Origin of the sequence: Sphingosinicella ginsenosidimutans (assembly GCF_007995055.1) — a bacterium.
GTDB classification, from domain to species: Bacteria; Pseudomonadota; Alphaproteobacteria; order Sphingomonadales; family Sphingomonadaceae; genus Allosphingosinicella; species Allosphingosinicella ginsenosidimutans.
The window spans coordinates 2,490,214-2,602,618 of sequence record NZ_VOQQ01000001.1 but is presented as its reverse complement, the minus strand read 5'-3'; the positions used below and the strand labels follow the sequence as shown (position 1 = coordinate 2,602,618).

105 protein-coding genes and 1 riboswitch (2 of these 106 running past the window's edge) are annotated in these 112,405 nt (G+C 67.7%); of the genes, 46 read left to right on the top strand and 59 right to left on the bottom strand.

Annotated features, from left to right (window positions below):
- From pdhA to eno, 3 genes are all read right to left on the bottom strand, one after another.
- Positions 1–531 carry the 5' portion of a pyruvate dehydrogenase (acetyl-transferring) E1 component subunit alpha gene (gene pdhA, locus FRZ32_RS12905; RefSeq protein WP_147043896.1) on the bottom strand. Its footprint begins 579 nt before the window's first position, so 531 of the gene's 1,110 nt are visible here — the first part of the coding sequence; its start codon is at positions 529–531; the stop codon falls past the left edge of the window.
- Between the two features lie 68 nt (positions 532–599).
- The gene (locus FRZ32_RS12900; protein ID WP_243445292.1) at positions 600–923 is read right to left on the bottom strand and encodes an FtsB family cell division protein; all 324 of its coding nucleotides are present in this window, start codon (positions 921–923) and stop codon (positions 600–602) included.
- Positions 924–1,055: 132 nt separating this feature from the next.
- A complete protein-coding gene (gene eno, locus FRZ32_RS12895; RefSeq protein ID WP_147043894.1) occupies positions 1,056–2,330 on the bottom strand; it encodes a phosphopyruvate hydratase in 1,275 nt (424 codons plus the stop codon).
- A 166-nt stretch (positions 2,331–2,496) separates the two neighbouring features.
- On the opposite strand from eno, the gene FRZ32_RS12890 reads away from it, so the two are divergent.
- The 5 genes from FRZ32_RS12890 to FRZ32_RS12870 are packed head-to-tail and all read left to right on the top strand — an operon-like array spanning position 2,497 to position 4,313.
- The gene (locus tag FRZ32_RS12890; protein ID WP_147043893.1) at positions 2,497–2,985 is read left to right on the top strand and encodes a hypothetical protein; all 489 of its coding nucleotides are present in this window, start codon (positions 2,497–2,499) and stop codon (positions 2,983–2,985) included.
- 3 nt (positions 2,986–2,988) lie between these two features.
- On the top strand, positions 2,989–3,372 hold the full coding sequence (locus FRZ32_RS12885) for a phage holin family protein (RefSeq protein ID WP_147043892.1): 384 nt from the start codon (positions 2,989–2,991) through the stop codon (positions 3,370–3,372).
- Complete coding sequence (locus FRZ32_RS12880) at positions 3,369–3,668, top strand: DUF3618 domain-containing protein (RefSeq protein WP_147043891.1); 300 nt, start codon at positions 3,369–3,371, stop codon at positions 3,666–3,668. The genes FRZ32_RS12885 and FRZ32_RS12880 overlap by 4 nt, the downstream gene beginning before the upstream one ends.
- Complete coding sequence (locus FRZ32_RS12875; RefSeq protein WP_147043890.1) at positions 3,668–4,051, top strand: hypothetical protein; 384 nt, start codon at positions 3,668–3,670, stop codon at positions 4,049–4,051. The genes FRZ32_RS12880 and FRZ32_RS12875 overlap by 1 nt, the downstream gene beginning before the upstream one ends.
- Positions 4,052–4,094: 43 nt before the next feature.
- Entirely contained in the window at positions 4,095–4,313 is a 219-nt protein-coding gene (locus tag FRZ32_RS12870; protein ID WP_147043889.1) for a DUF4170 domain-containing protein, read from the top strand.
- Between the two features lie 37 nt (positions 4,314–4,350).
- Here the strand turns inward: FRZ32_RS12870 and FRZ32_RS12865 are convergent, their stop codons facing one another.
- The 3 genes from FRZ32_RS12865 to carB all read right to left on the bottom strand — a co-directional run bounded on the left by FRZ32_RS12865 (position 4,351) and on the right by carB (position 8,892).
- The gene (locus FRZ32_RS12865; protein WP_147043888.1) at positions 4,351–4,989 is read right to left on the bottom strand and encodes a rhomboid family intramembrane serine protease; all 639 of its coding nucleotides are present in this window, start codon (positions 4,987–4,989) and stop codon (positions 4,351–4,353) included.
- An 8-nt stretch (positions 4,990–4,997) separates the two neighbouring features.
- Positions 4,998–5,477, bottom strand: coding sequence for a transcription elongation factor GreA (gene greA / locus FRZ32_RS12860; RefSeq protein WP_147043887.1), 480 nt, complete (start codon positions 5,475–5,477; stop codon positions 4,998–5,000).
- 85 nt (positions 5,478–5,562) lie between these two features.
- The gene (gene carB / locus FRZ32_RS12855) at positions 5,563–8,892 is read right to left on the bottom strand and encodes a carbamoyl-phosphate synthase large subunit (protein WP_147043886.1); all 3,330 of its coding nucleotides are present in this window, start codon (positions 8,890–8,892) and stop codon (positions 5,563–5,565) included.
- 190 nt (positions 8,893–9,082) lie between these two features.
- Between carB and FRZ32_RS12850 the strand changes: the two genes are divergently transcribed.
- Entirely contained in the window at positions 9,083–9,388 is a 306-nt protein-coding gene (locus FRZ32_RS12850) for an endonuclease domain-containing protein (RefSeq protein ID WP_147043885.1), read from the top strand.
- A gap of 176 nt (positions 9,389–9,564) precedes the next feature.
- Here the strand turns inward: FRZ32_RS12850 and FRZ32_RS12845 are convergent, their stop codons facing one another.
- Both FRZ32_RS12845 and carA read right to left on the bottom strand, forming a co-directional pair.
- On the bottom strand, positions 9,565–9,846 hold the full coding sequence (locus FRZ32_RS12845) for a hypothetical protein (RefSeq protein ID WP_147043884.1): 282 nt from the start codon (positions 9,844–9,846) through the stop codon (positions 9,565–9,567).
- Positions 9,843–11,105: a glutamine-hydrolyzing carbamoyl-phosphate synthase small subunit gene (gene carA, locus FRZ32_RS12840; RefSeq protein WP_147043883.1), complete on the bottom strand. Its 1,263-nt coding sequence runs from the start codon at positions 11,103–11,105 to the stop codon at positions 9,843–9,845. Before carA ends, FRZ32_RS12845 begins: the two co-directional genes overlap by 4 nt.
- 138 nt (positions 11,106–11,243) lie before the next feature.
- Between carA and FRZ32_RS12835 the strand changes: the two genes are divergently transcribed.
- The 4 genes from FRZ32_RS12835 to rpoD all read left to right on the top strand — a co-directional run bounded on the left by FRZ32_RS12835 (position 11,244) and on the right by rpoD (position 16,074).
- A complete protein-coding gene (locus FRZ32_RS12835) occupies positions 11,244–11,699 on the top strand; it encodes a GatB/YqeY domain-containing protein (RefSeq protein ID WP_147043882.1) in 456 nt (151 codons plus the stop codon).
- A 104-nt stretch (positions 11,700–11,803) separates the two neighbouring features.
- Entirely contained in the window at positions 11,804–12,217 is a 414-nt protein-coding gene (locus FRZ32_RS12830; RefSeq protein WP_147043881.1) for a GIY-YIG nuclease family protein, read from the top strand.
- A complete protein-coding gene (gene dnaG, locus FRZ32_RS12825) occupies positions 12,214–14,046 on the top strand; it encodes a DNA primase (protein ID WP_147043880.1) in 1,833 nt (610 codons plus the stop codon). The genes FRZ32_RS12830 and dnaG overlap by 4 nt, the downstream gene beginning before the upstream one ends.
- A 9-nt stretch (positions 14,047–14,055) precedes the next feature.
- Positions 14,056–16,074 carry an RNA polymerase sigma factor RpoD gene (gene rpoD / locus FRZ32_RS12820; RefSeq protein ID WP_147043879.1) on the top strand — a complete coding sequence of 673 codons (2,019 nt, stop codon included), beginning with the start codon at positions 14,056–14,058 and terminating at the stop codon, positions 16,072–16,074.
- 109 nt (positions 16,075–16,183) lie between these two features.
- On the opposite strand, the gene FRZ32_RS12815 is transcribed toward rpoD, so the two are convergent.
- A complete protein-coding gene (locus FRZ32_RS12815; RefSeq protein WP_158635921.1) occupies positions 16,184–17,359 on the bottom strand; it encodes a GGDEF domain-containing protein in 1,176 nt (391 codons plus the stop codon).
- An 82-nt stretch (positions 17,360–17,441) separates the two neighbouring features.
- Between FRZ32_RS12815 and FRZ32_RS12810 the strand changes: the two genes are divergently transcribed.
- From FRZ32_RS12810 to FRZ32_RS12795, 4 genes are all read left to right on the top strand, one after another.
- A complete protein-coding gene (locus tag FRZ32_RS12810) occupies positions 17,442–17,765 on the top strand; it encodes a hypothetical protein (protein WP_147043877.1) in 324 nt (107 codons plus the stop codon).
- 125 nt (positions 17,766–17,890) lie between these two features.
- The gene (locus tag FRZ32_RS12805) at positions 17,891–18,550 is read left to right on the top strand and encodes a DUF6975 family protein (protein WP_147043876.1); all 660 of its coding nucleotides are present in this window, start codon (positions 17,891–17,893) and stop codon (positions 18,548–18,550) included.
- A gap of 39 nt (positions 18,551–18,589) precedes the next feature.
- Complete coding sequence (locus tag FRZ32_RS12800; protein WP_147043875.1) at positions 18,590–19,435, top strand: AAA family ATPase; 846 nt, start codon at positions 18,590–18,592, stop codon at positions 19,433–19,435.
- A complete protein-coding gene (locus FRZ32_RS12795) occupies positions 19,432–20,313 on the top strand; it encodes a DUF817 domain-containing protein (RefSeq protein ID WP_147043874.1) in 882 nt (293 codons plus the stop codon). The genes FRZ32_RS12800 and FRZ32_RS12795 overlap by 4 nt, the downstream gene beginning before the upstream one ends.
- Here FRZ32_RS12795 and FRZ32_RS12790 read toward each other — a convergent pair.
- The gene (locus FRZ32_RS12790; protein ID WP_158635920.1) at positions 20,310–21,722 is read right to left on the bottom strand and encodes a methyl-accepting chemotaxis protein; all 1,413 of its coding nucleotides are present in this window, start codon (positions 21,720–21,722) and stop codon (positions 20,310–20,312) included. The genes FRZ32_RS12795 and FRZ32_RS12790 overlap by 4 nt on opposite strands.
- 127 nt (positions 21,723–21,849) lie before the next feature.
- Between FRZ32_RS12790 and FRZ32_RS12785 the strand changes: the two genes are divergently transcribed.
- Positions 21,850–23,028: a vWA domain-containing protein gene (locus tag FRZ32_RS12785; RefSeq protein WP_147043873.1), complete on the top strand. Its 1,179-nt coding sequence runs from the start codon at positions 21,850–21,852 to the stop codon at positions 23,026–23,028.
- 60 nt (positions 23,029–23,088) lie between these two features.
- Here the strand turns inward: FRZ32_RS12785 and FRZ32_RS12780 are convergent, their stop codons facing one another.
- Both FRZ32_RS12780 and FRZ32_RS12775 read right to left on the bottom strand, forming a co-directional pair.
- The gene (locus FRZ32_RS12780) at positions 23,089–24,285 is read right to left on the bottom strand and encodes an exo-beta-N-acetylmuramidase NamZ family protein (protein ID WP_147043872.1); all 1,197 of its coding nucleotides are present in this window, start codon (positions 24,283–24,285) and stop codon (positions 23,089–23,091) included.
- Complete coding sequence (locus FRZ32_RS12775) at positions 24,282–24,830, bottom strand: DOMON-like domain-containing protein (RefSeq protein WP_147043871.1); 549 nt, start codon at positions 24,828–24,830, stop codon at positions 24,282–24,284. The genes FRZ32_RS12780 and FRZ32_RS12775 overlap by 4 nt, the downstream gene beginning before the upstream one ends.
- Positions 24,831–24,961: 131 nt before the next feature.
- Here FRZ32_RS12775 and tyrS point away from each other — a divergent pair, with 131 nt between their 5' ends.
- Positions 24,962–26,179, top strand: coding sequence for a tyrosine--tRNA ligase (tyrS, locus tag FRZ32_RS12770; protein WP_147043870.1), 1,218 nt, complete (start codon positions 24,962–24,964; stop codon positions 26,177–26,179).
- Between the two features lie 43 nt (positions 26,180–26,222).
- On the opposite strand, the gene FRZ32_RS12765 is transcribed toward tyrS, so the two are convergent.
- The 3 genes from FRZ32_RS12765 to FRZ32_RS12755 all read right to left on the bottom strand — a co-directional run bounded on the left by FRZ32_RS12765 (position 26,223) and on the right by FRZ32_RS12755 (position 29,539).
- Positions 26,223–26,666 (bottom strand): DUF3828 domain-containing protein, encoded by a 444-nt coding sequence (locus FRZ32_RS12765; RefSeq protein WP_158635919.1) that lies wholly within the window; start codon positions 26,664–26,666, stop codon positions 26,223–26,225.
- 141 nt (positions 26,667–26,807) lie between these two features.
- Positions 26,808–28,865 carry an ATP-dependent DNA helicase RecG gene (gene recG / locus FRZ32_RS12760; RefSeq protein ID WP_147043868.1) on the bottom strand — a complete coding sequence of 686 codons (2,058 nt, stop codon included), beginning with the start codon at positions 28,863–28,865 and terminating at the stop codon, positions 26,808–26,810.
- Positions 28,866–28,891: 26 nt separating this feature from the next.
- Positions 28,892–29,539 carry a hypothetical protein gene (locus FRZ32_RS12755; RefSeq protein ID WP_147043867.1) on the bottom strand — a complete coding sequence of 216 codons (648 nt, stop codon included), beginning with the start codon at positions 29,537–29,539 and terminating at the stop codon, positions 28,892–28,894.
- Between the two features lie 179 nt (positions 29,540–29,718).
- On the opposite strand from FRZ32_RS12755, the gene FRZ32_RS12750 reads away from it, so the two are divergent.
- The 4 genes from FRZ32_RS12750 (at position 29,719) to FRZ32_RS12735 (ending at position 34,530) form a co-directional block, all read left to right on the top strand.
- Complete coding sequence (locus tag FRZ32_RS12750) at positions 29,719–29,982, top strand: FAD assembly factor SdhE (RefSeq protein WP_147043866.1); 264 nt, start codon at positions 29,719–29,721, stop codon at positions 29,980–29,982.
- A 31-nt stretch (positions 29,983–30,013) separates the two neighbouring features.
- On the top strand, positions 30,014–33,484 hold the full coding sequence (mfd, locus tag FRZ32_RS12745; protein ID WP_147043865.1) for a transcription-repair coupling factor: 3,471 nt from the start codon (positions 30,014–30,016) through the stop codon (positions 33,482–33,484).
- A gap of 185 nt (positions 33,485–33,669) precedes the next feature.
- Entirely contained in the window at positions 33,670–34,191 is a 522-nt protein-coding gene (locus tag FRZ32_RS12740) for a CHAP domain-containing protein (RefSeq protein WP_147044477.1), read from the top strand.
- Positions 34,192–34,266: 75 nt separating this feature from the next.
- Complete coding sequence (locus FRZ32_RS12735) at positions 34,267–34,530, top strand: hypothetical protein (RefSeq protein ID WP_147043864.1); 264 nt, start codon at positions 34,267–34,269, stop codon at positions 34,528–34,530.
- Here FRZ32_RS12735 and FRZ32_RS12730 read toward each other — a convergent pair.
- On the bottom strand, positions 34,521–35,066 hold the full coding sequence (locus FRZ32_RS12730; protein WP_147043863.1) for a GNAT family N-acetyltransferase: 546 nt from the start codon (positions 35,064–35,066) through the stop codon (positions 34,521–34,523). The two genes, FRZ32_RS12735 and FRZ32_RS12730, sit on opposite strands and share 10 nt — an antisense overlap.
- 1 nt (position 35,067) lies before the next feature.
- Complete coding sequence (rpmE, locus tag FRZ32_RS12725) at positions 35,068–35,298, bottom strand: 50S ribosomal protein L31 (protein ID WP_147043862.1); 231 nt, start codon at positions 35,296–35,298, stop codon at positions 35,068–35,070.
- A gap of 101 nt (positions 35,299–35,399) precedes the next feature.
- A riboswitch (cobalamin riboswitch) is annotated at positions 35,400–35,566 on the top strand.
- 99 nt (positions 35,567–35,665) lie between these two features.
- Between rpmE and FRZ32_RS12720 the strand changes: the two genes are divergently transcribed.
- The 4 genes from FRZ32_RS12720 to FRZ32_RS12705 are packed head-to-tail and all read left to right on the top strand — an operon-like array spanning position 35,666 to position 39,972.
- The gene (locus tag FRZ32_RS12720; protein ID WP_147043861.1) at positions 35,666–37,528 is read left to right on the top strand and encodes a TonB-dependent receptor plug domain-containing protein; all 1,863 of its coding nucleotides are present in this window, start codon (positions 35,666–35,668) and stop codon (positions 37,526–37,528) included.
- Between the two features lies 1 nt (position 37,529).
- A complete protein-coding gene (locus FRZ32_RS12715) occupies positions 37,530–38,285 on the top strand; it encodes an ABC transporter substrate-binding protein (RefSeq protein ID WP_158635918.1) in 756 nt (251 codons plus the stop codon).
- The gene (locus FRZ32_RS12710; RefSeq protein WP_147043859.1) at positions 38,282–39,244 is read left to right on the top strand and encodes a FecCD family ABC transporter permease; all 963 of its coding nucleotides are present in this window, start codon (positions 38,282–38,284) and stop codon (positions 39,242–39,244) included. The genes FRZ32_RS12715 and FRZ32_RS12710 overlap by 4 nt, the downstream gene beginning before the upstream one ends.
- Positions 39,241–39,972: an ABC transporter ATP-binding protein gene (locus FRZ32_RS12705; protein ID WP_147043858.1), complete on the top strand. Its 732-nt coding sequence runs from the start codon at positions 39,241–39,243 to the stop codon at positions 39,970–39,972. Before FRZ32_RS12710 ends, FRZ32_RS12705 begins: the two co-directional genes overlap by 4 nt.
- Here the strand turns inward: FRZ32_RS12705 and fabZ are convergent.
- From fabZ to FRZ32_RS15330, 15 genes are all read right to left on the bottom strand, one after another.
- Positions 39,938–40,411, bottom strand: a complete 474-nt coding sequence (gene fabZ / locus FRZ32_RS12700) for a 3-hydroxyacyl-ACP dehydratase FabZ (RefSeq protein ID WP_147043857.1) — start codon at positions 40,409–40,411, stop codon at positions 39,938–39,940. The two genes, FRZ32_RS12705 and fabZ, sit on opposite strands and share 35 nt — an antisense overlap.
- Positions 40,411–41,058, bottom strand: a complete 648-nt coding sequence (locus FRZ32_RS12695) for an OmpH family outer membrane protein (protein WP_147043856.1) — start codon at positions 41,056–41,058, stop codon at positions 40,411–40,413. The genes fabZ and FRZ32_RS12695 overlap by 1 nt, the downstream gene beginning before the upstream one ends.
- Positions 41,058–43,835, bottom strand: a complete 2,778-nt coding sequence (gene bamA, locus FRZ32_RS12690; protein WP_424141293.1) for an outer membrane protein assembly factor BamA — start codon at positions 43,833–43,835, stop codon at positions 41,058–41,060. Before bamA ends, FRZ32_RS12695 begins: the two co-directional genes overlap by 1 nt.
- Positions 43,836–43,911: 76 nt before the next feature.
- Positions 43,912–45,039 (bottom strand): RIP metalloprotease RseP, encoded by a 1,128-nt coding sequence (gene rseP / locus FRZ32_RS12685; protein ID WP_147043855.1) that lies wholly within the window; start codon positions 45,037–45,039, stop codon positions 43,912–43,914.
- Positions 45,036–46,193 (bottom strand): 1-deoxy-D-xylulose-5-phosphate reductoisomerase, encoded by a 1,158-nt coding sequence (locus tag FRZ32_RS12680; protein WP_147043854.1) that lies wholly within the window; start codon positions 46,191–46,193, stop codon positions 45,036–45,038. The genes rseP and FRZ32_RS12680 overlap by 4 nt, the downstream gene beginning before the upstream one ends.
- A complete protein-coding gene (locus tag FRZ32_RS12675) occupies positions 46,193–47,041 on the bottom strand; it encodes a phosphatidate cytidylyltransferase (protein ID WP_147043853.1) in 849 nt (282 codons plus the stop codon). Before FRZ32_RS12675 ends, FRZ32_RS12680 begins: the two co-directional genes overlap by 1 nt.
- Positions 47,038–47,790, bottom strand: coding sequence for an isoprenyl transferase (locus FRZ32_RS12670; protein ID WP_279379231.1), 753 nt, complete (start codon positions 47,788–47,790; stop codon positions 47,038–47,040). The genes FRZ32_RS12675 and FRZ32_RS12670 overlap by 4 nt, the downstream gene beginning before the upstream one ends.
- A complete protein-coding gene (gene frr, locus FRZ32_RS12665) occupies positions 47,787–48,344 on the bottom strand; it encodes a ribosome recycling factor (RefSeq protein ID WP_147043852.1) in 558 nt (185 codons plus the stop codon). Before frr ends, FRZ32_RS12670 begins: the two co-directional genes overlap by 4 nt.
- 13 nt (positions 48,345–48,357) lie before the next feature.
- Positions 48,358–49,077, bottom strand: coding sequence for a UMP kinase (gene pyrH / locus FRZ32_RS12660; RefSeq protein ID WP_147043851.1), 720 nt, complete (start codon positions 49,075–49,077; stop codon positions 48,358–48,360).
- Between the two features lie 77 nt (positions 49,078–49,154).
- Positions 49,155–50,090: a translation elongation factor Ts gene (gene tsf / locus FRZ32_RS12655; RefSeq protein WP_147043850.1), complete on the bottom strand. Its 936-nt coding sequence runs from the start codon at positions 50,088–50,090 to the stop codon at positions 49,155–49,157.
- Between the two features lie 122 nt (positions 50,091–50,212).
- Entirely contained in the window at positions 50,213–50,971 is a 759-nt protein-coding gene (rpsB, locus tag FRZ32_RS12650) for a 30S ribosomal protein S2 (protein ID WP_147043849.1), read from the bottom strand.
- 372 nt (positions 50,972–51,343) lie between these two features.
- Complete coding sequence (locus tag FRZ32_RS12645; RefSeq protein WP_147044474.1) at positions 51,344–52,198, bottom strand: CDP-alcohol phosphatidyltransferase family protein; 855 nt, start codon at positions 52,196–52,198, stop codon at positions 51,344–51,346.
- 43 nt (positions 52,199–52,241) lie between these two features.
- Positions 52,242–52,979 carry a phosphatidylserine decarboxylase gene (locus tag FRZ32_RS12640; protein ID WP_147043848.1) on the bottom strand — a complete coding sequence of 246 codons (738 nt, stop codon included), beginning with the start codon at positions 52,977–52,979 and terminating at the stop codon, positions 52,242–52,244.
- Between the two features lie 57 nt (positions 52,980–53,036).
- Positions 53,037–53,762, bottom strand: a complete 726-nt coding sequence (locus tag FRZ32_RS15335; protein ID WP_243445361.1) for an ATP-binding cassette domain-containing protein — start codon at positions 53,760–53,762, stop codon at positions 53,037–53,039.
- A 2-nt stretch (positions 53,763–53,764) separates the two neighbouring features.
- Positions 53,765–54,847, bottom strand: coding sequence for a hypothetical protein (locus FRZ32_RS15330; RefSeq protein ID WP_158635916.1), 1,083 nt, complete (start codon positions 54,845–54,847; stop codon positions 53,765–53,767).
- 135 nt (positions 54,848–54,982) lie between these two features.
- Between FRZ32_RS15330 and FRZ32_RS12630 the strand changes: the two genes are divergently transcribed.
- Positions 54,983–56,206 carry an NADP-dependent isocitrate dehydrogenase gene (locus FRZ32_RS12630; RefSeq protein ID WP_147043847.1) on the top strand — a complete coding sequence of 408 codons (1,224 nt, stop codon included), beginning with the start codon at positions 54,983–54,985 and terminating at the stop codon, positions 56,204–56,206.
- On the opposite strand, the gene FRZ32_RS12625 is transcribed toward FRZ32_RS12630, so the two are convergent.
- Positions 56,203–57,420 (bottom strand): FAD-dependent oxidoreductase, encoded by a 1,218-nt coding sequence (locus tag FRZ32_RS12625; RefSeq protein WP_147043846.1) that lies wholly within the window; start codon positions 57,418–57,420, stop codon positions 56,203–56,205. The two genes, FRZ32_RS12630 and FRZ32_RS12625, sit on opposite strands and share 4 nt — an antisense overlap.
- A gap of 38 nt (positions 57,421–57,458) precedes the next feature.
- Here FRZ32_RS12625 and FRZ32_RS12620 point away from each other — a divergent pair, with 38 nt between their 5' ends.
- Complete coding sequence (locus FRZ32_RS12620) at positions 57,459–59,246, top strand: cation:proton antiporter domain-containing protein (protein WP_147043845.1); 1,788 nt, start codon at positions 57,459–57,461, stop codon at positions 59,244–59,246.
- On the opposite strand, the gene alaS is transcribed toward FRZ32_RS12620, so the two are convergent.
- Entirely contained in the window at positions 59,233–61,893 is a 2,661-nt protein-coding gene (gene alaS / locus FRZ32_RS12615) for an alanine--tRNA ligase (protein WP_147043844.1), read from the bottom strand. The two genes, FRZ32_RS12620 and alaS, sit on opposite strands and share 14 nt — an antisense overlap.
- Before the next feature lie 155 nt (positions 61,894–62,048).
- Between alaS and FRZ32_RS12610 the strand changes: the two genes are divergently transcribed.
- A complete protein-coding gene (locus FRZ32_RS12610; protein ID WP_147043843.1) occupies positions 62,049–64,073 on the top strand; it encodes an elongation factor G in 2,025 nt (674 codons plus the stop codon).
- Between the two features lie 201 nt (positions 64,074–64,274).
- Entirely contained in the window at positions 64,275–65,582 is a 1,308-nt protein-coding gene (locus FRZ32_RS12605; RefSeq protein ID WP_147043842.1) for a dicarboxylate/amino acid:cation symporter, read from the top strand.
- A 39-nt stretch (positions 65,583–65,621) separates the two neighbouring features.
- Here FRZ32_RS12605 and FRZ32_RS12600 read toward each other — a convergent pair whose 3' ends face one another.
- The 8 genes from FRZ32_RS12600 to dapA form a co-directional block, all read right to left on the bottom strand.
- Positions 65,622–66,266: a glutathione S-transferase family protein gene (locus FRZ32_RS12600; protein WP_147043841.1), complete on the bottom strand. Its 645-nt coding sequence runs from the start codon at positions 66,264–66,266 to the stop codon at positions 65,622–65,624.
- 214 nt (positions 66,267–66,480) lie between these two features.
- Positions 66,481–67,551 (bottom strand): recombinase RecA, encoded by a 1,071-nt coding sequence (gene recA / locus FRZ32_RS12595; RefSeq protein ID WP_147043840.1) that lies wholly within the window; start codon positions 67,549–67,551, stop codon positions 66,481–66,483.
- Between the two features lie 110 nt (positions 67,552–67,661).
- Positions 67,662–68,021: a response regulator gene (locus FRZ32_RS12590; RefSeq protein ID WP_147043839.1), complete on the bottom strand. Its 360-nt coding sequence runs from the start codon at positions 68,019–68,021 to the stop codon at positions 67,662–67,664.
- Between the two features lie 39 nt (positions 68,022–68,060).
- Positions 68,061–70,493, bottom strand: coding sequence for a response regulator (locus tag FRZ32_RS12585; RefSeq protein WP_243445291.1), 2,433 nt, complete (start codon positions 70,491–70,493; stop codon positions 68,061–68,063).
- 4 nt (positions 70,494–70,497) lie between these two features.
- Entirely contained in the window at positions 70,498–72,543 is a 2,046-nt protein-coding gene (locus tag FRZ32_RS12580; RefSeq protein ID WP_147043838.1) for a M13 family metallopeptidase, read from the bottom strand.
- A gap of 61 nt (positions 72,544–72,604) precedes the next feature.
- Positions 72,605–73,162, bottom strand: a complete 558-nt coding sequence (locus tag FRZ32_RS12575; protein WP_147043837.1) for a DUF2062 domain-containing protein — start codon at positions 73,160–73,162, stop codon at positions 72,605–72,607.
- Positions 73,155–73,637: an SsrA-binding protein SmpB gene (smpB, locus tag FRZ32_RS12570; RefSeq protein WP_147043836.1), complete on the bottom strand. Its 483-nt coding sequence runs from the start codon at positions 73,635–73,637 to the stop codon at positions 73,155–73,157. Before smpB ends, FRZ32_RS12575 begins: the two co-directional genes overlap by 8 nt.
- 44 nt (positions 73,638–73,681) lie before the next feature.
- Positions 73,682–74,557: a 4-hydroxy-tetrahydrodipicolinate synthase gene (dapA, locus tag FRZ32_RS12565; protein WP_147043835.1), complete on the bottom strand. Its 876-nt coding sequence runs from the start codon at positions 74,555–74,557 to the stop codon at positions 73,682–73,684.
- A 105-nt stretch (positions 74,558–74,662) separates the two neighbouring features.
- On the opposite strand from dapA, the gene FRZ32_RS12560 reads away from it, so the two are divergent.
- A complete protein-coding gene (locus FRZ32_RS12560; RefSeq protein WP_147043834.1) occupies positions 74,663–76,687 on the top strand; it encodes a lytic transglycosylase domain-containing protein in 2,025 nt (674 codons plus the stop codon).
- Positions 76,688–76,797: 110 nt separating this feature from the next.
- Positions 76,798–77,286: a transcription elongation factor GreB gene (gene greB / locus FRZ32_RS12555; protein ID WP_147043833.1), complete on the top strand. Its 489-nt coding sequence runs from the start codon at positions 76,798–76,800 to the stop codon at positions 77,284–77,286.
- A 47-nt stretch (positions 77,287–77,333) separates the two neighbouring features.
- Here the strand turns inward: greB and FRZ32_RS12550 are convergent, their stop codons facing one another.
- Positions 77,334–78,101, bottom strand: a complete 768-nt coding sequence (locus tag FRZ32_RS12550) for a polyphosphate kinase 2 family protein (protein ID WP_147043832.1) — start codon at positions 78,099–78,101, stop codon at positions 77,334–77,336.
- Between the two features lie 21 nt (positions 78,102–78,122).
- A complete protein-coding gene (gene aspS / locus FRZ32_RS12545; RefSeq protein ID WP_147043831.1) occupies positions 78,123–79,940 on the bottom strand; it encodes an aspartate--tRNA ligase in 1,818 nt (605 codons plus the stop codon).
- A 106-nt stretch (positions 79,941–80,046) separates the two neighbouring features.
- On the opposite strand from aspS, the gene rnd reads away from it, so the two are divergent.
- Positions 80,047–81,231: a ribonuclease D gene (gene rnd / locus FRZ32_RS12540; protein WP_147043830.1), complete on the top strand. Its 1,185-nt coding sequence runs from the start codon at positions 80,047–80,049 to the stop codon at positions 81,229–81,231.
- Positions 81,228–81,515, top strand: a complete 288-nt coding sequence (locus FRZ32_RS12535; RefSeq protein WP_147043829.1) for an I78 family peptidase inhibitor — start codon at positions 81,228–81,230, stop codon at positions 81,513–81,515. Before rnd ends, FRZ32_RS12535 begins: the two co-directional genes overlap by 4 nt.
- On the opposite strand, the gene FRZ32_RS12530 is transcribed toward FRZ32_RS12535, so the two are convergent.
- Genes FRZ32_RS12530 through FRZ32_RS12515 form a run of 4 tightly spaced genes read right to left on the bottom strand, consistent with a single transcriptional unit; the run spans position 81,516 to position 86,994 of the window.
- Entirely contained in the window at positions 81,516–82,979 is a 1,464-nt protein-coding gene (locus FRZ32_RS12530) for a Ppx/GppA family phosphatase (protein ID WP_147043828.1), read from the bottom strand. It lies immediately after the preceding gene.
- An 8-nt stretch (positions 82,980–82,987) separates the two neighbouring features.
- Complete coding sequence (locus FRZ32_RS12525) at positions 82,988–85,150, bottom strand: RNA degradosome polyphosphate kinase (protein WP_147043827.1); 2,163 nt, start codon at positions 85,148–85,150, stop codon at positions 82,988–82,990.
- Positions 85,143–85,763 (bottom strand): HdaA/DnaA family protein, encoded by a 621-nt coding sequence (locus tag FRZ32_RS12520; RefSeq protein ID WP_147043826.1) that lies wholly within the window; start codon positions 85,761–85,763, stop codon positions 85,143–85,145. Before FRZ32_RS12520 ends, FRZ32_RS12525 begins: the two co-directional genes overlap by 8 nt.
- Before the next feature lie 7 nt (positions 85,764–85,770).
- Complete coding sequence (locus FRZ32_RS12515) at positions 85,771–86,994, bottom strand: heavy-metal-associated domain-containing protein (RefSeq protein WP_147043825.1); 1,224 nt, start codon at positions 86,992–86,994, stop codon at positions 85,771–85,773.
- 193 nt (positions 86,995–87,187) lie between these two features.
- Between FRZ32_RS12515 and purM the strand changes: the two genes are divergently transcribed.
- From purM to FRZ32_RS12500, 3 genes are read left to right on the top strand one after another with little or no spacing between them, the layout of a single operon-like run.
- A complete protein-coding gene (gene purM / locus FRZ32_RS12510; protein WP_147043824.1) occupies positions 87,188–88,282 on the top strand; it encodes a phosphoribosylformylglycinamidine cyclo-ligase in 1,095 nt (364 codons plus the stop codon).
- A complete protein-coding gene (gene purN, locus FRZ32_RS12505) occupies positions 88,275–88,874 on the top strand; it encodes a phosphoribosylglycinamide formyltransferase (RefSeq protein ID WP_147043823.1) in 600 nt (199 codons plus the stop codon). The genes purM and purN overlap by 8 nt, the downstream gene beginning before the upstream one ends.
- On the top strand, positions 88,867–89,487 hold the full coding sequence (locus FRZ32_RS12500) for a hypothetical protein (protein ID WP_147043822.1): 621 nt from the start codon (positions 88,867–88,869) through the stop codon (positions 89,485–89,487). Before purN ends, FRZ32_RS12500 begins: the two co-directional genes overlap by 8 nt.
- A 40-nt stretch (positions 89,488–89,527) precedes the next feature.
- Here the strand turns inward: FRZ32_RS12500 and ndk are convergent, their stop codons facing one another.
- On the bottom strand, positions 89,528–89,950 hold the full coding sequence (gene ndk, locus FRZ32_RS12495) for a nucleoside-diphosphate kinase (protein ID WP_147043821.1): 423 nt from the start codon (positions 89,948–89,950) through the stop codon (positions 89,528–89,530).
- Between the two features lie 115 nt (positions 89,951–90,065).
- Complete coding sequence (locus FRZ32_RS12490) at positions 90,066–91,532, bottom strand: leucyl aminopeptidase (protein WP_243445359.1); 1,467 nt, start codon at positions 91,530–91,532, stop codon at positions 90,066–90,068.
- Positions 91,533–91,683: 151 nt separating this feature from the next.
- Between FRZ32_RS12490 and FRZ32_RS12485 the strand changes: the two genes are divergently transcribed.
- From FRZ32_RS12485 to rsmA, 4 genes are read left to right on the top strand one after another with little or no spacing between them, the layout of a single operon-like run.
- A complete protein-coding gene (locus tag FRZ32_RS12485) occupies positions 91,684–93,885 on the top strand; it encodes an LPS-assembly protein LptD (RefSeq protein WP_147044471.1) in 2,202 nt (733 codons plus the stop codon).
- A gap of 55 nt (positions 93,886–93,940) precedes the next feature.
- Positions 93,941–95,359, top strand: coding sequence for a peptidylprolyl isomerase (locus FRZ32_RS12480; protein WP_147043819.1), 1,419 nt, complete (start codon positions 93,941–93,943; stop codon positions 95,357–95,359).
- A gap of 1 nt (position 95,360) precedes the next feature.
- Complete coding sequence (pdxA, locus tag FRZ32_RS12475) at positions 95,361–96,350, top strand: 4-hydroxythreonine-4-phosphate dehydrogenase PdxA (protein WP_147043818.1); 990 nt, start codon at positions 95,361–95,363, stop codon at positions 96,348–96,350.
- Positions 96,347–97,168, top strand: coding sequence for a 16S rRNA (adenine(1518)-N(6)/adenine(1519)-N(6))-dimethyltransferase RsmA (gene rsmA, locus FRZ32_RS12470; protein WP_243445289.1), 822 nt, complete (start codon positions 96,347–96,349; stop codon positions 97,166–97,168). The genes pdxA and rsmA overlap by 4 nt, the downstream gene beginning before the upstream one ends.
- Here the strand turns inward: rsmA and FRZ32_RS12465 are convergent.
- The 5 genes from FRZ32_RS12465 to FRZ32_RS12445 are packed head-to-tail and all read right to left on the bottom strand — an operon-like array spanning position 97,165 to position 102,766.
- The gene (locus FRZ32_RS12465; RefSeq protein WP_147043817.1) at positions 97,165–97,689 is read right to left on the bottom strand and encodes a tetratricopeptide repeat protein; all 525 of its coding nucleotides are present in this window, start codon (positions 97,687–97,689) and stop codon (positions 97,165–97,167) included. The genes rsmA and FRZ32_RS12465 overlap by 4 nt on opposite strands.
- Positions 97,690–97,718: 29 nt before the next feature.
- Positions 97,719–98,894, bottom strand: coding sequence for an RsmB/NOP family class I SAM-dependent RNA methyltransferase (locus tag FRZ32_RS12460; RefSeq protein ID WP_147043816.1), 1,176 nt, complete (start codon positions 98,892–98,894; stop codon positions 97,719–97,721).
- Positions 98,895–98,912: 18 nt separating this feature from the next.
- Positions 98,913–100,376, bottom strand: coding sequence for an IMP dehydrogenase (gene guaB / locus FRZ32_RS12455; RefSeq protein WP_147043815.1), 1,464 nt, complete (start codon positions 100,374–100,376; stop codon positions 98,913–98,915).
- Positions 100,373–101,899 (bottom strand): M28 family peptidase, encoded by a 1,527-nt coding sequence (locus tag FRZ32_RS12450; protein ID WP_147043814.1) that lies wholly within the window; start codon positions 101,897–101,899, stop codon positions 100,373–100,375. Before FRZ32_RS12450 ends, guaB begins: the two co-directional genes overlap by 4 nt.
- A 48-nt stretch (positions 101,900–101,947) precedes the next feature.
- A complete protein-coding gene (locus FRZ32_RS12445) occupies positions 101,948–102,766 on the bottom strand; it encodes an HpcH/HpaI aldolase/citrate lyase family protein (protein WP_147043813.1) in 819 nt (272 codons plus the stop codon).
- Between the two features lie 71 nt (positions 102,767–102,837).
- Here FRZ32_RS12445 and FRZ32_RS12440 point away from each other — a divergent pair, with 71 nt between their 5' ends.
- Genes FRZ32_RS12440 through FRZ32_RS12430 form a run of 3 tightly spaced genes read left to right on the top strand, consistent with a single transcriptional unit; the run spans position 102,838 to position 106,117 of the window.
- Positions 102,838–103,803 carry an SPFH domain-containing protein gene (locus FRZ32_RS12440; RefSeq protein WP_147043812.1) on the top strand — a complete coding sequence of 322 codons (966 nt, stop codon included), beginning with the start codon at positions 102,838–102,840 and terminating at the stop codon, positions 103,801–103,803.
- Positions 103,804–104,274 carry an NfeD family protein gene (locus tag FRZ32_RS12435; protein WP_147043811.1) on the top strand — a complete coding sequence of 157 codons (471 nt, stop codon included), beginning with the start codon at positions 103,804–103,806 and terminating at the stop codon, positions 104,272–104,274.
- A 16-nt stretch (positions 104,275–104,290) separates the two neighbouring features.
- Entirely contained in the window at positions 104,291–106,117 is a 1,827-nt protein-coding gene (locus FRZ32_RS12430) for a DUF885 domain-containing protein (protein WP_243445288.1), read from the top strand.
- A gap of 52 nt (positions 106,118–106,169) precedes the next feature.
- On the opposite strand, the gene FRZ32_RS15325 is transcribed toward FRZ32_RS12430, so the two are convergent.
- From FRZ32_RS15325 to FRZ32_RS12415, 4 genes are all read right to left on the bottom strand, one after another.
- On the bottom strand, positions 106,170–106,313 hold the full coding sequence (locus FRZ32_RS15325) for a hypothetical protein (protein ID WP_158635915.1): 144 nt from the start codon (positions 106,311–106,313) through the stop codon (positions 106,170–106,172).
- A 40-nt stretch (positions 106,314–106,353) separates the two neighbouring features.
- Positions 106,354–106,818 (bottom strand): hypothetical protein, encoded by a 465-nt coding sequence (locus tag FRZ32_RS12425; protein WP_243445287.1) that lies wholly within the window; start codon positions 106,816–106,818, stop codon positions 106,354–106,356.
- A 48-nt stretch (positions 106,819–106,866) separates the two neighbouring features.
- Entirely contained in the window at positions 106,867–107,175 is a 309-nt protein-coding gene (locus tag FRZ32_RS12420) for a hypothetical protein (protein ID WP_147043810.1), read from the bottom strand.
- Positions 107,176–107,269: 94 nt separating this feature from the next.
- The gene (locus FRZ32_RS12415; RefSeq protein WP_243445286.1) at positions 107,270–108,901 is read right to left on the bottom strand and encodes a phosphoenolpyruvate carboxykinase; all 1,632 of its coding nucleotides are present in this window, start codon (positions 108,899–108,901) and stop codon (positions 107,270–107,272) included.
- 155 nt (positions 108,902–109,056) lie between these two features.
- On the opposite strand from FRZ32_RS12415, the gene FRZ32_RS12410 reads away from it, so the two are divergent.
- The 4 genes in view from FRZ32_RS12410 to rapZ are tightly spaced (each overlapping or abutting the next) and all read left to right on the top strand, a layout consistent with a single transcriptional unit that may run on beyond the window.
- On the top strand, positions 109,057–109,764 hold the full coding sequence (locus tag FRZ32_RS12410; protein ID WP_147043808.1) for a response regulator transcription factor: 708 nt from the start codon (positions 109,057–109,059) through the stop codon (positions 109,762–109,764).
- Entirely contained in the window at positions 109,733–111,298 is a 1,566-nt protein-coding gene (locus FRZ32_RS12405; protein ID WP_147043807.1) for a sensor histidine kinase, read from the top strand. The genes FRZ32_RS12410 and FRZ32_RS12405 overlap by 32 nt, the downstream gene beginning before the upstream one ends.
- The gene (locus FRZ32_RS12400; protein WP_147043806.1) at positions 111,298–111,738 is read left to right on the top strand and encodes an HPr kinase/phosphorylase; all 441 of its coding nucleotides are present in this window, start codon (positions 111,298–111,300) and stop codon (positions 111,736–111,738) included. Before FRZ32_RS12405 ends, FRZ32_RS12400 begins: the two co-directional genes overlap by 1 nt.
- Positions 111,738–112,405: the 5' portion of an RNase adapter RapZ gene (rapZ, locus tag FRZ32_RS12395; RefSeq protein WP_147043805.1), read on the top strand. Its footprint extends 295 nt past the window's final position; the window shows 668 of its 963 coding nt (coding positions 1–668); its start codon is at positions 111,738–111,740; the stop codon falls past the right edge of the window. Before FRZ32_RS12400 ends, rapZ begins: the two co-directional genes overlap by 1 nt.

Genomic DNA, 112,405 nt, shown 5'->3' with positions numbered 1-112,405 from the left:
GTGCTTGAAGGCAAGGCCGGTGCCGAGGCTGACCTGCGCGCCGACGATCCCGTGGCCGCCATAGAATTGGTGCTCGACGCTGAACATGTGCATCGAGCCGCCCTTGCCCTTGGAGATGCCGGCGGCGCGGCCGGTCAATTCGGCCATGATGACCTTGGGATCGATGCCATAGGCGAGCATGTGGCCATGATCGCGATAGCCGGTGATGACGCTGTCCTTGCCCGGGGTCAGCGCCGACTGAAGCCCGACCGCGACCGCCTCCTGTCCGATATAAAGATGGCAGAAGCCGCCGATCAGGCCGAGCCCGTAAAGCTGTCCGGCGCGCTCCTCGAAGCGGCGGATGAGCAGCATCTGCTTGTAGAAGCCGAGCAGCTCCTCCTTGCTCGCCTCATAGCGCTGGGGCTCGCCCGGGCGCTCCCGGTTCGGCGTTGCGGGAGGCGCGCCTTTCGCGGCGGCCTTTGACGAAGATTTGCGCGGCGATGCGGCCGTTGCCACCTGGCTCTTCCTCTCTCTCGCGGGACTGCCGGCCATATGGCGGCAAATGCGGCGTGGCGCAACGGGGCGGCCGCGGCTCCGCGGCGCGCGGCGGTTGACCAGGTCTAGTGTCGGGCCTGCGCGGCCGGTTGCGGCGCGGCGCCGTCGTCGGGCATCGCGAGGATCACCTCGTCCGGACGGACGAAACCCAGTTCCCGCCGGACCAGCTCATCGCCGAGATCGGGATCGGTGCGCCGGGGATCGAGCAGGGCGGCACGATGGGCCAGGCGCTGCTCCTCGGCCTGGAGCCGGGCGAGCTCGACCGCCTTCTCGGCCTTGGCATGGCGATAGCCGCCCCAGGCGAGGACGCCATTTTCGCCGAGCACGGCATAGCCGACGAAATTGCCGATCACGAGCAGGCCAAGCGCCGGCCAGAAGGCCCGCCGCATCAACGCCAAAGAACTATGCTTGCTCGACATCGCCATCCACAGAATCAGCAAAGCGTCGCCGAATCAAGCTCTTTGACGGTTAATCCCCAAATAAGCGGCGATCCGAATCGGAAGCGCGACGAATCGGGAGGTTCAGGCGAAGATCGAGCGCCCCGCATAGACCGCGACGTCGCCCAGTTCCTCCTCGATCCGGAGCAGCTGGTTATATTTTGCGAGTCGGTCGGAACGGGCGAGGCTGCCGGTCTTGATCTGCCCGCAATTGGTCGCGACGGCGAGGTCGGCGATGGTCGAATCCTCGGTCTCGCCGGAGCGATGGGACATCACCGCCGTATAGGCCGCGCGATGCGCCATATCGACCGCGGCGAGCGTTTCGGTAAGCGTGCCGATCTGGTTGACCTTGACCAGGATCGAATTGGCGAGGCCCTGCTCGATCCCCATTTCGAGCCGCTTCGGATTGGTGACGAACAGGTCGTCGCCGACGAGCTGCATCCGGTCGCCAAGCGCATCCGTCAGCGCCTTCCATCCGACCAGATCGTCTTCCGCCATGCCGTCCTCAACCGACGCGATCGGATAGGCGCCGGCGAGCTCGGCCAGATAGGCCGCCATCTCCTGCGGCGAGAGCGTGCGCCCTTCCCCATCCATGTGATAGGCGCCGTCCTTGAAGAACTCCGTGGCCGCGCAGTCGAGAGCGAGCAGCACGTCTTCGCCCGGCGCATAGCCCGCGTCCTCGACCGCGCGCATGATGAAATCGAGCGCCTCGCGCGCCGAGCCAATGTTCGGCGCGAAGCCGCCCTCGTCGCCAACCGAAACCGACAGGCCCGCGTCGTGCAGCTTCCCCTTCAGCTTGTGGAAAATCTCCGCCCCGCAACGCAGCGCCTCGGCGAAGGTCGGCGCACCGACCGGCATCACCATGAATTCCTGGAAATCGATCGGATTGTCGGCATGGGCGCCGCCGTTGAGGATGTTCATCATCGGCACCGGCAGGACATGCGCCGAAACGCCGCCGACATAGCGGTAGAGCGGCAGTCCGCGCGCATCGGCCGCCGCCTTGGCGACCGCGAGGCTGACGCCCAGAATGGCGTTGGCGCCGAGCCGGCCCTTGTTCTCGGTTCCGTCGAGTTCGATCATCGCGGCGTCGATCTCGCCCTGGTCCTCGGCCTCCATGCCGAGCAGCGCCTGAGCGATCTCGCCATTCACCGCGCCGACCGCGCCCTCGACGCCCTTGCCGCCCCAGCGAGATTTGTCGCCATCGCGCTTCTCGACCGCTTCGTGCGCGCCGGTCGAGGCGCCCGAAGGCACGGCTGCACGGCCAAAGCTGCCATCCTCGAGAAGCGCCTCCACCTCCACCGTCGGATTGCCACGGCTGTCCAGAATCTGGCGCGCATGAAGCTCGATGATCGCGGTCATGTCGTTTCGGCCTCTTATCGAACGGGGGAGAGCGGCATATATGTCGGCAAGGGCCGTTATCGGCCCGGCAAGGCGGTTGCAACTTTCATGACGCATCGCGGGAACGCCAGCCCGCGGCGGCGGTTCTGAAAGGGATCGACCCAAGTTCGAACGAGTGGAGACTTCTATGCCCCGCCCCGACACCGATCTTCCGCAGAACGGCGACGTGACGATCGCCGAGCCGACGTCCTCCCAGTCCTCCGCCGGCACCGCACGCGAGGCCGCCGACCGGCTTGCCGGCCAGGTCCGGGAGCAGATGCTGAGCCTGAAGGGCCAGGCGGGCGAGAAGCTGATGAGCTACGCCGGCGACGGCAAGGACCGCGCGACCAATCTCCTCGACGACATCAGCGCCGTCATCGAGGACGCTGCGCGCTCGATCGAGCAGCGGCTCGGCGCCGAATATGGCGGCTATGCCCATCGCGCGGCCGAAGCGGTCGCCGGCTTTTCGGGCAAGGTCCGCGACAAGAGCGTCGACGACCTGCTCGATGACGGTCGCGAGATCGTCCGCAAGAGCCCCGGCGTCGCGATCGCGGCGGCGGCGGTGGTCGGGTTCGCGCTGGTCCGCGTGCTGCGCAGCGCGTCGGGCGACTCCCGGCCGGCCAACGACGAGGCCTGATCCTTGGCCGACGGGGGACCCGGGCGCCACGGCGAGTCGATCGGCGACCTGGTCCGCCGGTTGATCGAGGACGCGCGCGCTTATGCGGAGGCGGAGTTCGCCCTGCTCAAGGCGATCGCCGAGCATCGGGCGGCGCGGGCCCGCAAGGCGGCGGTGACACTGGCGATCGGCTGGTTCTGCTTGTTCGCGGCGATGACGGCGCTGGTGATCACGGCCCTGGTCAGCCTCTCCTTCGCGGTCGGGCCGTTGCTCGCCGGGATCATCGTCGGCGTTCCGCTTGCCGGCATCGGCTATTATCTGGCTCGCCGAGGCTGGGCGGAGGTCAAGAAGCTCACGGCCGATCCCGAGGAGCGCGCCGCGCTTCGCGAGGCCGAGAAGCTCCCATGAGCGCGAGCGACATCCAGACCGCGCGCCGCGCAGCGATCCTTGCCCGCGCAAGGCTCGACGCGACGCTCGCCGAAACGCAACAGCGGCTTCGCCCCGGCAATCTCGCCGGCGAAGCCTGGGACGGTGCCAAGGGGAAGGCAGCCGACAAGGCCGTCGAAGCGTTCGAGGCAGCGAAGGCACGCCCGGCGGCGACCGCGACCGCTGCCGGCGCAATCGCCCTTTTCCTGGCGCGGGGACCGTTGATCCGCGCCGCCGGCCGCCTCCTTGGCGGCAAGAAGACACGAAGGAGCCAATGATGACTGCCCCGAAGAACAAGGCGAGCCGCCCCGCGATCGAGCAGGCTCGCGAGCGCACCCTCTCCGCTTATGAATCCGCGCGCAGCCGAGCGGCCGACGTCACCCGCGACGTGACGGACCAGATGGCCGTCTATCCGGTCGCGGCGGTGATCGGCGGCATGGCTGTCGGGGCGCTGCTTGGTTTTCTCCTGCCGCGAACGCAGCGGGAGCGCGAATGGCTCGGCGACGCGGGCAGGAAGCTGACCGGCGCCGCGCGCGATGTGGCGCAGAAGGGGCTCGATGCGGGCCGCGAGCGCGCCGACCAGTTTACCGGTCATATCGTCAACACGCTGGGCGCCTCGATCGTCGAGGCTGTCGGCGGCAAGGACGACGCGGCGGATTGAACGACTTGCGCGCCGCGCTCCGCTTGCCTAGGCGGCTTCGCCCATGAGCAAGCTTCACTTCGTCTTCGGCGGCCGGGTCAAGGATCCCCGGGGGCTGGATTTCGATCTTTCGACGATCGACATGGTCGGCATCTATCCGGATTTCGCCAGCGCCCGCGAGGCCTGGCAGAGCAAGGCGCAAAGCACGGTCGACGATGCCGAGATGAAATATGTCGTCGTCCACCTCCACCGCCTGCTGGAGCCCGAGGCGGACGCGAAATAGACCCTGTCCTTTCCCCGACAGGGTGAGGGCAAGCCGCCTAGGCGTTTCTGTAGCGGATCTCGAACAGCGGCTTGGCGAGCAGCAGGCCGAGCGCGAAACCGCCGATATGCGCGGCCCGGGCGATCGCGATGCCGGCGTTGAGGAGCGTCAGGCTTACGATCAGATTGAGCACGATCCAGGCCACGAGCAGCCACAGCGCGTTGAGCAGCATCGCAAGCGTCCGGTTCGCCACCTTCACCTTGTTGCGGCCGAACAGGAACGCATAGGCGCCGAGCACCGCGGAAATGGCGCCGCTCGCACCAATCATCGGCAGGCTGGAAGACGGATCGAGCGCATATTGCGCGCCGGCCGCGGCATAGGCGCCGGCGACATAGAGAACAGCGAGGCTGACGGGGCCGAGCAGATTTTCGGTCGGCCGGCCGCAAAAGGCGAGGATCACGAGATTGAACAGAAGGTGGAAGAATCCGCCGTGGATCAAGGTCGCGGTCAGCGGCGTCAGCCAGACCGGAACCAGGCTGCCGCTGACCGTCTCGGCAACCCGCGCCGGAATGAAGCCGCCCCACATCTCGACCCATTGATCGCGGCCAAGCGCGGTCGCCACCGCCCAGGCGAGGGCGGTGACGGCGATGACGACAAGGGTGAAGCGGGCCCTGGGCCAGCTGTCGGGCGGCCGCATTCCGGTCCCTAGACGAATTCGATCCGGGCGATCTCGAAATATTTGTCGCCGGAGGGAGCCGAGAATTCGACCTCTTCGCCGACCGCGCGTCCGATCAGCGCCCGGCCGAGCGGCGAGGCATAGCTGATCCGGCCCGCCTTGGCGTCCGCCTCGGCCTCGCCGACGATCTGATATTTGATCGGCTTGTCATTCTCGTCGAGCAGGTGGACGGTCGCGCCGAACACCACCTTGTCGCCCGACAGGGTCGCCGGGTCGATCACCATCGCGCGACTCAGCCGATCGTCGATATCGGCGATCATCGCCTCGATCTGGCCCTGCCGCTCCTTGGCGGCATGATATTCGGCATTTTCCGAAAGATCGCCATGGCCGCGCGCTTCCTCGATCGCGTCGATCACCGCAGGGCGCTCGACCGTTTTCAGGTGGCGGACCTCATTCTGCAGCTTCTCATAGCCTTCGGCCAGCATCGGCAGCTTGTCGACCGTCGCCATTCCCATTGCCTTTCGTAAAAACTTCTTCGGGGCGACCCTCCTTTCGGAGACCACCCGGACTGCGCCGAAATGTGCAGGAGTTCTGTCAGGAACGTGAATAATAGTCCTGCAGCGCGCGCACTTCAAGGTTGCGGTCCCGGCGCGCCGCGACCGCGCGTGCCACCGCCGCGCTTGAGGCGGCGGTCGTGAAATAGGGAATCTTCTGCGCGACCGAGGTGGCGCGGATCGACGCGGAATCGCGGTGGCTCTGCCAGCCTTCGGTGGTGTTGAAGACCAGGTCGATGGCGCCGTCCTTGATCCTGTCGACGATGTGCGGCCGGCCCTGCGCGACCTTGTTCACCCGCTCGACCGCGATCCCCTGCTGTTCGAGATAATCGGCGGTGCCGCCGGTCGCGACCGCCTTGAATCCGAGCGCGATCAGTTCGCGCACCGGGGCAAGGATCGCCGGCTTGTCGCTGTCCTTCACCGACACGAACAGGGTGCCGCTGTCAGGCAGGTCGACCCCACCCCCCTGCTGCGACTTGAGGAAGGCGGTCGCGAAATCGCGATCGATCCCCATAACTTCGCCTGTGGACTTCATCTCCGGTGACAGCACCGGATCGGTGCCGGGGAAGCGCGCGAATGGGAACACCGCCTCCTTGACCGCGATATGGCCGGTCTCGCGCACGATCTTCGGCAGGTCCTTCAATTTCTCGCCCGCCATCACCCGCGCGGCGATCTTGGCGACCGGCTGGCCGATCGCCTTGGCGACGAAGGGGACGGTGCGGCTGGCGCGCGGATTGACCTCGATCAGATAGACCTCGCCATCCTTCACCGCGAACTGGACGTTCATCAGCCCGACGACGCCGAGCGCCTCCGCCAGCGCCCTGGCCTGCCGCTCGATCTCGGCGACGATGTCCGCCGGAAGGCTGTAGGGCGGCAGCGAGCAGGCGCTGTCGCCCGAATGGACGCCCGCCTCCTCGATATGCTGCATCACGCCGGCGATCACCACCTCGTCGCCGTCCGCGATCGCATCGACATCGACCTCGATCGCGTCGCGCAGATATTGGTCGATCAGCACCGGGCTGTCGCCCGACACCTGCACCGCGGTCTCGATATAATCTTCGAGCTGGCCCGGCGAATCGACGATCTCCATCGCCCGGCCGCCGAGCACGTAGGAGGGCCGCGTCAGCACCGGATAGCCGATCCGCTCGGCCACTTTCAGCGCCTCGTCGCGCGATCGGGCGATGCCGTTGCGCGGCTGCCTGAGGCCGAGTTTCTCGACCAAGGCGGCGAAGCGCTCGCGGTCCTCGGCGAGATCGATCGCGTCGGGCGAGGTGCCCAGGATCGGGATGCCGGCCTTTTCGAGCGCCGCGGCGAGCTTCAGCGGCGTCTGCCCGCCAAGCTGGACGACGACGCCGACCAGCTCGCCCTTCGACTGTTCGACATGGAGGATCTCGAGCACGTCCTCCACCGTCAGCGGCTCGAAATAGAGCCGGTCGGACGTGTCGTAATCGGTGCTCACCGTCTCCGGGTTGCAATTGACCATCACGGTCTCGAACCCGGCGTCCTTCAGCGCATAAGCGGCGTGGACGCAGCAATAGTCGAACTCGATCCCCTGCCCGATCCGGTTCGGCCCGCCGCCGAGGATGACGACCTTGCGCCGATCCGACGGCTGGCTCTCGTCCTCGGGCGTGCCGAAGCTCGGCGCCTCGTAGGTCGAATACATATAAGGCGTCTTCGCCTCGAACTCGGCCGCGCAGGTGTCGATCCGCTTGAACACCGGCCGAACGCCGAGCCGATGCCTCAGGCGCCGCACCTCGTCTTCGGTGGTCGCGCCGATCATCGCCTTCACCGCATCGTGGAGCAGGCCGGAAGAGCGGATCCGCGTCTTCTGCCCGCCGCCGGCGACGTTGGCGGACTTGAGGTTGAGCTCGGCCAGCCGCCGGTCGGAAAAACCCATCGCCTTCAGCCGCCGCATCCCCGCCGCATCGCCCGGCAGGCCGTCGCGGCACACCGCTTCCTCCGCCTCGACGATCTCGCGGATGCGCTCAAGGAACCACGGATCGTATTTCGTCACCGCGTGGACCTCTGCCACGGTCAGCCCCTCGCGAAGCGCCTGCGCCGCCGCCAGCAGCCGATCGGGCGAAGGCACCGCGAGCGCCGCCTGGATCTCCTCCTTGGGCGCGCCGTACAGCGCCTTGACGCCGTCGAAGCCGTTGAGGCCCGTCTCCAGGCCGCGAAGCGCCTTCTGCAGGCTTTCGTGGATGCTCCGCCCGATCGCCATCACCTCGCCGACCGATTTCATCGCGGTCGAGAGCAGGGCCTCGCTGTCCTTGAACTTCTCGAAGGCGAAGCGCGGGATCTTGGTCACCACATAATCGATCGTCGGCTCGAAGCTCGCTGGGGTGACGCCGGTGATGTCGTTGCCGATCTCGTCAAGCGTGTAGCCGACCGCCAGCTTCGCCGCGACCTTGGCGATCGGAAAACCGGTCGCCTTGGAAGCGAGCGCCGAGGAGCGCGACACGCGCGGGTTCATCTCGATCACGACGAGCCGCCCGTCCTTCGGATTGACCGCGAACTGGACGTTGGAACCGCCTGTTTCGACGCCGATTTCACGCAGCACCGCGATGCTCGCGTTGCGCATGATCTGATATTCCTTGTCGGTCAGCGTCAGCGCCGGCGCGACAGTGATGGAATCGCCGGTATGGATGCCCATCGGATCGACATTCTCGATCGAGCAGATGATGATGGCATTGTCGTTCCGGTCCCGGACGACCTCCATCTCATATTCCTTCCAGCCGAGCAGCGATTCCTCGATCAGCACCTCGGTGGTCGGCGAGGCTTCGAGCCCGCCGGCGACGATGGCGAGGAACTCCTCGCGATTATAGGCGACGCCGCCGCCGGTGCCGCCGAGCGTGAAGCTCGGCCGGATGATCGCCGGCAGGCCCACCTTCTCGAGCCCGGCCAGCGCCTCGGTCATGTCGTGCGCGATCGCCGAGCGGGCGCTTTCGAGGCCGATCCGGTCCATCGCCTCGCGGAACTTCAATCGGTCCTCGGCCTTTTCGATCGCCGCCGCGTCGGCGCCGATCATCTTGACGCCATATCGGTCGAGCGTCCCATCCTTGAAGAGCGCCAGCGCGGTGTTGAGCCCGGTCTGCCCGCCCATCGTCGGCAGCACCGCGTCGGGCCGCTCCTTCTCGATGATCTTCGCCACATATTCGGGCGTGATCGGCTCGACATAGGTCGCGTCGGCAAGCTCGGGATCGGTCATGATCGTCGCCGGATTGCTATTGACGACGATGACCCGATACCCCTCCTCCTTCAGAGCCTTGACGGCCTGCGACCCCGAATAATCGAACTCCGCCGCCTGCCCGATGACGATCGGGCCGGCGCCGATGATGAGGATGGAGGAGATGTCGGTACGTTTGGGCATTATCGGGCACGATCTTCAAAGCCCTCTCCCTGAAGGGAGAGGGTTGGGTGAGGGTGTCGGGCCTCAGGGGCGACGCGCAATCTCCGAGCCCCCTCACCCCGCCCCTCTCCCCGCCGGGGAGAGGGAGTGTTAGGCTGGCGTGTATGGCCAGGAAACGCCTGCTCCGGTCGCGCGCCAACTCCGTCGCGACATGACCGATTGCGAGCGCGTACTTTGGTCGCGCCTGCGCGGCAGCCAGCTCGACGGCCGCAAATTCGTCAGACAATTCGCGATCGGCCCCGCCATCGCCGATTTCGCTTGCCGAAGCGCCAGGCTCGTCATTGAGCTGGACGGGGGCCAGCACGCCGCGGCGACCGAGGCCGATGCCGAACGCACTCGCCTCATCGAGGTCCACGGATACACCGTCATCCGGTTCTGGAACAGCGACGTGACGAGCAATCTCGATGGCATTCTGGAAACGATTCTCCAGCATCTGAGAATCGCCGGAAACAGCTGAGCAGCGCGATGCTCCGAGGCCCTCCCCCGTGCGGGGGAGAATTGGGTGGGGGCGTACCGCGTTAGAGATTACCCCCAACCGCCGAGCCCCCTCACCCCAACCCTCTCCCCGCCGGGGAGAGGGAGCAAGGCCGGCGCCGATGATGAGGATGGAGGAGATGTCGGTGCGGCGGGGCATTAGTGGCCAGCTGCCTGATTACCGACAAAGCCCATCGGCAGTCGGCTGAGCAGGCCAGATTTCCTCAGCCCTGCCAGAACGCAATCGACATTTTCGTACCTGGAATCCGGCTGCGGCCGAAACCGCAATTCGCCTTCCGCAATCAGTGTGAGCGACGAACCAGGCATATGGCAAGCGGTCGTGATCCGGCGGATTTCCCGCTCAATTGCGGGGCGATCGATCGGCCTTGCTCCTGCGCCGTTGTCGAGACTCGGCAATAAAAATAGAAATGCCGCAATCACTTCAGCGTCCCCACGAACTTCCCGAACAGATATCTGCTGTCCTGCGGCCCGGGGCTCGCCTCCGGGTGATATTGCACGCTGAACGCCGGCCGATCGGTCAGCTCGATCCCGCAATTGCTCCCGTCGAACAGGCTGACATGGGTTTCGCGCACGTTCGCCGGCAGGCTCTCGCGCTCCACCGCGAAGCCGTGGTTCATGCTGGTGATCTCGACGCGGCCGTCTTCAATGCGCTTCACCGGATGGTTGGCGCCGCGGTGGCCCTGGTGCATCTTGGCGGTACGCCCGCCGACGGCCAGCCCGAGCAGCTGGTGGCCTAGGCAGATGCCGAACAGCGGCTTTCCCGTCTCCAGCATCTTGCGGATCACCGGCACCGCATAATCCCCCGTCGCCGCCGGATCCCCCGGACCGTTGGACAGGAAGAAGCCGTCGGGTTCGTGCGCCATCACCTCCTCGAACGTGGCGGTCGCGGGCATCACCGTCACCCGCGCTCCGGCCGCCTCCAGATTGCGGAAGATGTTGCGCTTGGCGCCATAGTCGATCGCGACGACATGGGGGCGCGAATCCTCCCCCTCCCGCCTGCGGGAGGGGGCCGGGGGGTGGGCCTCAGCCGGGTCGGACCGATCCACCCCTTCGCCGCCGCGCGGCTCTTCCACTCCCGCTTGCGGAAGGGGAGAGTCATCATAGCCGGTCCCAAGATGCCACAGCCCGCCCGACCAGCGATGAGTCTGGCGCGTCGTGACCTCCTTCGCGAGGTCCATCCCCTCCAGCCCGGGCCATGCCCGCGCCTCGGCGATCAGGGCGGGCACGTCGAACGCCCCTGCCTCGCTATAGGCGATCACCCCGTTGGGCGCCCCCGCCGTGCGGATCAGCCGGGTCAGCGCCCGCGTGTCAACGCCCGACAGGCCGATCCGCCCGTTGGACCGCATCCATTCGACGAAGCCCTGGGTGGCCCGGAAATTGGAGGGTTCGGTCACGTCCTGGCGGATCACGCAGCCAAGCGCGTGCGGATTGTCCGCCTCCACATCCTCATAATTCGCGCCGACATTGCCGATATGCGGGAAGGTGAAGGTGACGATCTGCCGCGCGTAGGAGGGATCGGTCATGATCTCCTGATAGCCGGTCATCGACGTGTTGAAGCACACCTCGCCGACGGCCCTGCCCTCTGCGCCGAAGCCCTTGCCCCAGATCGTGGTGCCGTCCGCCAGAACCAGCACGCCCGTGGCCCCGGAAGGCGCGGGCAAGGTCTTGGCGTCGGCCATGGTGGCGGGCACTCCTTCGGCAGGCTGGCGATGTCGCTAAGACCCAGCCGCTAAGGCCGCCGGGCGGGCGCGTCAATCCTGTTAAAGGCCGGCTTGTCCGGTTACATGGGCGGTTTCCCGAAAAGGCAGTTGAGACCCATGATTCGCGACGACATCAAGCAGGCCCTGGTCGATTCCATGAAGGCCGGCGACACGGCGAGGCGCGACACGATCCGGCTGATCCAGGCCGCGCTCAAGAATCGCGACATCGAGCTTCGCGGCAGCGCAAACGCGCCGGAGGACGACGTGCTCGTCACCGAGGTGCTCCAGAAGATGGTGAAGCAGCGGCGCGAATCGATCGAGCTTTACGAGAAAGGCGGCCGCGCCGAGCTCGCCGCCGCGGAGAGCGCCGAGGTCGCGGTGATCGAAAGCTTCCTCCCCGCCCAGATGGACGACGCCCAGATCGCGGCCGCGGTCGACGCGATCGTCACCGAAACCGGCGCGGGGAGCGTCAAGGACATGGGCCGCGTGATGGCGGTGCTGAAGGAACGCCACGCGGGCCAGCTCGACATGAGCAAGGCAAGCGCGGCGGTGAAGGCGCGGTTGTCGTCATAAGGCAGGGAAGACTCCCCTCCCGCTCGCGGGAGGGGTTGGGGTCGCAGCAATATAACCACCTTCGCTCGTCCCGAGCGAAGTCGAGGGGCGCTGGCACGGCGGTGATGCAATTCTGGGTCTATATGCTGCGATGCCGAGACGGCTCTTACTATACCGGCCACACGGACGACCTACAGAAACGCCTTTGGGAACATGAACAAGGCTTGGGCGCGGAATGGACCAGAAGGCGCAGACCCATCGAGCTCGCCTGGTGCGCTGTGGGCTCCAGCCGGGATGAAGTCTTCGCCTTCGAGCGCCGGATCAAGAACTGGTCCCGTGCCAAGAAGGAAGCCCTGATCGCGGGCGACTGGGCCTTGGTCGGATATCTCGCAAAGCCGCCTCACGAGCGCCCCTCGACTTCGCTCGGGACGAGCGGACGGGGGGAGAGGCACAACGCCCCAGATGGCGCAGGGCAAAAGAGTTCGCTCGTCCCGAGCGAAGTCGAGGGGCGCGGCACCGAGTCCGACGGAGGACAATGACCCTCACCCCCGCCTTCCTCGACGAGCTGCGCGCCCGCACCTCGCTCTCCGCGCTGATCGCTCGCACGACCAAGCTTACGCGCGCCGGTCGCGAGTTCAAGGCGTGCTGCCCGTTCCACAACGAGAAGACGGCGAGCTTCTACGTCAATGACGAGAAGGGCTTCTATCATTGCTTCGGCTGCCAGGCGCATGGCGATGCGATCCGCTGGCTGACCGATGCGCGCGGGCTCGCCTTCATGGATGCGGTGAAGGAGCTTGCCGATGCCGCCGGGATGGAGGTGCCCGCCCCCGATCCGCGGGCCCAGGCAAGGGCCGAGCGGGCGACCGGGCTCTACGGCGTCATGGAGGCGGCGCAGGCCTGGTTCGCCGATCAGCTCGGCGGCATCGAGGGCGCCGAGGCGCGCGCCTATCTGGACCAGCGCGGGGTGAGCGCCGCGACGGCGGCCCGCTTCGGCTTCGGCTTCGCCCCGGACGGGCGCGGCAAGCTCAAGGGGGCGCTCAAGGAATTCGGCGTCGAACGGCTGGTCGAGGCCGGGCTGCTGATCGCGCCCGAGGACAGCGACCGCGAGCCTTATGACCGGTTCCGCGGCCGCATCACCTTTCCGATCCGCGACCCGCGCGGGCGGGTGATCGCCTTTTCCGCCCGGATCCTCGGCAAGGGCGAGCCCAAATATCTGAACTCGCCCGACACGCCCTTGTTCGACAAGGGCCGTACCCTGTTCAATTTCCACCATGCCGCACCCGCCAGCCGCGAGACGAAGCGCGTGATCGTGGTCGAGGGCCAGATGGACGTGATCGCGCTCGACCAAGCCGGGATCGCCGATGCGGTCGCGCCGCTCGGCACCGCAATGACCGAAGCGCAATTGGGCCTGCTCTGGCGCCTCGCGCCGGCCCCGATCCTCTGCTTCGACGGCGATTCGGCGGGGCAGAAGGCCGCCGTTCGCGCGGCACTGCGCGCCCTCCCCCATCTCGCGCCGGGCCGATCGCTCGGCTTCGTGACGCTGCCGGCCGGGCAGGATCCCGACGACCTTGTCAGATCGAAGGGCCGCGCCACGCTCGATGCGCTGCTGGACAGCCCCGAGCCGCTTGTCGACCGGCTGTGGCGCCACGAACTCGATTCGGCGCCCCGACGGACGCCCGAGCAACGCGCCGGCCTGCGCCGCCGGCTGCTCGATCATGTCGGCGCGATCGCCGATCCCGATGTGCGCGAGCAATATCGCGCCGAATTCCTCGCCCGCCTCGACACGCTCACGCCGCAACGCGGCCGCGCCCCGTTTCAGCGCGGCAAATCCCCGCTTTTACCACGCCCAACCACGCAGGAAGCACGCGCCGTCGGCCGTTCCGGCCTGGATCCGCAGGTCGGGCGCGCCATCCTCCACGGCCTTGCCCGTTTCCCCGCCCTGATCGGCACCCATGCCGAGGCGGTGGCGGCGTTGCCGCTGGGCAACGGTCCGGCCTCGCGGCTTCGCGATCTGATGCTGGAGGCGGCAATGACGCACGCTGCGCTTGATCCACAGGGCCTTGCCACCATATTGGCAAATCAGGGCGCGGGCGATTTGCTGGAGGAGCCGCGGCTGAAGCGAGGGCTTGCTTTTTCCTTCACCCGACGTGATGCCCCGCCGGAGCGGGCGCAAAGGGATCTCGTTCTGGTCGTTGAAGCATATGCGGCCAGACCGGAGCTCGACGCCGCCTATGAGGCGGTCACGGCGCGGTTGAAGGTGGAATTCGACGAGGCGGCGTTCGCGGAGCAGGTGAGGCTCCGCACGGCGCGAGAGGAAGCGGACCGGCGGCTGGCGAGCCTGATCGTCGGCGACGGCGTTACGGAATAGGCGTATTTGATGGCGAAGACGAACACGGCGGAAACCGAAGAGAAGACCGAGACCGGCGACGCGCCGCTCATCGACCTCAACGAGGCCACGATCCGGAAGATGCTCGCCCGCGCGAAGAAGCGCGGCGTCATCACCTATGACGAGCTCAACGAGGCGCTGCCCCAGGACCAGATGTCCTCCGAGCAGATCGAGGACGTGATGTCCGCGCTCAACGACATGGGCGTCAACATCGTCGAATCGGACGAAGGCGACGAAGACGAGGCCGGCGCCGAGGAAGTCACGAACGACGAATCCGACGGCATCGAGACCTTCGTCGTCGAGAAGAAGAAGGAAACCGTCGATCGCACCGACGATCCGGTCCGCATGTACCTGCGCGAAATGGGCGCGGTCGAGCTGCTGTCGCGCGAAGGCGAGATCGCGATCGCCAAGCGGATCGAGGCCGGGCGCGACACGATGATCTGGGGCCTTTGCGAAAGCCCGATCACCTTCAACGCGATCATCGACTGGTCGACTGCGCTCAACAACGGCCAGATGCAGCTGCGCGAGATCCTCGATCTCGAGGCGATGCTGTCCAAGGGCCCGACCGCCGAACAGGTCGAGAGCGCCGAGGCCGACGACGCGATCATTTCGGAAACCACCGCCGGCCCGTCGTTCAAGGAAGACGATGAGCCGGAAGAGGCGCCCAGCCAGGACGAGGACGACGAGGACGGCCTCGTCGAGCGCCGGGCCCAGCGGCCCGTCGAGGAGGACGACGAGGACAACACCCTCTCCCTCGCCCAGATGGAGGAGACGCTGAAGCCGGCCGCGCTCGAAAAGTTCGCGACCATCACCGACATCTACAAGAAATTCTCGAAGCTCCAGCTCGCCCGGATGGAGGCGATGGGCGCCGGCGAGGAGTTCGGCAAGGCCGACGAGAACAAGTATCAGAAGTTGCGCGAGCAGCTGACCGCCGAGGTCGAAAGCGTCCAGTTCCACGGCGCGAAGATCGAATATCTCGTCGACCAGCTCTACAGCTTCAACCGGCGGCTCACGACGCTCGGCGGCCAGATGCTCCGCCTCGCCGAGCGCCACAAGGTGCCGCGCCGCGCCTTCCTCGATTCCTATATGGGCCACGAGCTCGACGAGAGCTGGGCCGAGCGGGTGCGGGGCATCGACAAGAAATGGGCGGCCTTCGTCGATTCGGAGGGGCCCGCGATCGAACGGATCCGCAGCGAGATTGCGGAGATCGCGCAGGCGACCGGCATGGGATTGGGCGAGTTCCGTCGGATCGTGAACCAGGTCCAGAAGGGCGAGCGCGAGGCGCGGATCGCCAAGAAGGAGATGGTCGAAGCGAACCTCAGGCTCGTCATCTCGATCGCAAAGAAATATACCAATCGCGGCCTGCAGTTCCTGGACCTCATCCAGGAAGGCAATATCGGGCTGATGAAGGCGGTCGATAAGTTCGAATATCGCCGCGGCTACAAATTCTCGACCTACGCCACCTGGTGGATCCGGCAGGCGATCACCCGCTCGATCGCCGATCAGGCGCGGACCATCCGCATCCCGGTCCACATGATCGAGACGATCAACAAGCTGGTCCGCACCAGCCGCCAGATCCTGCACGAGATCGGTCGCGAGCCGACCCCGGAGGAACTGGCCGAGCGCCTCTCCATGCCGCTCGAGAAGGTCCGCAAGGTGATGAAGATCGCCAAGGAGCCGATCAGCCTCGAAACGCCGATCGGCGACGAGGAGGATTCGCACCTCGGCGATTTCATCGAGGACAAGAACGCCGTGATCCCGGTGGACGCGGCGATCCAGTCCAACCTCAAGGAGACCGTGACCCGCGTCCTTGCCTCGCTCACCCCGCGCGAGGAGCGCGTGCTGCGCATGCGCTTCGGCATCGGCATGAACACCGATCACACGCTCGAGGAGGTCGGCCAGCAATTCTCGGTGACGCGCGAGCGGATCAGGCAGATCGAGGCCAAGGCGCTACGCAAGCTCAAGCATCCGTCGCGGTCGCGGAAGATGCGCAGCTTCCTCGACCAGTAAGGCGGATCGGACGAAGACAAAGCGGGCGTCGGAGCATGGTTCCGGCGCCCGTTTCGTTTCGGGCATCGAGGAAGCGGTCGGCCGGCGGGGCCGGAAGCCCACCCGGCGATCAGGCCGCCGTGGCGATCAGCAGGCGATCCTCTTCGGCCATTCGAACGCGATCGCGCCCCGCCGCCTTGGCCGCGTAGAGCGCACGGTCGGCGCGGTTGATGAGCGTTTCGATCGCATCCTCTCCCGGCTGCATGGTCGCGACACCGAAGCTGGCAGTGACGGCGGGCGAATTGAGGTCCGGCGCAAGATCGCCGATCCCCTCGCGCAGCCTGTCGGCCATTTTCAGGGCGCGCCGCGCCGATGTGTTGGCGAGGATGATGCCGAATTCCTCTCCGCCCAGGCGACCGAGCACGTCGAGCTCGCCCAGTTCGTCGGCGATGAAGCGGGCCACGCGGGCCAGCACGGCGTCCCCGGCCGCATGGCCAAAGCGGTCGTTCACGGCCTTGAACCGGTCGACGTCGAGCACCAGCACGCTGAGCGGCAGATCCAGACGGCGTGCGGCCTCGATCCGCACCACCGCGGCCTCGGCGAAGCCACGTCGGTTGAGCGCGCCGGTGAGCGGGTCGATCGCGGCCCGCTTTTCCATTTCGTTCGCGAGGTCCGCCGCCTGAAGAAAGGTCGCCAGCAGACCAGTGGCGACAAAGAGCGCCGGGATCCCGGCGAAGAGCAGCCGGTTGTAGAGTGCGATCGACCGCTCGGTGCCGCCGATCCCGTCGGACAGGCCGGCAAGGCCCACCACGAACTCGAACGAAGCAAAGAGGCAGAGCGCTGCGGCGTTGCAATATTCTGCGAGATTCGGTGGCGATTTGCCCTTGAGGAGCGCAAGCGCGCCGAGCGGGAGCACGACCGAAGCGAAGAGCGGCACGATCGCGATCATCAGGCCGGTCAGGTGGAAGAAGCCGGTAATGCCGGTCGCAACGGTCGCGGCGGCGCCGGCGCAGAATAACGGCACGGCTCCAAGGCGCATGCCGGCCCGCGCGCGATAGCCGAGGGTCGAGAGAATGGCCGTCGACAGCGCGAGCGCGGTCAGCACCAGCCAGATGATCGGATTGCGCGGCGCGAGCAGCGATCCCGCGATGTTGCCGCACCATTGGACGGTCGCGACGCCATAGCAACAGGCCCAGATCAGCGCGTGTCGCCGCTTCCCGAGCATTTTCCAGGCGAGCAACTGCACAAGGCCCAGCACCGCGCTGACGACCACCAGCGCACACAGGATGAGACCGACTTGGGACATGTTCCTCGTCTTTGGATGGCCGAGCTTACCGTCGCGTAAACGGCTTGCTTGACAGACGCCGCATCGCCGCCTCCCTTGCGGCATGGTCCGGCTGCCGATCATCCTGTGGGTCTCGCTGATCCTGCTCTTGCTCGCGATCGTGCTGAGTGCGGTCGGGCTGGTCGTCGGCTTCGATCTCGGCGACGTCGATGCCTGGATCGACGATCATATCGGCCTGTTCCATGGCATCGCCGACCTGCTGTGGCGCGTTGCGTGCGGGTTCGTCCTGCTGTGCTGCGTCGGCGGCGCCTGGGTCTCGACCTTCGGGCGTGACCGGGCGAAGGGCGAACGGATCGGCTGGGGCTGCCTGATCGCCGCGATCCCGATCGCCTGGTTCGCCTGGATCGGGATGACGATGACCAATTAAACTCCGGCATTTTCAATGGCTTTGAGCCGAAGGGCTCCATTTCGGCGACGCGTAAACCTCCTCTTTACGGGCCTTGGTGTAGGCACCCCTCTCTCGCCGCGTCGCGGCTTCATGAAAGGGGCTCGATGGCTTCGGTTTCGGTTGCGGCGGCGAGGGGCGAGAGCAGGGCATCGCAGCTCTATGCCTGCGTCGCGGAGCAGGGAACGGCGGCCCACCCCCATGTGAAGGGCGACGCGCTCGCCGATTCACCGGATGCGCCGCGGAACCTCGCCGACATGGTTCATTTCCTCTGCGCGCTGCATGGGCGGCATCCGGGGGTGATCGATCACGCTGCCGGCCGCGCTGTCGAGTCTGCCGCCCGGCGCTGGCTGACTCGCGCCAGCGAGGCGCTCGCGGTCGAACGCGCCTATCTCGCGCGGCTTGCGGTCGCGGTCGGGCCCGTCCCGGGCACGCCCGGCGGAGCGGGCAACGAGGCGATGCTGGTCGCGCAGCGCAGCGCGCTGGGCGTGCTGGCGCAATCGGACCGGCGTGGCTGCGCCCTCGGCGCCGCTTTGGCCTTCGCAATCGACTGGGCCGCGGTACGCGGGCCGCTCGATCGCGCGGCACGGCGGCTGGGAATCGAACCGCCGCACTTCGGACTCGGCAGCGAGGGCGAGCTGCGGCCGATCGCGGACGATTGCAGCGAGGAGCGTGCGCTCCTTTTCGGCGCCCGCCAGCTCGCGCTCCAGCAGCGCGGCCTGTGGGATCTTCTCGAAGCGCGCGCCCAGGCACGCTCCGCGCTCTAGCCGGCTTGCCTTCGCGCGCCCCGCCTTTAAGGCAGTGGCATGCGTTTCGAAGGCACCTCCTCCTATGTCGCCACGGACGACCTCAAGGTCGCCGTCAATGCGGCCGTCGCCCTGCGCCGGCCACTGCTCGTCAAGGGCGAGCCAGGGACGGGCAAGACCGTCCTTGCGCACGAGATCGCGGCCGCGCTCGACGCGCCGCTCATCGAATGGCACGTCAAGTCGACCACCCGGGCGCATCAGGGCCTTTACGAATATGATGCGGTTGCCCGGCTTCGCGACGGCCAGCTCGGCGACGAGCGCGTGCACGACATCCGCAACTACATCAAGCGGGGCAAGCTGTGGGAGGCGTTCACCTCCCCCACCCTGCCGGTCCTTCTGATCGACGAGATCGACAAGGCCGACATCGAATTCCCGAACGATCTGCTCCAGGAGCTCGATCGGATGAGTTTCGATGTCTATGAGACGGGCGAGACGGTGACCGCCAGGGAACGGCCCGTCGTCGTCATCACCTCGAACAACGAGAAGGAGCTGCCGGACGCATTCCTGCGTCGCTGCTTCTTCCACTATATCCGCTTCCCGGACCGCGAGACGATGCAGGCGATCATCGACGTCCACTTCCCCGGCATCCAGAAGATCCTGGTCGCCAGGGCGCTCGACATTTTCTACCAGGTTCGCGAGGTGCCCGGCCTCAAGAAGAAGCCGTCCACCAGCGAGCTGATCGACTGGCTCAAGCTCCTTCTGCATGAAGACATGCCGCTCGACGTGCTGCAGTCGCGCGACCCGGCCAAGGCGATCCCGCCGCTCCACGGCGCGCTGCTGAAGAACGAACAGGACGTGATGCTGTTCGAACGGCTTGCTTTCATGAGCCGGAGACCCGGCGCCTGAGCGTTACGCCGCGCCACACGCGCTTCGAGCGGGTTCGCGCCGCGCTCGAAGCCTATGCGCCGCCGCCGGGCTGGCGGTCCTGGATCTACGAATTCCTGCTGTTCGGCTTCAAGCAGGGCTGGGCCTGCCTGTTCGGCGCGCTGCTGCTGGCGCTGCTGATCGCCACGCACTTCCTCTATCCGGCGGACGCGGCGCTGCCGCGCTATGATTTCCTGACCCTGGCTGCGCTTGCGATCCAGGTCGCAATGCTGCGTTTCCGGCTGGAGACGTGGGACGAGGCGAAGGTCATCCTCGCCTTCCATGTCGCGGGCACGGTGATGGAGGTCTTCAAAACCGGCATGGGATCGTGGGAATATCCGGAGCCCAGCTACCTCCACATCGGCGCGGTACCGCTCTTCTCCGGCTTCATGTACGCCTCGGTCGGCTCTTATATCGCGCGGATCTGGCGGATCTTCGACATCCGCTTCACCCGTTACCCGCCGATCTGGGCGACGATCGCCCTTGCCGCAGCGATCTACGTCAATTTCTTCGCCCATCACTGGCTGCCGGACGCGCGCATCGCGCTGCTGGCCGCGACGCTGCTGGTCTATGGCCGAACGCTCTTCTGGTTCCGCCCATTCCGCAGCTATCGGCCGATGCCGGTGCTGATCGGCTTCCTGCTCGTCGCCCTGTTCATCTGGATCGCCGAGAATATCGGATCGATCTCGCACAGCTGGACCTATCCCAGCCAGCGCGAGGCCTGGCACATGGTGCCGCTCGCCAAGCTCGGCTCCTGGTATCTGCTGATGATCGTGTCGGCGGTGCTGGTGAGCCTGGTCCAGCGGCCACGCGAGATGGGCGCGCCGGAGAGGGAGGCGGATTCGCTCGCGCCAGCCTAGAGCGTGACCTCGTCGTCGCGATAGGCGAGCTCGAAATTCCCCCAGCGCCGGCCGTGGATGAAGAGCGGCACGAAGACGTTCTTGACCGGCAGATAGCGGCCCTGCCCCAAGTCCATGCCGTAGGTCGCGAGCATTGCTTCCTTGTCGCTGGCGATGGCGCGGCGGGTGATGTCGTCGATGAAGTTGCGGCGGTTGCGGCAATATTGCGCGTTCCACTCGGGATCGTCGGTCTGCGGCTGCGAGCGTTCCGAAATGTGGGTCGGCAGATAGCCTTCATTGTCGGTGATCGCGCAGGCGATCAGCCTACCCTGCTCCGCCATCAACCGATCGAGCACCGGGCGGATATGGGCATCCGCGAACTCGCAGAATCGGGTTTCATACTGAACGGGATTGGTGCCGGGCATCGGCACATAGTTGGTGTCGAAGACGTCGTCCTCGCTGATGTCCCCGCGCTGGATGGCGCGTTCGACCATGGCCTTGATCTCGGCCATCCCCTTCTGGGCGAACTCGATGAACGGCGTGTCGTCGATCTCCACTCCACAGGACGCGAGCCGGTCCAGCATTTCGTTGGACATGAGTTCGAGCCGGGCGAGCCGGTCATGGGTCTGGCGAAGCTGGCCGCCATTGGCGCGCGCGTCGGCGGCGAAGGACGACAGGCCGCTCTTCACGCTGTCCACGCTCTGCTCGATGAGGCTGGTCGCCTGTGCGATGCCGTCGGTCTGCCGATCGACCAGCGCGACGATGTCCGCAACGTCGCGAACCGTCTCGTTGATCCGCGAGAAGCTCGACTGCGCGACCCGGCTCTTGTCGACGCCGACCTTGATCTCGCTGGTCACGGCTTCGGCCTCGTGCGTGAGGGAGGCGATCGTTCCGGCGATCTCGCTGGTTGCCGCGCGGGTGTCGTGGGCGAGCTTCTTCACCTCGGCGGCGACGACCGCGAAGGATCGGCCCGCCTCGCCGGCTCGTGCCGCCTCGATCGTCGCGTTGAGCGCAAGCATGTTCGTCTTGTTGGCGATCGTCTCGATCGCGGCGGATACATTCTGCACCCGCGCCATCGCCTCCGCGAAGCCGGCCATGCGATCGCCGAGCTGGACGACGATGTCGGTGAGGCTCGAAAAGACCGCGATCGTGTCTTCGATCGCACCGCGCCCCTGATCGAGCTTGCCGCGTGCCTGTTCGGCGAGCACGCGCGCCTCGTCGGTGGAATCCGAAACCCTCGCCTGGTCGCCGAGCAGCCGGGTCGTCACTTCCTCCAGCGCGTCGAGCATCTTGAGATTGGCGGATATCCGCTCGTTGACCCCGGCGACATAGCCCGCGACATCGCTGCACTCGATCGCCAGCGATCCGCAATTGCGCGCGACCTCGCTGATCGCCGCGCTATCCGTCCGTTCCGTCGCCGTGCTCGCCACGTCAGCCCCTCGCTTCAATCCTGGCGCGTCTCGCTAAGCCGAATTGGTTGAAAGGGGGTTAACCAATGCCCCGCGCCACCGTGGATGGCGACTCGCACAGCGTCGCGAGCCACGCTAGACCCACGCCATGTTCTTCTCCTTCGTCGACGAGTTGCGCGCTGCCGGGATTCCATCCTCTTTGAAGGAGCATCTGACGCTGCTCGAGGCGCTGGACGCGGAGGTGATCGCCGCACGGCCGGAGGAGTTCTACTATCTCGCCCGCGCGACCTTCGTGAAGGACGAGGGACTGCTCGACCGTTTCGACCGCGTGTTCGCCAAGGTGTTCAGGGGCCTCGAAACGACCTACGGCCCAGACGCTGCACCGGTGCCCGAGGAATGGCTCCGCGCCATCGCGGAACTCTATCTCACGCCGGAACAGATGGCCGAGATCAAGTCGCTCGCCTCCTGGGACGAGCTCATGGAAACGCTCCGCAAGCGCCTGGAAGAACAGAAGGAACGCCACCAGGGCGGCAGCAAGTGGATTGGCACGGGCGGCACCTCCCCCTTCGGTCATTCCGGCTACAATCCGGAAGGGATCAGGATCGGCGGCGAAGGTCGCCACGGCCGCGCCGTGAAGATCTGGGACAAGCGCGAATTCCGCAACCTCGACAACAGCCAGGAACTGGGCACCCGCAACATCAAGATTGCGCTGCGCCGCCTGCGCCGGTTCGCCCGCGAAGGAGCGGCCGAGGAGCTCGATCTCGACGGCACGATCGACGGCACGGCGCGTCGCGGGTGGCTCGACATCCACATGCGGCCCGAACGGCACAATGCGGTCAAGCTGCTGCTCTTCCTCGACGTCGGCGGCTCAATGGATCCGCACGTGAAGCTTTGCGAGGAGTTGTTCAGCGCGGCGACGGCAGAATTCCGGAACATGGAATTCTTCTATTTCCACAACTGCCCCTACGAAGCCGTGTGGAAGGACAATCATCGCCGTTTCTCGGAGCGCACGCCGATGTGGCACCTGCTTCACAAATACGGGCACGACTACAAGCTCGTGTTCGTCGGCGACGCCTCGATGAGCGCGTATGAAATCACCCATCCCGGCGGATCCGTGGAGCATTACAACGAGGAAGCGGGCGCGGTCTGGCTCCAGCGGATGACGCAGACCTGGCCGAGCGCGGCCTGGCTCAACCCGGTGCCAGAGCAATATTGGGGCCATACCGGCTCGATCGGCCTTGTGCGCCAGCTCATGCACGACCGCATGTTCCCGCTCACCCTCGCCGGTCTCGATGATGCGATGCGGGCGCTGACGCGAAAGGCCTGACCTTCCCCGCCGAAGACGGACGGCGCCTGCGGCCGCGCCGTCCTGCATTCGCCGCAGGCCTCAATAGATGAGAAAGGGCCTTCGCCGCTCGGCCCACTCCTCCTCGTCCGTTGCCGCGAGCGCGTCGAGATCGTCCGGCGCCGCCGTCCTGTCGTCCACCCATTCGCGCAGCAGCGGCGAGCCGTTGATGACATCGATGGGCAGCTTGCCGAACGCATATTCGTACGGGAAATCGCGCCACAGCGCGTAGCCCGGATAGAGCGCGCGGATCGCCTTGAAGCCCAGCGCCTGGAGCCGCCAGGGCCGGAACGCGCCGTGATCGTAGGCGGGCCCTTCCGCATGGATGAAGACGCCGCTGCACAATTCCCCCACATGCTTGTGGAAGGTCGGCTGGAACCACATGTCGCGCAGCGTGCAGCCGGCGAGCCAGCCCGGCGCCAGATCGTGCATTTTGGCGATCACCGCGCGCGAATCGATGTCCGGCGCGCCGAACAGCTCGAGCGGGCGGGTCGTGCCCCTGCCCTCGCTCAGCGTCGTGCCTTCGAGCATCACCGTGCCCGCATAGGCCCGCGCCATGTTGACGTTGGCGGCGTTGGGGCTGGGATTGATCCAGACCCGATCGGCCGGCCAGCCAAAGCCCGGTGCTTCTTCCGGCTGCCACCCCTCCATCCCGATCACACGATAGTCGACGTCGAGTTTGAACTGGTCGACGAACCAGGCGCCCATCTCGCCGAGCGTCAGGCCGTGCCGCATCGGCATCGGCCCGGCGCCGACGAAACTCTCCCAGCCCGGCCGCAGCGTCAGTCCTTCCACCGGTCGGCCGGCGGGATTGGGCCGATCGAGCACCCACACGGCCTTCCCATGCGCGGCCGCTGCTTCGAGCACGTAGAGCAGGGTCGTGACGAAGGTGTAGATGCGGCAGCCGACATCCTGGAGGTCGACGAGCATGACGTCGAACGTGCCCATCGATTGCCCGGTCGGCCGCCGCACCTCGCCGTAGAGGCTGAACACCGGCATCCCATAGGTCGGATCGGTGAAGTCGGGCGACTCCATCATATTGTCCTGGAGATCGCCGCGCACGCCATGCTGCGGCCCGAACAAGGCGGTGACGTTCAGCCCCGCCGCGACCAACGCATCAAGGCTGTGGGTGAGGTCCGCCGTCACCGATGCGGGATGGGCGAGCAGGGCGACGCGCTTGCCCTCAAGCGGCTTGCGCAGTTCAGGTTCGGCGAGCAGCCGGTCGATGCCGAATTTCATGCCTCGCCAAGTGCCGGGAGTTGGAATGCAAAGCAATCGGGATGGTGGAAATCGGGCCTGGCCGGATCGGGATGCGCGAGCGCCCAATAGGATTTCGTGCCGTCCGTCTCCTCGAGAATTGCAGAAAGGCCCAAGCGCCAACTTGCCCGTCCAAGGTCGGTCGCCACCCCCGCGTTCAGCACCAGACGCTCGGCCCGGCGCGGCATCAGCGTCACGACCGGCGGCTCCGCCAGGGGCGCATCCGCCCGCTCCGGATCGCGATAGCTTCGAAAATCATAGGCGGCCCATTCGCTCGACGGGGAGAAATTGAATTCTCGATAAGCGGGTGCGCCCGGCCTGGCGAAGAACGCCTCGAAACAGGTGGTTCGCCACAGATTGTCCGTGCGGAGAGGCGGCGCGGGCGGAGCGAGAAGAAGGTCGTCCATCTCACCGAACAGCCGATAGCGGAGTTCCAGCCTGCCGGCCGATGCCCTCTCCACCTCAACCTCGACCCGCATGATCGCGCGTGGAGGGTGGAGCGGATGCGGGATCAAAGCGACGTCCATCCAATCCTCGTCATTCCGGCGAAGCGGGAATCCAGCTAGCCTCCCCTCGCCGGCCGCCGCAAGAAAGAAGCTGGATCCCCGCTTTCGCGGGGATGACGTGAGAAGTGCGGGCCGCTAAGCACGCCTCCGTCATGACCGAATACGCATCCGAACTCCTGCGGTCGCTCTCGTCGCGCGGCTATATCCACCAGGTCACCGATCCGGCGGGGCTCGATGCGCTCGCGCGGCAGCAGGTGGTGCCGGGCTATATCGGCTTCGACGCAACCGCGCCGTCGCTCCATGTCGGCAGCCTGGTGCAGATCATGATGCTTCGGCGGCTCCAGCAGGCCGGGCACAAGCCGATCGTCGTCATGGGCGGAGGCACCACCAAGATCGGCGATCCGTCCGGCAAGGATGAGAGCCGCAGGCTCCTCACCGCCGAGGATATCGGCCGCAATATCGCCTCGATCCGCCGCGTGTTCGAGCGGTTCCTGACCTTCGGCGATGGGCCGACCGACGCGATCATGGTCGACAATGCCGACTGGCTCGACGCGCTCGACTACATTCCGTTCCTGCGCGAGATCGGCCCGCATTTCACGATCAACCGGATGCTGACGTTCGACAGCGTCAAGCTCCGGCTCGACCGCGAGCAGCCGCTCACCTTCCTCGAATTCAACTACATGATCCTCCAGGCCTATGACTTCCTGGAGCTGTCGCGCCGAGTCCACTGCCGGCTGCAGATGGGCGGATCGGACCAGTGGGGCAATATCGTCAACGGCATCGAGCTGACGCGGCGGATCGAGGGGACGCAGCTCTATGGGCTCACCACCCCGCTCATCACCACCGCGGACGGCGGCAAGATGGGCAAGACCGCCGCCGGCGCCGTCTGGCTCAACGGCGATGCGCTCAGCCCCTATGATTACTGGCAGTTCTGGCGGAACACGCAGGATGCCGATGTCGGCCGGTTCCTGCGCCTGTTCACCGATCTTCCGCTCGACGAGATCGCGCGGCTGGAGGCGCTCGAGGGCGCCGAGATCAACGAGGCGAAGAAGCAGCTCGCCGACGCCGCCACCGCGATGGCGCATGGCGACGACGCGGCCGCCCGGGCCGCCGAGACGGCCCGCCGCACGTTCGAGGAAGGGGCCGGCGGCGAGGCGCTGCCGACGCTGAGAGTCGCCGGCGACATCGGCCTGGTCGACGCGCTGATCGGCCTCGGCCTCGTCGCGTCCAAGAACGAGGCCCGCCGGCTGATCGCCCAGGGCGGCGCCCGGGTGGACGGCGCGCCGGCCGGCGAAGACCGGCCCATCGCGGTCTCGGGCGAAGTCCGCATCTCCGCCGGCAAGAAGAAGCACGGCCTGCTCATTCCCTGAACCTCCGGGAGCGGGACGCGGAGTTCGCGCCGAACGATCGGCGCTAGTCGCCCGACCCGGCGTGCCGCGCCATCGCGAGCACGCTCTGGTCCCCCTCGCCGACATCGGCAACGCGCCACTGGCCGTCTTCCTGCGCCAGGTGCAGCACGATCGTCGTCGATTCACCGAAATTGCTGATCGCGACCCGAACGATCGCGCCGCTCGCGCTCGGCTCGATCGAGGCGATGCGGTAGCTGAAATGCTCGAAATCCTGGCATTCGCAATACGGATCGGCCTCGAGCTCATCGGCTTCGGTGATCCGCGCGAAAGCGGCGCGAAGGCCGGCGGTCTGGACGTCGTCCGGCGTCCCTTCAAGCTCGCCGCGGACATAGGGCCCGTAGATTCGATCGATCAGCGGCTGGACGGCCGCCCGGTCCGGGGCCGCGCCCGCCGCGCTCTTGCTCGCGTTCGCTGGCGACGCGGCGGGGAGAGCAACGGCGTTCTCCACGCGTGCGGCTGTCCTGTTGTCGTCAGCGGCGCCGGCCCCGCCCCCGCATGCGGCAATCGAAGCGAACAGCCCGATGGCGACCACCCTGCGCAGATCAGCAATCATCCCTTTTCCCCCCTTCGATCATAGAATGCTGAAATCTCAGCCGCCGCGCAGCAACCCAACCGCCGCATCGCGCTCCATGAGGTAGAGCAGATTTCGCGCCGCCTGCCCGCGCTCGCTGGCAAGCCCGCCGTCGCGATCGACGAGCAGGCGCGCGTCGTCGGTTGCGATCGGCGCGAGCTCGGCGATCTGCTCCGGCGTCGCGAGCCGGAACTGCGCCTCGCCGGACTGGCGCGTGCCGAGAATCTCGCCGGCGCCGCGCAGGCGCAGATCCTCCTCGGCGATGCGGAAGCCGTCATTGGTCTCGCGCATGAGAGCCAGCCGCGCCCGCGCCGTCTCGCTCAGCACGTTGCCGCGCAGCAGAAGGCAGATGCTGTGCTGGTCGCCGCGCCCCACCCGCCCACGCAGCTGGTGGAGCTGGGCAAGCCCGAAGCGATCGGCATGTTCGACGATCATCAGCGTCGCATTGGGCACATCGACGCCGACCTCGATCACTGTCGTCGCGACCAGAACGGCGATCCGGCCGGCAGCGAATTCCGCCATGACCGCGTCCTTCTCCGGCCCCTTCATCCGGCCGTGGACGACTCCGATCTTGCCGGGGAACCGCTCAGCAAGGATCCGCGCCCGTTCCTCGGCGGCCGCGAGGTCCGATGTCTCGCTTTCCTCGACCAGCGGGCAGACCCAATAAGCCTGCCTGCCCGCGGCGATGTGGCGGCCGAGACCGTCGATCACCTCCGCCATCCGGTCCTCGCTGATGACGCGGGTTTCGATCGGCTGGCGGCCGGGCGGCATCTCGTCGAGCCGGCTCACGTCCATCTCGCCATATTGGGTGAGCGTCAGCGTTCGCGGGATCGGAGTCGCGGTCATGACGAGAAGATGCGGCGGATGCTCGGCCTTGGACGCGAGCATCAGCCTTTGCGCCACGCCGAAGCGGTGCTGCTCGTCGACCACCGCAAGCCCGAGCCGGCGATAGCCGACCTTCTCCTGGAAGATGGCATGGGTGCCGATCAGGATGTGGATCGATCCGTCGGCAAGACCCATGAGGCAGGATTCGCGCGCCCTCCCCTTTTCGCGGCCGGTGAGGATCGCGATATTGACGGGAAGCCCGGCCAGCATCCGCGAAAGATTGGCGTGATGCTGGCGCGCGAGGATCTCGGTCGGCGCGAGGAGCGCCGCCTGCGCCCCGGCCTCGACCGCCGCCAGCATGGCCATCAATGCGACCAGAGTCTTGCCCGAGCCGACATCGCCCTGGAGCAGGCGGAGCATCGGCGTCTCCTGCCGAAGATCGCCTTCGATCTCTGCAACGGCGCGGGCCTGGGCGCCGGTCGGGGCATAGGGGAGCTTCAGCCGGTCGCGCAGCCCGCCATCGCCGCGAAGTGGCCGCCCGCGCCGCTTGCGTGAGGAAGCGCGCACTAGGCTCAGGGCGAGCTGGTTGGCGAACACCTCGTCATAGGCCAGCCGGTCGCGCGCCTCGCTCGCGCCCGGATCACGATGCGCCATGGTGAGGGCGGCGGCCCAATCCGGCCACCCGCGGCGGGCCTTCAGACCGGGCTCGATCCACTCGCCGAGCGCCGGAAGCCGACCCAGCGCCTGCCCGGCGAGATCGGCGAGGCGATGATTGGTGAGCCCCTCCGACAGGGGATAGACCGGCTCGCGCAGCGGGATGGCCGCGCCCTCGGCGGGCGTCAGCACATGGTCCGGATGGACGATCTGCAACTCCTGCCCGTAGCGATCGAGGCGTCCCGAGACGATCCGCGCCTCACCCAAAGGCAGCTGCTTCTTCGCCCAGCCCGGATTGTTGAAATAGGTGAGCGTCACATAATTGCCGCGCGCATCCTCGGCGTGGACGCGGAACGGGCCCCTGCCCGCACCCTGGCGATAGTCGCGGGCGGCGAGCTCGATGGTGATGACGTGGCCGACATCGCTCTCGTCGAGTTCGTCGACCCGCCGACGGTCGATCCAGCTCACCGGCAGGTGGAACAGCACATCGACCACCCGGTCGAGCTTCAGCCGGTGCAGCGGCTTCGCGAGCTGCGGCCCGACGCCCTTCAACGCCTCCACCTCGGCGAAGAGCGGATTGAGGATATCGGGCCGCATGTCCTGCCGGGAACCTCCCCTGCCGCCTAGGTGAACTGGAAATCCACCGCCGGCGGCGCGCCGTTGCCGTCGAACGCCTGGTCGCGATGGGGCCCGTCCCGGTCCACCCAGTGCAGGAAGAGATGGGCCGACCAGCCATTGGGGTTGGGCGCCGTTCGCCCATGCCGGTGATGCACGCCCTGATAGAGGACGGCGTCTCCCACCGCCATCGGGATCGGGGTGAAAGGCTCCTCGCCGAAATCGTCGTTGACGCCGGCATTTGGGTCCTGGCGCGTCCCGCCGACCTCCAGGGCCCAGGGCTGCCCGTCGCTATAGGCCAGGGTCAGCGACAGGCTGTGCTCGCAGGAATAGCGGTCGAAATGCACCTTGCAGACATCGCCGCGCCGGTAGAGGCGCAGATAATCGTAAGTCGGCAGCAGATCCCTGCCGACCAACTCGCTGACCATCGGGGTCAGCCCCCACAGGAAGAAGAGCATCGGCCGGTAGTGGAAGCCGTAGACGTCGAGCGCCGGCCGGTTCAGCAGGTTCACATGCTCCTTCTGGCCGCTGAGCGCGATCGGGCCCGGGCCGATATCCTGCCGGAACATGGCCATGAACGCCGCCGGCACCTCAGGCGGGAGCAGGCCCTTGAGATGCGCATAGCCGTCCTTGTGATAGTCGCCGATCACCTGCATGCGGACAGGGCTAGAGATTCCGGGGGAGCCGTTCAATCGCCATTCGGGCGGACGGCACATTCCGGCACCCGCATCAGGACGTTTCCAGCTTTCGCTGGAATGACGCAAGTGGCTCGCCTACATGCGCCCGAGCGAAGCCGCCTGGATTCCCCAGCGCGGCTGAATTGCTATGGACGAAGATGGACCGCGACGCCCGCCTGAAACGCCTCAAGTTCCGCGCCTGGCACCGCGGCGTCCGCGAGGCGGACATGATGGTGGGCGGCTATTATGACCGGTGGCACGCCGACTGGGACGATGACCAGATCGCCTGGTTCGAAGCCCTGATCGAGGAGCAGGATGTCGACATCATGGCCTGGGCGATGGGAACCGCGGCCGTCCCCGCGCGCTGGCAGGGCGAAATGATGACCCGCCTCCAGGCCCTCGACTACATCCCGCTCCCGTAACGCCTCCCGATTTGACGCGCCTTCACGCCAGATGACCGATCTTCACAAAATCCTCGCGGCCGATCAGCCGATGACACTTGCCGGCGTGCCGGCCGGGTTCCTGCCGTGGCTCGCCGCCGATCTGGCGCGGGCGGCGCGTGGACGGGCTGTCTTCATCGCGCCCGACGAGGCGGCGATGCGGGCGCTCGCGGATGCGGCGCATTACTTCGCGCCGGAGCTGGAGACGCTGACCTTCCCGGCCTGGGACTGCCTTCCCTATGACCGCGCCTCGCCATCGCTGCGTGCGACCTCCGAACGGTTGGCGACCCTCCATTCACTCCAGCGCAAGAGCGACAAGCCGCAGCTGCTCGTCACCACCGTCAACGCCGCGCTGCAGCGCACGCTGACGCCCTTCCGCATCCGCCGGCTCGTCGCCCGCCTCGCCCCTGGCGAGCGGATCGACATCGCCCACCTCACGACCCTGCTTGCCGCCAACGGCTATGCGCGGACCGAGACGGTCCGCGACCCCGGCGAGTTCGCGGTGCGCGGCGGCATCGTCGACCTCTTCCCAGCCGGCGAGGAGCAGGCGCTTCGGCTCGATTTCTTCGGCGACGAGATCGAGAGCGTCCGCCGCTTCGACGCCGCCAGCCAGCGGAGCATCGAACGGATCGAGGGCTTCACCCTGCTGCCCGCCTCCGAAACGCTGCTCGACGAAGAGAGCGTCAAGCGCTTCCGCTCGCGCTACCGCGAGCTGTTCGGCGCCACCGCGACCGGCGATCCGGTTTACCAGGCCGTGTCCGACGGGCGCCGCATCGCCGGCGTCGATCACTGGCTCCCGCTGTTCGAGGAGCGCCTGTCCACCCTGTTCGATCATCTGGCCGAGGGCGATCTCGTCGTCCGCGACGCTGGGGACAGCGGCGCCGCGGAAGCGCGGTTCGAGGCGGTGGCGGACTATTATGAGAACCGCAAGCGGGCGCAGTCTTCCGATCCCGGAAGCTATCGGCCGCTCGAGCCGCAAAGCCTGTATCTCGAACGTGAAGAGTGGGCGGCACTCGCCGATGCCCGGCCGTTCCACCTCGTCACCCCGTTCCACGAGCCGGACAGCGCCACCGTGCTCGATTTCGAGGTGGAGCCGCCCCGCGATTTCGCGCCGGAGCGCGCAAGCGGCGCGAATGTCTACGAGGCGGTCGTCGCCCATCTCGGCGGGCTGCGTCGGAACGGCCGCAAGGTCATCCTCGCCAGCTATTCCGCCGGCGCGCGCGAACGGCTGAAGGGCCTGCTCGCCGATCACGGGCTTGCGAAGGTTGCGGACGCCGAAACCTGGCAGGAGTCGCTTGGCGCGGCGTCCCGTGGCAAGAGCAGCAGCGCGGCGCCCGTCGCGCTCGCCGTCATCCAGCTCGACCACGGCTTCACCACGCCCGATGTCGCGGTCCTTACCGAACAGGACATGCTCGGCGACCGGCTGGTGCGCCGCCGCCGCAAGAGATCGAGCCAGGCCTTTCTTGACGAGCTCGCCACGCTCTCGCCCGGCGACCTCGTCGTCCACGCCGATCACGGCATCGGCCGTTACGAGGGACTGACCCAGATCCCGGTCCAGCAGGCACCGCACGATTGCGTTGCGCTGGTCTATGCCGGCGGCGACAAGCTCTTCGTTCCGGTCGAGAATATCGACATCCTCTCGCGCTACGGCTCCGAAAGCGAGGGCGTCGCGCTCGACCGGCTTGGCGGCGAGGCCTGGCAGCGGCGCAAGAGCCGGATGAAGGAGCGCATCCGCGAGATTGCGGGCGAGCTCATCAAGACGGCGGCCGAGCGCGCGCTTCGCCCCGGCGCCGTCGCCGAACCCGACACCGGCTATGCGGCCTTTGCCGATCGTTTCCCTTATGAGGAGACCGAGGATCAGGACCGCGCCATCGCCGACGTGATCGCCGATCTCGGCTCCGGAAAGCCGATGGACAGATTGGTCTGCGGGGACGTCGGCTTCGGCAAGACCGAAGTCGCGCTGCGCGCCGCCTTCATCGCGGCGATGGCGGGAATGCAGGTCGCGCTGGTCGCGCCGACGACCCTTCTCGCGCGCCAGCATTTCCAGAATTTCAAGGAGAGGTTCCAGGGCTTCCCGATCGAGATCGGTCGGCTTTCCCGGCTCGTCCCCGCCAAGGAGGCGGCCGCGACAAAGGCCGGGCTCAAGGAGGGCAAGATCGACATCGTCGTCGGCACCCACGCGATCCTGGGCAAGGGCGTGGAGTTCAGGAATCTCGGCCTCGTCATCGTCGACGAGGAGCAGCGGTTCGGCGTCGTCCACAAGGAGAAATTGAAGACGCTGCGCGCCGACGTCCATGTCCTCACCCTCACCGCGACGCCGATTCCGCGAACGCTGCAGATGGCGATGTCGGGTCTTCGCGAGCTCTCCGTCATCCAGACGCCACCTGTGGATCGGCTCGCGGTGCGCACCTACGTCATGCCGTGGGACGGCGTGGTGGTTCGCGAGGCGCTGCTTCGCGAACATTATCGCGGCGGGCAGACCTTCTTCGTCGTCCCCCGGATCAGCGATCTCACAGACGTCGAGGAGTTCCTGCGCGAGGAAGTGCCCGAAGTGCGCGCCGTGACCGCCCACGGCCAGATGGCGCCGACCGAGATCGAGGAGCGGATGAGCGCCTTCTACGATCGCAAGTACGAAGTGCTGCTGTCGACCACGATCATCGAATCCGGCCTCGATATCCCGAGCGCCAACACCCTCATCGTCCATCGCGCCGACCGCTTCGGCCTTGCCCAGCTCTATCAGCTGCGCGGCCGCGTCGGGCGGGCCAAGACGCGGGCCTACGCCTATTTCACGACGCCGGCCGATCGGCTGATCACCGAGACCGCCGACAAGCGGCTCCAGGTGCTCGCCTCCCTCGAAAGCCTCGGTGCCGGATTCCAGCTCGCCACCCACGATCTCGACATACGCGGCGCGGGGAACCTGCTCGGCGACGAACAGTCCGGCCATATCAGGGAGGTCGGCTTCGAACTCTATCAGTCGATGCTTGAGGAGGCGATCCTGGAGGCCAAGGCGGGCGGCGTCGCGCCGCGGGCCGAGAGCTTCTCGCCCCAGATCACGATCGATGCGCCGATCCTGATCCCTGAGACCTATGTCCCGGATCTCGATCTCAGGATGGGGCTCTATCGCCGGATGAACGAGCTCGAATCGACCGCGGACATCGATCCGTTCGCGGCCGAGCTGATCGATCGCTTCGGCAAGCTCCCCGCCGAGACCGCGAACCTGCTCAAAGTCATCGAGATCAAGATGAACTGCCGCACTGCGATGGTCGCCAAGATGGATGTCGGGCCGAAGGGGGCGCTCGTTCATTTCCACGACGACACTTTCCCGGATCTGCCCGGCCTGCTCGCTTATGTCGAGCGGCTGAAGGGCACGGCGAAGCTGCGCCCCGACAGCAAGCTCGTCATCACCCGCGACTGGCCGAGCGCCGAAGCCCGGCTGAACGGCGCCCTGCAATTGTCGAAGGGCCTCGCGAAGATCCTGGCGTGAGCACGCGGGCGCCGCGGCGGGATCGGTTAACGAAAGTTCCCTCTTGCCCATTCATCCCGGGACGAACCGTTCGCGCGGCGGGACGCGCCGACGCTCGCTTGGGTAGTCGCTTCAGAACTGCCGTGTAGGATCATCCCCAGTCCGATCCGGGGGGATTCTCCTTGTCCGCACGTTTCCGCACACACCTGTCGCGTCTCGTCGTTCGCGCCCTGCTCGCCTTTGGGCTGGCCGCGGCGGCATCGAGTCCCGCGGCGGCCGTGCTGCAATGCGCCCCCTATGCGCGGGCCCAATCCGGCATCGACATCCACGGCAATGCCGGGACCTGGTGGGATCAGGCGGCCGGACGTTATCGCCGCGGCTCCGAACCTCGGGTCGGCGCGGTTCTCGCCTTCCAGCCCTCGCGGGCCATGCCGATCGGCCATGTCGCGGTCGTGGCCGAGATCGTCGACGACCGCCACGTCTATCTGAATCACGCCAACTGGTCCGGCCCGGGCCGGATCGAACGGCGCGCGCTCGCCGAGGATGTTTCGCCCAATGGCGACTGGAGCGAAGTTCGCGTCTGGTATGCGCCGCAAAACGCCCTCGGCCTGCGTGAAAACCCTGCTTTCGGTTTCATCTACAACGAAAGCGAAGGGAACGACGCGCCGCCTGCCCAGACCTTCGCACAAGAAATTTCCGCGGCTATCGTCTCGGCCGGCAGCCACTGAAGCCGCCGCCACCGGCCACCGCCCGCCCCGCTCGGGCCGCTGAACCTCGCACAATTTGATTTTGGAGAGAGCTCGATGAAGGCCCTTCTTGCTGTGTCTTCTGCAATGTTGCTGGCGGCGCCGTCATTCGCCCAGAACGGGCCGACGCCGGGCGTCCACATCGATCAGGGCATCACAAGCGGGCCAAGCGATTCCAGGCGATCCGGTGACACCAACGAGCGCGGCGAGCGCCTCATCTGCCGGACCCAGTCGAACACTTCCGTTTCAAGAATGGGCGCCCGGCGGGTCTGCCACACGTCGGCGGAATGGCGTGAGATCGCGCGTCGCGATCAAGACTGAGCGAACGCGCGGCGGCGCCTGAACAACAGGATCGGCGCGCCCCGATAGCGTGCCTCTTCGCGGATCGAAAAGCCGGATTTTTCCGCGACGCGGATCGATGCCTGATTGCCGTGATCGATGATCGCCGTCAGCTCGGGCGCCTTCAACACCTCGTCCGCCCAGCTGATCGCCGCGCCGACCGCCTCGGTCGCATAGCCCCTGCCGTGCATTTCCGGCGCGAGGATCCACCCCATTTCCGGCAGGCCCTCGATATTGGGCTCAAGATCGCGCTTGAAATCGGCAAAGCCGATCTGCCCCACATAGGCGCCGCCGTCCCGCTCGACCGCGGCCCAATAGCCATAGCCCAGCAGCGCCCACAGGCCGGGCGCGCAGAGCAGACGCCGCCAGCTTTCCTCGCGCGAAAAGGGCGTGCCGCCGAGGTGGCGCACGATAGCGGGATCGGCCATCGTCCTGGACTGCGCCTCGATGTCGCTTTCCAGGAATGGGCGAAGGATGAGGCGCGAGGTCTCCAGCGTGGGCGCGGCGCGCGCCGGCACGCTATTTCTTGCCGAGGCTGAGGCCGCCGAAGCGCTTGTTGAAGCGCGCCACCTGACCGCCCTGATCGAGAACGCGGGTATTGCCGCCGGTCCAGGCCGGATGGACCTTGGGATCGATGTCGAGCTGGAGGGTATCGCCCTCCTTGCCCCAGGTGGAGCGAGTCTCGAACACGGTGCCGTCGGTCATCTGCACCTTGATCATGTGATAGTCGGGGTGGATTTCGGTCTTCATGTCGAAATTTCCTGATTGCGGCTGGTTACCGACCAGCCTGCCGGGAAAGAAGGGCGCCCTCTAGCGGCTGGGGCGAAGGTTGACAAGTCATGCTGCGGTGCAATAGCCGTGCGCCAGAAGGTGCCGCCCGTGACGGGGCGGTGAAAAGGGAAGCCGGTGCGAAACCGGCGCTGTGCCCGCAACTGTAAGCGGCGAGGCCCCTGTCCGCAAAGGACGACGGGCCGATCGAGCCGCGAGCCAGGAGACCTGCCTTCGCCGTCGTCCGCATCCGGCCGGGTCCAGCCTGGAATGCGTGGCGCCGCGCAGCCGAATAACGGCCGTGCGGCTCCTCCGAGACGACATTTCGATGTCGTTTCAGGAGGTTTAGATGCCCATTGCGATTCTGGTCCTGTCTGCATCCGCCGCCGTGTCGGTGACGGATCCGGACATTGTCGTCACCGCTTCTCGTGATCCCGTGCCCGTCGAAGAGGCCGCGGCGTCGGCCACGATCTTCGATTCCGCGGCGCTCGACGCGCTCGCCCTCCCCGACGCGTCGAGCGTGCTGCGCCTGTCGCCCGGGATTTCGGTGGCGACATCGGGCCCGCGCGGCACGCAGACCCAGCTGCGCATTCGCGGCGCCGAGGCCAATCACACCCTGCTCTTCGTCGACGGCATCCGGTTCAACGATCCCGCTTCCGGCAACGAAGCGCGGTTCGAGCTGCTGACAACAGACCTCCTGTCGCGGATCGAGATCGTCCGGGGCCCGCAGTCGGCGCTTTGGGGATCCGAAGCACTCGGCGGCGTCATTGCGGTCGAAACGCCCGATCCGTTGACCGCGCGGGGCGTCACCGCGCTCGCCGAATATGGCAGCCTCGATTCGCTCCGCACCTATGGTCGCGCCAGCTTCGGCTCTGACCGCTTCGGGGTTACCGCCGCCGGCGGCTATGAGCGCAGCGACGGCATCGATTCCTTCGGCGACGGCGGCGAGCGCGACGGCTTCCACACCGGCACGGCGAGCCTGAAGGCGGTCTATCGCGCCGGACCTGTCAAGCTCGGCGCGTCCGGCTACTGGGTGGATGGGCTCAGCCAGTATGACGGCACCGATCCAGTCACCTTCCTTCGCGCCGACACGCTCGATTCGACGCGCAACCGGATCGCGGCGGTCCGGGGATGGGCGACGGGCACGTTCGGCGGGTGGAGCGCGCGCGCCGAGGTGAGCTACCTCGACAGCGCCAACCACAATTACCTTGCCGGCGATCCGCTCAACCAGACCTACGGGAACAGGCTCTCGCTCGGCGGCCAGCTTTCGCGGCGCTTCGGCGACCACGAATTGATCGCGGCGATCGAGCATGACGAGGAAGAGTTCCGCGCCCGCGACACCGCCTTTGGCGGCGCGACGAACCAGAATGACAAGCGCGACAATACCGGCTTCGTCGGTGAATGGCGCGCGCGATGGAGCGATGCCTTCATGACCGATGTCGCGCTTCGCCACGACCGGTTCAGCGACTTTGCCGACGCAACGACATTCCGCGCCGCCGCCTCACTCCGCCCGTTCCGCACCGTCACCATCCACGCTGCTTATGGTGAGGGCATCGCCCAGCCCACCTTCTTCGATCTGTTCGGATTCTTCCCCGGCTCGTTCGAGGGCAATCCAGCGCTGAAGCCGGAGCGGTCGCGCGGCTGGGAGCTCGGCGCCACCTGGACACGCGGTCCGCTCAGCGCTGGCCTCACCTTCTTCTCCGCCCGCCTCCACGACGAGATCGTGGACGTGTTCGATTCCACGACCTTCCTCTCGAGCGTCGCCAATGCGGCGGGAACCAGCCGCCGCGCCGGCATCGAGACGAGCTTATCCTGGCGCGCGGCGGCCTGGCTGAATTTCAGCGCCAATTACACCTGGCTCAAGGCCACGCAGCAGACCGAGCCGGGCGACCCGCGCGTGCGCGAGGTCCGTCGCCCGCGGAGCACGGCGAACCTCACCGCTTACGGCGATGTCGGCCGGTTCAGCTGGAGCGCCAGCCTGGCTTATGTCGGGACGCGCACGGACCAGGATTTCGATCTCTTCCCCTCACCCACCGTACGGCTCGGAGCCTATACGCTTGGCTCGGCGCGGGTCGCCTGGCGCGTCGCGCCGAAGCTGGAGCTTTACGCCCGCGTGGAGAATGCGTTCGACGACGATTACCAGGATGTGGTCGGCTACAACACGCCGGGACGGACGGTCTATGCGGGTCTTCGCGTCGCTCTTGGCCGCTAGCATGGCGCTGGCCTCCCCCGCCGCGGCGAGCCCGCGGCGGGTCGCGTCGCTGAACCTGTGCACGGACGAGCTGGTGCTGGCGATCGCAGCGCCGGACCAAATCGTCTCCGTGACCCACCTCTCGCAGGACGAGGCGGAAACGCCGATGTGGCGGCGGGGTCGGCAGTACGCGCGCAACGACGGGAGCCTGCTCTCCGCGGTCGCTTTGCGGCCAGACCTGGTCGTCACCATGGGCGGCGGGGTGCGCGATCGCAGCGCCATCGCGGCGCGGCTCGGCATCCCGACGCTGGACCTGCCCTTCGCCGCGAGCCTGGATGATGTCGAGGCCAATATCCGCCGCGTCGCCGCCGCGCTCGGCCAGCCGGCACGGGGCGCGGCGCTGATCCGGCGCATCGAATCGCTGCGCGCCACCGCGCCCCGCCGGCGGGCGGATTCGATCTGGCTGGGCGGCGGCGGACGGACGGTGAATCCCGCCGGACTGGAGGCCCAGTGGATGGCGCTCGCAGGGCTCGCCCAGCGCCCGATGCGCGGCGATCGGGTGTCCCTCGAAACCCTGATCGTCCATCCCCCTGCGGTTTTGCTCCGCAGCGATTATCGGCGGGGTCAATATTCCAATTCCCAACGCTGGCTCGACAATCCCGCGGTGCGCCACGCCCGCGCCAGCCGGACGATCGCGACCGACGGGCGGCTGTGGACCTGCATGGGACCGCTTCTCATCAACGAGGTGGAGCGATTGCGGCGGGAGCTGGCCCGATGACGCGACGGCTTCTTCTTGTCTCTTTGGTGCTGGCGCTCTTCATATTCTCGCTCGCCTTGCCGTGGAGCGATCTGGGCGCGCTCATGGCCCAAGATCGTGATCTCGGCTGGGCCGTTCTGGTCGATCTTCGCCTGCCGCGCGCGCTGCTGGCGATCTTTTATGGGGCGATGCTCGGCGCGTCGGGGGCGGCGATCCAGGCGCTGTTCGCCAATCCGCTCGCGTCGCCGGACCTCACCGGAACGACAAGCGGCGCGGCGCTCGGCGCAGTCGTCACTGCTTATCTCTTCGGCTTTTCAGCGCCGCTCGCGCTCTCGGCCGGAGCAGTGATCGGAGCGCTCGGCGCGCTCGTTCTGCTGCTCGCACTGGCCGGACCACGCGCGGAGACGGCGACCTTGCTGCTCGCCGGACTCGCGATCAGCGCGCTCGCCGGTGCACTGACGACGCTCGCGCTGGCGCTCGCCCCCTCCCCCTTCGCCTTCTACGATGCCTATGACTGGCTGATGGGCTCGCTGGTCGATCGCAGCCTTGCGCAAGCGGCGTTCGCGGGTCTCCCCGCCTTGCTCGCCATCGCGCTGTTGCTTCGGCTCGCCCCCGCGCTCGATGCGCTCGCGCTTGGCGAGGAAGTGGCGCAATCGCTCGGCCACAATCTCGCGTCGGTGCGCCTCCAGGCCATCTGCATCAGCGCCTTCGGGGTCGGTGCATGTGTCGCGATCTGCGGCGCGATCGGCTTCATCGGGCTGGTCGCGCCGATTTTCGCGCGGCGTTTGACCGGCGGGCATCCCGGCCGCGCCGTCCTGCCGGCGGCTTTGATCGGCGCAGGTTTGCTGACCGTTGCCGATCTGGCGGTGCGAGCGGCGCCGCTCGGCCGGACCCTGCCGATCGGGGTCGCGACCGCTCTGGTCGGCGCACCCTTCTTCCTCTGGCTGGTCGCCCATATGCGCTGGCGGCTGCGGCCATGACCGCCTTGCTCGAAGCCCATGGCCTGTCGCTGCCCGGCCGCCTCCACGGGGCCGATCTCGCGCTCGCGCCGGGCACCCTCACCTGCATTGTCGGCCCCAATGGCAGCGGCAAGACCAGCCTCCTCCACGCCATCGCCGGCATCGGTCGTCCGAAGGGGCGGATCGTCGTCGACGGCGAGGATCCGGACGGCCTTTCCCCGGCACGGCGTGCCCGGATGCTCGGCTACCTCCCCGCGGCGCGCGATCTCGATTGGCCGCTGATGGCGCGCGATCTCGTCGCACTCGGCGGCGCGTCGACGGAGGAAATCGCCGACGCGCTCCGCACGCTCGACCTCGAACATGTCGCGGATCGGCGGCTCGACCGGCTGTCGACCGGGGAACGCAGCCGGGTGCTGATCGCCCGCGTGCTGGCGCCTCGCCCAAGGCTGCTCTTGCTCGACGAGCCGACCGCCAACCTCGATCCGCTCTGGCAGATCCGTCTCATGGAAATGCTGAAGGCGGCTGTTGCCGCGAACCGCCAGGCGGCGCTGGTTGCGATTCACGACCTCGACGCGGCCGTTCGTTTCGCCGATCGGATGCTCGTGATGAAGGGCGGTGCAATCGTCGCCGATGGCGCGCCGGCCGAGGTCATCGACAGCGCGCACATCCGCGACGTGTTCGGGATCGAGAAGTCCGGGGGCCTGTGGCGACCGGTCAGTCGGTCGGCGGATCGGCGATCATCGCCGTGAAATTGGCCTCGGCGGCGAGCTTGCCGCCGACCAGGGCCCGGCCCGCGAACTTGCAGACGCTGGTGCGCTTCTGCACGAATTCCACCTCGAGGCTGAGAAGCACACCCGGCTCCACCGGCATACGGAACTTCGCGCCGTCGATCGCCATGAAATAGACGAGCTTGCCCGATCCGGCGAGGCCGAGGCTTTCGACGGCGAGGACCCCGGCCGCCTGCGCCAAGGCCTCGACGATGAGCACGCCGGGCATGATCGGCCGGCCCGGAAAATGACCGGCGAAGAAGGGTTCGTTGATCGTCACCGCCTTGGTCGCGACGATTCGTTCGTCGACGACAAGCTCCTCGACCCGGTCGACGAGGAGCATCGGAAAGCGATGCGGCAGCGCCGCCATCACCCGCCGGATATCCAGCGGCGCGACGGCGGCGCCCGAAGCCTCGCTCATCAGCGGCCCTGCGGGCGTGGCCGCTGCGGAGTCGTCGTCGCCGGTGCGGGCGTAGCCGGCGCCTGCGCGGCCGGCTGCTGCTGAGGCGGCGGCGCGGTGACGTTGAGCGGCGCGGTGTTCTGGTTGACGACCGCAAGGACGGCCGCGGTCACGTCGAGCGTCGGCGCGGCGCCGAGCGCGGCATTGACGTCGAGCGCGACATTGGCGCCCCGCTGCGTCATCACCTGCTGCACCGCCGGCTGCAGGCGCTGGCCGATCTGCTGCAGGACGAAATTGCGGTTACGCTCGATCGTCTGCTGCTGCTGCTGGACTTCCTGCTGCGCGTTCTGCTGGTTGGTTTCGTAATTGCGGATGCGGGTCTGCAGCGCCGCATCGGGCTGCTGGCCCTGCGGCAGCGCACTGATCGCAGCCTGGATCGCCTGACCTTCGGTCCGAAGCGGCGCCGCGAGCTGCTGCGCGCGGGCCTGAAGCTGCTGAAGCTGCTGCTGGAGCTGCGTGTTGGCGGCGACGCACACGGTGCACTCGCGGATGACGCGATCGGTATCGACGACGGCGATCACGGCCGGCGGCAGCTGTTGCGCCTGGGCGGCGAACGGAAGGGCCAGGGCAAGCGCGGCACCGGCCGCGCCGAGAGTGAATTTGTTCATCAGAATGCAGTCCCTACGTTGAAGGTGATAAGTTTCGTGTCGTCGCCCGGAGCGCTCACCAGCGCACGTGCGATATCGATGCGGAACGGCCCGAACGGCGAATTCCAGTTAACGCCGAAGCCGACCGAGATGCGCGGCCGCGGCGTATCGCCGAGGAAGACCTCGCGGAACGGCGTGACCGGGTTTCGGGTCAGCGTGAAGTTTGTCGGGCAGCTGCCCGCCGAGGGCGGAACGAGCTGGACCGTCCCGTCCGCCGCCGTGCATTCGATCTGGGTCAGCGGCGAGCCCGGGGCGACATCCTGGAGCGCGGGCCGCCGCACGCCGAACACCGCGCCGATGTCGGCAAAGATCGACGGCCTGAGGCCAAGGTCACGGGCACCGGCGCCAAGCGGAATTTCAAGCTCCGCGCGGCCAAGATAATAGGCCCGGCCGCCGATCGCGTCATCGAGGATATTGTTGTTGCCCGTGACGAAGAGCGGATTGCCGTTCGAGTCGAGCACCGCATTTCCGTCCGCATCGACCTGATACTGCCGACGCTGGATGCGCGGACCAACGCCGCGGATATCGAAGCCGCGGATCTGCGGGCTGCCCAGGAAGAAGCGATCGGTCAGGCGAACCGGATCGTCATCCGGCGAATCCGCTTTCTGGAGTGCGCGGATATATCCGCCCTCGAGGCTGATCGAAAAGATGAAGTTGTTGAAGACATTCCAATATTTCGCGCCGCGGACCACGGTCCTGAGATAGCGCGTGTCACCGCCGACACCGGCGAAGTCCTGGCTGAACAGGAGCCGCGCGCCGCGGGTCGGATGGATGTAATTGTTGAGCGTGCTGTAGAGCAGCGAATAGCCGACGGACGACGTCACCCGATTGCCGATCACATCGCACAGATAACGCCCGGCAAGCAGCGGATCGCAAACCGGCGGCAGCGGCCCCGTGCCGTCCGGATCCGAAAAATAGACGTTCTGGTTGAGCGTGATCTGATCGTAGGTCAGCCCGTATCGAAGTGCGAGATTGATGGTTTCCGTCAGCGGAACGCCGAGCCGCACCTGGCCGCCGGTGGAGATCTGGCCGTAGGTCGTCTGGCGCGAATTTCCGATGAAGTTGAAGGCGTTGAGATCACGCCGGAACAGATCGAAGCCGAGCGCGAGATTGCGATCGAACAGATAGGGCTCGGTGAAGCCGAACTCGACCGATTTCGAATAGCTCGACCAGTTGACCTGGGCGCGCACCTCCTGCCCGCGACCCATGAAGTTGCGCTGGGTGATCGCGGCGTTGATGAGGAAGCGCTCGAGGCTCGAATAGCCTGCCGACAGCTGGAGCTGGCCGGTCGCGCGCTCCTGAACATCGACCCCGAGGACAATTCGATCCGGCGTCGTCCCCTGCTCCTGCCGGATTTCGAGATTGTCCTGGAAGAAGCCGAGCGACTGGATGCGATCGCGCGAGCGCCGCACCTGGACCGAGCTGAACGGATCGCCTTCTGCAAGCCGGAATTCGCGCCGGATCACCTTGTCACGCGTCGTCGTGTTGCCGGAAATGTCGACGCGCTCGACATAGACGCGCGGCGTCTCGGCGACATGGAAGTTGACCCCCATCGTGCGATGCTCGGCATCGCGATGGAATTGCGGCCGCACGTCCGAGAAGGCGTAGCCGAAAAGACCGGAGAGCTGGTTGAGGCTGTCGACCGTGTCCTCGACCTGCTTGGCATTGTACCAGTCGCCCTCATGCATCGGCAGGCGGCGCTGCATCGACGCGGCGTCGAGATCGCGGATGTCGCTGTCCACGGTGACCGGCCCGAAGCGATAGCGCTGCCCTTCATCGATCACATAGGTGATGATGAAGTCGCGCCGGTCGGGCGTCAGCTCGGCGACGGCGGACTGGACGCGGAAATCGGCATAACCCTGCGTCAGGTAGAATTGCCGAAGCTTCTGCTGGTCGAAGGCGAGCCGGTCCGGATCATAGGTGTCGGCGGAGCTGAAGATGTTCCACCAGCGATGCTCGCGGGTCGCCATCTCGCGGATCAGGCGACCGTCGCCGAAATGCTCGTTGCCGATGATGTTGATCGTGCGCACGCGCGATCTGGGCCCTTCGTTGATCACGAAGACGACATCGACACGGTTCTGGTCGAGCTGAACGATCTGCGGATCGACACTGGCGGCGTAGCGCCCCTGGCGACGATAGAGCTCGATGATCCGGGCGACATCGGCGCGGGCGCGCGAGCGGGTGAAGATCTGGCGCGGCGCGAGCCGGATCTCCGGGGTGATCTTGTCGTCCTTGATGCGATGATTGCCCTCAAGGACGATCCGGTTGATCACCGGGTTCTCGCGCACGCGGATGACGATATCGCCGGTTTCGACGCCGGCGATGGTGACGTCGGCGAAAAGCTCGGTCGAAAGCAGGTCGTGCAGCGCCTGATCAAGCTTTTCGTCGTCGTAATTCTCGCCCACCCGGAGGGAGGTGTAGGAGAGCACGGTCTCCTGTTCGAGCCGCTGGCTCCCGGTCACGGTAAGGGAATGAATCTGGCGCGTGACGCTCGGCGCGGCGGGCGCAGCGGGAGGCGGCGGCAATTCCGCGCCGGCGCCGCGTGGCTGACCGGGGCCGGCGGGCTGGCTCGGCGGGGGCGTCGGCGCCGTGCTTTCCTGTCCAGCGGGCGACTGCGCCGCATCGCCGGGCGCCGTCTGCGCAACCGCGGCGGGCGCGATCATCCCCCCCAGGATCGTGCCGACCAGCAGCGCGGCAGAAAATCTACGAGCCGCCGGAAATACCTTGTGTGCGTTCACGCGTCCCCGCCTTAAATCCGAAAGGCCGGCTGTTACCGGCCGAGCTCCCTGTCGTCCCTGCCCTGCCCGATCAACGTCAGCCGATCAAGCCGCCAAGCTTGGTAAAGAGCCCAAAAGAGGCCAAGTCGTTAAATGTCACGAAAACCATCAGCGCCAGCAGGACCGTGAGGCCGGCCCGGAATGCCCATTCCTGCGCTTCCGGCTTCAACGGTCTGCGCCTCACTCCCTCGATCAGGTAGAACAACAGGTGTCCGCCGTCCAGCAACGGGATTGGCAAGAGGTTGATGAATCCCAGATTAATTGAGACGATCGTCATCAGAGCGAAGAAGTTGATCCAGCCGAGGCTCGCCTGCTGGCCGGAGACCTCGGCGATCTTGAGCGGGCCGCCGAGCTCGCGCACCGATCGCTCCCCGGTCGCGACCTGGCTGAGCACGGCCACCATCGCCTCGAGCGAGCCCGCGATCGCGCGCAGCGAGGCGCCCGGAAGCTCGGTGACCGGAACCTTGGAGAAGATCATCGTGCCGACGACGCCGAGACGCCCGACCCGGGCGCTATTGCCGAATTCGTCGCGGGCCGTGTCGGCACGGATCGTGACCGGGACCTCTTCGATGCGCGATCCCCGCTGAATCCGGAAGATCAGCCGCTGTTCCGGACGCAAGGCGACGTAGGCGGCCAGATCGGCGTAGGTTTCCAGCGCATGACCGTCGATCGCCACGACGTGGTCGCCCGGGGCAATGCCGGCCTCGTCGGCGGCGCTCCCGGCGACGACGCCGCCAATGACAGGGGGGCTGGTCGGAAGACCGTTGATCGCGAAGATCGCCATGAAGGCGAAGAAGGCGAACAGGAAATTCGTCGCCGGACCGGCCAGCACGATCAGGAAGCGCTGCCACACCCCCTTGGCCTGGAAGGTCTTCGCGCGCTCCTCGGCGGGGAGCGACAGCCACTCGTCCGATGGGGTCGAGGCGGCGTTCATGTCGCCGGCGAAGCGCACATAGCCGCCCATCGGCAGCCAGCCCACCTTCCAGCGCGTCCCTCTTCTGTCGGTCCAGCCGAGGATTTCCCGTCCGAAGCCGATGGAGAACGTCTCCGCCTTCACCCCGAACCAGCGGCCGACGAAATAATGGCCAAGCTCATGGACGAAGACGAGCGGGCCGATACACAGCAGGAAGGCGAGGACGGTGAAGAAGAAGCCGGGACTGCTCAAATCTGATACTCTCGCGCCACCTCGGCGGCCATGCGTCGGGCCTCTCGATCGATCTCGAGCACCGCATCGATCGACCCGGGCGCCGGCGGGTCACAGGCGGCCAGCACGTCGCCGACCACCGATGCGATATCGAGGAAACCGATCCGGCTTTCAAGGAAAGATGCGACCGCCACCTCGTTCGCGGCATTGAGAACCGCCGGCTTCGCGCCCCCGTCGGTCAGCGCCTGGCGGGCGAGAGCCAGGGCTGGAAACCGGACCATATCGGGCGCTTCGAAGTCGAGCTTGCCGATGCTCACCAGATCGAGCCGCTGGCACGGCGTCTCCATTCGCGCCGGCCAGGCGAGCGCATGGGCGATCGGCACCCGCATGTCGGGCGGTCCCAGTTGGGCGAGCAGCGAGCCATCCACATATTCGACGAGGCTGTGGACGATGGATTGGGGATGGATCACCGCGTCGAGCGCATCGGCGCCGACCGGAAACAGGTGGAACGCCTCGATCAGCTCCAGCCCCTTGTTCATCAGTGTCGCGGAATCGACCGAGATCTTCGCACCCATCGACCAGTTGGGATGGGCGACGGCCTGCGCCGGGGTCACGCCGCGCATCTCGTCCAGGCTCCAGGTCCGGAACGGGCCGCCGCTGGCGGTGAGGATGATCCGTCGCACCCCCTCCGGCCGCAGATGGTCGAGGCACTGGAACACCGCATTATGCTCGGAGTCGACGGGCAGCAGGGTGGCGCCGCTTGCGGCTGCCGCGCGAGTCATCAGGTCGCCCGCCGAGACGAGGGATTCCTTGTTGGCGAGCGCCACCGTGCGCCCGCCCTCGAGCGCGCGCATCACCGGCTCGAGCCCCGCCGTGCCGACGATCGCGGCCATCGTCCAGTCGGCCCCGGCGCCGGCGGCCTCGACGATCGCGCCGGAGCCGGCCACCGCCTCGACTCCGGTGTCCGCCAGCCCTTCCTTCAGCCGTGGATAATGGCGTTCGTCGCCGATCACCGCGCGGCGCGGGCGGACCTCCCGCGCAAGACCGATCAGCCCCTCGACATCGCCGCGCGCCGTGAGCGCGAGAACGTCGAACGACTCCGGTTCCCGCGCGATCAGGTCGAGCGTCGATCGACCCACCGATCCAGTCGCGCCGAGGATGGTGACCGAACGCATCAGCCGGTCCACAATCCCGCGGCCAGCAGCAGGAAGGTCGCCAGCGACACGGGAAGCAGCCCGTCGAGCCGGTCGAGGACGCCGCCATGTCCAGGCAGGATCGCCCCGCTGTCCTTCACCCCGGCGCGGCGCTTCACCCAGCTTTCGTAAAGATCGCCGCCCTGCGCCACGATCGCCATCGGCGCGCCGATCCAGACGAACGGCATGCCGAGATCGAAAAGCAGCGCGACGCCCCAGCCGACGAGGCCAGCGCCGATCATCCCGCCGATCAGCCCCGCCCAGGTCTTGTTCGGGCTGACCCTTGGTGCGAGCTTCGGCCCGCCGATCGACCGACCGGCGAAATAGGCGAAGATGTCGGTCGCCCAGGTCACGCCCATCACCCAGAAGACGAGGCCGTTATAGGCCCAGCTCAGCACCAGCAGAGCGAAGGCTGGAATGGCGACATAGGCGAAACCCCAACCGGCGGCGATGCGCCGGGCGCCGGCGGCAAGCAGCACTGCGGCTCCCGCGACCACCGCAAAGGCGTAGAAAGCGAAGAAGAAATCGTCGGGGTCGATCGCCAGCTCGCTGTCCTGATCGAGCGGTGGCAGCGCGTCCGGATAGAGATATTCGATCCCGCCGAGCAGCAGGGCAGCGAGCAGGACGCCGCCGATCCAGGCCCACAGCCGGGGCACGCGGTGCAGGGCGCACCATTCGATCATCATGACCACCGCGGCGAGCGCGACGAGCCCGCGCAACGCCCACCCGCCATACCAGACGGCAGTCAGCGCGACGGCCGCCATGACGATCCCGGCGATGAAGCGGGTCGAAAGGTCCGAGGACGCCTTCGCGGCCGGCGTTTCGCTCATAAGCCCCCGTAGCGCCGCTCGCGCCGCGCATAGTCCGCGAGCGCCGCCTCCATCGCTGCCTCGTCGAAATCGGGCCACAGCGTGTCGACGAACAGCAGCTCGGAATAAGCGACCTGCCACAGCAGGAAGTTGGACAGCCGCCGTTCGCCCGACGTGCGGATCATCAGATCGAGCGGGGGCAGGCCGCCGGTGTCGAGCGCCGCATCGATCCGCGCTTCGTCGATCTGGTCCGGGGCCAGCCGCCCGGCGGCGACCTCCCCGGCGAGCTGGCGCATCGCTCCGACCAGCTCGCCGCGCGCCCCGTAATTGAGGGCGATCGCAAGCGTCATGCGGCTGTTGCCGGCCGTCTTCTCGACCGCCGCATCGACCATCCGCGCGACGTCGCTTTCAAAGGCCCTGTGGTCGCCGAGGATGCGAAGGCGGATTCCCTCGCGGTGGAGGCTGTTGAGCTCACGCTGGACGTAGAAGCGAAGAAGGCCGGTGAGATCCGCGATCTCGGTCTTCGGGCGGCGCCAGTTCTCCGAGGAAAAGGCATAGAGGGTGAGGCACTCGACCCCGGCCTCGCCCGCCGCGCGAAGCGCCTTGCGCGCGGCTTCCGCACCGGCGCGGTGACCGGCGGCGCGCGGCAATCCCCGCGCCTTCGCCCAGCGCCCGTTGCCGTCCATGATGATGGCGACATGGCGCGGCACCGCCGGCGCCCGCGCGCGATTGTCCGGATCCGACCCGAGCGGGGCCGTCGCGACGCTCACTTCTGCAGGATTTCCTTGTCCTTGGCGGCGACGATATCGTCGATCTCCTTGATCGCCTCGTCCGTGAGCTTCTGCACTTCGGCGTCGAGGCGCTTGTGCTCGTCCTCGCTGATGTCCTTCTTCTTCTCGTCTGTCTTGAGCGCGTCCATGCCGTCGCGGCGGACGTTTCGCACGGCCACCTTCGCCTTTTCGGCATATTGGTGGGCGAGCTTCGAGAGTTCCTTGCGCCGCTCCTCGGTGAGGTCCGGAATCGGCAGCCGGATGGTCTGGCCGTCGGTGACCGGATTGATGCCGAGCCCGGCATTGCGGATCGCCTTTTCGACCGCCGAGATGTTCGAACGGTCCCACACCTGGACGGACAGCATCCGCGGCTCCGGCGCCGACACGGTGGCGACCTGGTTCAGCGGCATGTTCGCGCCATAGACCTCGACCTGGATCGGATCGAGCAGGGCGGTCGACGCGCGGCCGGTGCGCAGGCCGCCGAGATCGTGCTTCAGCGTCTCGACCGCGCCGGTCATGCGGCGCTGCAGGTCGGCCTTGTCATAGGCGGGCATCTTGTTCTCTCCTTCAGTTCTCGACGACCGTGAACGTGCCGCCACCGCCGAGCACGCGGGCGAGATTGCCCTGCTCGCGGATGTTGAACACCACGATCGGGATATTGTTGTCGCGGCACAGCGCGATCGCGCTGGCATCCATCACCTTCAGATCGTCCGCGAGGACCTGATTGAAAGTGACTGTTTCATAACGCTTCGCGGTCGCCACCTTCTTGGGATCGGCATCGTAGACCCCGTCGACGCTGGTCCCCTTGAACAGCGCGTCGCAGCCCATTTCGGCAGCGCGGAGGGCAGCGGCCGTGTCGGTGGTAAAGAACGGATTGCCGGTGCCGGCGGCGAAGATCACCACCCGGCCCTTCTCCATGTGCCGCACGGCGCGGCGGCGGATATAGGGTTCGGAGACGGTCGCCATCGGGATCGCCGACTGCACCCGCGTATCGACGCCGATCTTCTCCAGCGCATTCTGGAGCGCGAGGGCGTTCATCACCGTCGCGAGCATGCCCATATAGTCGGCGCTGGCCCGATCGAACCCCTTGGCCGCGCCGGCGAGTCCGCGGAAGATATTCCCCCCGCCGACGACGAGGCACAGCTCATGCCCGTCGTCGCGCGCGACCTTGATCTCGCCGGCGATGCGACCGACCGTCTCGGGATCGATGCCGAACTGGCCATCGCCCATCAGGGCCTCGCCCGAAAGCTTCAGGAGAATACGATTGAAGCGCGGGCGCGACGGCATGGAGCTTCCGGTCTGCTGATGAAAAACAGGGTGGCGCGCACCTTAGTCGGCGCGCGTCACCCTGCCAAGGCGACGAATTAGGCGGCCTTGGGCGTGCCGGCCGCGGCGGCGACCTCGGCGGCGAAGTCGCTTTCCTTCTTCTCGATGCCCTCTCCCAGCTGGAATCGGACATAGGTCGAAAGGGTGATCGGGCTGCCCAGGCGCTTCGCCTCGCCGGCGATCACGTCTTCGATCTTCGTCTTGTTGTCGATGACGAAAAGCTGGGAAAGCAACGCATTTTCCTTGCGGAACTTGGCCATCGCCCCCTCGACCATCTTCTCGACGATCTCGGCCGGCTTGCCGCTCTCGGCGGCCTTCTCGCGCGCGATGCCGCGCTCGCGCTCGACCATTGCCGGATCGAGCCCGTCCGCGGTCAGCGCGAGCGGATTGGCGGCGGCGATGTGCATCGCCAGCTGCTTGCCGAGCGTCTCAAGCGCCGCCTTGTCGGCGCCGCTCTCCAGCGCGACGAGCACGCCGATCTTGCCGAGGCCCGGCGCGGCGGCGTTGTGGACATAGGACACGACGACGCCATCGTTCACCGACACCCGCGCGGCGCGGCGCAGCGACTGGTTCTCGCCGATCGTGGCGATGTTGTTGGTGAGCGTTTCCGCGACGGTGCCGCCCGACGGATAGTCCGCCGCGGCAAGCGCGTCCATGTCGTCGCCGGTCGTCAGCGCGATGCGCGCGACGCTGCGGACGAAATCCTGGAACTGCTCGTTCTTGGCGACGAAATCCGTCTCCGAATTGACCTCGACGGCGGCGCCGGTCGTGCCATCGACGGCGACGCCGATCAGGCCTTCGGCGGCGACGCGGCCGGCCTTCTTCGCGGCGGCGGCGAGGCCCTTGGTGCGCAGCCAGTCGATGGCGGCTTCCATGTCGCCATTCACCTCGGCGAGCGCCTTCTTGCAATCCATCATGCCGGCGCCGGTGCGCTCGCGCAGTTCCTTGACGGTGGCGGCCGTGATCTCAGCCATGTCTTCTATCCTTTTGAATTAACGCCCCTCTCGCTTGCGGGAGGGGTTGGGGTGGGCGGGCCCGCACGATTGAACAGGCCCACCCCTTTTGCCCCCTCCCGCAAAGCGGGCCGGGGAAGCGGTCAGGCGTCGGCCAGCGCGGCTTCGGCCGGCGGCTCGTCCTGCGCGCCGATATCGACGCCGCGCTGGGCCGCGCCGCCCTGCTTGCCGGCGAGCACCGCGTCGGCGATCGCATCGCAATAAAGGCGGATCGCGCGGCTGGCGTCGTCATTGCCCGGGACCGGGAAGGCGATGCCGTTCGGCGAGACGTTCGAATCGAGGATCGCGACGACGGGGATGCCGAGCGTATTGGCTTCCTTGATCGCGAGCTCCTCCTTGTTGGCGTCGATCACGAACATGGCGTCGGGAATCCCGCCCATGTCGCGGATGCCGCCAAGCGAAAGCTCGAACTTGTCGCGCTCGCGGGTCAGCTGGAGGACCTCCTTCTTGGTGAGGCCCGTGGTGTCGCCGGCGAGCTGCTCCTCGAGCGCCTTGAAGCGCTTGATCGAGTTGGAGATCGTCTTCCAGTTGGTGAGCATGCCGCCAAGCCAGCGATGGTTGACGAAATGCTGGCCCGAACGGCGCGCCGCCTCGGCGATCGGCTCCTGCGCCTGGCGCTTGGTGCCGACGAAGAGGATCTTGCCGCCCGACGCCGCGGTGGCGCGGACGAAATCGAGCGCGCGGGCGAAGAGCGGCACGGTCTGCGACAGATCGATGATGTGCACCCCGTTGCGCTCGCCGAAGATATACGGCTTCATCTTGGGGTTCCAGCGATGGGTCTGGTGGCCGAAATGCGCTCCGGCCTCGAGCAATGCCTGCATGCTGACGTCGGTGGACGCCATAGTCTTTCTCCTTCCGGTTATGCCTCTGCGGGGCCGAGAAACTCCTTTCGGAGCACCGGTATGTTGGTCCCGCATGTGGAATGGGCGCGCATCTAGAGAGAGACGCCGCGAAAATCAAGCCCGACCCGCGGCAAAATAGCGGTGGCCGGCGCCTTCGCCGGCGGCCCCTCCCCATCCCACCGCCGAACGCCGCCAAGCCCCCTCGCCGACGATGTGGCTTGACGACGGAACATAAAGTGAACATGTGGGCGATCCGGTTCGCGGAACAAAAGCGGATCGGCTCGGTTTCAGCCTGTGGATAAAAGAAGGGAAAAGCTGTGGCTCATCTGGCATCGACCCTGTTCTTCCTCGCCCTGCTCGTCGGGCTCGGGGTCATTCTGGAGACGACGGTTCGTTCGCATTGGGCGCTGATCGCCGCCGCCCTCTGGCCGGCGCCTTCGGCTCCGCGAGCGGCAGCAACGGTTCGGCTGGCATCGACGGCGGCTCGGTCGCGGCGCGCTGCTGCCTGACCCGGGCATAGCTCATGACGCTGAGCGGGATCAGCCCGAGATAGACGAGCGCGACGAAGCTCAACGTCTCCCAGGTCGCCGAGGCGACCGCCGCCCCCAGCAGCGCGATGATGACGATCGCCTCCAGCCGGATGTTGCGCCTGAGGCGCAGCGAGCCCCAGGAGAAGGTCGCGACGTTCGAGATGGCAAGGAAGGCGATCAGCGCCGCCCAGGGCGCGACCAGCCGGTAATCCTGAAGCCAGGTCCAGCGCTCGCCGCTCGCCAGCCACAGATATACCGGGAGCAGCAGCAGCCCCGCCCCCGCCGGTGCCGGCACGCCGGTCAGGAAACCGGCCGATTTGTGCGGCTGTTCGTCGACATCGATCTGGGCGTTGAAGCGGGCGAGCCGCAGCGCCTGGCACGCCGCGAAGGCGAGCGCGAACACCCAGCCGATCCGGGGCCAATGCTGGAGCGACCACAAATGCAGCACGATCGCCGGCGAGACCCCGAAGGCGATCACGTCCGACAGCGAATCGAGTTCGGCCCCGAACCGGGTCTGGCCGCGCAGCGCCCGCGCGATCCGGCCGTCCATGCCGTCGAGGACGGCGGCGGCGAGGATCGAGTAGATCGCATTCTCCCACTGACCGGCGATCGCGAATCGCACGCTGGTCAGCCCGACGCACAGCGCCAGCGCTGTGACGGCGTTGGGGACGACCGCGCGAAGCGGGATGCCGCGCATGGGGCGCTCGCGCCGCTGGCGGGGCGGCCTCACGCCCCTGCCCTCACTGGGCGACCCCCTCGATCAGCTCGGAAACGCCGATCCTGGCGACGATCGTCTCCCCGGCGATGGTGCGCTGGCCGAGCAGGACCTGGCTCGATGTGCCGCTGGGCAGATAGACATCGACGCGGCTGCCGAAGCGGATGAGGCCCACGCGCTGCCCGGCGACGACCGTGTCGCCCGCCTTCACCCACGGCACGATCCGCCGCGCGACGAGCCCCGCGATCTGGGTGAAGGCGATCTTCGTCCCGTCGGCGCCCTCGACCAGGATATGCTGGCGCTCATTGTCCTCGCTCGCCTTGTCGAGATCGGCATTGAGGAACTTGCCGGCGATGTAGACGACCCGCCGGATCGTCCCGGCGATCGGCGTGCGATTGATGTGGACATCGAACACGCTCATGAAGATCGAGACGCGGATCAGCGGGTCCGGTGGCATATCTCCGGCCTCGACCAGTTCCTTCGGCGGCGGCACGGTCGCGATCGCGGTGACCAGCCCGTCGGCGGGTGCGATGATCAGGTCTTGGCCGCTCGGCGTCGTCCGGACGGGATCGCGGAAGAAGGCGGCGGTCCACACCGTCACGCCGGCCATGATCCAGCCGAGGACGGACCAGTGCAGGCCGAACCACAGCCCGACCGTGATCGCCAGGGCGATGACCGAGAATTTGCGCCCTTCCGGATGGATGGACGGCATCCGCCAGCGGACCGACGAGGTGACGAGCTCGTTCTTTTCGAGAGAAGACATTGGGACGCCTTTAAGCGGTGCCGCCGGGCGAGACAATCGGGACGCGCGCTCAGGCCATCACCCATTCGTGCGCAGGCTGTTTACAATTTCGGCTTCGAACCGGGCATGATCCTGCCGGGCGGCCGCCAGCTCGTCGGGGCCGATGCGCCGGGCGATGCGTCCCTCCCAGAGGAGCATCGCCGCATCACAATGGTGAACGAGCGTCGCCGTGTCGTGCAGCGCGGTGAACAGCGTCAGCCCGTGCGCCGCGACCAACCCGCGCAGCGCAGCCTTGGTGTCAAAGGCGCAGATCGGATCGAGCCAATTGAACGGCTCGTCGAGGAACACTGTCTCGGGCCGGGTAAGAAATGCCGCGAAAATCGCCAGCCGCTGACGCATCCCGGCGGAAAGCGTGCCGATCCGCTGATCGATGAAACGGTCGAAGTCGAGCGCGGCGCGAAGGTCCGCCAGCGGATCGTCGATGGCGAGGCCGGGCTTATCGGAAGCGATAATCGCGAACAGTTCACGCCCGGTCAGGGTCGGCGGCAAGGCGCCCGCATCCGCCGCGAAGCCGATCGCGCGGGCGCGCCAGGCCAAATCGTCGGTCCGATCCAGGCCGTCGATGAGGATCGTGCCGCCGGAAACGGCGGCGCGTCCCGCCATGGCGCGCAGCAGCGATGTCTTCCCGCTGCCGTTGGCGCCGATCAGGCCCGTCCATTGCGCCGCCGCGATCTCCAGACTGACGGCGTTCACGGCCGGATAGCCACCGCGACGCACGCTCAATCCCTCGGTCGCGATCCGCACGCTCAACGCTGAATCCAGCGCAACGACGCGGCGCGGCGATAGAGCATCGCCAGGCGCCCGACGATCATTATCGGGGCCAGTGGCGGGAGGGCGAACGCAACCAGGAGCACGATAGCGGATTCGATCCCTACCTGAAGATCGACGGAATGCCTGCTGCGCCCGGGCGAAAGCCAAGTCCGGCCCAGGGCCACCAGGACAAAGCCGGCACCGGCCGCCGCGACAATCCCGGAGCCGACGAATCCGAACGGCGCGCGCGCGGCGGCAACGGCGAGAATGGCGATGACGACGCAGGCAAGCGGAAGCGCCGACACCGCCAGTCCGGTCATGGCGGGCCCGTAACCGAGCGACGGAAGGAAGCCGACCAGACGCACATCCATGCGGTTCGTCCAGAGCAGCGCGAACAGCCCCGGCGCGGCCTCGGCCGCTATTCGCGCGGGCGAGGTCCACGCTGCCGACATCGGAACCGAGCCGAGCGTGGCGACGAAAACGAAGCCGAGCAGCAGCGTCGCGCCACGGGCCGGATCCGCCCGATCGCGAGTCTGATGCGCGACTATAACACCGATCAGCGCCCGGCTGGCGGTCGCTTTCGAGGGGCGGGGGTTGGCCGGGCGGGCGCGTCGGGTCGTGACGCGCCGGACTTTGCCTTCGCGGCGGCAGGCCGCGCCAAGCGCCGTGCCCACGGCATAATTTGTCAGCGCGATGATGGGCACCACGATCGGTTCGCCGACGGCGACACCGATCCAGACGGCGGCTGCGGCCAGCCCGCAGGCGAACAGGCCGTGGAACGAGGCGAGATAGGTCCGTCGCGCCAGCCCTTGCCGGGCGGTCGCCGAAAACGGACTTTCCTCCGCGAGCCAGGCCAGCCGGCCGCCGAGCCGCCATTGCGCGGCCATCCCGGCGGGCAGACCGGCAAAGCCCGCCCAGGCGGCGCGCGTCGGCAGCGCGAAAGACATCGGCTCGGCGAGATGGGTCCGGACCCAAAATGCCGCGATGACCGCGACCATCAGCAGCAGCAGCCTGTCCGACGCCGTCGAGAACGCATCGGTGAAGGAGCGCCACAACAGACGCGCCTCGAGCCGGATCAAGCGATTCGTCATCACCCGACCATAAGCGGCGTTTCGCCGTCGGCCACCCAAAGCCGACGCGCACCTGTTGATCGCCGCGCGCGGGCCGCTTAAGGCCCCCTTCAACACCCATTCCGACAGGAAAGCGCATCGCTCATGGCCAAGATCAAGGTGAAGAACCCGGTCGTCGAACTGGACGGCGACGAGATGACCCGCATCATCTGGCAGTGGATCCGCGAACGGCTGATCCTGCCCTATCTCGACATCGATCTCGTCTATTTTGATCTCGGCATCGAGAAGCGCGACGAGACGGACGACCGGATCACCGTCGAATCGGCCGAGGCGATCAAGAAATATGGCGTCGGCGTGAAGTGCGCGACGATCACGCCGGACGAGGCGCGGGTCGAGGAATTCGGCCTCAAGAAGATGTGGAAATCGCCCAACGGGACGATCCGCAACATCCTTGGCGGCACGATCTTCCGCGAGCCGATCGTAATGTCCAACGTCCCGCGGCTGATCCCCGGCTGGACCGATCCGATCGTCGTCGGCCGCCATGCCTTCGGCGACCAGTATCGCGCGACCGATTTCAAGGTGCCCGGCCCTGGCAAGCTCACCATGAAATGGCAGGGCGAAAATGGCGAGACGCTCGATTTCGACGTCTTCGACTTCCCGGCCGCCGGCGTCGCCATGGGCATGTACAATCTCGACGAATCGATCCGCGATTTCGCCCGCGCGTCTATGAACTATGGCCTGGTGCGCGAATGGCCGGTCTACCTGTCGACGAAGAACACCATCCTCAAAGCCTATGACGGGCGGTTCAAGGACATCTTCGCAGAGGTTTACGAGACGGAGTTCAAGGACAAGTTCAAGGAGCTCGGCATCGTCTACGAGCATCGCCTGATCGACGACATGGTCGCCTCCGCGCTCAAGTGGAGCGGCAAGTTCATCTGGGCCTGCAAGAATTACGACGGCGATGTGCAGTCGGATCAGGTCGCGCAGGGCTTCGGCTCCCTGGGGCTGATGACGTCCGTCCTGATGTCGCCGGATGGCAAGACGATCGAGGCCGAGGCGGCGCACGGCACAGTCACCCGCCACTATCGGATGCACCAGCAGGGCAAGGCGACCTCGACCAATCCGATCGCCTCGATCTTCGCCTGGACCGGCGGCCTCAAATATCGCGGCCGCTTCGACGGCACGCCGGAGGTCACTCGCTTCGCCGAGACGCTCGAGCGGGTCTGCGTCGAAACGGTCGAGAGCGGCAAGATGACCAAGGACCTCGCCATCCTGATCGGCCCGGACCAGAGCTGGATGACGACCGAACAGTTCTTCGAGGCGGTCCGGGTCAATCTCGAAACGGCGATGGCCGCGCAGCCCGCCTAGGGCCGACGCAGTCCGGCATCCGGCGAAGCGATGTGCTCGCGCCGGATGCCGAGCCCGAGCAGGCGTGCCGGAAGACGGCGCAGCGGCGGCAGCCGATCGAACAGCCTGAGCAGGAGCGGCACGTCCTGCAGAACCGCCCGGCGGTGGATCGTCGGGGCGAGGATCCGGTCGTGCACGGCCTTCTGGACGCGCTGCACGATTCGGACGGGAAGCAGCCTTCGCGCACGCACCTTGTCGAGCCGCGAATCGACCGGTTCGCCCGCCGACAGCGGCGCGGCGAGGATATTCGCCGCCGCCACCGCGTCCTGGATCGCCAGGTTGATGCCGACGCCGCCGACCGGCGACATGGCATGGGCGGCATCCCCGATGGCGAGCAGCCCGGGACGCGACCAGGTTTCAAGCCGGTCGAGCGAGACCGAAAGCAGCTTCACCTGATCCCAGCTTTCAAGCTCGCCGACGACGTCCGCCAGATCCGGTGCGGCGCCGGCGACATCGGCGCGAAACGCCGCGATGCCGCGCGCCTCGACCTCGCTGGCGCCACCCTTCGCGACCACGAACGCGCATTGCCAGTAATCGCCGCGATCCAACTGGACGACGAAGGTGCCGGCGCCGAACGTGCCGCCGGTTTCGCCATGCGCGACCCTGCCTTTGGGAAGGCGGAACCACAAAACGTCGATCGGCGCGCCGAGATCGCGCTTCGCGAAGCCGGCCTTGTCACGCAGGATCGAGCCGCGCCCGTCCGCGGCGATGACGAGCCGGGCGCGCAGCTGCGTCCCGTCCTTCAGCGTCACGCCGGCGATCCGGCCGCCCTCTTCGATCAGGTCCACCACCTCGGCGTTCATCCTGAGTTCGAAGGTTGGATAGTGGCGCGCCTCCTCGGCCACGAAATCGAGAAAGTCCCACTGGGGCATCAGCGCGATGAACTTGCAGGCGACCGGAAGGTGGCTGAAATCGGCGACGACGATGCGCCGGTCCGCGACGCGTGCCGTGATCTCGCGGACTTCGTCGTGAGGACGCTTCAGGAACGCCTCCAGGAGCCCGAGCTCGCGCATCAGCTCCAGCGTCGAGGGATGGACCGTGTCGCCACGGAAATCGCGCAGGAAATCGCCATGCTTCTCGACCACGATCGTCCGGGCGCCGGCGCGCGCGAAAAGCAGCCCGGCCACCATCCCTGCCGGCCCTCCCCCGACGATCACGAGATCGGATGCGTTCATGGGACTGACAATCGCGCCGGAAGCTGCATAAAGGCAATATGGCAGCAGAATTCACCACTACCGGACTAAGCGACGCGCTGGTGATCCTCGGCGCGGCGGGGGTCGTGATCCCGGCCTTCGCTCGTTTTCGGATCAGCCCCGTCATCGGCTTCATCCTGATCGGCCTCGCGGTCGGACCGGCGGGGCTCGGCGCCCTCGCCGCCCGGTTCCCCTGGCTCGGCTATGTCACCATCACCAATCCGCACGCGATCGAGCCGTTCGCCGAATTCGGCATCATCCTGCTCCTTTTCGCGATCGGCCTCGAACTGTCGTTCAAGCGCCTGTGGCAGATGCGGCGGCTCGTCTTCGGGGTCGGCGCCGCGGAGCTGCTCATTTCAGCAGCGCTCATCGGCGCCGGTCTTTTCTGGTTCGGCACGCCGGGCAGCGGCGCGCTCGCTCTCGGGCTCGGCCTGGCCCTGTCCTCGACAGCCCTCGTTCTGCCGCTCGCCGGGACGGATGGGCCGGTCGGTCGCGCGGCGCTCGCAATGCTGCTGTTCGAGGATCTGGCGCTGGTCCCCATCATCTTCGCCCTCGGCGCGATGGGGCCGCAGGCGGGAGAGGAAGGCTTTGGCCCGCTCATTCGGGTGGTCCTGCTCGGCGCCGCGACGATTGCCGCGATGATGGTGATCGGACGGCTTTTCCTGCCGCGCCTGTTCGCGCAGGCGGCGCGGACCAAGAGCCCGGAGCTGTTCCTCGCCGCGAGCCTGCTGGTGGTGATCGTCGCGAGCCTGCTCACCACTGCGGTCGGCCTGTCTCCGATCGTCGGTGCGCTGGTCGCCGGCATCCTCATCGCCGAGACCGATTATCATGACGAGGTCGAATCGATCACCGCCCCCTTCCGCGGCCTCGCGCTCGGTATCTTCCTGATCACGGTCGGGATGAGCGTCGATCTCAGGATCGTCGCGGCGAACTGGCAGACGATCCTGATCGCGGTCGTCGGCGTGCTCGTCGCCAAGGCGGCGGTGACAGCGACGTTGCTGCGCCTCTACGGCACCAGCAAGGGGGTCGCGGCGGAGACCGGGGTGCTGATGTCGGCGCCCTCCGAAACCACCTTGATCGTCCTTGGCGCCGCGGCCAGCGCGCAGCTCATCAGCCGCGACAGCGCCGCCTTCTGGCAGATCGTGACCGCGATCGGGCTGACCGTCACACCGCTGCTCGCCAAGCTCGGCCAGGTCGCCGCACGGCGCATCGAGCGGCAGCGCGGCGCGCCGGAGCCGACGGCTGTCGAGGTGGAGCCGGACGCGTCCGTCTCGGTGATCCTCGGCTTCGGACGTGTCGGCCGCCTCGTCGCCGACATGCTCATCACGCACGGCAAGCGCTACATCGCGGTCGATTCCGACGTGGATTCGGTGAGCGCCGCCAATCGCGACGGCTATCATGTGATCTTCGGCGATGCCGGGCGGCCGAACCTGATCGAGCGGCTGCACCTCGACAATGCCACCGCGCTCATCCTCACCATGGACGATCCGGTGCTGCTCGTGCGGCTGACCAGGCGCGCGCGGCAGCTCTATCCCGATCTCACGATCGTCGCGCGCGCCCGCGATGCCGCCCATGCGGCCGAGCTCTACAAGGCCGGCGCCACCGACGCGGTCCCCGAAACGCTCGAATCCTCGCTCCAGCTTTCGGAGGCGGTGCTGGTCGATCTCGGCATGGCGATGGGTCCGGTCATCGCCTCGATCCACGAAAAGCGCGCCGAGCTTCGCCAGCAGATCATGGAGATGGGCGATCTCGACCGCGAGCCGGCGCAGCGCGGCGGCCGTCTGAGGGACGCGACTACGCCGCGATAGGCTCGGCGCTGAGCGCCGCCTTGACCGCAGCCAGCGCCTCGGCCGCCCTGGCACCGTCGGGACCGCCACCCTGGGCCATGTCGGGCCGTCCGCCGCCCCCTTGTCCGCCGACTGCCTCGACGGCCTTGCGGACGAGATCGACGGCGCTCAGCGTTCCGGCGAGGTCGTCAGTCACACCGACCGCGACGGTGGCGCGGCCGTCGTTGACCGCAACCAGCGCGACGACGCCCGAGCCGACGCGCGCCTTCGCTTCGTCGACGAGGCCGCGCAGGCTCTTCGCCTCGACCCCATCCAGCACCTGGCCGATGAAGCCGTGTCCCGCGACCTGCTCCGGCCCAGCCTGCTCGGCCTTGCCGCCACCGCCAAGCGCCAGCGCCTTCTTCGCCTCCGCGAGCTCGCGCTCCAGCCGGCGGCGCTCCTCGACCAGCGCGGCAACGCGGGCGGGCACTTCGTCCGGCGCGGCCTTGAGCGTCGCCGCGGCTTCGCGCAGCCGCTCCTCGCGCTCGACCAGATAGCGGCGCGCCGCCTCGCCGGTCAGCGCCTCGATCCGCCGGACGCCCGCCGCGACCGCGCTTTCGGAGGTGATCTTGAACAGCTGGATATCGCCGAGCGCGTTGACGTGCGTCCCGCCGCACAGCTCGACCGAATAGGCGGCCTCGCCGTCGCTTCCCATCGAAAGGACGCGGACCTCGTCGCCATATTTCTCGCCGAACAGCGCCATCGCGCCCGCGGCCATCGCGTCGTCGATGCTCATCAGCCGCGTACCGACGGGCACATTCTCGCGGATGTGGCGATTGACGTCGGCCTCCACCGCCTCGATCTCCTCACGCGTCAGCGCCTTGGGGTGCGAGAAATCGAAGCGGAAATAATCGGGCGCGACCAGGCTCCCCTTCTGCGTCACATGATCGCCGAGCCGCCGGCGCAGCGCCGCGTGGAGCAGGTGCGTGGCGCTGTGATTGGCGCGGATTTTCGATCGGCGCGCAGCGTCGACCGAGAGGTGAACGGCATCGCCGACGGCCACCTCGCCCGCGCGGATCGTCGCGTGATGCGCGTGGAGCTTGCCGAGCGGCTTCGACGTGTCCTCGACGTCGGCCTCGAGCCCCTTGGCAGAGGTCACGAATCCGGTGTCGCCCATCTGCCCGCCGCTCTCACCGTAAAAGGGCGTCTGATTGGTGACGAGGATCACGGAATCCCCCGGGCCGGCCTTGTCGACGCGTGCCCCGTCCTTGACGATCGCGACCACCTGGCCATCGCCGTCATGGCCGAGATAGCCGGTGAACTCGGTCGCGCCCGCCTCTTCGGAAAGGTCGAACCACACATCGTCGCTCGCCTTGGCGCCGCTGCCCTTCCAGGCGGCCCGCGCCTTGGCCTTCTGCTCGGCCATTGCGGCGTCGAAGCCGGCGCGGTCGACGCCGAAGCCCTGCACCCGAAGCGCGTCCTCGGTGAGATCATAGGGAAAGCCGTAGGTGTCGTAGAGCTTGAACGCGGTCTCGCCCGGAAGCGTATCGCCGGGCTTCATCGCGCCCGTCGCCTCGTCGAGCAGCCGCAGGCCGTTGGCCAGCGTCTGGCGGAAGCGCGTCTCCTCCAGCTTCAGCGTTTCCTCGATCAGCGGCTGGGCGCGCACCAACTCGGGATAGGCGGCACCCATTTCGGCGACCAGGCTCGGCACCAGCCGGTGCATCAGCGGCTCGGCCGCGCCGATCAGGTGGGCGTGACGCATCGCGCGGCGCATGATCCGGCGCAGCACATAACCCCTGCCCTCGTTCGCCGGCAGCACGCCGTCGGCGATCAGGAAGCCCGAGGCGCGCAGGTGATCGGCGATCACCCGGTGGCTCGCCTTCAGCTCCCCGGCGGTATCGGTGCGGGTGAGCTCGCCCGAAGCGGCGATCAGCGCCTTGAACGTGTCGGTGTCATAATTGTCGTGGACGCCCTGGAGCACCGCGGCGATCCGCTCCAGCCCCATGCCGGTGTCGATCTGCGGCTTGGGCAGATCGCCGACGACGACATCGTCGGCCTGCACATTCTGCATGAAGACGAGGTTCCAGATCTCGACGAAGCGGTCGCCATCCTCGTCCGGCGATCCCGGCGGGCCGCCGGGGATATGATCGCCATGATCGTAGAAAATCTCCGAACAGGGCCCGCAGGGGCCGTCCGGCCCCATCGCCCAGAAATTGTCCTTGGTCGCGATGCGGATGATCCGCTCATCGGGAAGGCCGGCGATCTTCTTCCACAGATCCCACGCCTGATCGTCGGTGTGATAGACCGTGACGGTCAGCCGATCCGCCGGAATGCCCCATTCCTTCGTCAGCAAGGTCCAGGCGAGCGTGATCGCACGCTCCTTGAAATAGTCGCCGAAGGAGAAATTCCCCAGCATTTCAAAGAAGGTATGATGCCGCGCGGTATAGCCCACATTGTCGAGATCGTTATGCTTGCCGCCGGCGCGCACGCATTTCTGCGAAGAGGTCGCGGTCGTATAGGGCCGCGTCTCCTGCCCGACGAACACATTCTTGAACGGCACCATCCCGGCGTTCACGAACATCAGCGTCGGATCGTTCTGCGGCACGAGCGGCGCGGACGGCACGATCGTATGGCCCTCGCGCGCGAAGAAATCGAGAAAGCCGCGCCGGATGTCGTTGGTCGATGTCATGGGCTGGATTTAAGCGACGTGCTGCGCCGCGGCAAGCGACGAACCCCTCGCCTGCCCTCTTGAAGTTCGCACCGGATCGGCACAGTCTGGCGGTTTCCACAAGACGCGGCCCCGCGTCTTCTCGCGGACCGCGCCAGCGGACGGAGGAGACGATCATGCCCGAAAGAGCTGCAGGCACCAGGACCATCGCGCTCGTCGGGCCTGGCGGCGCTGGGAAAACCAGCCTCGCCGAGGCCCTTCTTTTTGCCGCCGGGGCGACCAGCCGACAGGGATCGGTCGCCGACGGAAGCTGCGTCGGCGACGCGAGCCCCGAGGCGCGGGCGCGCGGCGGTTCGACCGAGATCAACCTCGTCCACCTCGATTATATGGGCGATCGCTACGTCTTCATCGACACCCCGGGATCGGTCGGCTTCGTCGCTGACGGCGCGCTCGGCGTCGCGGCGGCGGACCTTGCGATCGTCGTCGTCGATCCCGATGCGGATCGCGCCTTGCTCGCCGAGCCGACGTTGCGGCAGCTCGAACGCCTTGGCGTGCCCCACATGATCTTCGTCAACAAGATTGATCAGGCGCGGGGATCGATCCAGACCCTGCTGGAGTCGCTCCAGCCGATGAGCGATGCGCCGCTGATCGCCCGCTGGATCCCGATTCGAGATGGCGAGAAGATCACCGGCTTCGTCGATATCGCACTGGAGCGCGCTTATTATTACCGCCCCGGCCAGCCTTCGGAGCAGAAGGACGTGCCGCCCGATCTCGCCGAGCGCGAGGGCCTCGAGCGGACCCATATGCTCGAACAGCTCGCGGACCATGACGATGCGCTCCTCGAAGCGCTGTTGATGGACGAAATACCCGATCGGGCGACCGTCTATGCCGATCTCGCCCGCGAAACCGGCGAAGGGCATATCGCGCCGGTCCTGTTCGGATCGGCCACCAGCGGTTTCGGGGTGCGACGCCTGCTGAAGACGCTCCGGCACGAGGCGCCCGCGCCTTCGGCCGCCGCGGAAAGGCTCGGCGCGGCAGACGGGTGCGCCTTCGTGTTCAAGGTCTCGCACGGCGGGTCGATGGGCCGCCTGACCTATGCCCGCGTCTTCGGCGGGTCGATCCGGGAGGGGCAGGAGCTGAAGGGACCGGGCGGCGCCGCGATCCGGATCGGCACCCTGTTCTGCGTCCAGGGCGACAAGACGGTGAAGATCCCCGAGGCGGGGACCGGCGATGTCGTCGCGATCGCCAAGCTGGAGGGCGTCGGCGCGGGCGAATGGCTGTCGTCCGGCAAGGCCCCGCCATCGCCCGGGATCGGCGCGCCGGTGCGTAATTTCGCGCTCGCCATCGCCACCCGCGATCGCAAGGACGACGTCCGCCTTTCCACCGCGCTCCACAAGCTGACCGAGGAGGATCGCGCGCTCCATTGGGAGCAGGACGAGACGATGCACGAGACCCGCCTCAAGGGCGTCAATGACGAGCATCTGAAGGTCACGCTCGATCGGCTCCAGCGCCGTTACGGGGTCGCGGTCGATGCACGGCCGCCGGCGGTGGGCTACAAGGAATCGATCCGCAAGAGCGTCACCCAGCGCGGCCGGCACAAGAAGCAGTCGGGCGGCCATGGCCAGTTCGGCGACGTCGTCATCGAGGTGAAGCCGCTGGCGCGCGGCGAAGGCTTCCGCTTCGGCGAGCGGATTTCGGGCGGTGTCGTTCCCAAACAGTGGATTCCGGCCGTGGAGGACGGGGTTCGCGATGCGCTTGCGAAGGGACCGCTCGGCTTTCCGGTCGTCGATGTCGAGGTGACCCTGGTCGACGGCTCCTACCACACGGTGGACAGCTCGGAGATCGCGTTCCGGACCGCGGGCCGCATCGCGATGAGCGAGGCGCTGGCAGCCGCAGCGCCGCACCTGCTGGAGCCGGTGCTCAAGGTCACCGTCGTGGCGCCGAGCGTGGCGACGTCGCGCATCACATCGGCAATCGCGAGCCGGCGCGGCCAGATGCTCGGCATGGGCCCGCGCGAGGGCTGGTCGCGCTGGGACCAGATCGAGGCGCTCATCCCCGAGGCGGAGATGCAGGGCTTCGACGCCGAATTGCGATCGCTGAGCCAGGGGCTCGCCACTTACGAAGCGACCTTCGACCATCTGGCCGAGCTCAACGGCACGCTGGCCGAGAAGGTGGTGCAAAGGGAGATGGAGCCCGCCTGAGCCGATCCTCCCTGTAGGAGACGCGCATCGGCGCGAGGCCGTGGCGGCACGGTGGAGGGGCGTTCGGGCTTCGTCGGCCCTCCGCCGTCCTGGGACGCGCGCCCTTCCCCTGGCACAGGCGGCGGCGAAGATCGCGCAGCGCCTTGACCCCGCCGCGGCTTTCCGCTTCCTCGGACGCTTGAGCGTTCGAGGGGAGCCACGATGGCCAAGCGCCTGACCTATTACATCCTGGCCGGGCTGGTGCTCGGCATCTTCACAGGCTGGGCGATCAATGCGGCGCTCGACGACGGCACGCCAGCGGCGACCGCGCGGCTCGCCGATGTCGCGTCCTATTTCTCGATCGTCACGACGCTCTTCCTTCGCCTGATCAAGATGATCATCGCGCCGCTGGTCTTTTCCACCCTGGTCGTCGGCATCGCGCATATGGGCGATACCGCCGCGCTCGGTCGGGTCGGGCTCAAGGCGCTGTTCTGGTTCATCTGTGCGAGCCTGGTGTCGCTGACGCTCGGGTTGATCCTGGTCAATCTGCTGCAACCGGGCGTCGGGCTCGATTTCGCGGTGCCCGCCGCGAACGCAGCGAGCGGGGTCGAGCGATCGTCGTTCAACCTCACCCAGTTCATCACTCACCTCGTGCCGCAATCGATTTTCGAGGCGATGGCGACGAACGAGATCCTCCAGATCGTGATCTTCTCGCTTTTCCTCGGGGTCGCGATCACCGCGGTGGGCGAGCCGGCGCGGCCGCTCGTCAGGGGCGCCGAGGCGCTCGCCAAGGTGATCCTCCAGGTCACCGATTATGTGATGCGCCTCGCCCCGATCGCGGTGTTCGCGGCGGTGACGGCGGCGATTGCCGAGCGCGGCCCGCAGATCATCGGCACCTTCGGTTATTTCATCGCGAGCTTCTATGCCGGCCTCGCGATCCTCTGGGCGCTGCTCATCGGCGCCTGCTTCCTGGTTGCGGGACGCCCTGCGCGCCGGCTTGTCCGCTATATCCGCGAGCCGGCGCTGCTCGCCTTTTCGACCGCCTCGTCGGAGGCCGCCTTCCCGCGCACGCTGGAGGCGCTCGATCGGTTCGGCGTGCCACCGCGGATCGCCAGCTTCGTGCTGCCGCTCGGCTATTCGTTCAACCTGGACGGGTCGATGATGTACATGACCTTCGCGACGATCTTCATCGCGCAGGCCTATGGCATCGATCTCAGCCTGGGCCAGGAAATCGCGATGCTGCTGGTGCTGATGGTCACGTCCAAGGGCATCGCCGGCGTGCCGCGCGCCAGCCTGGTCATCATCGCCGCGACGCTCACCATGTTCAACCTGCCCGAGGCCGGCGTGCTGCTCGTCCTTGCGGTCGATCATTTCCTCGACATGGGGCGCTCCGCGACCAATGTCGTCGGCAATGCGGTGGCGAGCGTGGTGGTCGCGCGCTGGGAGGGAAGTCTCGATGCGCCGGAGCCGCCGGAGATCGAGCCGCCCCATGCTCCCTCGCACCGCGCGGCGCCGCCGCCGGAAAGCTGAGCCTTCCGCTCGCGACGCGATCAGGAAGGCCGGGCGCGCTCAGGCGTAGCGATAGGGGCCGCCTGCCTTGATCGCCGCGGCATAAGCGGGGCGGGCGTGGATCCGTTCGAGCCAGTCGAGGAGATTGGGGTACGCCTCGTCGAGCCCCGCGCGCTCGCGCGCCAGCTCGAGCGGGAAGCTCATCATGATGTCGGCGGCGGTGAATTCATCGCCTGCGAACCACGGCCGCTCGGCAAGCTCGGTCTCCAGCCAGTCGAGATGCTTGCCGAACATGGTGAGGATCGGCCCGCGCGCCGGCTTTCCCATCGTGCCCATCCGCTCGGAGACCAGCAGGCCGAAGAGCGGCGCCATCAACGAGCCTTCGGCATAATGGACGAACTGGCGATAGCGCAGGACCGAATCGCGATTGGCCGGCGGCCCGAGGCGGCCCTCGGCTTTTTCGACCAGATAATCGATGATCGCGCCGCTTTCGATCAGCACGCGCGGCCCACCACCGCCCTCGGCGGCGCGGTCCTCGATCGCCGGCGCCTTGCCGAGCGGATGGATGCGCGACAGATCGGGCGGGGCCAGCATCGTCTTCGGATCGCGCGCATGGCGCACCACCTCATAGGGAAGGCCAAGCTCCTCGAGCAGCCAGAGCACGCGTTGAGAGCGCGAATTTTCGAGGTGATGGACGACGATCATGCGCGGCTCCCGGGAAGCCGTCATAGACAGGCGTCGCTGCCTTGCAAATGGCCGGGCGGCAACGGAAAGCGGCCGCGCCCCCCTGATCCCGGACGCGGCCGCAACTCTTTACCCGGGACGAGTCCCGACGATCCGATGATCCCAACGAGACCCCTGCCACGCGCGGCCGGGGCCAAGGCCGGCTCCCCCCGATCGAGACCGGCCCCCGCGCGCCTCAGGCGTCGTCCTCGGCGTCCGGACCGGTCATCAGCGCCTCACCGACCTCTTCGGTCCGCCCGCGGATCGCGCGCTCGATGCGCTCGGCGATCTCCGGATTGTCCTTGAGATAGGCCTTGGCATTCTCCCGCCCCTGCCCGATCCGGATCGAATCATAGCTGAACCAGGCGCCGGATTTCTCGACGATGCCGGCTTTTACGCCCAAATCGAGCACTTCGCCCAATTTGGACACGCCCTCGCCGTACATGATGTCGAACTCGACCTGCTTGAACGGCGGCGCGAGCTTGTTCTTGACCACCTTCACCCGGGTCGAATTGCCGACGATCTCGTCGCGGTCCTTGATCTGGCCGGTGCGGCGGATGTCGAGCCGGACCGAGGCGTAGAATTTCAGCGCATTGCCGCCGGTCGTCGTCTCGGGATTGCCGTACATGACGCCGATCTTCATCCGCAGCTGGTTGATGAAGATGACGAGGCACTTGGACTTGGAGATGGAGCCGGTGAGCTTGCGCAGCGACTGGCTCATCAGCCGTGCCTGGAGGCCGACATGGCTGTCGCCCATTTCGCCCTCGATCTCGGCGCGCGGCACCAGCGCGGCGACCGAATCGACGATCAGGATGTCGACCGCGTTCGAGCGCACCAGCGTGTCGGTGATCTCGAGCGCCTGCTCGCCCGTGTCGGGCTGCGAGACGATGAGGTTGTCGATGTCGACGCCGAGCTTCTTGGCATAGACCGGATCGAGCGCATGTTCGGCGTCGACGAAGGCGGCAACGCCGCCCGCCGCCTGCGCCGCCGCGACCGCATGGAGGGCCAGCGTCGTCTTGCCCGAACTTTCCGGCCCGTAAATCTCGACCACGCGGCCGCGCGGCAGGCCGCCGATGCCGAGCGCGATATCGAGCCCGAGCGAACCGGTGGAGATGGTTTCGATCTGGATCGCCTCGCGCGATCCGAGCCGCATGGCGCTGCCCTTGCCGAAGGCGCGATCGATCTGCGCCAGGGCGGCGTCGAGTGCTTTTTGCTTATCGGTGTCCATCTGGGTCCTGTCGGAAACGACGTGAAGCGAGGCCGTCATGGCTGTCTCTCCCCTTAAAGCGCCCGCGGCGCGGGTCAACGCATGGCGGTTTCGTACACCATGTGTTCTGTTGGAACAAGAGGGAAACAAATCGGCCCGGCAGGAGCCCTTCAGCCGCCGCAGGCGGCCGCCAGCGCCGGCTCGATCGCGTCGATCGTGTAAGGCTTGGCGAGCAGCGGCGCTCCGGCGTGCTGCGCGGGCGGCGGCTCGACATGGCCGCCGGTGGCGATGACGAACGGCGTGCCGGTCTCGGCCAGGCGATCGGCGATCGGCCAGACGGCGCGGCCGTCCCTCAGCTGGACGTCGAGGATGGCGATGTCGAATCCGCCTTCGTCGACCCGCGCCAGAGCGTCCTCGATCGAATCGCAGGTCGCGACCACCTGGTGGCCCAGCGATTCGAGGAAATCCTCGAGCATCATCGCGATCAGTGGTTCATCCTCGACGATCAGGATCGATTTAAACGCGGTCATCGGCGTTGCATTATAGAATGTGGCGATCAGCGAAAGAGCCTATTTCGGCCCCTCGCCGGCGCCATTCGCACCATTTCCGGGCCGCAGAACCTCTCGCACCGCCTCCGCCAGCTGCTGAACCGAAAAGGGCTTGGCGAGGAAGGAGACGTTGGGGATGTCGATCGACTTGCGAAGCTGCTCCTCGGCGTAGCCGGACATGAACAGGATCGGCAGATCGGGATGCGTCCGGCGCGCGGCGCGCACCGTCGTCGGCCCGTCCATCGTCGGCATCACCACGTCGGAGATCATCAGGTCGATCCTGGGCGTGCTGGCAAGAAGTTCGAGCGCCGCCTCGCCATTTTCGGCCGAAAGGACGGTATAGCCGTTGCGCGCGAGCGCCCGTTCGGCGACGGCGCGCACCATCGTCTCGTCCTCGACGACCAGGATCGTGCCGCTGCCCCATGTCTCACCCGCCTTGTCCTTCGCGCGGGCCCGCGCCGGCGCCTCCCCGGGCTGGGCGCGGTGGACCGGCAGGTAGATGGTGAAGGTGGTCCCGCGGCGCACCTGCGAATCGGCGAAGATGAAGCCGCCCGATTGCTTGACGATGCCGTAGACTGTGGAAAGGCCGAGCCCCGTCCCCTTCCCCACCTCCTTGGTGGTGAAGAAGGGCTCGAAGATCTTGCCGATGATGTGCGGCGGAATGCCGGTGCCGGTGTCGGTGATCTTGAGCGCCGTATAATCGGCGACCGGAAGCACGTCCGTGCCCATCCGGCGGACCTCTTCGGCCGAGACGGCAAGCGTCGTAAGCGTCAGGGTGCCGCCCCCTTCCGGATCCTTGGCGAGGATCGCGTCGCGCGCATTGACCGCGAGGTTGACGATGACCTGTTCGAGCTGGCCGGGGTCCGCGCGCACGGGGCCAAGCCCGCGGCCGTGCTTCACCACCAGCTTCACCCGCTCGTCGAGCAGCCGGTTCAGCAGGTGCGAGACCTCCGCGACGACGTCGGGAAGCTGCAGAACCTGCGGCCGCAACGTCTGCTGGCGGGAGAAAGCGAGCAGCTGGCGGGTGAGGTTGGCGGCCCGGTTCGCGTTGGATCGGATCTGCTGGATGTCGTCATAGTCGCTGTCGCCCGGCTGGTGGCGCATCAGCATCAGATCGCAGGTCCCGATGAGAGCGGTCAGGATATTGTTGAAATCGTGGGCGACGCCGCCGGCGAGCTGGCCCACCGCCTGCATCTTGGTCGCCTGCGCCACCTCGCGCTTGAGCCGCGCCTCCTCGCTATTGTCCTTGAGGCTGATGAGCACGGCGGCACTGCCGAGCCCCCGAGCGCCCGCGACGGTCATCGCCACCGGCTCCTCCGGGTTCGTCTTCATCCGCACGGCGAGATCGCCCGAAAGCGCGCGGCCACGGCCGAAGCGGCGCACCGCATCCGACACGGCTGCCTTATCCTCGTCGACGACCAGATCGCCGGGCCAGGCGGGGCGTTCCGTGTGGTTCAATCCGGCGGCCTTGCGGAAGGCCTGGTTGAGGAAGGTGAACCGGCCGTCCGAATCGGCCAGCGCGAGGCCGAGCGGAAGGCTGTCGAGCAGGGCGTGGATGTGCAGGCTCTCATCCTCGCTCAGCCGGACGCTGGCGATATCGTCCATCAGCAGGAAGAAGGAGAGCGCGTCGGGCCGGTCGGCGGACGGGATCTGGATGATCCGCAGCGGCGGCGAGGCCTTGCCCTCCGCGGCGAGGTGGAACTGGCCATTGTCATCGGCGACGAGATGGTCGACCAGCTGCGTGCCTTCAGCTCCCTCCCCGTCGTCGGCGGCGGTGCGCTGGGCGAAGGCGCTGTTGGCGGCGCGGATGTCGCCGGAGGGATCTACCAACGCGAGCATCAGGCCCGCATCGCCGATCCGCCGGCCCGCTTCGCCGGCCACGAGGCGGGCGGCCTCGGCGCCGAGATCGGGGCCGTCGCCACGCCGGAAGCGCCACAGCAGCCGATCGCCGGCGACCGCCACCACCTCGCCCTCGGCCGGGCGACCGGCAAGCATCGCCGGGCCGATCGCGGCGGCGCCGTCGCGGCGCGCGATCCGGCCGGCCTCGGCCAGGCTCGTCAGCGTCGCTGGATCGGCATCGGCGGCGAGCGGCCCCACTCCGGCGCCAAACCAGCGTCCCCAGGCGCTGTTGGCGCTGACCAGATCGCCGGCCGGATCGGTGAGCGCGAGCGCGCTCGTCGGCCCCGCGCCATCGAGCACCGCCCGAAGCAGCGCGGCATCGAACGCACCCTCCGCCGGCGGCGCGAGCGCATGGATCGGCGCCGGCCGCCGGAGGAGCAGCAGGATGCCGCCGACCCCGACCAGGCCGGCCAGGAACAGGCCGGCGAAGGTCAGGTCACCGACGGCCCAGAACAGCAAGGCGGCCGAGAGCAAGGCCGCCCCGGCAACGACCAGCACCGTCCAGTCGGTGCGGCCGCCGCGGCCCGCGCCGGCAAGGGCGGCGCTGCTCGCCAAGCCGCTACCAGATCCGCACGCGCTGGTCGGGCGCGAGATAGAGGCGCTGGCCGGCGCGCACGTTGAACGCCGAATACCAGGGATCGAGATTGCGCACGACCGCGGCGCGCTGTTCCGACGGCGAATGCGGATCGGTCAGGAGCCGCTGGAGCAGGTTCGCCTCGCGATACTTGCGCCGCCACACCTGCGCCCAGCCGAGGTAGAAGCGCTGGTCGCCGGTCAGGCCGTCGATCACCGGCGCCGGCCGACCGCCGAGCGCGCGATGATAGGCTTCGTAGGCGACGGTGAGGCCCGCCAGATCGGCGATGTTCTCGCCCAGGGTCAGGTGGCCGTTGACGTGATGGCCGGGGAGCGGCTCGTAGGCGTCATATTGGGCCGCGAGCGCCTCGGTCAGGCGGTTGAAATTCTCGCGATCCTGCGGCGTCCACCATTCGACGAGCGCGCCATGCTCGTCATATTTGCTGCCCTGATCGTCGAAATGATGGCTCATCTCGTGCCCGATCACCGCGCCGATCCCGCCATAGTTGACCGCCATGTCGGCATGAGGATCGAAGAAGGGCGGCTGCAGGATCGCGGCGGGGAAGACGATCTCGTTCCACACCGGATTGGCGTAGGCGTTGATCGTCATCGGGGTCATCCCCCATTCGCGCCGGTCGACCGGCCGGCCGAGCTTGTGGAGGTCGTTGTTATAATCCCATTCGGCGGCGTTGAGCACGTTCTGGACCAGGTTCGTGCGGCTGATCCGGATCGACGAATAATCGTGCCAGAAGCTCGGATATCCGATCTTCGGTGTGAAGGCGCGAAGCTTGGCACGGGCACGCTCGCGAGTCGCCGGCGCCATCCAGCTGAGAGTCTGGAGCCGATGGTCCATCGCAGCGATCACGTTGCGGACCAGCTCGTCCGCCGCCGCCTTCGTCTCGGGCGGGAAATAGCGCTCGACATAGATGCGGCTGACGTCGTCCGGGATCATCCGGGTGACGAGCCCGACGCCGCGCTTCCAGCGATCCTCGTTCTGCGGGGTGCCGTTGAGCACGGTGCCGCGGAAGGCGAAATTCGCATCGACGAAATTCTGCGAAAGGAAGGGCGCCATCCGGTCGATGACGCGCAGCAGCAGATAGTCGTTGAGCACGGCCTGCGGCGCGGCGCCGATGACGCGGGCCGTGCCGGTGAAGGCGGTCGGCTGGGCGACGAGCAGCTCGCGCTGGTCGGCGAATCCCGATTCGCGGAAGAAGGCGGCCCAATCGAAGCCCGGCGCGTTGGTTGCGAAATCGCCCGCCGCCCAGCGATTGTAGGTCGCGTCCTCGTCGCGATTCTGGACGCGGGTCCACTGGACCTGGGCGATGTCGCGCTCGAAGCCGACGACGGCGGCCGCGCGCGCCTCGGCATTCTGTTCACCGGCCAGCGTCAGCAGCTGCGCGAGATAGGCCTGGTAGGCGTTGCGCTTCGCGGCAAGCGCCGGATCCTCGCTGAGATAATAGTCCCGGTCGGGCAGGCCGAGCCCGCTCTGGGAGAGGTGGACGATCTCGACATCCGGGTGGCGCTCGTCGCTGTCGATCCGCGCGCCGATCGGTCCGCGCATGCCATAGCGGGCGAGCTTGCCGAGCTCGGCGGCCCATTGCGCGCGATCGGTAAGGCCGCGGATCTCGTCGAGCATCGGCTGGAGCGGACGGATGCCCGCCGAATTGGCGGCGCCCTCGTCCATGAAGCTTGCATAGAAATCGCCGATCCGGCTGCCCGGCGTGCGGGCGGCTTCCTCAAGGATCGCACGGGTGCGGGTGCGCGACAGGTCGTCAAGCACGTTGAACGCGCCGTAATTGCTCTGGTCGGCAGGGATTTCGGTGGTCCGGTCCCAGTTGCCGTTGGCGAAAGCGTAGAAATTGTCGCCAGCCGCGACGTTCCGGTCCATGCCCGCCTCATCGAAGCCGAACGTGCCATATTGCGGCCGGTCGGTGGCGGCCGCGGCCGGCGCGCCGGTCTGCGCGGAGACGGAATAAGCCGCGATCGACGTGGATGCGGCAAGGGCGGCGAGCAGCAGCGGCAGCTTTCGCATGAAAATTATCCTCTCGGGATGATCATGAATGGCGCCGCTGATAGCAAAAGCGCCTTTGCATTCAAATCTCTCCGGCGGGCGCGCCGGCCTCGTCCGCCGGCTTGCGGCGCCAGAGCCAGGCGCGCCAGGCGAGCGCGCTCGCGACATAGCCGATCGCCGCCGCGGACAGGGCGAGCGTCACGATGCCGAGCGCGATCGGGCCGGACGCCTCGTGGATCCAGAACAGCAGCCGGGCGAATTCGCCCGAAGCCTGGCGCGCCGTCTCCGGATCGGTGACGAGCGCGTCGTAATGCAGCTCCCACCGCCCGATCCGATAGGCGGCCCAGTACATGGGGGGGATGGTCAGCGGGTTGACGACAAGGGTGAAGGCCGCGGCGAGGACGACATTGGCGCGCGCGGGGATCGCGAAGATCGCGGCGACGAACGTATGCATGAACGGGATGATGACGCCGATGCCGAGCCCGATCGCGACCCCGCGCGGCACCGACCGGTGGTTGAAATGCCAAAGGTCCGGCTTGCCCAGATGATGCGCGAAGGGGCGCAGCAGCCGGTGCTTCTCGATCGACTCGCGCGTCGGAATGTGGCGGGCGATCCAGCCCGGCAGGCGCCACCTAGCCATGCTGGCGCATCAGACGGCCCTGCTCCCGCTTCCAGTCCTTTTCTTTCTCATAGTCGCGCTTGTCGTGCGCCTTGCGCCCTTTCGCGAGCGCGAGCTCGACCTTCGCCCGGCCGCGGCTGTTGAAATAGACCGAGAGCGGGACGAGGGTCATGCCCTGCCGCGCGACGGCGCCGTGGAGTTTCGCGATCTCCCGCTCGTGAAGCAGCAATTTGCGCCGCCGCTTGGGATCGTGGTTGAAGCGGTTGCCGTGGCTGAATTCGGGGATGTTGGCGTTGACCAGCCACACCTCCTCCTCGTCGACCTCGGCATAGCTTTCCGCAATCGATCCCTCGCCGAAGCGAAGCGATTTCACCTCGGTGCCGGTCAGGGCGATGCCGGCCTCATATTTGTCCTCGATCGCATAATCGAAGCGCGCGCGCCGGTTCTCGGCGACGATCTTCTTCTTGTCGAATGTCTCTGGTTTGGGGCGGGGCATAGGACAGGTGAGATAGGCACTCGCACCCGCGAAGGAAAGCGGCGTCAGACAAGCCCTGCATGGGCCAGCGCCGCATCGACGGCGCGGCGGCTTGCCTCGGACGGCGCGGTCATCGGCAGGCGCAGGCCCGGCAGGAAATCGGGACGGACCTTGTTTACCGCATATTTGACCGGGCCCGGCGAGGCGTCGCTGAACAAGGCGGCGTGGAGCGGATAGAGCCGGTCCTGAAGCGCGAGGGCGTCGTCCCAGCGCCCGTCCATGCATGCATTCTGGAAATCGGCGCACAGCCGCGGCGCGACATTGGCGGTGACGGAGATGCATCCGACCCCGCCCATCGCCATGAACCCGAGCGCCATGTCGTCATTGCCCGAAATCTGGGCGAAATCCGTCCCGCAGGCGGCGCGCTGGGCGGAAACGCGGGCGAGATTGCCGGTCGCGTCCTTGACCCCGACGACATTGGCGATGCGGGCAAGCCGCTCCATCGTCTCGACGCTGATGTCGGTGATCGTGCGCGACGGCACGTTGTAGAGGACGATCGGCAGGTCGACCGCCTCGGCGATCGCGGCGAAATGGGCGTAGATGCCCTCCTGGTTCGGCCGGTTGTAATAAGGCGGAACGTGCAGCGAGGCATCGGCGCCCGCATCCTTCGCCGCCCTGGTCAGCGCGATGGCGTGGCGGGTGTCGTTGGAGCCGCAGCCGGCGATCACCGGGACACGACCGGCCGCGACCTCGACGCAGGCCGCGACGACGCGGGCATGTTCGGCCGAATCGAGCGTGGCCCCCTCGCCAGTCGTGCCGCACGGGACCAGTCCGTGGCTTCCCTCGTCGATCTGCCATCCGACGAACGCGCGGAAGACGGCCTCGTCGAACGCTTCGTCGCGAAAGGGAGTCACCAGAGCCGGAATCGACCCTTTAAACATGAAAGGCTCCTTCAAATCCGCGCCGCGTCTGCCTTAAGGTGCCGTGGCGATCATCCACGCGGATGTTCAGGGTCTGATAAGGAGGGGGGCACTATCCTGTCCAGCGTGCAGAAGAGAGCGGGCCTGTTGCTTGTTGCCGGCGTTTCGATCGCCGCCACCACCGCCGCGGCGATGACGCCGCATGTTGCCTCGGACGCGACTGCGCGCGCCGCCTGGCTCCCGATCGCCGCCCTGCTTCAGACGGGCCTCCAGGGCCAGACCTCGGCCGAGCTCGCGCGGCCGGCGCCCGCAATCGCGGTGGACATCGCCCGCTGGAACAGCCTGAGGCAGAGCGACAGCCTGCCCTTCACCTCCTACGCCTCCTTCCTGATCGGCCATCGCGGCTGGCCCGGCGAGGCGGCGATGCGGCGGACCGCCGAGCGCCAGGCCGATCCGTCGGTCGCGAACCCGGGCGAGATCGTCCGCTTCTTCACGGTCTTCCCGCCGCTCACCAATACCGGCCATGCGCGCTATGCCTTCGCCCTGATGGCGACCGGCCGGCGTGACGATGCGCGGCGCGAGGCGCTGGCCGCCTGGACCGGCGGCGTGCTGACGCTTCCCGACGAGCAGCGTATCCTCGGCGCCTTCGGCCCGACCTTCACCCAGGCCGATCATGACGCGCGCATGGATGCCTTGCTGAGCAATGGCGACACGCAGAGCGCCGCGCGCGCGATGGCGTTGGTGTCGGCGGCGCGGCGTCCGGTGTTCGAGACCCGCCTCGCGCTCCAGACCCGCGCCAGCGACGCGGCGGCACGGCTCGCGGCGCTCGGCTCCGACGGGGCCGGCGACCCCGGCCTTCTCGTCGATCGCGCGAACTGGATGCGCAATACCACCAATTCGGCCGGCGCCCGCCAGCTGATGGCGCAGCGTCGCCAGCTCAGCCGGCTGCCCGCCAATCCGGAAAAGTTCATGGAGACGATGCTCGTCATGGCGCGCGGCGCGGCCAATGACGGGCAATGGCCGACCGCCTATCAGATCGCGAGCCAGGTCGACGATCTCTTCCCCGCCGGGACCGACGTTTCCACGCGCTCCTATGGCGAGCGCGACAAATATACCGATCTCACCTGGCTCGCCGGGCGGGCGGCGCTCCGGCTCGGGCGCAATGCCGATGCCGCCGGGATGTTCGAACGCTACGGCCGCGGCGCCGCTTCCTCGCAAACGCGGGCGAAGGGCTTTTTCTGGGCCGGCCGGGCGACCGCCGCTGCCGGCAATGCCGAGGCGGCGAGCGCGCTGTTCCGACAGGCGGCGTCGAGCCCGGACCAGTTCTACGGACAGCTCGCGCTGGAACGGCTCGGCGAGACCGCGCCGCCGCCCTCCGCGCAGCCGCCGGCGACCCCGGCCGAGCGCGCCGCGTTCGACGCCCGCCCGCTCGTCCAGGCGATCCGCTATCTCGGCTCCACCGGCAACCGGGCCGATCAGACCTTGTTCGTGCGCGCGCTCGCCGATCAGCTCGACGACGATCGCCAGCGCGAGGTGGCGAGCGAGTTCGGCCGCTCGATCGGCCGGCTCGACCTCGGCGTCTGGGCGGCGCGCGAGGCGCGCGGCGACGGCGACAGCTTCTACGCCACCGGCGCCTTTCCCAACGTCTCGATCCCGCCCGCCTACAGCCGCTACTGGGCCTTCGCCCATGGCATCATGCGCCAGGAGAGCTCGTTCGAGCGCACCGCGGTGAGCTCCGCCGGCGCGCGCGGGCTGATGCAGCTGATGCCCGGGACGGCGCGCCAGGCGTCCAGCCGGGTCGGCCTGTCCTACGATCTGTCCCGGCTGACCGGCGATCCCGACTATAATGTAATGCTCGGCACGCATCACCTGTCGGAGCTGATGAACGAATGGGGCGGCAGCGCGATCCTCGTCGCCGCCGCCTATAATGCCGGCAGCGGCAATGTCCGGCGCTGGGTCGCGGCGAATGGCGATCCGAGGATGCCCGGCGTCGATCCGATCGCCTGGATCGAGGACATCCCCTTCGCCGAGACCCGCAACTATGTTCAGCGCGTGATCGAGAATACGGTCGTCTATGACATGCTCGATCCGAACAGCCGCGGCGGGCCGCGCGGGCGGATCTCCGCCTTCATCGGGCGGCGGCCGGGTTAGCCACTCCTTTCCGTCCCCCCCTCGAAAGCGGGGGGCCGGCTTCCTTTCTTCTCCGGCGCCGCGAATGAAGCGGGATTCCCGCTTTCGCGGGAATGACGTAGTGGTCGACCATGGCGGAGCGCGTCAATCACATCACCCCTCAGGGCTTCCGCCGGCTGCGCGAGGAATATGAGGCGCTGTTCGCCGGCGAACGGCCGAAGCTGCTCGAAACGATCGCCTGGGCGGCCTCGAACGGCGACCGTTCGGAGAATGCCGACTATCAATATGGCCGCCGCCGGCTGCGCGAGATCGACCGCCGGATCAACTTCCTCGCCCGCCGCATGAAGGAGGCCAAGGTCGTCGATCCCGCGCTCCAGCCGGACAAGGGGCGCGTCTGGTTCGGCGCGACGGTGACGCTCGCCGACGAGGACGACAATGAGCGGATCGTGACCCTGGTTGGCGAGGACGAGGCGGACGCCGGGGCCGGCCGGATCAGCTGGCATTCCCCGCTCGCCCGCGCGGTGCGCGGCGCGACGGTGGGCGATGTGCGGAGCGTGCGGCTGCCGGGCGGCACCAAGGATTATGAGGTGATCGCGATCGCCTATCCGCCAGGCGGCTAGAAGATCGGGCCGAAACGGATTTGCGCGCGGGCCGAGGAATCCGCCGCTCAGCCGAGCCTTCGCGCCAGTGTCTCCAGCGCCTCGCTCATCGGCGGCGGTTCGGCCGGAAATGCCTCGGTCAGCGCATCGGCGACACGGGTCAGCGCCGCGATCCGCGCGGATTTCTTGTTGTTGCCGTCGATCACCGTCCAAGGCGCCCAGCGCGTGTCGGTATGCGCGAACATCTCGGCCATCGCGTCGAGATAGGCGGGACGCCGGTCGCGGTTGCGGAAATCCTCCTCGTTGACCTTCCAGCGCTTCCAGGGGTGATCGAGGCGCGACTTCAGGCGCTTGTCCTGCGTCTCCTGCGTCACGTGGAAGAAGAGCTTGACGATGGCGACGCCGTCGGCGGCGAGCTGCGCCTCGAACTCGTTGATCTCGTCATAGGCGCGCCGCCATTCAGCCTCGCTCGCAAGCCCCTCGACCCGCTCGACGAGGACGCGGCCGTACCAGGTCCGGTCGAAGATCGCGACGGTGCCGGCGGCGGGCAGCCGGGTCCAGAATCGCCACAGATAGTGATGCGCCTTCTCCTCGGCGCTTGGCGCGGCGATCGGATGGACCTGGAAGGCGCGTGGGTCGCATTTCGCGACCATCCGCTGGATCGCCCCGCCCTTCCCGCTCGCATCCCAGCCTTCGATCGCGATGATCGCCTTGCGCCGGTGCAGGATCGCCGAGACGAGCAGGTGCGCGATCCGATCCTGCAGGCCGGCGAGGTCGGCGCCATAATCGCCGTCATAGCCCTCGCCGGCTTCATAATCGCTAAGGTCGATCGCCATGGCCCGACCCTAACAGGAGGCTCATTCCGGCGCCACGACCTTGGCCGGATCCTTCGGGGCCGTCCCGGAAGGGGGCACCAGGCGGATGTGAAGCTCGCGCAGCTGCTTCGGGGTCACCTCGCCCGGCGCGTTCATCATCAGGTCCTCGGCCTTCTGGTTCATCGGGAAGAGGACGACCTCGCGGATATTGGGCTCGCCGGCGAGCAGCATGACGATGCGGTCGATGCCGGGCGCCGATCCGCCGTGCGGCGGCGCGCCGAACTTGAAGGCATTGATCATGCCCGCAAAATTCGTGTCGACGTCCGCCTGCGAATAGCCGGCGATCTCGAACGCCTTGTACATGATGTCGGGGCGGTGGTTGCGGATCGCGCCGGACGACAGCTCCACGCCGTTGCAGACGATGTCATACTGATAGGCGAGGATGTCGAGCGGGTCCTTCGTCTCCAGCGCCTCGAGCCCGCCCTGCGGCATCGAGAAGGGGTTGTGGCTGAAATCGACCTTCTTCGCCTCCTCGTCATATTCGTACATCGGGAAATCGACGATCCAGCAGAAATCGAAGCGGTCCTGGGCGATCAGGCCGAGCTCCTCGCCGACGCGGGTGCGCGCGGCGCCGGCGAGCTTGGCCGCCTGCGCTTCCTTGCCGGCGGCGAAGAAGAGGCCGTCGTCCGGGCCGAGGCCGAGCGCGTCGGCGAGCGCGTTCATCTTGTCCTCGCCGTGATTCTTGGCGATCGGGCCGCCCCATTCGCCGCCCTTGCGGGTGGCGTAGCCGAGACCGGCATGGCCTTCGGAGCGTGCCCATTCGTTCATGTCGTCGAAGAACTTGCGGCTCTTTTCCGCGGTGTTCGGGGCCGGAATGGCGCGGACCACCCCGCCATCGCCGACGATGCGGGCGAACAGGCCGAAGCCCGATCCTTCGAAATGCGTCGACACGTCCGAGATCAGGATCGGGTTGCGAAGATCCGGCTTGTCCGAGCCATATTTCAGCATCGCCTCGCGATAGGGGATGCGCGGGAACTGGCCGGCGGGCGTCACTTTCCTGCCGTTCGCGAACTCCTCGAACACGCCGGACAGGACCGGTTCGATCGCTTCGAACACATCGTCCTGGGTCACGAAGCTCATCTCGAAATCGAGCTGGTAGAATTCGCCCGGCGAGCGATCGGCGCGCGCATCCTCGTCGCGGAAGCAGGGCGCGATCTGGAAATAGCGGTCGAAACCGGCGACCATGATCAGCTGCTTGAACATCTGCGGCGCCTGCGGGAGCGCGTAGAACTTGCCCGGATGGACCCGGCTCGGCACCAGATAGTCGCGCGCGCCTTCGGGGCTGGAGGCGGTCAGGATCGGGGTCTGGAATTCGGTGAAGCCCTGGTCGATCATCCGCCGGCGGATCGAGGCGATCACCTGGCTCCTGAGCAGGATGTTGGCGTGAAGCCGGTCGCGCCGCAGGTCCAGGTAGCGGTAGCGAAGCCGGATATCCTCCGGATAGTCCGCCTCGCCAGCGACCGGGAGCGGCAGTTCCTCGGCGGCGGACTGGACGGTCACGCTGTCCGCCACGACCTCGATCGCGCCGGTGGGAAGGTTCGGATTGGTCGCCCCGGGCCCGCGCGACACGACCTCGCCCTCGATCGTCACCACCGATTCGGCGCGCAGATGTTCGAGCACCGCCAGCGGCTCGCTATTGGCGCGGCACACGATCTGGGTGAGGCCATAATGGTCCCGCAGGTCGACGAAGAGCACGCCGCCATGGTCGCGCTTCCTGTGCACCCAGCCCGAAAGGCGGACGCGATTCCCGACGTCGGTTTCGCGAAGCTGGCCGCAATTGTGGGTCCGGTAGGCGTGCATCTGAGTGCTTTCGTGGTTCGATAATTGTGGAAAAGTGCGTGGCGAGGCGCTTCGCGTCACTCGCGACGCTTTGTCAAGCGATGCGGCATCGTTATGAGGGCCGCCAATGCACGTCCATCCTCTCATCGCCGACACCGAGTCTCTCGAAAAGCTGTGCCAGCGTCTCGCCCGCTCCGATTTCGTCGCGGTCGATACCGAATTCATGCGCGAGAACACCTACTGGCCCGACCTGTGCCTGTTCCAGGTCGCCAGCCGGGAGGAGGCCGCCGCAATCGATCCCAAGGCGGAGGGGATCGATCTGTCGCCCTTGCTCGAACTCCTCGTGAACAATGAGGAGGTGCTGAAGGTCTTCCACGCCGGCGGCCAGGATATCGAGATCGTCTTCAACCTGACCGGCACGACCCCGCACCCGATGTTCGACACCCAGATCGCGGCGATGGCGCTGGGGCTGGGCGAGCAGGTCGGCTATTCGAACCTCGTCGAATCGCTCCTGGGCCGAAGCCTCGACAAGGGCGCGCGATTCACCGACTGGGCCCGCCGGCCGCTGGACAAGCGCCAGATCGACTATGCGATCGGCGATGTGACGCACCTCGCCGAGCTGTTCCCGAAGATGCTGGAAAAGCTGAAGCGCACGGGGCGCGGCGCCTGGCTCGACCAGGAAATGGAGCGCATTTCCGATCCCGCCAATTACATGAACGATCCAGCGCTCGCCTGGAAGAAGGTGCGCGTGCAGAGCCGCAAGCCGGAGGTGCTCGGCCGTCTCAAGTCGCTCGCCGCCTGGCGCGAGATCGAGGCGCGGCAGAAGAACCTGCCCCGCGGCCGGATCATGAAGGATGAGACGCTCGCCGACATCGCCACCCATCCGCCGGCCGATCAGGACGCGCTCGGCAAGGTGCGCGGCCTCTCCGCGGCATGGAAGGCGAACGATATCGGCGCGCGGATGATGGATGCGCTGGCAGCGGCGTCCCCGCTCTCCGCGGCTGAGATGCCGGCGCGCGAGGATCGCGGGCCCGGTCTGGGGCGCGAGGGCGCGCTGGTCGCCGATCTCCTGAAGCTCCTGCTCAAGATTCGCGCGCGCGAGAGCAATGTCGCGCCCCGGCTGGTCGCTCGGTCGGAAGAGCTGGAGTTGCTCGCCGCCGGGCGCCGCGAGGGTCTTTCGATCCTCCAGGGCTGGCGGTTCGAGGAATTCGGCCGCGACGCGCTCGATCTGGTCGAAGGCCGGCTCGCCTTCGCGATCCGCGGCGGCAAGCTGGTGATGACCCGGACCGAAGCGGAGGCGGCGGCGGAATGAGGATGATCGCGCTGCTCGCGCTCGGCGCGCTCGCCGCCTGCGCGGGGACGACCGACGAGGGGCCGCACCATGGCGCGGTCGGCGAATGTTCGGCCGACGCGGCGCAGGGCCTGGTCGGCCGTGCGGGCACCGCCGAGCTTGCGGCCGAGGCGCTGCGTCTCACCGGGCTGCGGACCGTGCGCTGGATCCGGCCGGGCCAGGCGGTGACGATGGATTATCGCGCCGACCGGCTCGACATCTCGCTCGACGACGCTGGCAAGGTCGCGCGGATCAGCTGCGGCTGATCAGGGGTCGATCGCGATCGCCGGCGCAAGGCCGAGCGCGCCGGCGAGCGTCTTCAGGCGCCGCTCGACGATTTCGCTGACCAGGGGCGCATCCGGACGACCGATGGCGAGCCTCAGCGTTCCGCCCTCGCGCTCCAGCCGGCTGCCCCGCAGCCCGGCGGCAACGCCCCCGCTCAGCCGCTGGCCGAGCCGCATCGCATAGCCCCAGGCCGCCGCGCGCTCCAGCTCCTCGGGCGCGCACAAGGCTGCGATCGCCGGATAGGGAAGCGCCCGGCCGCCCCCGAACGCGCAGAACAGGGCCTGCGCGAGCATCACCCGGCCGGCCGCGTCGATCGCTACCCAATGGCCGTGCAGCGCCATGTCGATGCCGCGCTCGGCCCGGAAATCCGGATGCGCCGCCCAGGCGATGTCCGAAAGCAGGCAGGCGGCGAGCCGCAGGCGCGCCTGGCGGGGGCTATCGTCGAAGGCCGGCGCGATCCAGGCATCGAGCAGGTCGCCATGCTGGGCGAAACGGCCGAGCCCCGCCCCCGCCTCGCGCGTGGCCTCGATCAGCGGGTCCTTCGCGCGCGTGTCCGGATCGAGAGAGTCGTAGAGCAGGCCCTCGCGGATGCCGAAGCTGGAAACGACAAGGGCCTTCGGGTTCAAGGCATGGACGAGAGCCGACAGCAGGCGGGCCGCGGCGGGCAGGCTCGGCACCCGGCCCGACGAGATCGTGGGCATGGCGCGCAGACGGTCCTTCGCGATGCGGCCGAGCTTCGCGTAAAGGTCGGCGGCGCGGGCCGGCGGCATGACGTGCTGATGGGCGATCGGCAACGGGTGGGCCGTCAGGGCCAGATCGAGCTGCCCGAGCGCGCGCCAGCTGCCGCCGACCATGTAGAAGGGCCGGCCCTTCGCCGCGTCCTTGAAGCCGGCGGCGTCGATCGCCCTGGCCACCTCGCGCGCAAAGGCGCCGCCGCGACCGGCGATGGCCGGGAGCTTCAGCACGCCAAGCGGGAGCGAGGCCGCGCGCCGCGCAGCGCCCCCCTTCACCTCGACGAGCTCGAGGCTGCCGCCGCCGAGATCGCCGGCAACTCCATCCGCATCGGGAATCCCCGAAATCACGCCCAGCCCCGCGAGCCGCGCTTCCGCCTCGCCCGAAAGGATCACCGGATCGAGGCCGAGCTCCCTTATCTCGGCAAGGAATTGCGCGCCGTTCGATGCCTCGCGCACGGCGGCGGTGGCGACCGTGCGTGTGCGCACGACACCCATCTGGCGGATCAGCAAGCGGAAGCGATCGAGCGCCGCCAGCGTGCGCTGCCGCGCCGCATCGCCCAGCGCGCCGGTCTCTGCGACGTCGCGGCCCAGCCCGGCCATGACCTTTTCGTTGAAGATGATCGAGGGGATTCGCCCGGCATTCGAATAGACGACGAGGCGGACCGAGTTCGATCCGATGTCGATGATTGCGACCGGCGCGGAAGCGAACATGGCCCGCTTTAGTGGGGCGCGCGCGGGAGGTGCAACTTCTTCGGAACCGCGCCGCTCGCATGGATCGCCTCGCCACGGCCCGAAAGCGACGGGTTGGTCATGAAATAATGATGCAGATTGAACGACTTCTGGCCGGGCGCCGGATGGAGGCGCTCGCTTGATCCGTCGGGGTTGAGCTTCCAGCTCTGCTCGTTGTCGATGATGTTGGCGACCATCACCTGATCGAGGATCTGGGCGTGGACGGTGGGATTTTCGATCGGCAGCGCGAATTCCACGCGGCGGTCGAAATTGCGCGGCATCCAGTCCGCCGAGCTGATCCACAGCTTCGCCTTGCGGTTTGGAAGCGCCGCGCCGTTCCCGAACGCCCAGATCCGGCTGTGCTCAAGGAAACGGCCGACGATCGACTTGACGTGGATGTTCTCGGAAAGGCCCGGCACGCCCGGCCGGAGGCAGCAGATGCCGCGCACGACCAGTTCGATCACGACGCCCGCGCGGCTCGCTTCGTAGAGCCGGTCGATCACCTTCGTATCGACGAGCGAGTTCAGCTTCGCCCAGATATTGCCCGGCTTGCCCTCGGCGACATTCGCGATCTCGCGGTCGATCTGCTGGCAGAGCCGGTCGCGGAGCGTCATCGGCGACATCGCCAGCAGCTCAAGCGCGCCGGGCTCGATATAGCCGGTGATGAAGTTGAAGACGTGGCTGACATCGCGGCCGACACGCGGATCGGCGGTGAAGAAGCTGAGGTCGGTGTAGATCTTGGCGGTGACCGGATGGTAGTTGCCGGTGCCGAGGTGGCAATAGGTGCGGTAGCTCCCCTCTTCGCGCCGCACGACCATCGACATCTTGGCGTGGGTCTTCCACTCGATGAAACCGTAGACGACCTGGACGCCGGCGCGTTCCAGCGCGTTCGCCCACATGAGGTTCTGCTCCTCGTCGAACCGGGCCTTGAGCTCGATCACCGCGGTGACCGATTTCCCCGCTTCGGCGGCGGCGATGAGCGCGTTGACGACCGCGCTCTGCTTGCCTGCGCGATAGAGCGTCTGCTTGATCGCGACGACATCGGGGTCCTCGGCGGCCTGGCGGAGGAAGGCGAGGACGACGTCGAAGCTCTCATAGGGGTGGTGAACGACAATGTCCTTGGCGCGGATCGCGGCGAAGCAGTCGCCCCCATATTCGCGAATGCGCTCGGGAAAGCGGGCGGTGAACGGGGTGAACTTGAGATCGGGTCGGTCCTCCTCGACGAGCATGGCGAGGTCGGCAATGCCGAGGAAGCCGGTCGACTCCGTGATCAGCGCCTCGCTCGCATCGAGGCCCTCGCGGACCAGCGCGACGAGATCGTCCGGCATGTCGGCATCGAGCTTGAGGCGGATCACCCGGCCGCGGCGGCGGCGCTTGATCGCGCTGCGGAAGAAGCGGACAAGATCCTCCGCTTCCTCCTCGATCTCGATGTCGCTGTCGCGGATGATCCGGAAGGCGCCGCCGCCGAGCAGCTCGTAGCCCGGGAAGAGCATCGCGACCTGACGGCGGATCAGCCGCTCGATCGCGATATAGCGCACACCCTCGCCCGGCAGGCGCACGAAGCGCGGCAGCGTCGCCGGCACCATCAGCAATTCCTGGATCGGCTCGTCATCCGCGATCCGCCGAAGATCGAAGACCAGCGAAAAACCCTTGTTCGGGATGAACGGGAACGGATGGGCCGGATCGATCGCCTGCGGCGTCAGCACCGGGAAGACATGCTCGCGGAAATGATCGTCGAGCCAGGCGACGTCCTCGGCCGACAACTCGTCCTCGCCCAAGACCGCGAAGCCCGCCTCGCGCAGCCGCGCGCGCAGATCGCGCCACACCGCCTGCTGCGCGGCGGTCAGCGCATCCGCTTCCTCGGCGATCGCCGCGAGCTGCTGCGCCGGGGTCAGACCGTCGGCCGACAATTCCTCGATCCCGGCGAGCTGCTGCCCCTTGAGCCCGGCGACGCGGACCATGAAGAATTCGTCGAGATTGTTGCCGGAAATGGAAAGGAAGCGGAGCCGTTCGAGCAGCGGATGCGCCTCGTTCGACGCCTCCTCCAGGACGCGACGGTTGAAGGAGAGCCACGACAGTTCGCGATTGAAGTAGAGGTGGCCGGGCTCCGGCGCTGCCGGATCGTTCGCAACGGCTTTAAGAGCGTCAGACATTGATCCTCGACCGGCCAACCATCCGCGCTTCTTCGAGCGCGCGCCTCGCCAATGGGACAGTCATGCGACGATGGTGTGACAGCATGGCCTGGTCAAGGATATCCACCGCGCTGAGCACGGCGACGTGGCTGCGCTCGATCCGTGGCACGAGATAGTCGGCGATCTCGTTCGAAACCGCGATGCCGCGATCGCCGAGCAGCTTCACAATGAGCTGGGCGATGAGCGCGTCGTCGGGCGGAAGGATCTCGACGTGCGGAGTCGCTGCCAGGCGCGACTTGAGATCGGGAAGCGCGATCTCCCAGGCTGGCGGCGGCGCATCGGCGACGATGAAGAGCGGCCTGCGGCGCTCCTGCGCCTCGTTCCAGGCATGGAACAGCGCCTCTTCGTCCTGACGTTCGGCATCGTCGAACAGGCGGCCGCCCGTCTTGCGCGCGAAGATTCGTCCGAGCAGGCTGCGCCCGGACTTGCGCGGTCCCGTGACGAGGGTCGCCATGACGGGCCAGAGCGACCAGCGGCGCAGGTGATCGAAGGCGACGCGGTTCGAATCGGACAGGAGGAAATCCTCCTCGCGGTCCGCCACCGGCCAGTCGAGCGGCAGCGCTATCTGGTTCACGGCCGGCCTACCGCGATATCCTGAGGGTCGAGCCAGACCCGGAAACCCGCCAGCCCTGAGCGGACAAGGCGGCTTGGAAGGCGGCCGAATCGCCGGCGAAGGTCACCCGCATCACAGACGTGCCGCCGAGCGCGAGGCTGGTGGTGAGCGCCGAGGTGACGCCGGGGACATGGGAAACGCCGATCTCCGCCCGCTGGACCGCCGCCGCGTCGGGCGTGTCCACCTGGACGTTATAGGTGGTCACGGGACCGACCGGGATCGGCGCAGGGGTCACCTCGACATTGGTGTCCTCGACGGCAAGCGTGTTGTCGATGGCGACGGGCGGCGGTGCGGGCTGGACGATGACGAGGCTCGGATCAGGATGAAGCAGCCCGGCGTCGAGCGCGCGCGCGTAGATGGCGTCCATGCGCCTTACGCCTTCGTCCATCATCGCCGGAATCTGGCTCGAATCGGCGGCGCGCAGCTGGAATCGGCCAAGCAGCGCGGCATCGGGCCCGAAGCGCGCGGTGAAGGTGCCAACCGCGGGGCCGCCCGGGTAAAGGCGCTGCAGCGACACCTCGGCGATGACGACATCGGCCGCGCCATATTGATCGAGGATCATGCGCCACCAGCCGCGCCCGCGACGGCCCGCCTGATCGAGGTTGAGCAGCAGCGGATCGATGCCGAGACCGGAGGTGCGGACATAATCGATCGGACTCGACGCGGTGCGGAACTGCGCCCAGGCGCGCTGCCATTCGTTGCGGAACTCGAAGCTGTAGGCGGTCGATCCGGTCGTCATCACCGGAAGCACCAGCACCGGCGCCGAGCGGCGCACCAACCCCGGGACGCCGAGCATCTGGCCGGTGCGGGCGCGATCGAAGAGCACGCCGAGCCGGGCGATGTAGCGATGCGGCCCGATCTGTTCCTGCTGGATCACGATGCCGGCGACGATTCCGTTGAGCACCGAATCGGACAGATTCGGCGCCTGCGCGATCGGATGGCCCGTGGTGCGTGCCCACAGCATCTTCCATCCCTGAAGCTGGGCGCGCCGCCAGCCTTCGTAGCGGGCTTGTTCGCCCGAGGGCGCGGAGACGTCCACGTCGATCCCGTCCACCTCGAAGTTCGAGGTGGAATCGATCGGCGCGATGCCGCGGTCCGCGCCGTCGAGCTGCGCATAGACGAGCGCGCCCACACCGCCGAGCGCGGCGAGGAGCGGAATCGCGAGCAGGGAAAGTCGGCGGGAACGCGTCACGGCTCGCCTTTTGGCGAGTCGGGCGTGGAAATCCAAGCGGGTTGTGGCTAGGCGTCCCTGGATACGCCGGTTCGACAGGCTCGCCGGCTATCCGGGATGAGCGGCTTTCTCGCATTTGCCGCTCACGCCGGGTAGGCGTCGAACGAAGTCGAAAGGCCGTATCGAGGCACCCGGATCGGAGAGGCGCGTTCCCTTGAGCGAGGATAAATCCTACACTTATGCCGAAGCCGGCGTGGATATCGCGGCCGGCAATGCGCTGGTGAAGGCGATCGCGCCGCTCGCAAAAGCGACGGCCCGGCCCGGCGCGGATGCCTCGCTTGGGGGATTCGGCGGATTCTTCGATCTCAAGGCGGCCGGCTATTCCGATCCGCTGCTCGTCGCCGCGAATGACGGGGTCGGGACCAAGCTGAAGCTCGCCATCGACAGCGGACGGCATGACGGCGTCGGCGTCGATCTCGTCGCGATGTGCGCCAACGACCTCATCGTGCAGGGCGCCGAGCCGCTTTTCTTCCTCGATTATTTCGCGACCGGGAAGCTGGAGCCCGGCGTCGCGGAGGCGGTGATCGCTGGCATCGCCGATGGATGCAGGCAGGCCGGCTGCGCGCTGATCGGCGGCGAGACGGCCGAGATGCCGGGCATGTATGCGCCCGGCGACTATGATCTCGCCGGCTTCTGCGTCGGCGCGGTGGAGCGCGGCGAGGCGCTGACCGGCGACAAGGTGAAGGCCGGCGACCTCATTTTCGGTCTCGCCGCCTCTGGGGTCCATTCGAACGGCTTCTCGCTGGTGCGGCGGCTTGCGGCCGATCGCGGCTGGAAGCTCGATCGCCCGGCCCTGTTCGACCAGGACGTGTTGCTGATCGACGCGCTGCTCGCGCCGACCCGAATCTATGTGAAATCGCTGCTGCCGGTGATCCGCGCCGGCAAGATCGCGGCGCTGGCGCATATCACCGGCGGCGGTTTGCTGGAGAATGTCCCGCGCGTTCTGCCCGACGGGCTCCACGCCTGGATCGATGCCGGCAGCTGGCCTCAGCCGCGACTGATGGCCTTCCTCCAGGCGCAGGGGAATATCGAGCCTGGCGAGATGGCCCGGACCTTCAACTGCGGAATCGGGATGGTGCTGATCGTCGATCCGACGAACGCGGACGCCGTGCGCGCCGCGCTCGAGGCGCAGGGCGAGACCTTGTTCGAAATCGGCCGTGTCTCCGCCGGCCCGCGCGGCTGCACCGTGGCGGGTGGGCCGGGACACTGGAGCGGGCGGGCGGCGTGGGGCGCCACCTTCAATGCCTGAAAAGATGCGCGTCGGCATCCTGATTTCGGGGCGCGGCTCCAACATGGTCGCGATTTCCGAATATAAGCGGCGCGATCCGACGCGGCCCTATGAAATCGCGCTGGTCGCCTCGAACGTGCCGGAGGCGCGCGGGCTGGTGGCGGCGCGCCGGCTCGGTCTCAAGACCTGGGCGATGAGCCATCGCGGCATGGAGCGCAGCGACTTCGACAGACATCTCGACGCGGCGCTTCGCGAGGCCGGCGTCGAGCTGATCGCGCTCGCCGGATATATGCGCCTGCTCTCGGATGAGTTCGTCGATTCCTGGGAGGCGCGAATTCTCAATATCCATCCTTCGCTGCTGCCCCTCTACAAGGGCCTGGACACGCACCGCCGCGCGCTGATCGCCGGCGACGAATATGGCGGCTGCTCGGTCCATGTCGTGACGCGCGACCTCGACGCCGGGCCGGTGATCGCCCAGGCGAGGGTCCGCATCCAGGCGCGCGACGATCCCGACAGCCTCGCCGCGCGCGTGCTGGAGGAAGAGCACAAGCTCTATCCGATCGCACTGGAGCAATATGTGATCGCGTTGCGGGGGGAGACCGCGAATGGATGAGGCCGATCCGGCGGACAAGGCGACGGCGAAGCGCCGGTGGCGCTGGCTCACGCTCGCCGAGGTCGTCGGCGTCGCCGCGCTGATCGTATCGATCCTCACCTTCTGGAACAATTACAAGACGCGGACCGGCGCGGAAGCGGACAAGGCCGCCGAGCGCGCGCGGGCATCAAGCGCCGCGCAAAGCCTGCTCCTTCGGGGGCAGACCGATCGCGAGGGCCGCGTGCTGACCCTCTCGCCCGCCGATTCCGGCCAGGCGATCCAGAGCCAGACCATGTCCCTCCCCGCCGCGCTCGGCGTGCCGGCGGTGGAGACGCTGAGCGAGCCCCGGATCGACGCGGGCTGGTTCGAACGGCCGTTGCTGCGCGCACGTGGGGACGGCGACGAGACGCTTGGCGACGCGCGCCTGCCCGTGCTGCTCACGACGCGCTTCTATGCCGCCGGCGCGATGCACCGCGACACGGCGATCTACGATCTCGGCTACCGGATCGAGGGCGGCGGCCTGCTCGGCGGCCACCGGATCCGGCTGCGCGGCCTTTCGCGCGTGGAGACGATCGCGCCCGGGCGCGGACAGGCCCGGCTCGACGCGATCTGGCGCGAACGCCAGGGCCGTTGAATCCTCCCCGCCGCCGCGGAGCGATGGGGAGGAATTCAGATCAGCCGACGATTTCTTCGGGCTTGAAGAAGAAGTCGATCTCGATCTTCGCATTCTCGTCGCTGTCGGAGCCGTGGACCGAATTGGCCTCGATCGATTCCGCATAGGTCTTGCGGATCGTGCCCTCGTCGGCGGCGTCCGGATTGGTCGCGCCCATCACCTCGCGGTTGCGCGCGACCGCATTCTCGCCTTCGAGGACCTGGACCACCACCGGGCCCGACGTCATGAAGGCGACGAGATCGTTGAAGAAGGGCCGCTCCTTGTGGACGGCGTAGAAGCCCTCCGCCTGCTCCCTCGTCATGCGGATGCGCTTGGAGGCGACGACGCGAAGGCCGGCTTCCTCGAGCATCGCGGTCACCGCGCCGGTGAGGTTGCGTCGCGTCGCGTCGGGCTTGATGATCGAAAAGGTGCGTGTCGTGGCCATGACGGCTCTCTAGCTCCGTGAATGATGTGGGAAGAATCGCGCGCTCTCTAGTGAGCGCGCGCCAGAAGGGCAAGCGGGCCTGGTGCCCCTCCCCCGCTCAGCGGCGAGAGAGACCCTAAATCTCGTGATTGTCGGCGATGAACCGGTTCAGCAGCGCGACGCCATAGCCGGTCGCGCCCTTGTCGTAGAGCGTGCCGGGCTTGTCCGCCCAGACCATGCCGGCAATGTCGAGATGGGCCCATTTCACTCCCTCGTCGACGAAACGGCCGAGGAAGCAGGCGGCGGTGATCGATCCGGCATCGCGCGAGCCGGCATTACGCATGTCGGCGATCTGCGAATCCATGATCTTGTTATAGGCGTCGCCCATCGGCAGCCGCCACAATTTGTCGCCGCTCGCCCGGCCCGCGTCGGCGAGCTTGGCGGCGAGATCGTCGTCATTGGCGAAAAGGCCGCCATATTCGTGGCCGAGGCTGATGATCATCGCGCCGGTCAGCGTCGCGAGGTCGATCATCACCTTGGGCTGATATTGGCGCTGCGCCCAGGTCATCGCGTCGGCAAGGACGAGCCGCCCTTCGGCGTCGGTGTTGATGACCTCGATCGTCTGGCCCGACATCGAGGTGACGATGTCGCCGGGGCGCTGGGCATTGCCGTCCGGCATGTTCTCGGCGAGCGCGCAGACGCCGACGACATTCGCCTTCGCCTTGCGGCTGGCGAGGGCCATCATCGCGCCGGTGACCGCGCCGGCGCCGCCCATGTCCCACTTCATCGCCTCCATGCCGGCAGCGGGCTTGATCGAGATGCCTCCGGTGTCGAAGGTGATGCCCTTGCCAACGAACACGACCGGCGCCTCATCGCCGCCGCCGTTCCAGCGCATCGCGAGCAGCCGCGGTGGCCGCACCGATCCCTGGGCGACGCCGAGCAGCGCGCCCATGCCGAGTTCCCTCATCGCGGCCTCGTCGAGCACTTCGAAGGCGACGCCGAGCGGCTCCAATGCGGCGCGGGCGCGCTCGACGAAGCTTTCCGGGTAGACGATGTTCGCCGGCTCGCTGACCAGCGCGCGGGTGAGATCGAGCCCGGCCAGCAGCGCCGCTTCGCTCGCGAAGGCGTCTTCGGCCCCCGCGCCGGCGCCGACGACGACGATCTCCTCCAGCGTCGGCTTCTGCTTGCGCGGCAGCTTGGTGCGATAATGATCGTAGCGCCAGGAACGCGCCGAGGCGCCGAAGGCGAGCTTGGCGCCGGTCGCAGCGTCGAGCCCCTGGGCATCGACCACGAGCGTCGCCTCGCCCGACAGGAGCAGCCGCGCGGCGAGCGCGGAGCCGGCCCGTTCCCCGGCCGCATCATCGCCGGCGCCGCCGATTCCGACCAGCAGCACCCGGCGCGCCACGCCGTCGTCATCGATGAAGGTTTCCGCGACCGTCCCGGGATCGCGTTCGAACCTTTGCGCCTCCGCCGCGCGCACGACGAGCGATCGCGGCGCTTCGGGAAGGAAGGCCAGCCGGTCGTGCAGCATGTCGTCGCGGCCCACCGTCACGGCGAGCGCATAGGCGCCTTCCGGGCGCGTGGCGGCGAAACTTGCTTTTATCACGACAGTCTCCTTATGGGCGCTGACCCGCGCCGGACTGCACGCCATTGCAGGGCGCGGCGTCCGGTGCAATAGGCTGGTCGCTGCCACGGCCAGAGCGGCAGGATTTGTGACGACGCTTCGAACGATCTGCCGGACCGCCTTGCCACTGATGCTGAGCCTGCCCTGCATTGCCCACGCGCAGGCGGCTCCGCCAGTGCTCGCGCCCCCGTCTCCGGCCGGGACCGAGCCGGGCCAGAACGGCGGGCCGGTCGATTTCAGCGCCGACCAGCTCACCTACGATCAGGACGCCGATACCGTCACCGTCAGCGGCGCCGTCCGGATGACGCGCGACGGCTATCATCTCGCTGCCGACAGCGTCGTCTGGAATCGCGGGAGCGGCGCGATGACCGCGCACGGCAATGTCCGCATCGACAGCCCGCGCGGCGACACGGCCTATGGCGATTCCGTCGCGCTTGAGGGCAATCTGCGGGACGGCGTCGCGGAGAATATCCTGCTCGTGCTCGCGGAGGGGGGACGTCTTGCGGCGGTCCATGCCGAACGCCGTGACGGCTATACGACGCTGACCCGCGCCGCCTATACGCCCTGCTCGGTGCTCGACCGCAACGGCTGCCCCAAGGATCCGACCTGGTCGATCACCGCCGTCCGGGTCTTTCACGATCCGATCCGGCACCGCATCAGCTATCGCGGCGCGACGCTCAACCTGCTCGGCCACCCGATCCTCGGCCTGCCGGGACTCTCCCATCCGGACGGAAGCTCCGACGAGGGATCGACGGGCCTGCTCGTCCCCGATTTCAGCTTCAACCGGCGCAACGGGGTCGAGCTCAGCGCGCCTTATTATTTCCGGATCGCGCCGAATATCGACGCCACGATCACGCCGCACATCTTCACCGAAGTGCTGCCCATGGCGGAAGCGCAATATCGGCAGCTGACCGGGCTCGGCGCCTTCCAGCTGCACGGCTACCTGACCTACGGCTCGCGCCTGCCGATCGATCCGGACCAGCCGCAGCCGGAGACCGATCGCGGCATCCGCGGCTATATCGAGGGCAATGGCCGCTTCCAGCTGTCGCCGGACTGGAGCGTGACCTTCTCCGGCCGCTATGCCACCGACCGCACCTTCCTCAGGCGCTACGACATTTCACGCGACGACCGGCTGCGCTCGACGATCAACGTCGAGAGGATCACCGACAACAGCTACATCTCGATCGCCGGATGGGCGTTCGAGGGGCTGAGGCTGACCGACGACAATGGCCAGCAGCCGATCGCGCTGCCGGCCATCGACGCGCGCTGGCGGATCGCCGATCCGTGGCTCGGCGGCATGGTCCAGCTCCAGGCGAACAGCCTTGCGATCCTGAGGACCGAGGGGCAGGACACGCAGCGCGCCTTCGCCAGCGCCGAATGGGACAAGAGGCTGATCACCCCGCTTGGCCAGCTGGTGACGCTGACCGCCTATGGGCGCGGCGACCTTTATCATACCAGCGACACGCTGCTGACCCAGACCGCCTCCTATCGCGGACTGGAGGGCTGGCAGACCAGGGTGATCGCCGCAGCGGCCGCGGATGTGCAATGGCCGTTCGTCGGCCGGTTCCTGAACGGCACCCAGCGCTTCACGCCGCGTGTCCAGCTCGTCGCCTCGCCGCCGACCGAGAATCTCGACATTCCGAACGAGGATGCGCGCGCGGTCGACCTTGAGGATTCGAACCTGTTCGCGCTGAATCGTTTCCCCGGCTACGATCGCTGGGAGGATGGCGTGCGCGTCACCTATGGGGCCGACTGGGCGTTCGACCTGCCGGGCGTGTCGGTGCGGACCAATATCGGCCAGAGCTACCGGCTCAACAACCGCGCGACGATCCTGCCGCCGGGCACGGGCCTGTCCGGGCGCTTCTCGGACTTCGTTGGGCGCACCACGGTCCAGGTCGGCCGGTTCGTCAATTTCACCCACCGCTTCCGGCTCGACAAGGACAGCTTCGCCGTCCGCCGCAACGAGATCGACGCGACCGTCGGCAGCCGGCAGACCTATGCGACGATCGGTTATCTAAGGCTGGACCGAAACATCGATCCGTCGATCGAGGACCTGCGCGATCGCGAGGAGGTCCGCTTCGGCGGCCGGGTCCACTTCGCGCGCTACTGGTCGATCTTCGGCTCGACCGTGGTCGATCTCACGAGCCGCCAGGAAGATCCTCTGTCATCGTCCGACGGGTTCGATCCGATCCGCCATCGCGTCGGCATCCAGTATGACGACGATTGCATCGAGCTTGGCGTGACGTGGCGGCGCGACTATGAGACGACCGGGGACGCGGTGCGGGGAAACACCTTCCTCATCCGGGTGGCGTTGAAGTCTCTCGGCCGCTAAGCTCGCGTTCAGCATGTCGGGCGCACGTTATTTGCCTGCTTTTACTGGAGGAATGATGAAGCTCGGTTGGTTACCAGGGGCGACGGCCCTGATCGCCGCGTCCTTGATGTCGGCGGGAGTCGCCGCCCAGAGCGGTGAATCCGCGGCTGCCAGCGCTCCCCAGGCCGCGACGCCCGCGCCAACGCCGCCTCCCGCAGCCGCTGCCCAGCCGGCCGAAGCGGCGACGACCGAGGATACGAGCGGCCTCAACATTCCGGCCGACGTCACCTTCATCGGCAACCGCGAGCCCGACGTCCGCAAGGCCACGGCGATCGTCAACGGCCAGGTGATCACCGAGACGGACATCAACCAGCGGCTCGCGCTGTTCCTCGCGTCCAACCGGATCCAGCTGCCGCCCGACCAGGTCCAGGCGGCGCGCGCGCAGGTGCTTCGCAACCTCATCGACGAAACCATCGAGATCCAGGCCGCGGCTCAGGACGAGATCACCATCCAGCAGAGCGAGCTAGACCAATATTACGAGCGGTTTGCGCAGAGCTTCAACAAGACCCCCGCGGAGATGTCGGAATATCTCCGTTCGATCAATTCATCCGAACGATCGATGAAGCGGCAGATCCTTGGCGAGCTCGCCTGGCAGCGGCTGCAGCAGCGGCGGATCAACCCGTTCGTCGACGTCGGCGACGATGAGGTCCAGGCCGTTCTCGCGAGGCTCCAGGCCTCCCGCGGGACCACCGAATATCATGTGGCGGAAATCTTCCTGACCGCGACGCCGGAGACCTCGAACGAGGTCGAGGCGAATGCCAACCGCATCATCCAGCAGTTGCGCGCCGGCGCCAGCTTCCAGGCCTATGCGCGGCAATTCTCCGAGGCCTCGACCGCCGCGGTCGGCGGCGATCTCGGCTGGGTCCGCGCGGAGCAGCTGCCGTCGGAAATCTCCTCGATCCTGCCGCAGATGCCACTTGGCGCGGTGACCAATCCGATTGCTGTTCCGGGCGGCTATTCGATCATCGCGCTGGTCGACAAGCGCCAGATCGGCGTCGCCGACCCGCGCGACGCCCTCTTGAGCCTGATCCAGCTTTCGATCACGCTCCCGGCCGGAACCTCCGACGCGCAGACCCGTGAGCGTGCTCAGGCGCTTGCCCAGGCGACGCAGTCGATGGGCGGTTGCGGCCATGCCCAGGCGACGGCCCAGGCGCTCGGCGCTGAACTTGTCTCGAACGATCAGGTGCAAGCGCGGCAGCTTCCGCCGGCGCTGCAGGATATGCTGCTCAACCTCAGCATAGGCCAGGCGACCCAGCCGTTCGGCGGAGCGGAGCGGATCAGCGTTCTCGTCCTGTGCGGTCGCGACGATCCGCCGCAGTCGAGCGGGCCGAGTTTCGACCAGATCTATCAGCAGCTCAACGAGCAGCGGATCAACAACCGCGCCCAGCGCTATCTTCGCGATCTTCGCCGCGATGCGGTGATCGACTATCGCTGAGATGCTCGACACGCCGCTCGCGGTTTCGCTCGGGGATCCGGCCGGCATCGGTCCGGAGGTGGTCGCCAAAAGCTGGGAGCGGCGCCACGCCGAACGACTCCCGCCCTTCTTCGCGGTCGGCAATCTCGCCGCGGTGGAGGCGGTGTGGGACGGGCCGGTCGAGACGATCGGCGCGCCCGACGAGGCGGCTGCGATCTGGGACGAGGCCCTGCCTGTTCTCCAGATCGCCGATTCGACCACGCCGCCGGGCGGGCACGAGCTGATCGGCGCGCGCAACGCGCTCGACGCGCTGGAGCTCGCGGTGGGACTGACCCGTTCCGGCGCGGCATCCGGACTGGTGACGGGGCCGGTGTCGAAGGTCCGGCTCTACGCGGTCGGGTTCAACCATCCGGGCCAGACCGAATTCGTCGCCGAGCGCTGCGGCGTTTCGCGCGAGCTGACCGCGATGATGCTCGCGGGACCCACCCTGCGCGTCGTGCCGGTGACGACGCATATCCCCTTTCGCGAGGTCATCGATGCGCTCAGCGTCGAGCGCATCGCCGCCAAGGGCCGTGCGGCGGCGCGCGGGCTCCAGCGGCAGTTCGGCATCGAGAATCCGCGCATCGCCGTCGCCGGGCTCAATCCCCACGCCGGGGAGCAGGGCGCGCTCGGCCGCGAGGAGATCGATATCATCACCCCCGCCATCGAACGGTTGCGCGAGGAGGGCTATGAGGTCACCGGCCCGCACCCGCCCGACGTCATGTTCAACGCCCATCGCCGCGCGACCTATGATCTTGCGCTGTGCATGTATCACGACCAGGGGCTGATCCCGCTCAAGACGCTGCACTTCGACGACGGGATCAACGTGACGCTGGGCCTGCCGATCGTTCGCACCTCTCCGGACCACGGCACGGCGTTCGACATTGCCGGCAAGAACATGGCCGATCCGGGCGCGATGATCGCTGCGATCCGCACCGCGGGAGAGTGCGCGGCGCGCCTCGCCGCGGCGTGAGCGCCCTCGATCGCCTGCCGCCGCTGCGCGAGGTGATCGCGCGGCACGGGCTGGCGGCATCGAAGGCGCTCGGCCAGAATTTCATCCTCGACGCGCAATTGCTCGATCGGATCGCGGCGATCCCCGGCCCGCTCGACGGCGCGCGTGTCTATGAGGTCGGCCCGGGTCCGGGCGGGCTCACCCGCGCGCTGCTGCGCGCCGGCGCGGAGGTGATCGCGGTGGAGCGGGACCGGCGCTGCCTGCCGGCGCTCGCCGAGCTCGCCGAGGCGGTGGGCGGGCGGCTTCGGATCATCGAGGGCGATGCGCTGGCGATCGATGAGCCAAAGGAGATCGGCCCGGCCCACGTCGTCGCCAACCTCCCCTACAATGTCGGCACGGCATTGCTGACCCGCTGGCTGGAGGCGGAGCGCTGGCCGCCCTGGTGGCGATCGCTGACACTCATGTTCCAGCGCGAGGTCGCCGAACGGATCGTCGCATCGCCGGGCGGCGCGGCCTATGGCCGGCTCGCCGTGCTCGCCCAGTGGCGGACGACCGCGAGGCTGGCGATGAAGGTGAACCGGGCGGCGTTCGTTCCACCGCCCAAAGTGATGTCCGCGGTGGTCCATATCGTGCCGGCCGAACAGCCGGAGGGGGTCGATCCGAACAGGCTGGCGCGGTTGACGGGCGCGGCCTTCGGTCAGCGCCGCAAGATGCTCCGCCGCTCGCTGTCGGCGGTGGACGGGGCGCTCGAGGCGCTCGATCGGCTCGGCATCGATCCCGAGCGGCGGGCGGAGACGCTCAGCGTCGGAGAATTCGTCGCCTTGGCCCGCGCGCTCTAGTTGCGGCGCGGGGCCGGCGTCTCGCTCGGCGGACCCTGGTCGGGGCGCTGGGCGGCAAGCACCTCGGCGGGCGGGCCGCGCTGGATCACCGCGGCGAGCTGATCGCCCTGCGGGCAGGTCTGGCGGCAGAGCGCGCGCACGCGGGTGAGGTTCGCCCGCGCCCGTTCGACCGCCCCGCGCTGCACGAACGCCTCGCCCTGGGCGGCGAGCGCGCTGATGTCGTTGGGCTCGAGCCGGAGCGCATCGGAATAATAGCGAAGCGCCTTGCCGGGCAGATGCTGCGCCTGCGCGACCCGGCCGAGCGCGATATAGGCCGCGCGGTTGCGCGGATCGACCGCGAGCGCGGATTCGAGCAGGTCGTTCGCCTGCTCATATTGGCCACTCGCCGTCGCGGCGCGAGCCTGCTCGACCAGCGCGGCCGATCGCGGATTGATCTGATCGTCGGCGCGCTGCCCGTAACCGGCGCTCGCCATAGTTGCGCCCGCTATGGCGAGGGTGAGGACGATCGGGGTGAGCCGCATCAAAGTCTCCATTCCGTTCCGTGGCGGGCCTAGCATGGCCGCTGCCAGCCCGCGACGAAAAAGCCGTCCGTTCCGTCATGGCCCGGCGTCAGCAGAACGCCGGAACCCGCCGCGCGTCCCGCCGAAATAGGCAGGTCCGCCTCAACGAGCGATGAACGGGCGGAGAAGGCGGCGGCCTGCGCCCGCCCCTCTTCGGCGAAGAGCGAACAGACCGCATAGACGAGGACGCCGCCCGGCGCGACGAGGACGGCCGCGATGTCGAGCAGGCGCGCCTGGAGCCCGGTGAGCCGGGCCAGCCGGTCCGGCGTGAGACGCCAGCGCGCCTCCGGGTTGCGACGCCAGGTGCCGCTCCCCGAACAGGGCGCATCGACAAGGACGATGTCGGCGGCCCCGGCAAGATCGGCGAGGGCCTCGGTCTCGCGACCCGGATCGAGGAGCCCGGGCTCGACGATCGTGACGCCCGCGCGTTCCAGCCTTGGAGTCATGCGGAAGAGGCGGGCCCGATCCGTGTCGGCGGCGACGATCCGCCCCGCGTTCCCCATCTCCGCCGCGAGCGCGAGCGTCTTGCCGCCAGCGCCGGCGCACAGATCGACGACGGTCATGCCCGGCCGGGCGGCGCAGGCCAAGGCGAGCAGCTGGCTGCCTTCGTCCTGCACCTCGACCAGGCCGGCCTTCCAGGCGTCCGTCTGCTCGACATTTTCGCCGCCCGGGAGGCGGAGACCGAGGGGCGAGAGCGGAGTCGGCGTCGATCCGGGGACGAGCGCCGGATCGCGCGCGGCCTTCAGGCGGTTCACCCGAAGGTCCAGCGGCGCGCGTTCCAGCAGGGCGGCCTGCTCGGCCCCGTCCACGAGGGGATCGAAACGCTCCGCCAGCCAGGCCGGGACCGTGCCATGCGCCGCCGCCGCCTCGCCCGGCGCGATCGGCGCCGGCCCGTGGGGCGATCCATCGAACAGGGCGGCAAGCGCCGCATCCTCGCCGGCAAGCCCGATCATCGCGGCCCGGCCGGAGGCGGGGCGCTCCCCTGCCCTTCGCACCGCGCGGAAAACGAGGTCGCGCACCGCGCGCCGATCCTTCGATCCGGCATAGCGCCGCGTCTTGAAATAGCGCGCGATGAGCGTGTCCGCCGCGGCGCCGCCTTCGCGTGCCGACGTCACGATCTCATCGAGCAGCTCGATCGCGGCCTGGACGCGCGCGGCGGGAGTCATCCGGCGATCCTCGCGATCCTATCGTGTCGGATAATTGGGCGCCTCGCGCGTGATGGTGACGTCGTGGACATGGCTCTCGCTGAGGCCCGCATTGGTGATGCGCACGAACCGGGCCTCGCGCAGCGCCTCGATCGTCGCCGCGCCGGTATAGCCCATCGCTGCCTTCACCCCGCCGACGAGCTGGTGGATGACGTCGCGGGCATGGCCCTTGTAGGCGACCTGGCCCTCGATCCCTTCCGGAACGAGCTTCAGCTGGTCCTTGATGTCCTGCTGGAAATAGCGGTCGGCCGATCCGCGCGCCATCGCGCCGAGCGAGCCCATGCCGCGATAGCTCTTGTAGGCGCGGCCCTGGTAGAGGAACGTCTCGCCCGGCGCCTCCTCGGTCCCGGCGAGGAGCGACCCGATCATCACCCCGGCCGCGCCGCCGGCAAGCGCCTTGGCGATGTCGCCCGAGGCACGGATGCCGCCATCGGCGATCACCGGCGCGCCGCTCTTCCGCGCCTCCTCGGCGCTCTGCATGATCGCGGTCAGCTGCGGCACGCCGACGCCCGCGACGACGCGCGTGGTGCAGATCGAGCCGGGGCCGATGCCGACCTTCACCGCATCCGCGCCGGCGTCGATCAGCGCCTTCGTCGCCTCGGCGGTCGCGACATTGCCGGCGACGACCTGGACCGCGTTGGAGCTGCGCTTGATCCGCTCGACCGCAGCGGCGACGTCCTGATTGTGGCCGTGGGCGGTGTCGATGACGATGAGGTCGCATTCGGCGTCGATCAGGGCCTCGCTGCGCTCGAACCCCTTGTCGCCAACCGTCGTCGCCGCCGCGACGCGCAGGCGGCCCGCGCCGTCCTTGGTCGCGTCGGGATAGGTGACCGCTTTCTCGATATCCTTGACGGTGATGAGCCCGATGCAGCGCCGGTCTTCGTCGACGACGATCAGCTTTTCGATCCGCCGCTGGTGCAGCAGGCGGCGCGCCTCCTCCTGGGTGACCCCCGGGCCGACCGTCGCGAGATTGTCGCGGGTCATCAGCTCCGACACCGGCTGGCGCGGATTTTCGGCGAAGCGGACGTCGCGATGGGTGAGGATGCCGACCAGCCGGCCGTCCCTCTCGGTGATCGGGATGCCGGAGATGCGATGCCGCGCCATCAGGTCGAGCGCGTCGGCGAGCGTCTGATCCGGCGTCATCGTGATCGGGTTCACCACCATGCCGCTTTCGAAGCGCTTCACGGCGCGGACGGCGGCGGCCTGCTCCTCCACATCCATGTTGCGGTGGAGCACGCCGATCCCGCCGAGCTGCGCCATCACGATCGCCATGTCGGCGCCGGTCACCGTGTCCATCGCCGAGGAGAGGATCGGGATGTTGAGCGTGATCTCGCGCGTGATGCGGGTCGACGTGTCGGCCTGGCTCGGCAGCACGGATGAGCGCGCCGGCACGAGCAGCACATCGTCGAAAGTGAGGCCGAGGGGGATGTCGGCTTCGGTCACTGGGCAGGTTCCTCGTTGTTTCTTGCGGGTCGTTGATAGGTGGCCGGATCGGCGAGCCGCCGGCCGATCGCGACCAGCAGGTTCGCATCCTCGGCGGCGCCGTCGAGCTCCAGGCTCGGGCCGACCTGATCGGCCGGCGAATGATAGACGTCGCGCAGGAAGGCGCCGAGCCTGGCCGGATCGCCGAGCCCGCCGCCGATCATCACGCTTGGCACGCCGGCGCGCGCGAGGGCCCAGCCGTCCTGCCGCTGCGCGAGGCTTTCGACATCGTCGTCGCCGTCGATGTTGCGCCCGGCGGCGACGATGGTCTGGCTGATGATCGAGTCAAGCGGCGGGAAGCCCCGGCCGATCTCCGCGACCGGCGCCCCCGCCGGCGCGATCGCGACCGTGTCCATGTTGATCGCCGCGACGATCGACCGGATCGGGACCACCGGGTGGGTCGCGAAATATTCGGCGCCGAGCAGCCCCTTTTCCTCGGAGGTCGTCGCAAGGAACAGAATGTCACGCGCCGGGCGCGGCTGCCCCGCGAGCCGTCCGGCGATCTCGATCATCATCGCGACGCCGCTCGCATTGTCGACCGCACCGTTGCAGATGCGGTGCGCCGCGCCCTCCGGCCGGCAGAGGCCGAGATGGTCCCAATGGGCGAGATAGAGCAGGCTCTCGCCATTGGCGCCGGCGCCGGTGCCGCGGATGCGCCCGACGACATTGTTCGTGGAATAGGCGTGGATTTGCGTGGTGACGTGGAGCGTCGCGCGCAGCGGCAGGGTAACGGCGTGGAAGGTCGTGCCCGGCTGATCGTTGAGGAGGCGATCGAGATGTCCGCCGGCCTGCCCGATCAGATGCTCGGCGGCCGCGAGCGGCATCGCGCCGATGATCGGCGGAACATCCTGCGTCGCGAGCTTCGTGGCGGGATAGTGATAGAAACGCTGGACATCGGCCCATGGCAGGTCGGGGCCGCCGAGCGCGATCACCGCCGCGGCACCGGCGTCGGCCATCGCCTTCACCCGGTCGCTCAGCGATGGAAAGCCGGGGACCTGCGGCGGATCGAGCAGGATGATGACGACCGCGCCGCGCACGTCGGTGCCGGCGATCTGGTCGATCCCGCGCTCCGGCACGCGGACGCCGTGGCCGGCGAAGATGACCGGCGCGTCGGCGATCCGTTCCTCCGCCTCGCGACCCTGGAGCGCGATATCGGCCTGGTCGAAATCGATCGAACGGCCGTTGGCGGTGAAGGCGACCTCGTGGGATTGCGTGGTCCGCTCGACGAGGGGGACCGCCTGGAACCAGCTGCCATTGTCGCCCGCCGGCTCCAGCCCGCGCTGGCGGAACTGGTCGACGATATAGGCGGTCGTCCGGGTCTCGCCGGGCGTGCCTGGCGCGCGGCCTTCGAAGGCGTCGCTGGCGAGGATCTCGATATGGCGACGCATGTCCGCCGGCGCGATCGGCGCGTCGTCCCGGGCCAGGGCCGGCGCGGCGAAACAGAGGACCAGCGGCAGGAGGATGCGGAGCGGTCGCGAAGACATGGGGCTGCTTAAGGATCGCCCCCCGCGCTGGCAAGCGATTCGCTGGGGCTAGCCCCCCGCTTTGGCGAGGAGGGCGCGGGCCTGGGCGACGTGCAGGTCCTCGATCATCCGTCCGTCGTGCCGTTCGGCGCCGCCGCCAGCGGCCTCGATCAGCCGCCGCGCCGCCTCCACCTCCTGCGGCGAGGGCGCGAAGATGCGGTTCACCGTGGCGATCTGGCTTGGGTGGATGACCGACTTGCCGTCGAAGCCATAAGCGCGCCCTTCGACGCATTCGGCGGCGAGGCCCTCGTCGGATTCGAGCCGGTTGTAGACCCCGTCGAACGCGGCGATGCCGGCGGCGCGCGCGGCGAGGACGATGCGCTGGAGCGCATAGGCAAGACCGCTCCGCCCCGCCCCGTCCGGGATGCCGAGCGATGCGGACAGATCGTTGGTGCCGGCGATGAAGGCGGCGGCATCGCGCGCGATCGCGACCGCATCGAGCACGCCGCGCGGCGTTTCGATCATCGCCATCACCGGCCGCTCCATCAGCGAGCGCGCGTCATGGATTTCCTTCGGCGTATCGACCTTGGCGAGAACGACATAGTCCGCCTTCGACTTGCGAACGCAGGCATAATCGGCGCCGAAATGGGGCGAGCCCTTGGAATTGACCCGGATCGCCACCGGCTTGCCGGCGAAGCCCTGCGCCGTCGCCTCGATCGCCGCCGCGCGGGCGGAATCCTTGTCCTCCTCGCGCACCGCATCCTCGAGATCGAGGATGACGAGGTCCGCATCGAGCGTTCGCGCCTTTTCGATCGCGCGTGGATTGGAGGCGGGCAGGAAGAGCAGCGAGCGGAACTGCCTGAGGCGCGAGTTGTCGAATGGGATCATCGGTCGATTCCGCTTGGAGGGGATGCGGTTTTGACGGCATGATAGCCAAGAGCGTGGAGGGAGCAAACCGGATGGGTATCGCAATCATCGCAATCATCGCACTTGGCGTCGCGGTGCTGCTGTGGCTGTTCAGCAGCATCAAGATGGTCCGCCAGGGCTATCAATATACGATCGAGCATTTCGGGCGGTTCACGACCGTCGCGCGGCCCGGCCTCGGCTTCTATCCGGCCTTCTTCTACCGCGTCGGCCGGCGCATCAACATGATGGAGCAGGTGCTCGACATTCCCGGCCAGGAGATCATCACCAAGGACAATGCGATGATCCAGACGGACGGCGTCGTCTTCTTCCAGGTGCTCGACGCCGCCAAGGCCGCCTATGAGGTGAGCGACCTCTATGTCGCGATCATGCAGCTTACGACGACGAACCTTCGCACCGTGATGGGTTCGATGGACCTCGACGAGACCTTGTCCAAGCGCGACGAGATCAACGCGCGCCTCCTTTCGGTCGTCGACCAGGCGACCGAGGCGTGGGGCGTCAAGATCACCCGCGTCGAGATCAAGGACATCCGCCCGCCCGCCGACATCGTCAACGCGATGGGCCGGCAGATGAAGGCCGAGCGCGAAAAGCGCGCCGTCATCCTGGAATCGGAGGGCAGCCGCGCCTCCGCGATCCTCCGCGCCGAGGGCGAGAAGCAGTCGCAGATCCTGGAGGCGGAGGGCCGGCGCGAGGCCGCCTTCCGCGACGCCGAGGCGCGCGAGCGCGCGGCCCAGGCCGAAGCAACCGCCACCAAGCTCGTCTCCGACGCGATCGAGAGCGGATCGGCGCAGGCGATCAACTATTTCATCGCGCAGAAATATGTCGAGGCGGTCGGCCAGTTCGCCAATTCGCCCAATGCGAAGACGATCCTCTTCCCGGTCGAGGCGACCCAGCTCATCGGCACGCTCGGCGGGATCGGCGAGCTTGCCAAGGAGGCGCTCGCCAAGGGCGGCGAGGCATCGCCGACGGTGCCGTCGACGCGCGGCGGTGGAGGCCGTTAAGTGGAGATTGGCGGCATCGGCGTGCACTGGCTGTGGCTGCTCGGCGCGTCGGTGCTCGCCATTCTCGAGCTCGTCGTGCCGGGCGTCTTCCTCATCTGGGTTGCGGCGGCGGCGGCGCTCACCGGCGTCGTTGCGGCGCTGCTCCCCCTTGGGCTCCCGTTCCAGTTCATCCTCTTCGCCCTGTTTGCGGTCGGCTCGGTCCTCGCCGGCCGCCACCAATATGAGCGCAACATCGTCCCGAGCACCGATCCGCTGCTCAACGACCGGATCGCGCGGCTGATCGGCCAGACGGTTGTCGTCGAGACGGCGATCGAGGGCGGATCGGGACGCGTCCGGGTCGGCGACGGGGTGTGGAATGCGCGCGGGCCGGATCTGCCCGCCGGGGCGCGCGTCCGGGTCACGGGCGGCCAGGGCACATGCCTGACGGTCGAACCGGTCGCGGCGGGGACACCACAGATCGAACGAAGCTGAACATCGGGAGGACGACTTGATCGATCGCCGCGAATTGCTGGCGGGCGCTGGCGCGCTCGCGCTCACCGCCGCCTTGCCGCGCGCCGCCTGGGCGAGCCCCGCCGAGGATGCGGCCGAGGCGGCGCTGGCGGAGGTCGGCGAGGCGCTGTTGTCCGATTATCCCGAAAATGCGACCACGCTCGGCCTCGACAGCGGTGCGCGGGCGGCGCTTCGTGCGCGGCTTTCCGATCGATCTATCGCGGGGCAGCAGGCGCTGGCGACCCGCGCCCGCGAACGGCTCGCCCGGCTGCGGGGGATCGATCCGGCGCCGCTCGGCGAGGCGGCGAAGATCGATCTCGATGTGGTTCGGACCGCCCATGAAACCGCGCTGGAAGGATTCGCCTTTCCATTCGGCGACGTCGCGGTGCTCAACCAGAACTGGTCCTATCGCAACGCGCCCTATGCGGTGTCGCAGAATACCGGCGCCTTCATCGAGATCCCGGACCTTCTGGACAGCAACCACAAGGTCGAGAACGCCGCCGACGCCGACGCCTATCTGACACGGCTGGAAGCCTATGCCGCGGTGCTGGACGGCGAGACCGAGCGGCTGCGCCACGATGCCGGCATCGGCGTGATCGCGCCCGATTTCATCCTCGACAAGACGCTTCACCAGCAACGGTCCGTGCGGGGCACGCCGATCGCGACCTGGGGCCTCGTCACCTCGCTCGCGCGCCGGACGTCGTCCATCGCCGGCGATCATGGCGCGCGCGCCGAGCGGCTGGTGACCGAGAAGGTCGCGCCCGCGATGGACCGGCAGATCGCCGAGCTCGAGCGCCAGCGCGCCCGGGCCACGAGCGATGCCGGCGTGTGGCGGCTGCCGCAGGGCGAGGCTTATTATGCCTGGGCGCTCAAGGCCGGGACGACGACGACCATGTCGCCGGACGAGGTCCACGCCATGGGACAGGCGCAGCTGCGCGAGCTCCAGTCGGAGATGGACACGATCCTGCGCGCGCAGGGCCTGACCCGGGGCACGGTCGGCGAGCGGATGACCGCGCTCAGCGCCCGGCCGGACCAGCTCTTCCCCAATACCGACGCCGGCCGCCAGCAGGTGCTCGATTACATGAACGGGCGGATCACGGAGATCCGCACCCGCCTGCCGCGCGCCTTCGCGACGCTTGTCCACGGCAATCTGGTCGTCAAGCGCGTGCCGCCGGAGATCGAGCTCGGCTCTCCCGGCGCCTATGCCGCCGCGGGCACGATCGACGGATCGGTGCCGGGCAATCTCTACGTCAACCTCCACGACACCGCGAACAACCCGCGCTTCGGCCTCCCCACGCTCGCCTATCACGAGGGCATACCGGGCCATGTGTGGCAGGGAGAATATACCTATCGGCTGCCGATGGTGCGCTCGCTGCTGGCGTTCAACGCCTATTCGGAAGGCTGGGCGCTCTATGCCGAGCAGCTGGGCGATGAGCTTGGCGTCTATGAGGGCGATCCGCTCGGACGCCTCGGCTATCTCCAGTCGATCGCCTTCAGGGCGTGCCGGCTGGTGGTCGACACCGGTCTCCACGCCAAGCGCTGGACCCGCGACCAGGCGATCGACTGGTTCGCCACCACCAACGGCTCGCCGCGCGGCGATGTCGAGGGCGAGGTCGATCGCTACTGCTCATGGCCGGGCCAGGCCTGCGGCTACAAGGTCGGCCATAGCGAGATCAACCGGCTGCGGAGCAGGGCACGGACCGCGCTCGGGGACCGGTTCGATTTCCGCCGGTTCAACGATGCGCTGGTGACTGGCGGGAACGTCCCGCTGGTGGTGCTCGGGCGGATCATCGACGCGCATATCGCCGAGCGGCGGGCTGGCTGAGTATCCAGGAGCGATAAGGAATCCGCTCGGGGCGACGCGAGTCCGGCTCGACTTATCGGTCCTTCGAGGTGACGTAGCCGATCCCGGCGCCGACGATCGCGCCGAAGATCGGGCCGACGAACGGCACCGGGATCGCGATCAGCGCGCCGATGCCGGCGGCGATCGCGGTGCGCTTCGCGACTGGATTCTCGAACATGGCTCCATCCTCTCTCGCATGATCCTCTCTCGCATGTGTATTACTCACATAGTACGGGTGGAGGCAGGTTCAAGAGGTCGGGATCGATCCAGCGGCGCCGCGCCTCGACGGAAAACAGCCGCTCGCGCGAATAGAAGCGAAGCGGCCAGTCGCGGCGGCCTTCGTCGGCCAGCAGCAGCGCGTTGACGCGTTCGGCGAGGTCCCTGCCCTCACTCCGGGCCAAAGCGGCGCGGACAGCGCGGATCATCACCTGGGTGATCGTTTCGTGATAGCCCGCCGTGTCGCTGTTCACCCCGCCGACGCTCTCGTTGTAGCGGCGGATGAGGCCCGGCAGGTCGCGCTCGGGCACGATGTCCGGGCGCTCGAGGATCAGCCAGGCGCAGGTCGACAGATGCGCCTCGTGGGTCCATCCGGCCTTCGGCAAGGTGCAGGCGAGCATGCGCTCGCCGATGTCGCGGATCGCGGCATCGTCGGCGAACAGGCGGGGTGCCCGGGGATCGGTCATGGCCGGCCTTTCCGGTCGAGGCGACCGGCCGGCCGGCGCGGATCGCTCCTAGCTGCGGTTGAAGAAGCCGCCGAGATCGTTGAGCGGGTTGCCGTCGCCGTCGCGGTCGAGCATCGCGGTGAGCCCGGACAGGGCGCCGCCTTGCGCGAAAATGCCTTGAAGGCTTTCCAGCGACAGGCCGTGATCGGCCGCCGCCTGCTGGAGCGCGTCGGCATGGCCGGCGCCGCCTTGAAGATGGCCCTGAAGCGAGGCCGTCACGCCGGCGAGCTGTTCCGGAGTGATGCCGGCGCGCGCGGCCAATTCCTCGAGATTGACCGCTCCCCCCAGGCTTCCCAGGAGTCCATCGAACATGCTCATACAGCCCTCCTTCCGAACGCGATGCCGGCGAGACTCGGCCGGCGGCCGGCCCATCTTATGGCCGGCCGCCGGATCCGGCAAATAAGGGTCGCGTTCAGGCGACCGTGAGCTGGGGCTCGGCCACCGGCGCGGCGTCGCGCACCGGCCCGGCGGCGAGGACGCCCGGATCGACATGCGTCTCGAAACGGGCGAAATTGTCGGTGAAGAGTTTCACCAGCTTCGCCGCCGTGGCGTCGTAATCCGCCTTGTCGGCCCAGGTCGCGCGCGGATCGAGGATCGCCGTGTCGACACCGGGAACGGCGACCGGCACCTCGAACCCGAAATTCGGATCGGTCCGGAATTCGACATGATTGAGGCTGCCATCGAGCGCGGCGTTGAGCAGCGCGCGGGTCGCCTTGATCGGCATCCGGCTGCCGACGCCATATTTGCCGCCGGTCCAGCCGGTGTTGACCAGCCAGCACTTGACCCCGCCCTTCGCGATCCGCTCCTTTAGCAGATTGCCGTAGACGCTCGGGTGGCGCGGCATGAAGGGCGCGCCGAAACAGGTGGAGAAGGTTGCCTCCGGCTCGGTGACGCCGATCTCGGTCCCGGCGACCTTTGCGGTGTAGCCGGAGAGGAAATGGTACATCGCCTGATCGGGCGTGAGGCGGGCGATCGGCGGCAGCACCCCGAAGGCATCGGCGGTGAGGAAGATCACGTTCTTCGGCACCGGGCCCATATTGTGGGCCGAGCAATTGGGGATGAAGTCGATCGGATAGGCGCCGCGCGTATTCTCCGCGAGGCGGCTGTCGTCCAGGTCGAGCTCGCGGGTGTCGGGATCGATCACGACATTTTCGAGCACGGTGCCGAACCGCTTCGTGGTCGCATAGATTTCCGGCTCCGCCTCGGGCGAGAGGCGGATCATCTTCGCGTAGCAGCCGCCTTCGAAATTGAAGACCGCCGTGTCCGACCAGCCATGTTCGTCATCGCCGATCAGCGTGCGGCTGGCATCGGCGCTGAGCGTCGTCTTGCCGGTGCCGCTGAGGCCGAAGAAGACCGCGGTGTCGCCATCGGGCCCGATATTGGCCGAACAGTGCATCGGCATGATGCCTTCGGCCGGAAGCTTGTAGTTGAGGATCCCGAACACCGACTTCTTCATCTCGCCCGCATAGCGGGTGCCGCCGATCAGGATCAGCTTCTCGCTGAGATTGACCGCGATCACGGTCTCGCCGCGGGTGCCGTGGCGGGCCGGATCGGCGCGGAAGCTCGGCAGGTCGATGATCGTGAATTCCGGCACGAAAGCCGGCAGATCGGCCGCGTCGGGCCGGACCAGGAGCGTGCGGATGAAGAGATTGTGCCAGGCGAGTTCGTTGATGACGCGCACGTTGACCCGGTGCTCGGGCTGCGAACCGCCGTAGAGATCCTGGACGTAGAGCGTCCCCTTCGCCGCCAGCGCGGCCATGAAATCGGCCTTGAGCGCCGCGAAATGATCGGGGCTCATCGACGCGTTGTTGTCCCACCAGATCGTGCTCTCGGTCTCGGCGTCGCGGACCATGAACTTGTCCTTGGCCGAACGGCCGGTGTGCTTGCCGGTCTCGACGACGAGCGGACCGTCCTTGGCGAGCATCCCCTCGCCATTGGCGAGCGCCTGCTCGACGAGCTGCGGCGTGCCGAGATTCCAGTGAACCCGGGCCGGCGTTGCGATGCCCTGGCGGCGAAGATCGTGTGCGGGAACCGTGCTGGTCAAAGCGACTCTCCGAAAGTTGGATGGAAGCGGCGTCCCGTCCATGCGGGGCGCTCTTGTGCGGCCGCGCTTATCGGACCGGCCGGCCGGCGTCAAAGGCTAGCGCGGCAGGGCGCCCTTGCGTAAAGCCGGCACGGGGAAGAAACGGAAAGCGACGCATGTCCGATACGATCGCGCTCGTCGACGATGACAGGAACATCCTGACCTCGCTGTCCGTCGCGCTTCAGTCGGAAGGGTTCGTGACCCGGCTCTATTCCGATGGCGAGGCGGCGCTGAAGGCGCTGTTGGACAATCCGCCCGATCTCGCCGTGCTCGACATCAAGATGCCGCGGATGGACGGGATGGAGCTGCTCCGCCGGCTTCGCGAGCGGGCGGATTTCCCCGTCGTGTTCCTGACCTCCAAGGACGAGGAACTGGACGAGGCGCTCGGCCTCGCCATGGGGGCCGACGATTATATCACCAAGCCCTTCTCGCAGCGGCTGCTGATCGCCCGCATCCGCGCCGTGCTGCGCCGGACCGAGGCGCGCAGCCAGCCGGTCGGCAATGTCGATGACGCGCAGGCGGCCGAGATCGTTCGCGGGCGGCTTCGCATGGATCCGGCGCGCCACCGGGTCAGCTGGGACGGCCATGACGTGACGCTGACCGTCACCGAATTCCTCATCCTCGACGCGCTTGCCCAGCGTCCCGGCGTCGTCAAATCACGCAACCAGCTGATGGACGTGGCCTATCAGGACGACATTTATGTCGACGACCGCACGATCGACAGCCACATCAAGCGGATGCGTCGCAAGTTCCGCGCGGTCGACGCCAACTTCAAGTCGATCGAGACCCTCTATGGCGTCGGATACCGCTTTGCGGAGGAGTGACGAGGTCGACTTCAAGGTCGGCTGGTCGCGGCGGCTTTCGATCCGCCAGCGCATCCTTGCGATCAACATCTTCGCGATCGCCATCATCGCCGGCAGCCTCTTCTATCTCGACAGCTTCCGCAGCCGGCTGACCCAGGCGCGGATCGATCGCGCCGAATCCGAGGCGGTGATGATCGCGCACATGATCGCGGCGCTTCCGGCCGACCAGCGCGGGCCGCTGCTGACCAGGCTCGGCGAGGACGGCGGCACGCGGCTCACCATCTACGGTCGCGACGGCGCCATCCGGGCGGACAGCTGGGCCCACGGGCCGCCGACCTACGAGCTGCGCGATCCCGCCGATGAGCCCTGGTATCGGGCCGTCGCGCGGGCGATGGACAATGGCTTCGACGCCATCGTCGGGGCGAGCCGGCCGCCTCTTTACGAGCCGTCCGCGCACGACACGCTGGCCGACTGGCCGGAGGCGCGACGGGCGCTGGCGACCGGCGTCCCGACGACCGCGCTGCGCAGGGCCGAGGAAGGCACGGCCTTTGTCAGCGCGGCGGCGCGCATCGAGGGGCCGGACCCGGCCGTCCTGCTGCTCACCACCAATGCGCGCGACGTTCGCAAGGTGGTGCGCGCGGAGCGGTTCAACCTCGGCATGGTCCTGCTCGCGACGCTGGTGCTGTCCGCCCTGCTCTCGCGATTCCTCGCCCGCACCATCGCCACGCCTCTGCGAAAGCTCGCCAGCGCCGCGCACCGGGTCAGGCTCGGGCGCGCGCGCGAGGTCGATGTGCCGCTGCTTCCCAAGAGGCGAGACGAGATCGGCCTGCTCGCCCGCGCGCTCCACGACATGACCCAGAGCCTCAGGCAGCGGATCGACGCGACCGAGGCCTTCGCCGCTGACGTGACGCACGAGCTCAAGAACCCCCTCGCCTCGCTTCGGTCGGCGGTCGATTCGCTCGAGCGGGTCGACGATCCGGGGCTTCGGGCGCAACTGCTCGACGTGATCCGTGAAGATGTGGTTCGGCTGGATCGACTCGTCGTCGACATCGCGGAGGCCTCGCGCCTCGATGCCGAGCTGTCCCGCGCCCGGTTCGAGCCGGTCGATCTCGGCCACCTGATCGAGGAGATGCTCCCGACCTGGGAAGGCCGGCGCGAGGGCGTGGAAATCGCCTTCGCGCGGCCACGTGCCGGCACCGCCGTGATCATGGGCGACGAAGGACGGCTTGCGCGCCTGATCGACAATCTCGTCGACAATGCGATTTCCTTCTCGCCTCCGGGCGGCCTCGTCGATCTGCGCGCCTCGGCGGTCGGGGAAGAAGTGGTCGTCTCGGTGGAGGATGAGGGGCCGGGCGTCCCCCCCGATGCCCGCGAGATCATCTTCCACCGCTTCCATTCGATTCGCGGGCCGGAGGATTTCGGGCGTCACTCGGGCCTCGGCCTCGCCATCGCCAAGGCGATCGTCGACGGGCATAATGGGCGGATCGCAGCGGAGGATCGCCACGACGGGCGAACCGGCGCCCGATTCGTAGTTCATTTCCCGGGAGCGGCGTGATGAAGAGTCCCGTTCTGTCGTCGGAGACGGTCCACGCCTCGGCGGTTGCGATCGAGGGGCGCGCCGTGCTCATCGCCGGCCGGTCCGGAAGCGGTAAATCGGATCTCGCTCTGCGGCTCATCGATCGCGGCGCGGCGCTCGTCAGCGACGATTACACCTTCGTCCGCCGCGCCGACGGCCGGTTGCTCGCGAGCGCGCCCGACACGATCGCCGGGCGGATCGAGCTGCGCGGCGTCGGCATCGTCGAGATGGCGAACCTGCGCGACGTGCCGGTGGCGCTCTACGTCGATCTCGAATTGGCGCCCGATCGGCTGCCGCAGGAGGGGGAGCGCCGGCCGATCGCCGGCATCGCGATCCCGCTCATCGGCCTCGCGCCCTTCGAGGCGTCGGCGCCGCTCAAGGTCGAGGCGGCCCTGCGCCTCGTCGGCCTGCCCGACTGATGCCTGCGCGACACGATCCGAAACGGGTTCTCCTCGTCACGGGCCTCTCGGGCGCCGGCAAGTCGACCGCGCTCGACACGCTGGAGGATCTCGGCTGGGAAGTGGTCGACAATATGCCGCTGTCGCTGCTCAATCGGCTGATCGCGACCGAGCCGGCGGCGGGAGCCGACCGCGAGCGGCCGCTCGCGATCGGCCTCGACAGCCGGACGCGCGGCTTTTCCGCGGAACGAATCGTCCAGGCGATCAAGGCGATGGCCGCGGAGGCGGATTTCGCGATCGAGACGCTCTATCTCGACTGCGGCACGCCCGAACTGGTGCGCCGCTATTCGGAGACCCGCCGGCGCCACCCCCTCGCCCCGGACCGGCCGGCGACCGACGGCATCGCCGAGGAGCGCGAGATGATGGCGCCGCTGAAGCGCTGGGCGGACCATCTCATCGACACGACCGAGATGGACGCCAACCTGCTGAAGCAGCAGGTCCGCACGCGTTTCGGCGCCGGGGACGAGGCCCCCACCCTCACCGTCCAGTCGTTCGGCTTCGCCCGCGGGCTGCCGCGCAACGCCGATCTCGTCTTCGACATGCGGTTCCTGCGCAACCCGCACTGGGAGCGAGGCCTTCGCGAGAAGACCGGGCTCGATCCCGACGTCGCCGCCTATGTCGCCGCGGA

What these genes read in the sequence shown, in the direction of transcription:
- FRZ32_RS12900 (WP_243445292.1), bottom strand. Translation starts at nt 923, where the DNA reads ATGCGGCGGGCCTTCTGGCCGGCGCTTGGCCTGCTCGTGATCGGCAAT.
- eno (WP_147043894.1), bottom strand. Translation starts at nt 2,330, where the DNA reads ATGACCGCGATCATCGAGCTTCATGCGCGCCAGATTCTGGACAGCCGT.
- FRZ32_RS12890 (WP_147043893.1), top strand. Translation starts at nt 2,497, where the DNA reads ATGCCCCGCCCCGACACCGATCTTCCGCAGAACGGCGACGTGACGATC.
- FRZ32_RS12880 (WP_147043891.1), top strand. Translation starts at nt 3,369, where the DNA reads ATGAGCGCGAGCGACATCCAGACCGCGCGCCGCGCAGCGATCCTTGCC.
- FRZ32_RS12875 (WP_147043890.1), top strand. Translation starts at nt 3,668, where the DNA reads ATGACTGCCCCGAAGAACAAGGCGAGCCGCCCCGCGATCGAGCAGGCT.
- FRZ32_RS12870 (WP_147043889.1), top strand. Translation starts at nt 4,095, where the DNA reads ATGAGCAAGCTTCACTTCGTCTTCGGCGGCCGGGTCAAGGATCCCCGG.
- FRZ32_RS12865 (WP_147043888.1), bottom strand. Translation starts at nt 4,989, where the DNA reads ATGCGGCCGCCCGACAGCTGGCCCAGGGCCCGCTTCACCCTTGTCGTC.
- greA (WP_147043887.1), bottom strand. Translation starts at nt 5,477, where the DNA reads ATGGCGACGGTCGACAAGCTGCCGATGCTGGCCGAAGGCTATGAGAAG.
- carB (WP_147043886.1), bottom strand. Translation starts at nt 8,892, where the DNA reads ATGCCCAAACGTACCGACATCTCCTCCATCCTCATCATCGGCGCCGGC.
- FRZ32_RS12850 (WP_147043885.1), top strand. Translation starts at nt 9,083, where the DNA reads ATGACCGATTGCGAGCGCGTACTTTGGTCGCGCCTGCGCGGCAGCCAG.
- carA (WP_147043883.1), bottom strand. Translation starts at nt 11,105, where the DNA reads ATGGCCGACGCCAAGACCTTGCCCGCGCCTTCCGGGGCCACGGGCGTG.
- FRZ32_RS12835 (WP_147043882.1), top strand. Translation starts at nt 11,244, where the DNA reads ATGATTCGCGACGACATCAAGCAGGCCCTGGTCGATTCCATGAAGGCC.
- FRZ32_RS12830 (WP_147043881.1), top strand. Translation starts at nt 11,804, where the DNA reads ATGCAATTCTGGGTCTATATGCTGCGATGCCGAGACGGCTCTTACTAT.
- dnaG (WP_147043880.1), top strand. Translation starts at nt 12,214, where the DNA reads ATGACCCTCACCCCCGCCTTCCTCGACGAGCTGCGCGCCCGCACCTCG.
- rpoD (WP_147043879.1), top strand. Translation starts at nt 14,056, where the DNA reads ATGGCGAAGACGAACACGGCGGAAACCGAAGAGAAGACCGAGACCGGC.
- FRZ32_RS12815 (WP_158635921.1), bottom strand. Translation starts at nt 17,359, where the DNA reads ATGTCCCAAGTCGGTCTCATCCTGTGTGCGCTGGTGGTCGTCAGCGCG.
- FRZ32_RS12810 (WP_147043877.1), top strand. Translation starts at nt 17,442, where the DNA reads ATGGTCCGGCTGCCGATCATCCTGTGGGTCTCGCTGATCCTGCTCTTG.
- FRZ32_RS12805 (WP_147043876.1), top strand. Translation starts at nt 17,891, where the DNA reads ATGGCTTCGGTTTCGGTTGCGGCGGCGAGGGGCGAGAGCAGGGCATCG.
- FRZ32_RS12800 (WP_147043875.1), top strand. Translation starts at nt 18,590, where the DNA reads ATGCGTTTCGAAGGCACCTCCTCCTATGTCGCCACGGACGACCTCAAG.
- FRZ32_RS12785 (WP_147043873.1), top strand. Translation starts at nt 21,850, where the DNA reads ATGTTCTTCTCCTTCGTCGACGAGTTGCGCGCTGCCGGGATTCCATCC.
- FRZ32_RS12780 (WP_147043872.1), bottom strand. Translation starts at nt 24,285, where the DNA reads ATGAAATTCGGCATCGACCGGCTGCTCGCCGAACCTGAACTGCGCAAG.
- FRZ32_RS12775 (WP_147043871.1), bottom strand. Translation starts at nt 24,830, where the DNA reads ATGGACGTCGCTTTGATCCCGCATCCGCTCCACCCTCCACGCGCGATC.
- tyrS (WP_147043870.1), top strand. Translation starts at nt 24,962, where the DNA reads ATGACCGAATACGCATCCGAACTCCTGCGGTCGCTCTCGTCGCGCGGC.
- recG (WP_147043868.1), bottom strand. Translation starts at nt 28,865, where the DNA reads ATGCGGCCCGATATCCTCAATCCGCTCTTCGCCGAGGTGGAGGCGTTG.
- FRZ32_RS12755 (WP_147043867.1), bottom strand. Translation starts at nt 29,539, where the DNA reads ATGCAGGTGATCGGCGACTATCACAAGGACGGCTATGCGCATCTCAAG.
- FRZ32_RS12750 (WP_147043866.1), top strand. Translation starts at nt 29,719, where the DNA reads ATGGACCGCGACGCCCGCCTGAAACGCCTCAAGTTCCGCGCCTGGCAC.
- mfd (WP_147043865.1), top strand. Translation starts at nt 30,014, where the DNA reads ATGACCGATCTTCACAAAATCCTCGCGGCCGATCAGCCGATGACACTT.
- FRZ32_RS12735 (WP_147043864.1), top strand. Translation starts at nt 34,267, where the DNA reads ATGAAGGCCCTTCTTGCTGTGTCTTCTGCAATGTTGCTGGCGGCGCCG.
- rpmE (WP_147043862.1), bottom strand. Translation starts at nt 35,298, where the DNA reads ATGAAGACCGAAATCCACCCCGACTATCACATGATCAAGGTGCAGATG.
- FRZ32_RS12720 (WP_147043861.1), top strand. Translation starts at nt 35,666, where the DNA reads ATGCCCATTGCGATTCTGGTCCTGTCTGCATCCGCCGCCGTGTCGGTG.
- FRZ32_RS12715 (WP_158635918.1), top strand. Translation starts at nt 37,530, where the DNA reads ATGGCGCTGGCCTCCCCCGCCGCGGCGAGCCCGCGGCGGGTCGCGTCG.
- FRZ32_RS12710 (WP_147043859.1), top strand. Translation starts at nt 38,282, where the DNA reads ATGACGCGACGGCTTCTTCTTGTCTCTTTGGTGCTGGCGCTCTTCATA.
- FRZ32_RS12705 (WP_147043858.1), top strand. Translation starts at nt 39,241, where the DNA reads ATGACCGCCTTGCTCGAAGCCCATGGCCTGTCGCTGCCCGGCCGCCTC.
- fabZ (WP_147043857.1), bottom strand. Translation starts at nt 40,411, where the DNA reads ATGAGCGAGGCTTCGGGCGCCGCCGTCGCGCCGCTGGATATCCGGCGG.
- FRZ32_RS12695 (WP_147043856.1), bottom strand. Translation starts at nt 41,058, where the DNA reads ATGAACAAATTCACTCTCGGCGCGGCCGGTGCCGCGCTTGCCCTGGCC.
- FRZ32_RS12680 (WP_147043854.1), bottom strand. Translation starts at nt 46,193, where the DNA reads ATGCGTTCGGTCACCATCCTCGGCGCGACTGGATCGGTGGGTCGATCG.
- FRZ32_RS12675 (WP_147043853.1), bottom strand. Translation starts at nt 47,041, where the DNA reads ATGAGCGAAACGCCGGCCGCGAAGGCGTCCTCGGACCTTTCGACCCGC.
- frr (WP_147043852.1), bottom strand. Translation starts at nt 48,344, where the DNA reads ATGCCCGCCTATGACAAGGCCGACCTGCAGCGCCGCATGACCGGCGCG.
- pyrH (WP_147043851.1), bottom strand. Translation starts at nt 49,077, where the DNA reads ATGCCGTCGCGCCCGCGCTTCAATCGTATTCTCCTGAAGCTTTCGGGC.
- tsf (WP_147043850.1), bottom strand. Translation starts at nt 50,090, where the DNA reads ATGGCTGAGATCACGGCCGCCACCGTCAAGGAACTGCGCGAGCGCACC.
- rpsB (WP_147043849.1), bottom strand. Translation starts at nt 50,971, where the DNA reads ATGGCGTCCACCGACGTCAGCATGCAGGCATTGCTCGAGGCCGGAGCG.
- FRZ32_RS12645 (WP_147044474.1), bottom strand. Translation starts at nt 52,198, where the DNA reads ATGCGCGGCATCCCGCTTCGCGCGGTCGTCCCCAACGCCGTCACAGCG.
- FRZ32_RS12640 (WP_147043848.1), bottom strand. Translation starts at nt 52,979, where the DNA reads ATGTCTTCTCTCGAAAAGAACGAGCTCGTCACCTCGTCGGTCCGCTGG.
- FRZ32_RS12630 (WP_147043847.1), top strand. Translation starts at nt 54,983, where the DNA reads ATGGCCAAGATCAAGGTGAAGAACCCGGTCGTCGAACTGGACGGCGAC.
- FRZ32_RS12625 (WP_147043846.1), bottom strand. Translation starts at nt 57,420, where the DNA reads ATGAACGCATCCGATCTCGTGATCGTCGGGGGAGGGCCGGCAGGGATG.
- FRZ32_RS12620 (WP_147043845.1), top strand. Translation starts at nt 57,459, where the DNA reads ATGGCAGCAGAATTCACCACTACCGGACTAAGCGACGCGCTGGTGATC.
- alaS (WP_147043844.1), bottom strand. Translation starts at nt 61,893, where the DNA reads ATGACATCGACCAACGACATCCGGCGCGGCTTTCTCGATTTCTTCGCG.
- FRZ32_RS12610 (WP_147043843.1), top strand. Translation starts at nt 62,049, where the DNA reads ATGCCCGAAAGAGCTGCAGGCACCAGGACCATCGCGCTCGTCGGGCCT.
- FRZ32_RS12605 (WP_147043842.1), top strand. Translation starts at nt 64,275, where the DNA reads ATGGCCAAGCGCCTGACCTATTACATCCTGGCCGGGCTGGTGCTCGGC.
- FRZ32_RS12600 (WP_147043841.1), bottom strand. Translation starts at nt 66,266, where the DNA reads ATGATCGTCGTCCATCACCTCGAAAATTCGCGCTCTCAACGCGTGCTC.
- recA (WP_147043840.1), bottom strand. Translation starts at nt 67,551, where the DNA reads ATGACGGCCTCGCTTCACGTCGTTTCCGACAGGACCCAGATGGACACC.
- FRZ32_RS12590 (WP_147043839.1), bottom strand. Translation starts at nt 68,021, where the DNA reads ATGACCGCGTTTAAATCGATCCTGATCGTCGAGGATGAACCACTGATC.
- FRZ32_RS12580 (WP_147043838.1), bottom strand. Translation starts at nt 72,543, where the DNA reads ATGCGAAAGCTGCCGCTGCTGCTCGCCGCCCTTGCCGCATCCACGTCG.
- FRZ32_RS12575 (WP_147043837.1), bottom strand. Translation starts at nt 73,162, where the DNA reads ATGGCTAGGTGGCGCCTGCCGGGCTGGATCGCCCGCCACATTCCGACG.
- smpB (WP_147043836.1), bottom strand. Translation starts at nt 73,637, where the DNA reads ATGCCCCGCCCCAAACCAGAGACATTCGACAAGAAGAAGATCGTCGCC.
- dapA (WP_147043835.1), bottom strand. Translation starts at nt 74,557, where the DNA reads ATGTTTAAAGGGTCGATTCCGGCTCTGGTGACTCCCTTTCGCGACGAA.
- greB (WP_147043833.1), top strand. Translation starts at nt 76,798, where the DNA reads ATGGCGGAGCGCGTCAATCACATCACCCCTCAGGGCTTCCGCCGGCTG.
- FRZ32_RS12550 (WP_147043832.1), bottom strand. Translation starts at nt 78,101, where the DNA reads ATGGCGATCGACCTTAGCGATTATGAAGCCGGCGAGGGCTATGACGGC.
- aspS (WP_147043831.1), bottom strand. Translation starts at nt 79,940, where the DNA reads ATGCACGCCTACCGGACCCACAATTGCGGCCAGCTTCGCGAAACCGAC.
- rnd (WP_147043830.1), top strand. Translation starts at nt 80,047, where the DNA reads ATGCACGTCCATCCTCTCATCGCCGACACCGAGTCTCTCGAAAAGCTG.
- FRZ32_RS12535 (WP_147043829.1), top strand. Translation starts at nt 81,228, where the DNA reads ATGAGGATGATCGCGCTGCTCGCGCTCGGCGCGCTCGCCGCCTGCGCG.
- FRZ32_RS12530 (WP_147043828.1), bottom strand. Translation starts at nt 82,979, where the DNA reads ATGTTCGCTTCCGCGCCGGTCGCAATCATCGACATCGGATCGAACTCG.
- FRZ32_RS12525 (WP_147043827.1), bottom strand. Translation starts at nt 85,150, where the DNA reads ATGTCTGACGCTCTTAAAGCCGTTGCGAACGATCCGGCAGCGCCGGAG.
- purN (WP_147043823.1), top strand. Translation starts at nt 88,275, where the DNA reads ATGCCTGAAAAGATGCGCGTCGGCATCCTGATTTCGGGGCGCGGCTCC.
- FRZ32_RS12500 (WP_147043822.1), top strand. Translation starts at nt 88,867, where the DNA reads ATGGATGAGGCCGATCCGGCGGACAAGGCGACGGCGAAGCGCCGGTGG.
- ndk (WP_147043821.1), bottom strand. Translation starts at nt 89,950, where the DNA reads ATGGCCACGACACGCACCTTTTCGATCATCAAGCCCGACGCGACGCGA.
- FRZ32_RS12485 (WP_147044471.1), top strand. Translation starts at nt 91,684, where the DNA reads ATGCTGAGCCTGCCCTGCATTGCCCACGCGCAGGCGGCTCCGCCAGTG.
- FRZ32_RS12480 (WP_147043819.1), top strand. Translation starts at nt 93,941, where the DNA reads ATGAAGCTCGGTTGGTTACCAGGGGCGACGGCCCTGATCGCCGCGTCC.
- pdxA (WP_147043818.1), top strand. Translation starts at nt 95,361, where the DNA reads ATGCTCGACACGCCGCTCGCGGTTTCGCTCGGGGATCCGGCCGGCATC.
- FRZ32_RS12465 (WP_147043817.1), bottom strand. Translation starts at nt 97,689, where the DNA reads ATGCGGCTCACCCCGATCGTCCTCACCCTCGCCATAGCGGGCGCAACT.
- FRZ32_RS12460 (WP_147043816.1), bottom strand. Translation starts at nt 98,894, where the DNA reads ATGACTCCCGCCGCGCGCGTCCAGGCCGCGATCGAGCTGCTCGATGAG.
- FRZ32_RS12450 (WP_147043814.1), bottom strand. Translation starts at nt 101,899, where the DNA reads ATGTCTTCGCGACCGCTCCGCATCCTCCTGCCGCTGGTCCTCTGTTTC.
- FRZ32_RS12445 (WP_147043813.1), bottom strand. Translation starts at nt 102,766, where the DNA reads ATGATCCCATTCGACAACTCGCGCCTCAGGCAGTTCCGCTCGCTGCTC.
- FRZ32_RS12440 (WP_147043812.1), top strand. Translation starts at nt 102,838, where the DNA reads ATGGGTATCGCAATCATCGCAATCATCGCACTTGGCGTCGCGGTGCTG.
- FRZ32_RS15325 (WP_158635915.1), bottom strand. Translation starts at nt 106,313, where the DNA reads ATGTTCGAGAATCCAGTCGCGAAGCGCACCGCGATCGCCGCCGGCATC.
- FRZ32_RS12425 (WP_243445287.1), bottom strand. Translation starts at nt 106,818, where the DNA reads ATGACCGATCCCCGGGCACCCCGCCTGTTCGCCGACGATGCCGCGATC.
- FRZ32_RS12420 (WP_147043810.1), bottom strand. Translation starts at nt 107,175, where the DNA reads ATGAGCATGTTCGATGGACTCCTGGGAAGCCTGGGGGGAGCGGTCAAT.
- FRZ32_RS12410 (WP_147043808.1), top strand. Translation starts at nt 109,057, where the DNA reads ATGTCCGATACGATCGCGCTCGTCGACGATGACAGGAACATCCTGACC.
- FRZ32_RS12405 (WP_147043807.1), top strand. Translation starts at nt 109,733, where the DNA reads ATGGCGTCGGATACCGCTTTGCGGAGGAGTGACGAGGTCGACTTCAAG.
- FRZ32_RS12400 (WP_147043806.1), top strand. Translation starts at nt 111,298, where the DNA reads ATGAAGAGTCCCGTTCTGTCGTCGGAGACGGTCCACGCCTCGGCGGTT.